Origin of the sequence: Nocardioides terrigena, from assembly GCF_003047265.1 — a bacterium.
Lineage (GTDB): Bacteria > Actinomycetota > Actinomycetes > Propionibacteriales > Nocardioidaceae > Nocardioides > Nocardioides terrigena.
In genome coordinates this window covers 1-112,981 of record NZ_PZYY01000003.1, presented here as the reverse complement: position 1 = coordinate 112,981, position 112,981 = coordinate 1, and the positions used below count along the sequence as shown (strand labels likewise).

At 71.7% G+C, this 112,981-nt stretch carries 110 protein-coding genes, 1 tRNA gene and 1 riboswitch (1 of these 112 cut by a window edge); of the genes, 47 read left to right on the top strand and 64 right to left on the bottom strand.

Annotation, left to right across the window (positions count from 1 at the left end; all coding sequences use genetic code 11):
- Together DAE25_RS07265 and DAE25_RS23075 are read right to left on the bottom strand one after the other, a co-directional pair.
- Window positions 1–231, bottom strand: the 5' portion of a protein-coding gene (locus DAE25_RS07265) for an OsmC family protein (RefSeq protein WP_107765559.1). It extends 225 nt beyond the left edge of the window; the window shows 231 of its 456 coding nt (coding positions 1–231); it begins with the start codon at window positions 229–231; its stop codon lies off the left edge, out of view.
- Between the two features lie 20 nt (window positions 232–251).
- Window positions 252–395: a hypothetical protein gene (locus DAE25_RS23075; protein ID WP_159083626.1), complete on the bottom strand. Its 144-nt coding sequence runs from the start codon at window positions 393–395 to the stop codon at window positions 252–254.
- 169 nt (window positions 396–564) lie between these two features.
- On the opposite strand from DAE25_RS23075, the gene pepN (DAE25_RS07260) reads away from it, so the two are divergent.
- Genes pepN (DAE25_RS07260) through DAE25_RS07245 form a run of 4 tightly spaced genes read left to right on the top strand, consistent with a single transcriptional unit; the run spans window position 565 to window position 8,092 of the window.
- On the top strand, window positions 565–3,054 hold the full coding sequence (gene pepN, locus DAE25_RS07260; protein WP_107765558.1) for an aminopeptidase N: 2,490 nt from the start codon (window positions 565–567) through the stop codon (window positions 3,052–3,054).
- Window positions 3,051–3,887, top strand: a complete 837-nt coding sequence (locus DAE25_RS07255) for a formate dehydrogenase accessory sulfurtransferase FdhD (RefSeq protein ID WP_234410907.1) — start codon at window positions 3,051–3,053, stop codon at window positions 3,885–3,887. Before pepN (DAE25_RS07260) ends, DAE25_RS07255 begins: the two co-directional genes overlap by 4 nt.
- 60 nt (window positions 3,888–3,947) lie before the next feature.
- Window positions 3,948–5,111 (top strand): exonuclease SbcCD subunit D, encoded by a 1,164-nt coding sequence (locus DAE25_RS07250; protein ID WP_107765557.1) that lies wholly within the window; start codon window positions 3,948–3,950, stop codon window positions 5,109–5,111.
- Window positions 5,111–8,092 carry an AAA family ATPase gene (locus DAE25_RS07245; RefSeq protein ID WP_107765556.1) on the top strand — a complete coding sequence of 994 codons (2,982 nt, stop codon included), beginning with the start codon at window positions 5,111–5,113 and terminating at the stop codon, window positions 8,090–8,092. The genes DAE25_RS07250 and DAE25_RS07245 overlap by 1 nt, the downstream gene beginning before the upstream one ends.
- A 220-nt stretch (window positions 8,093–8,312) precedes the next feature.
- On the opposite strand, the gene DAE25_RS23070 is transcribed toward DAE25_RS07245, so the two are convergent.
- Together DAE25_RS23070 and DAE25_RS07240 are read right to left on the bottom strand one after the other, a co-directional pair.
- Window positions 8,313–8,462 (bottom strand): hypothetical protein, encoded by a 150-nt coding sequence (locus DAE25_RS23070; protein WP_159083625.1) that lies wholly within the window; start codon window positions 8,460–8,462, stop codon window positions 8,313–8,315.
- Window positions 8,463–8,651: 189 nt separating this feature from the next.
- Window positions 8,652–9,167, bottom strand: a complete 516-nt coding sequence (locus DAE25_RS07240; RefSeq protein WP_107765555.1) for a chloramphenicol phosphotransferase CPT family protein — start codon at window positions 9,165–9,167, stop codon at window positions 8,652–8,654.
- 245 nt (window positions 9,168–9,412) lie between these two features.
- Between DAE25_RS07240 and DAE25_RS07235 the strand changes: the two genes are divergently transcribed.
- From DAE25_RS07235 to DAE25_RS23065, 6 genes are all read left to right on the top strand, one after another.
- Window positions 9,413–10,165, top strand: coding sequence for an ABC transporter ATP-binding protein (locus DAE25_RS07235; protein WP_107765554.1), 753 nt, complete (start codon window positions 9,413–9,415; stop codon window positions 10,163–10,165).
- Between the two features lie 12 nt (window positions 10,166–10,177).
- Entirely contained in the window at window positions 10,178–12,700 is a 2,523-nt protein-coding gene (locus tag DAE25_RS07230; RefSeq protein WP_107765553.1) for an ABC transporter permease, read from the top strand.
- A gap of 301 nt (window positions 12,701–13,001) precedes the next feature.
- Entirely contained in the window at window positions 13,002–13,472 is a 471-nt protein-coding gene (locus DAE25_RS07225; protein WP_234410943.1) for an NUDIX hydrolase, read from the top strand.
- 122 nt (window positions 13,473–13,594) lie between these two features.
- Window positions 13,595–14,488 (top strand): hypothetical protein, encoded by an 894-nt coding sequence (locus DAE25_RS07220; protein WP_107765551.1) that lies wholly within the window; start codon window positions 13,595–13,597, stop codon window positions 14,486–14,488.
- A gap of 142 nt (window positions 14,489–14,630) precedes the next feature.
- Window positions 14,631–15,167, top strand: coding sequence for a SigE family RNA polymerase sigma factor (locus tag DAE25_RS07215; RefSeq protein WP_107765550.1), 537 nt, complete (start codon window positions 14,631–14,633; stop codon window positions 15,165–15,167).
- Complete coding sequence (locus DAE25_RS23065; protein ID WP_159083623.1) at window positions 15,164–16,045, top strand: hypothetical protein; 882 nt, start codon at window positions 15,164–15,166, stop codon at window positions 16,043–16,045. Before DAE25_RS07215 ends, DAE25_RS23065 begins: the two co-directional genes overlap by 4 nt.
- A gap of 185 nt (window positions 16,046–16,230) precedes the next feature.
- Here DAE25_RS23065 and DAE25_RS07205 read toward each other — a convergent pair whose 3' ends face one another.
- Window positions 16,231–17,076, bottom strand: coding sequence for a phosphotransferase enzyme family protein (locus DAE25_RS07205; RefSeq protein ID WP_107765548.1), 846 nt, complete (start codon window positions 17,074–17,076; stop codon window positions 16,231–16,233).
- A gap of 87 nt (window positions 17,077–17,163) precedes the next feature.
- On the opposite strand from DAE25_RS07205, the gene DAE25_RS07200 reads away from it, so the two are divergent.
- Window positions 17,164–17,700 carry an AAA family ATPase gene (locus tag DAE25_RS07200; protein ID WP_107765547.1) on the top strand — a complete coding sequence of 179 codons (537 nt, stop codon included), beginning with the start codon at window positions 17,164–17,166 and terminating at the stop codon, window positions 17,698–17,700.
- A gap of 694 nt (window positions 17,701–18,394) precedes the next feature.
- Here DAE25_RS07200 and DAE25_RS07195 read toward each other — a convergent pair.
- Window positions 18,395–19,276 carry a phosphotransferase family protein gene (locus DAE25_RS07195; protein WP_107765546.1) on the bottom strand — a complete coding sequence of 294 codons (882 nt, stop codon included), beginning with the start codon at window positions 19,274–19,276 and terminating at the stop codon, window positions 18,395–18,397.
- Window positions 19,277–19,416: 140 nt separating this feature from the next.
- Between DAE25_RS07195 and DAE25_RS07190 the strand changes: the two genes are divergently transcribed.
- Window positions 19,417–20,043: a hypothetical protein gene (locus DAE25_RS07190; RefSeq protein WP_107765545.1), complete on the top strand. Its 627-nt coding sequence runs from the start codon at window positions 19,417–19,419 to the stop codon at window positions 20,041–20,043.
- A gap of 86 nt (window positions 20,044–20,129) precedes the next feature.
- Here DAE25_RS07190 and DAE25_RS07185 read toward each other — a convergent pair whose 3' ends face one another.
- Window positions 20,130–21,467: an LssY C-terminal domain-containing protein gene (locus DAE25_RS07185; RefSeq protein ID WP_107765544.1), complete on the bottom strand. Its 1,338-nt coding sequence runs from the start codon at window positions 21,465–21,467 to the stop codon at window positions 20,130–20,132.
- A gap of 127 nt (window positions 21,468–21,594) precedes the next feature.
- Here DAE25_RS07185 and DAE25_RS07180 point away from each other — a divergent pair, with 127 nt between their 5' ends.
- Entirely contained in the window at window positions 21,595–22,419 is an 825-nt protein-coding gene (locus DAE25_RS07180) for an alpha/beta fold hydrolase (RefSeq protein WP_107765543.1), read from the top strand.
- Window positions 22,420–22,453: 34 nt separating this feature from the next.
- Here DAE25_RS07180 and DAE25_RS07175 read toward each other — a convergent pair whose 3' ends face one another.
- Complete coding sequence (locus DAE25_RS07175; protein ID WP_159083622.1) at window positions 22,454–22,969, bottom strand: SGNH/GDSL hydrolase family protein; 516 nt, start codon at window positions 22,967–22,969, stop codon at window positions 22,454–22,456.
- 197 nt (window positions 22,970–23,166) lie between these two features.
- Here DAE25_RS07175 and DAE25_RS07170 point away from each other — a divergent pair, with 197 nt between their 5' ends.
- Window positions 23,167–23,835, top strand: a complete 669-nt coding sequence (locus DAE25_RS07170) for a Type 1 glutamine amidotransferase-like domain-containing protein (protein WP_107765541.1) — start codon at window positions 23,167–23,169, stop codon at window positions 23,833–23,835.
- A gap of 63 nt (window positions 23,836–23,898) precedes the next feature.
- Here DAE25_RS07170 and DAE25_RS07165 read toward each other — a convergent pair whose 3' ends face one another.
- A complete protein-coding gene (locus DAE25_RS07165; RefSeq protein ID WP_107765540.1) occupies window positions 23,899–24,300 on the bottom strand; it encodes a hypothetical protein in 402 nt (133 codons plus the stop codon).
- 70 nt (window positions 24,301–24,370) lie between these two features.
- On the opposite strand from DAE25_RS07165, the gene DAE25_RS07160 reads away from it, so the two are divergent.
- A complete protein-coding gene (locus DAE25_RS07160; protein ID WP_107765539.1) occupies window positions 24,371–25,105 on the top strand; it encodes a hypothetical protein in 735 nt (244 codons plus the stop codon).
- A 39-nt stretch (window positions 25,106–25,144) separates the two neighbouring features.
- Here the strand turns inward: DAE25_RS07160 and DAE25_RS07155 are convergent, their stop codons facing one another.
- The gene (locus DAE25_RS07155) at window positions 25,145–25,516 is read right to left on the bottom strand and encodes a hypothetical protein (RefSeq protein WP_107765538.1); all 372 of its coding nucleotides are present in this window, start codon (window positions 25,514–25,516) and stop codon (window positions 25,145–25,147) included.
- Between the two features lie 136 nt (window positions 25,517–25,652).
- Here DAE25_RS07155 and DAE25_RS07150 point away from each other — a divergent pair, with 136 nt between their 5' ends.
- The 3 genes from DAE25_RS07150 to DAE25_RS07140 are packed head-to-tail and all read left to right on the top strand — an operon-like array spanning window position 25,653 to window position 26,838.
- A complete protein-coding gene (locus DAE25_RS07150; RefSeq protein ID WP_107765537.1) occupies window positions 25,653–25,976 on the top strand; it encodes a hypothetical protein in 324 nt (107 codons plus the stop codon).
- Between the two features lie 39 nt (window positions 25,977–26,015).
- The gene (locus tag DAE25_RS07145; RefSeq protein WP_107765536.1) at window positions 26,016–26,228 is read left to right on the top strand and encodes a hypothetical protein; all 213 of its coding nucleotides are present in this window, start codon (window positions 26,016–26,018) and stop codon (window positions 26,226–26,228) included.
- Window positions 26,229–26,244: 16 nt separating this feature from the next.
- Window positions 26,245–26,838 (top strand): GNAT family N-acetyltransferase, encoded by a 594-nt coding sequence (locus tag DAE25_RS07140; RefSeq protein WP_107765535.1) that lies wholly within the window; start codon window positions 26,245–26,247, stop codon window positions 26,836–26,838.
- Window positions 26,839–26,868: 30 nt separating this feature from the next.
- On the opposite strand, the gene DAE25_RS07135 is transcribed toward DAE25_RS07140, so the two are convergent.
- From DAE25_RS07135 to DAE25_RS07125, 3 genes are read right to left on the bottom strand one after another with little or no spacing between them, the layout of a single operon-like run.
- The gene (locus DAE25_RS07135) at window positions 26,869–28,551 is read right to left on the bottom strand and encodes an ABC transporter permease (protein ID WP_107765534.1); all 1,683 of its coding nucleotides are present in this window, start codon (window positions 28,549–28,551) and stop codon (window positions 26,869–26,871) included.
- Window positions 28,548–29,438, bottom strand: coding sequence for an ABC transporter ATP-binding protein (locus tag DAE25_RS07130; protein WP_107765533.1), 891 nt, complete (start codon window positions 29,436–29,438; stop codon window positions 28,548–28,550). Before DAE25_RS07130 ends, DAE25_RS07135 begins: the two co-directional genes overlap by 4 nt.
- A gap of 39 nt (window positions 29,439–29,477) precedes the next feature.
- Complete coding sequence (locus DAE25_RS07125) at window positions 29,478–30,173, bottom strand: sulfotransferase domain-containing protein (RefSeq protein ID WP_107765532.1); 696 nt, start codon at window positions 30,171–30,173, stop codon at window positions 29,478–29,480.
- Between the two features lie 35 nt (window positions 30,174–30,208).
- Between DAE25_RS07125 and DAE25_RS07120 the strand changes: the two genes are divergently transcribed.
- Both DAE25_RS07120 and DAE25_RS07115 read left to right on the top strand, forming a co-directional pair.
- Complete coding sequence (locus DAE25_RS07120) at window positions 30,209–31,729, top strand: TldD/PmbA family protein (RefSeq protein WP_107765531.1); 1,521 nt, start codon at window positions 30,209–30,211, stop codon at window positions 31,727–31,729.
- Entirely contained in the window at window positions 31,729–33,111 is a 1,383-nt protein-coding gene (locus DAE25_RS07115) for a metallopeptidase TldD-related protein (RefSeq protein ID WP_107765530.1), read from the top strand. Before DAE25_RS07120 ends, DAE25_RS07115 begins: the two co-directional genes overlap by 1 nt.
- Before the next feature lie 6 nt (window positions 33,112–33,117).
- Here DAE25_RS07115 and DAE25_RS07110 read toward each other — a convergent pair whose 3' ends face one another.
- From DAE25_RS07110 to DAE25_RS07045, 14 genes are all read right to left on the bottom strand, one after another.
- A complete protein-coding gene (locus DAE25_RS07110) occupies window positions 33,118–33,483 on the bottom strand; it encodes a hypothetical protein (RefSeq protein WP_107765529.1) in 366 nt (121 codons plus the stop codon).
- 116 nt (window positions 33,484–33,599) lie between these two features.
- Window positions 33,600–34,955: a serine hydrolase gene (locus DAE25_RS07105; protein ID WP_107765528.1), complete on the bottom strand. Its 1,356-nt coding sequence runs from the start codon at window positions 34,953–34,955 to the stop codon at window positions 33,600–33,602.
- Window positions 34,952–37,801, bottom strand: a complete 2,850-nt coding sequence (gene gcvP, locus DAE25_RS07100) for an aminomethyl-transferring glycine dehydrogenase (protein ID WP_107765527.1) — start codon at window positions 37,799–37,801, stop codon at window positions 34,952–34,954. Before gcvP ends, DAE25_RS07105 begins: the two co-directional genes overlap by 4 nt.
- 69 nt (window positions 37,802–37,870) lie before the next feature.
- Window positions 37,871–37,971: riboswitch (glycine riboswitch) on the bottom strand.
- 313 nt (window positions 37,972–38,284) lie between these two features.
- Window positions 38,285–38,875 (bottom strand): MerR family transcriptional regulator, encoded by a 591-nt coding sequence (locus DAE25_RS07095; RefSeq protein ID WP_056889195.1) that lies wholly within the window; start codon window positions 38,873–38,875, stop codon window positions 38,285–38,287.
- 164 nt (window positions 38,876–39,039) lie between these two features.
- Window positions 39,040–39,525 (bottom strand): bifunctional nuclease family protein, encoded by a 486-nt coding sequence (locus DAE25_RS07090; protein WP_107765526.1) that lies wholly within the window; start codon window positions 39,523–39,525, stop codon window positions 39,040–39,042.
- A 43-nt stretch (window positions 39,526–39,568) separates the two neighbouring features.
- Window positions 39,569–40,267: a transcriptional regulator FtsR gene (gene ftsR, locus DAE25_RS07085; protein WP_107765525.1), complete on the bottom strand. Its 699-nt coding sequence runs from the start codon at window positions 40,265–40,267 to the stop codon at window positions 39,569–39,571.
- A 66-nt stretch (window positions 40,268–40,333) separates the two neighbouring features.
- Window positions 40,334–40,864 carry an FHA domain-containing protein gene (locus tag DAE25_RS07080; protein ID WP_107765524.1) on the bottom strand — a complete coding sequence of 177 codons (531 nt, stop codon included), beginning with the start codon at window positions 40,862–40,864 and terminating at the stop codon, window positions 40,334–40,336.
- 157 nt (window positions 40,865–41,021) lie between these two features.
- A complete protein-coding gene (gene gcvH, locus DAE25_RS07075) occupies window positions 41,022–41,408 on the bottom strand; it encodes a glycine cleavage system protein GcvH (protein ID WP_056889199.1) in 387 nt (128 codons plus the stop codon).
- 36 nt (window positions 41,409–41,444) lie between these two features.
- Window positions 41,445–42,221 (bottom strand): DUF881 domain-containing protein, encoded by a 777-nt coding sequence (locus DAE25_RS07070; protein WP_107765523.1) that lies wholly within the window; start codon window positions 42,219–42,221, stop codon window positions 41,445–41,447.
- A complete protein-coding gene (locus DAE25_RS07065) occupies window positions 42,214–42,546 on the bottom strand; it encodes a small basic family protein (RefSeq protein WP_056889201.1) in 333 nt (110 codons plus the stop codon). Before DAE25_RS07065 ends, DAE25_RS07070 begins: the two co-directional genes overlap by 8 nt.
- Window positions 42,543–43,436, bottom strand: a complete 894-nt coding sequence (locus DAE25_RS07060; RefSeq protein ID WP_107765522.1) for a DUF881 domain-containing protein — start codon at window positions 43,434–43,436, stop codon at window positions 42,543–42,545. The genes DAE25_RS07065 and DAE25_RS07060 overlap by 4 nt, the downstream gene beginning before the upstream one ends.
- The gene (locus DAE25_RS07055; protein ID WP_056889203.1) at window positions 43,417–44,037 is read right to left on the bottom strand and encodes a CDP-alcohol phosphatidyltransferase family protein; all 621 of its coding nucleotides are present in this window, start codon (window positions 44,035–44,037) and stop codon (window positions 43,417–43,419) included. Before DAE25_RS07055 ends, DAE25_RS07060 begins: the two co-directional genes overlap by 20 nt.
- A 54-nt stretch (window positions 44,038–44,091) precedes the next feature.
- Window positions 44,092–45,156, bottom strand: coding sequence for a hemolysin family protein (locus tag DAE25_RS07050; RefSeq protein WP_107765521.1), 1,065 nt, complete (start codon window positions 45,154–45,156; stop codon window positions 44,092–44,094).
- Window positions 45,149–46,540, bottom strand: coding sequence for a hemolysin family protein (locus tag DAE25_RS07045; protein ID WP_107765520.1), 1,392 nt, complete (start codon window positions 46,538–46,540; stop codon window positions 45,149–45,151). The genes DAE25_RS07050 and DAE25_RS07045 overlap by 8 nt, the downstream gene beginning before the upstream one ends.
- 230 nt (window positions 46,541–46,770) lie before the next feature.
- Between DAE25_RS07045 and DAE25_RS07040 the strand changes: the two genes are divergently transcribed.
- From DAE25_RS07040 to DAE25_RS07020, 5 genes are all read left to right on the top strand, one after another.
- Window positions 46,771–48,312, top strand: coding sequence for a sulfatase family protein (locus tag DAE25_RS07040; protein WP_107765519.1), 1,542 nt, complete (start codon window positions 46,771–46,773; stop codon window positions 48,310–48,312).
- A 65-nt stretch (window positions 48,313–48,377) separates the two neighbouring features.
- Window positions 48,378–49,856: a DUF1800 domain-containing protein gene (locus tag DAE25_RS07035; RefSeq protein ID WP_159083621.1), complete on the top strand. Its 1,479-nt coding sequence runs from the start codon at window positions 48,378–48,380 to the stop codon at window positions 49,854–49,856.
- A gap of 6 nt (window positions 49,857–49,862) precedes the next feature.
- A complete protein-coding gene (locus DAE25_RS07030) occupies window positions 49,863–51,113 on the top strand; it encodes a DUF1501 domain-containing protein (RefSeq protein WP_107765517.1) in 1,251 nt (416 codons plus the stop codon).
- Between the two features lie 87 nt (window positions 51,114–51,200).
- Window positions 51,201–51,274 (top strand) — tRNA-Pro (locus tag DAE25_RS07025).
- Window positions 51,275–51,405: 131 nt separating this feature from the next.
- Window positions 51,406–52,734, top strand: coding sequence for an ankyrin repeat domain-containing protein (locus tag DAE25_RS07020; RefSeq protein WP_234410906.1), 1,329 nt, complete (start codon window positions 51,406–51,408; stop codon window positions 52,732–52,734).
- A gap of 116 nt (window positions 52,735–52,850) precedes the next feature.
- Here the strand turns inward: DAE25_RS07020 and DAE25_RS07015 are convergent, their stop codons facing one another.
- Window positions 52,851–53,030, bottom strand: coding sequence for a hypothetical protein (locus DAE25_RS07015; RefSeq protein WP_107765516.1), 180 nt, complete (start codon window positions 53,028–53,030; stop codon window positions 52,851–52,853).
- Between the two features lie 280 nt (window positions 53,031–53,310).
- Here DAE25_RS07015 and DAE25_RS07010 point away from each other — a divergent pair, with 280 nt between their 5' ends.
- The 4 genes from DAE25_RS07010 (at window position 53,311) to DAE25_RS06995 (ending at window position 56,570) form a co-directional block, all read left to right on the top strand.
- A complete protein-coding gene (locus DAE25_RS07010) occupies window positions 53,311–54,093 on the top strand; it encodes a polysaccharide deacetylase family protein (protein ID WP_159083620.1) in 783 nt (260 codons plus the stop codon).
- A gap of 1 nt (window position 54,094) precedes the next feature.
- The gene (locus DAE25_RS07005) at window positions 54,095–54,697 is read left to right on the top strand and encodes a glycosyltransferase (RefSeq protein WP_107765514.1); all 603 of its coding nucleotides are present in this window, start codon (window positions 54,095–54,097) and stop codon (window positions 54,695–54,697) included.
- 73 nt (window positions 54,698–54,770) lie between these two features.
- Entirely contained in the window at window positions 54,771–55,625 is an 855-nt protein-coding gene (locus DAE25_RS07000) for a class II glutamine amidotransferase (RefSeq protein WP_199907473.1), read from the top strand.
- A 102-nt stretch (window positions 55,626–55,727) separates the two neighbouring features.
- Entirely contained in the window at window positions 55,728–56,570 is an 843-nt protein-coding gene (locus DAE25_RS06995; RefSeq protein ID WP_199907472.1) for an SDR family NAD(P)-dependent oxidoreductase, read from the top strand.
- 25 nt (window positions 56,571–56,595) lie between these two features.
- On the opposite strand, the gene DAE25_RS06990 is transcribed toward DAE25_RS06995, so the two are convergent.
- On the bottom strand, window positions 56,596–57,162 hold the full coding sequence (locus DAE25_RS06990) for a GNAT family N-acetyltransferase (protein WP_199907471.1): 567 nt from the start codon (window positions 57,160–57,162) through the stop codon (window positions 56,596–56,598).
- 73 nt (window positions 57,163–57,235) lie between these two features.
- Window positions 57,236–58,150, bottom strand: a complete 915-nt coding sequence (locus tag DAE25_RS06985; protein ID WP_107765511.1) for an NAD-dependent epimerase/dehydratase family protein — start codon at window positions 58,148–58,150, stop codon at window positions 57,236–57,238.
- A 34-nt stretch (window positions 58,151–58,184) separates the two neighbouring features.
- Between DAE25_RS06985 and DAE25_RS06980 the strand changes: the two genes are divergently transcribed.
- Complete coding sequence (locus DAE25_RS06980; protein ID WP_107765510.1) at window positions 58,185–58,841, top strand: SDR family oxidoreductase; 657 nt, start codon at window positions 58,185–58,187, stop codon at window positions 58,839–58,841.
- Here DAE25_RS06980 and DAE25_RS06975 read toward each other — a convergent pair.
- The gene (locus DAE25_RS06975) at window positions 58,829–59,179 is read right to left on the bottom strand and encodes a DUF2200 domain-containing protein (RefSeq protein ID WP_107765897.1); all 351 of its coding nucleotides are present in this window, start codon (window positions 59,177–59,179) and stop codon (window positions 58,829–58,831) included. The genes DAE25_RS06980 and DAE25_RS06975 overlap by 13 nt on opposite strands.
- 25 nt (window positions 59,180–59,204) lie before the next feature.
- Here DAE25_RS06975 and DAE25_RS06970 point away from each other — a divergent pair, with 25 nt between their 5' ends.
- The gene (locus DAE25_RS06970) at window positions 59,205–60,455 is read left to right on the top strand and encodes a sulfatase-like hydrolase/transferase (protein ID WP_107765509.1); all 1,251 of its coding nucleotides are present in this window, start codon (window positions 59,205–59,207) and stop codon (window positions 60,453–60,455) included.
- Window positions 60,456–60,457: 2 nt separating this feature from the next.
- On the opposite strand, the gene DAE25_RS06965 is transcribed toward DAE25_RS06970, so the two are convergent.
- A complete protein-coding gene (locus DAE25_RS06965; RefSeq protein WP_107765508.1) occupies window positions 60,458–62,128 on the bottom strand; it encodes a bifunctional 3'-5' exonuclease/DNA polymerase in 1,671 nt (556 codons plus the stop codon).
- Window positions 62,129–62,442: 314 nt separating this feature from the next.
- On the opposite strand from DAE25_RS06965, the gene DAE25_RS06960 reads away from it, so the two are divergent.
- Window positions 62,443–63,387: a DMT family transporter gene (locus DAE25_RS06960; protein WP_234410905.1), complete on the top strand. Its 945-nt coding sequence runs from the start codon at window positions 62,443–62,445 to the stop codon at window positions 63,385–63,387.
- Window position 63,388: 1 nt separating this feature from the next.
- Here the strand turns inward: DAE25_RS06960 and DAE25_RS06955 are convergent, their stop codons facing one another.
- Genes DAE25_RS06955 through DAE25_RS06940 form a run of 4 tightly spaced genes read right to left on the bottom strand, consistent with a single transcriptional unit; the run spans window position 63,389 to window position 66,820 of the window.
- Window positions 63,389–64,162: an MBL fold metallo-hydrolase gene (locus tag DAE25_RS06955; RefSeq protein WP_107765506.1), complete on the bottom strand. Its 774-nt coding sequence runs from the start codon at window positions 64,160–64,162 to the stop codon at window positions 63,389–63,391.
- 5 nt (window positions 64,163–64,167) lie between these two features.
- Entirely contained in the window at window positions 64,168–64,671 is a 504-nt protein-coding gene (locus tag DAE25_RS06950) for a hypothetical protein (RefSeq protein ID WP_159083619.1), read from the bottom strand.
- Between the two features lie 4 nt (window positions 64,672–64,675).
- Window positions 64,676–66,325, bottom strand: a complete 1,650-nt coding sequence (locus DAE25_RS06945) for an alpha/beta hydrolase (protein WP_107765504.1) — start codon at window positions 66,323–66,325, stop codon at window positions 64,676–64,678.
- 3 nt (window positions 66,326–66,328) lie between these two features.
- Window positions 66,329–66,820 carry a DUF1269 domain-containing protein gene (locus DAE25_RS06940; protein ID WP_107765503.1) on the bottom strand — a complete coding sequence of 164 codons (492 nt, stop codon included), beginning with the start codon at window positions 66,818–66,820 and terminating at the stop codon, window positions 66,329–66,331.
- A gap of 180 nt (window positions 66,821–67,000) precedes the next feature.
- On the opposite strand from DAE25_RS06940, the gene glsA reads away from it, so the two are divergent.
- The 4 genes from glsA (at window position 67,001) to DAE25_RS06920 (ending at window position 73,096) form a co-directional block, all read left to right on the top strand.
- Complete coding sequence (gene glsA / locus DAE25_RS06935; RefSeq protein ID WP_107765502.1) at window positions 67,001–67,999, top strand: glutaminase A; 999 nt, start codon at window positions 67,001–67,003, stop codon at window positions 67,997–67,999.
- A gap of 117 nt (window positions 68,000–68,116) precedes the next feature.
- Window positions 68,117–69,631 (top strand): leucyl aminopeptidase family protein, encoded by a 1,515-nt coding sequence (locus DAE25_RS06930; protein ID WP_107765501.1) that lies wholly within the window; start codon window positions 68,117–68,119, stop codon window positions 69,629–69,631.
- Window positions 69,628–71,283: an AbgT family transporter gene (locus DAE25_RS06925; protein ID WP_107765500.1), complete on the top strand. Its 1,656-nt coding sequence runs from the start codon at window positions 69,628–69,630 to the stop codon at window positions 71,281–71,283. The genes DAE25_RS06930 and DAE25_RS06925 overlap by 4 nt, the downstream gene beginning before the upstream one ends.
- A gap of 19 nt (window positions 71,284–71,302) precedes the next feature.
- Window positions 71,303–73,096: an SLC13 family permease gene (locus DAE25_RS06920; RefSeq protein ID WP_107765896.1), complete on the top strand. Its 1,794-nt coding sequence runs from the start codon at window positions 71,303–71,305 to the stop codon at window positions 73,094–73,096.
- A 3-nt stretch (window positions 73,097–73,099) separates the two neighbouring features.
- On the opposite strand, the gene DAE25_RS06915 is transcribed toward DAE25_RS06920, so the two are convergent.
- Window positions 73,100–73,600, bottom strand: coding sequence for a hypothetical protein (locus tag DAE25_RS06915; protein ID WP_107765499.1), 501 nt, complete (start codon window positions 73,598–73,600; stop codon window positions 73,100–73,102).
- A gap of 237 nt (window positions 73,601–73,837) precedes the next feature.
- Between DAE25_RS06915 and DAE25_RS06910 the strand changes: the two genes are divergently transcribed.
- A complete protein-coding gene (locus DAE25_RS06910; protein WP_159083618.1) occupies window positions 73,838–74,638 on the top strand; it encodes an META domain-containing protein in 801 nt (266 codons plus the stop codon).
- A 58-nt stretch (window positions 74,639–74,696) separates the two neighbouring features.
- Here the strand turns inward: DAE25_RS06910 and DAE25_RS06905 are convergent, their stop codons facing one another.
- On the bottom strand, window positions 74,697–75,530 hold the full coding sequence (locus DAE25_RS06905; RefSeq protein WP_159083617.1) for a universal stress protein: 834 nt from the start codon (window positions 75,528–75,530) through the stop codon (window positions 74,697–74,699).
- A gap of 121 nt (window positions 75,531–75,651) precedes the next feature.
- Here DAE25_RS06905 and DAE25_RS06900 point away from each other — a divergent pair, with 121 nt between their 5' ends.
- Window positions 75,652–75,867 (top strand): hypothetical protein, encoded by a 216-nt coding sequence (locus DAE25_RS06900; protein ID WP_107765496.1) that lies wholly within the window; start codon window positions 75,652–75,654, stop codon window positions 75,865–75,867.
- A gap of 112 nt (window positions 75,868–75,979) precedes the next feature.
- The gene (locus DAE25_RS06895) at window positions 75,980–76,669 is read left to right on the top strand and encodes a M23 family metallopeptidase (protein ID WP_107765495.1); all 690 of its coding nucleotides are present in this window, start codon (window positions 75,980–75,982) and stop codon (window positions 76,667–76,669) included.
- 106 nt (window positions 76,670–76,775) lie between these two features.
- Here the strand turns inward: DAE25_RS06895 and der are convergent, their stop codons facing one another.
- From der to DAE25_RS06860, 7 genes are all read right to left on the bottom strand, one after another.
- Entirely contained in the window at window positions 76,776–78,137 is a 1,362-nt protein-coding gene (der, locus tag DAE25_RS06890) for a ribosome biogenesis GTPase Der (RefSeq protein ID WP_107765494.1), read from the bottom strand.
- Entirely contained in the window at window positions 78,134–78,880 is a 747-nt protein-coding gene (locus DAE25_RS06885) for a lysophospholipid acyltransferase family protein (protein ID WP_234410904.1), read from the bottom strand. The genes der and DAE25_RS06885 overlap by 4 nt, the downstream gene beginning before the upstream one ends.
- On the bottom strand, window positions 78,877–79,566 hold the full coding sequence (gene cmk, locus DAE25_RS06880; RefSeq protein ID WP_234410903.1) for a (d)CMP kinase: 690 nt from the start codon (window positions 79,564–79,566) through the stop codon (window positions 78,877–78,879). Before cmk ends, DAE25_RS06885 begins: the two co-directional genes overlap by 4 nt.
- A gap of 11 nt (window positions 79,567–79,577) precedes the next feature.
- Window positions 79,578–80,651, bottom strand: a complete 1,074-nt coding sequence (locus DAE25_RS06875; protein ID WP_107765491.1) for a prephenate dehydrogenase — start codon at window positions 80,649–80,651, stop codon at window positions 79,578–79,580.
- Window positions 80,641–81,027, bottom strand: a complete 387-nt coding sequence (gene aroH / locus DAE25_RS06870) for a chorismate mutase (RefSeq protein ID WP_056889235.1) — start codon at window positions 81,025–81,027, stop codon at window positions 80,641–80,643. The genes DAE25_RS06875 and aroH overlap by 11 nt, the downstream gene beginning before the upstream one ends.
- Before the next feature lie 128 nt (window positions 81,028–81,155).
- Entirely contained in the window at window positions 81,156–83,426 is a 2,271-nt protein-coding gene (gene katG / locus DAE25_RS06865) for a catalase/peroxidase HPI (RefSeq protein WP_107765490.1), read from the bottom strand.
- 19 nt (window positions 83,427–83,445) lie between these two features.
- On the bottom strand, window positions 83,446–83,880 hold the full coding sequence (locus DAE25_RS06860; protein ID WP_107765489.1) for a Fur family transcriptional regulator: 435 nt from the start codon (window positions 83,878–83,880) through the stop codon (window positions 83,446–83,448).
- Window positions 83,881–84,023: 143 nt separating this feature from the next.
- Between DAE25_RS06860 and DAE25_RS06855 the strand changes: the two genes are divergently transcribed.
- From DAE25_RS06855 to DAE25_RS06845, 3 genes are all read left to right on the top strand, one after another.
- Window positions 84,024–84,665: a TetR/AcrR family transcriptional regulator gene (locus DAE25_RS06855; protein ID WP_159083616.1), complete on the top strand. Its 642-nt coding sequence runs from the start codon at window positions 84,024–84,026 to the stop codon at window positions 84,663–84,665.
- Between the two features lie 192 nt (window positions 84,666–84,857).
- Window positions 84,858–86,018 carry an ABC transporter substrate-binding protein gene (locus DAE25_RS06850; protein ID WP_107765487.1) on the top strand — a complete coding sequence of 387 codons (1,161 nt, stop codon included), beginning with the start codon at window positions 84,858–84,860 and terminating at the stop codon, window positions 86,016–86,018.
- A gap of 25 nt (window positions 86,019–86,043) precedes the next feature.
- On the top strand, window positions 86,044–86,439 hold the full coding sequence (locus tag DAE25_RS06845; protein WP_107765486.1) for a rhodanese-like domain-containing protein: 396 nt from the start codon (window positions 86,044–86,046) through the stop codon (window positions 86,437–86,439).
- A gap of 25 nt (window positions 86,440–86,464) precedes the next feature.
- On the opposite strand, the gene DAE25_RS06840 is transcribed toward DAE25_RS06845, so the two are convergent.
- Genes DAE25_RS06840 through DAE25_RS06820 form a run of 5 tightly spaced genes read right to left on the bottom strand, consistent with a single transcriptional unit; the run spans window position 86,465 to window position 90,234 of the window.
- Entirely contained in the window at window positions 86,465–87,265 is an 801-nt protein-coding gene (locus DAE25_RS06840; RefSeq protein WP_107765485.1) for a pseudouridine synthase, read from the bottom strand.
- Window positions 87,262–88,032 carry an SMC-Scp complex subunit ScpB gene (gene scpB / locus DAE25_RS06835; protein WP_407669333.1) on the bottom strand — a complete coding sequence of 257 codons (771 nt, stop codon included), beginning with the start codon at window positions 88,030–88,032 and terminating at the stop codon, window positions 87,262–87,264. Before scpB ends, DAE25_RS06840 begins: the two co-directional genes overlap by 4 nt.
- Window positions 88,029–88,958: a segregation and condensation protein A gene (locus tag DAE25_RS06830; RefSeq protein WP_107765484.1), complete on the bottom strand. Its 930-nt coding sequence runs from the start codon at window positions 88,956–88,958 to the stop codon at window positions 88,029–88,031. The genes scpB and DAE25_RS06830 overlap by 4 nt, the downstream gene beginning before the upstream one ends.
- Window positions 88,955–89,311: a hypothetical protein gene (locus DAE25_RS23485; protein ID WP_056889243.1), complete on the bottom strand. Its 357-nt coding sequence runs from the start codon at window positions 89,309–89,311 to the stop codon at window positions 88,955–88,957. Before DAE25_RS23485 ends, DAE25_RS06830 begins: the two co-directional genes overlap by 4 nt.
- Window positions 89,296–90,234, bottom strand: a complete 939-nt coding sequence (locus DAE25_RS06820) for a ParA family protein (protein ID WP_325050363.1) — start codon at window positions 90,232–90,234, stop codon at window positions 89,296–89,298. The genes DAE25_RS23485 and DAE25_RS06820 overlap by 16 nt, the downstream gene beginning before the upstream one ends.
- 436 nt (window positions 90,235–90,670) lie before the next feature.
- Between DAE25_RS06820 and DAE25_RS06815 the strand changes: the two genes are divergently transcribed.
- Window positions 90,671–92,059 (top strand): GntP family permease, encoded by a 1,389-nt coding sequence (locus DAE25_RS06815; protein ID WP_107765483.1) that lies wholly within the window; start codon window positions 90,671–90,673, stop codon window positions 92,057–92,059.
- A gap of 20 nt (window positions 92,060–92,079) precedes the next feature.
- Here DAE25_RS06815 and DAE25_RS06810 read toward each other — a convergent pair whose 3' ends face one another.
- Complete coding sequence (locus DAE25_RS06810) at window positions 92,080–92,766, bottom strand: FadR/GntR family transcriptional regulator (protein WP_199907470.1); 687 nt, start codon at window positions 92,764–92,766, stop codon at window positions 92,080–92,082.
- Between DAE25_RS06810 and DAE25_RS06805 the strand changes: the two genes are divergently transcribed.
- On the top strand, window positions 92,752–93,327 hold the full coding sequence (locus tag DAE25_RS06805; protein ID WP_234410902.1) for a gluconokinase: 576 nt from the start codon (window positions 92,752–92,754) through the stop codon (window positions 93,325–93,327). The genes DAE25_RS06810 and DAE25_RS06805 overlap by 15 nt on opposite strands.
- A gap of 95 nt (window positions 93,328–93,422) precedes the next feature.
- Window positions 93,423–94,535, top strand: a complete 1,113-nt coding sequence (locus tag DAE25_RS06800) for a lysylphosphatidylglycerol synthase transmembrane domain-containing protein (protein WP_107765482.1) — start codon at window positions 93,423–93,425, stop codon at window positions 94,533–94,535.
- Between the two features lie 46 nt (window positions 94,536–94,581).
- Here the strand turns inward: DAE25_RS06800 and DAE25_RS06795 are convergent, their stop codons facing one another.
- The 4 genes from DAE25_RS06795 to DAE25_RS06780 all read right to left on the bottom strand — a co-directional run bounded on the left by DAE25_RS06795 (window position 94,582) and on the right by DAE25_RS06780 (window position 99,941).
- Entirely contained in the window at window positions 94,582–97,182 is a 2,601-nt protein-coding gene (locus tag DAE25_RS06795; protein ID WP_107765481.1) for a DEAD/DEAH box helicase, read from the bottom strand.
- Window positions 97,179–98,081 carry a site-specific tyrosine recombinase XerD gene (xerD, locus tag DAE25_RS06790; protein WP_199907499.1) on the bottom strand — a complete coding sequence of 301 codons (903 nt, stop codon included), beginning with the start codon at window positions 98,079–98,081 and terminating at the stop codon, window positions 97,179–97,181. The genes DAE25_RS06795 and xerD overlap by 4 nt, the downstream gene beginning before the upstream one ends.
- Before the next feature lie 23 nt (window positions 98,082–98,104).
- Window positions 98,105–99,220, bottom strand: coding sequence for an alanine dehydrogenase (gene ald / locus DAE25_RS06785; protein WP_107765480.1), 1,116 nt, complete (start codon window positions 99,218–99,220; stop codon window positions 98,105–98,107).
- 82 nt (window positions 99,221–99,302) lie between these two features.
- Window positions 99,303–99,941: an NUDIX domain-containing protein gene (locus tag DAE25_RS06780; RefSeq protein WP_107765479.1), complete on the bottom strand. Its 639-nt coding sequence runs from the start codon at window positions 99,939–99,941 to the stop codon at window positions 99,303–99,305.
- 26 nt (window positions 99,942–99,967) lie between these two features.
- Between DAE25_RS06780 and pepN (DAE25_RS06775) the strand changes: the two genes are divergently transcribed.
- The gene (gene pepN / locus DAE25_RS06775) at window positions 99,968–102,415 is read left to right on the top strand and encodes an aminopeptidase N (RefSeq protein WP_107765478.1); all 2,448 of its coding nucleotides are present in this window, start codon (window positions 99,968–99,970) and stop codon (window positions 102,413–102,415) included.
- Between the two features lie 49 nt (window positions 102,416–102,464).
- Here pepN (DAE25_RS06775) and DAE25_RS06770 read toward each other — a convergent pair whose 3' ends face one another.
- From DAE25_RS06770 to DAE25_RS06735, 8 genes are all read right to left on the bottom strand, one after another.
- Entirely contained in the window at window positions 102,465–104,162 is a 1,698-nt protein-coding gene (locus DAE25_RS06770) for a CTP synthase (RefSeq protein ID WP_107765477.1), read from the bottom strand.
- 11 nt (window positions 104,163–104,173) lie between these two features.
- Entirely contained in the window at window positions 104,174–105,052 is an 879-nt protein-coding gene (locus tag DAE25_RS06765; protein ID WP_107765476.1) for a copper transporter, read from the bottom strand.
- Window positions 105,052–106,251, bottom strand: coding sequence for a putative cytokinetic ring protein SteA (steA, locus tag DAE25_RS06760; RefSeq protein ID WP_107765475.1), 1,200 nt, complete (start codon window positions 106,249–106,251; stop codon window positions 105,052–105,054). Before steA ends, DAE25_RS06765 begins: the two co-directional genes overlap by 1 nt.
- Before the next feature lie 166 nt (window positions 106,252–106,417).
- Window positions 106,418–108,169: a DNA repair protein RecN gene (gene recN / locus DAE25_RS06755; protein ID WP_107765474.1), complete on the bottom strand. Its 1,752-nt coding sequence runs from the start codon at window positions 108,167–108,169 to the stop codon at window positions 106,418–106,420.
- Window positions 108,162–109,154, bottom strand: coding sequence for an NAD kinase (locus DAE25_RS06750; RefSeq protein ID WP_234410900.1), 993 nt, complete (start codon window positions 109,152–109,154; stop codon window positions 108,162–108,164). The genes recN and DAE25_RS06750 overlap by 8 nt, the downstream gene beginning before the upstream one ends.
- Entirely contained in the window at window positions 109,151–109,990 is an 840-nt protein-coding gene (locus DAE25_RS06745; RefSeq protein ID WP_107765473.1) for a TlyA family RNA methyltransferase, read from the bottom strand. Before DAE25_RS06745 ends, DAE25_RS06750 begins: the two co-directional genes overlap by 4 nt.
- Before the next feature lie 5 nt (window positions 109,991–109,995).
- The gene (locus DAE25_RS06740) at window positions 109,996–110,199 is read right to left on the bottom strand and encodes a hypothetical protein (protein ID WP_159083615.1); all 204 of its coding nucleotides are present in this window, start codon (window positions 110,197–110,199) and stop codon (window positions 109,996–109,998) included.
- 10 nt (window positions 110,200–110,209) lie between these two features.
- The gene (locus tag DAE25_RS06735; RefSeq protein ID WP_234410899.1) at window positions 110,210–111,238 is read right to left on the bottom strand and encodes an HAD-IIA family hydrolase; all 1,029 of its coding nucleotides are present in this window, start codon (window positions 111,236–111,238) and stop codon (window positions 110,210–110,212) included.
- Window positions 111,239–111,279: 41 nt separating this feature from the next.
- Between DAE25_RS06735 and DAE25_RS06730 the strand changes: the two genes are divergently transcribed.
- Complete coding sequence (locus tag DAE25_RS06730; protein ID WP_107765471.1) at window positions 111,280–112,410, top strand: DUF1015 family protein; 1,131 nt, start codon at window positions 111,280–111,282, stop codon at window positions 112,408–112,410.
- Here DAE25_RS06730 and DAE25_RS06725 read toward each other — a convergent pair.
- Window positions 112,370–112,738 (bottom strand): single-stranded DNA-binding protein, encoded by a 369-nt coding sequence (locus tag DAE25_RS06725; protein WP_234410898.1) that lies wholly within the window; start codon window positions 112,736–112,738, stop codon window positions 112,370–112,372. The genes DAE25_RS06730 and DAE25_RS06725 overlap by 41 nt on opposite strands.
- Between the last annotated feature and the right edge of the window lie 243 nt (window positions 112,739–112,981).

Genomic DNA, 112,981 nt, shown 5'->3' with positions numbered 1-112,981 from the left:
CACAGCGCGCTTGCGCGTGATCAGGTCGACGTCGATGGCGCTGCACCCGGCGATCGCCGCCAGCAGGAGCTCGACCGGGGTGAAGTCGGGGTCCTCGCCCCCGGTCCCCATGAAGGTCTCGCCGCCACGGGCGTTGGTCGCCTTGAAGCGCCCCTCGCCGATCTTGGTCAGCCCGATGCTGCGCAGGCTGTCGGGCGGGGTGCTGGCGGGGATGTCGGATACGTCGTCCATCCCCCCAGCCTAGGGAACGGTCAGCGGGCGGTACGGCGCGCGGCGCGGCGGGCGCGGCGCTGGTCACGGCGGGCCAGCTGGATGTTGCGGAGCTGCGCCGGGTCCTCCACCGAGTGGATGCGCCCGTCGACGATTCCGTTGGCGAGGTGGAGCTGCGTGCTCATGGTGGTGCTGTCCTTCCGGCCCGTCCGGGCCCGGCTGAGTGGTTCTCGATGTAATGAACAGCGCCGCTGGGGCGCCTCTTACATCCTATGTCCGTGGAGGAGGCCTCCCCTACCGTCGAAGGGGTGATCTCCCCCACCCGGGAGAACGCGTCGTGGCTAGGGTGGACAAGTGAGTGGATCCCCCTACGTGAGCCTGCAGCGCACCGAAGCCATCGACCGACGGGAGCTGCTCGACCTCACGTCGTACGACGTCTCGCTGGACCTGGCGGCGGACGAGACGACCTTCGCGTCGCACACCACGATCCGCTTCCGCAGCCGCGGCGGACCGACGTTCGTGGACCTCAAGCCCGTGAGCGTCCGGTCGATCACCCTCAACGGCGAGCGCATCGACCCCGACCTGCTGCGCGGGGGGCGGGTCCCGCTCGAGACGGCGGCCGGCGACAACGAGCTGGTGGTCGACGCGGTGATGCGGTTCCGCAACGACGGGGAGGGGCTGCACCGCAGCGTCGACCCGGCCGACGGGCGTCACTACGTCTACGGCATGTCGTTCATGGACGCCGCACCCAGCGTGTTCGCCTGCTTCGACCAGCCGGACCTCAAGGCGCCCTACCGGCTGGCGGTCCGGGCTCCCCAGGACTGGGTCGTCGTCGCCAACGCACCGGGCGAGCAGGTGGAGCCGGGGTCCTGGGTGTTCGAGGAGACGCCGCCGCTGTCGACGTACTTCGTCACCGTCGTCGCCGGGCCCTACCACCTCATTGCCGACGAGCACGACGGGATCCCGCTGGGGTTGTCGGCGCGCGCCAGCCTGGCCCGCGAGCTCGAGGCCGACGCCGACGAGCTGTTCACGCTGACCCGTCAGGGCTTCGACGAGATGCACCGGCTGTTCGGGATCCGCTACCCCTTCGGCAGCTACCACCAGGCGTTCGTCCCGGAGTTCAACGCCGGGGCGATGGAGAACCCCGGGTGCGTGACCTTCCGCGACCCGCTGATCTTCACCAGCAAGGTGACGCGGGGTGCCCGCATCGTCCGCGCCACCACGGTCGCCCACGAGATGGCGCACCAGTGGTTCGGCAACCTCACGACGCCGACGTGGTGGGACGACCTCTGGCTCAACGAGTCGTTCGCGGAGTACATCGGCACCCGGGTCACCGCCGACGTCACGCAGTACGACGACGCGTGGGTCCACAGCTCCTACATGCGACGTCAGTGGGGACTGCTGGCCGACGCCGGCCCGGCGACCCACCCGGTCGCCGGCAACGGCGCGGTCGACGCCACCGCCGCCCTGCAGGACTTCGACGGCATCTCCTACGTCAAGGGCTCGACGCTGCTCAAGCAGCTCAACGGACGCCTCGGTGACGAGGTCTTCTTCGCCGGGGTCGTCGACCACTTCGAGACGCACCGCTTCGGAAACGCCACGATGCACGACCTCTTCGCGAGCTGGGAGAAGGCCGGCGCGGGCGACCTGTCCGACGTCACCGACGGGTGGCTCCGCACGCGCGGCGTCGACACCGTGACCCACGACCGTGAGGCCGGCGTCCTGCGGCGCACTCCCCCGGCGGTCGAGCCCGTCGAGCGCACGCACCGGTTCACGCTGTCCGTCACGCCGGCCGTCGGCACCGGCCGCCGCGTGCCGATCACCCTCGACGCCTCCACCACGCCGCTGGAGGTCGACGCGGACGACGCAGTCGTGATCGACGTCGACGAGGACTCCTGGCTGCTGGCGCGCCCGGACGCCACCACGGTCTCGTTGCTTCCGTCGGTCATGCGCTCGAGCCGCGACCCCATGGAGCGCGCCGCCGTGTGGAACAACCTGCGCAGCGCCTTCGAGATGGGTGGCGCCACCCCCGAGGACGTGCTCGCCGTCGCCGTCGTCGCCATCCCCGACGAGACCAGCGACGAGCCGCTGTCCTTCAACGGCTGGGCCAGCTCCCCCAGCAAGATGCTGCTGATGGAGTGGCTCGTCGCCAAGGTGGCCCCACTGGCCGGGGACCCCCGGGCCGCTCTCGGGGCGCTGCACCAGGCCTGCCTGGCACGGGCCACGACCGCCGACCCGGGCAGCACCGTCCAGCTCGCGGCCTTCCAGGGCGCGATCGCCTCGTGCGACACGGCCGAGGAGGTCTCGAGCTGGCTCGCCGGCGACGTGCCCGAGGGCATCCACGCCGACCTCAGCCTCCGCTGGCGGCTGCTGGTGCGACTGGCCGCCCTGGGCGGCACGGACCGCACGACCCTCGACCGTCTGCTCGCCGAGGAGCCCACCGCCACGTCGCGCGTCGACCACGCCCGCGCCGTCGCTTCGCTCCCGGACGACGAGGCCAAGGCGTGGGCCTGGGGCCGCTTCACCGGCGTGGAGGACGTGCCCAACTACGAGCTCCAGGCCACCGGCCAGGGGATGTGGGTGCCCGGCCAGGAGCACCTCACGACGCCGTACGTCGAACGCTTCTTCGCCGACGTGCCCTCGACGCCGTCGCACCGCTCCGGCTGGGTGCTCGCGGACGCCGCCTGCTGGTTCTTCCCGCTCACCTCCCAGGACCCGCACACCGTCCGGCTGGCCGGCCGCCTCGCCGGCGACGAGTCGCTCGACCTGTCGCTGCGCCGCCAGCTGCGCGTGATGGCCGACGAGCTCGAGCGCCGCCTCGCCGTGCGGGCGGTGCCCGCGTGACCACCAGCGCCCGCGCGCGCAGGCCCGGACCCTCGGTGCGCACCCGCGTGACCGAGCACCTGGCCGACGGCACCCGGCACCACGAGGACCGCCTGGCCACCGAGGAGCCGCTGGAGATCCGACTGGCCGTCGGGACGCTGCCGGCCCGGCGCATCTGGGTCACCATGCGGACCCCCGGGCACGACTTCGAGCTCGCGGCGGGCTTTGCGATGGGTGAGTCACTGTGTGCTCCCGAGTCGATCCGTCAGGTGGCCTACTGCACCGACGCCGATCTCGCTCCGGAGCAGGAGTTCAACGTCGTGACCATCACCGTGGCAGCCGGCACCGACATCGCCGCGGCGCACCGCCACCAGGCCCGCAGTGCCGGGTCGTCGGCGTGCGGGGTCTGCGGCAAGGACAGCGTCGCGGAGGTGCTCGACGTCGTGCACGGTGCGAGGTGGACCGATGAGGTCCCGTCACCCGCGGTCGCTCGGGAGCTCCCGGACCGGCTGCGCGAGGACCAACAGCTCTTCGGGCGCACCGGTGGCGTGCACGCGGCCGCACTGGCGTCCGCCGACGGGGTCATCGAGGTCGTGCGTGAGGACGTGGGCCGCCACAACGCCGTCGACAAAGTGATCGGCACGCGCGTCCTGGGCGGGCGCGACACCGGCGCCGCCTGCCTCGTGGTCAGCGGCCGGGCGGGCTTCGAGCTCGTCCAGAAGGCCGTCACCGCCGGCATCGGCAGCCTCGTCGCCGTGGGTGCGCCGACCAGCCTCTCGGTCGACCTCGCCCGCCAGGCGGGGCTCACGCTCTACGGCTTCACGTCCTCCGGCAGGTGCGTGCAGTACGCCTGACCCGGGTCCCGGCGGCGTGGGGTCCCGGCCACTGTCGGTGGTCGAAATTAGGTTCGTCCCATGCGCATCCTGCACACCTCCGACTGGCACCTCGGGAGGTCCTTCCACCGGGAGGACCTGCTGGGTCACCAGGGTGTGTTCGTGGACCACCTGCTCGACGTGGTGGAGCGCGAGCGGGTCGACGTGGTCGTCGTCTCCGGTGACGTCTACGACCGTGCCCTGCCCCACGTCGACGCCGTGCACCTCGCCGACGAGGCCTTCGCCCGGCTGGCAGCGTCACCGGCGCGGGTGGTGGTCACCAGCGGCAACCACGACTCCGCCCAGCGCCTCGGCTTCGGCTCCCGCCTCATCGACGCCTCCGGGGTCTTCATCCGCACCTCGGCCGCGACGGTGGGCAGCCCCGTCCTGCTCGAGGACGAGCACGGCCCGGTCGCGATCCACGGCCTGCCCTACCTCGACCCCCGCGCCCTCGCAGAGCCGTGGCAGCTGGCGGGCAGGTCCCACCAGGCCGCACTCGATGCGGCCATGATGCGGGTCCGGGCCGACCTCGCCACGCGGAGCCGCAGCACCCGGTCGGTCGTGATGGCCCACGCCTTCGTCGCCGGCGCCGAGCCCTCCGACTCCGAGCGCGACATCAGCGTCGGTGGCGTGTCACGCGTCGCCACGTCGTCGTTCGACGGGATCGACTACGTCGCCCTGGGCCACCTCCACGGGCGACACACCCTGACCGAGTCCGTCCGCTACAGCGGCTCCCCGCTGGCCTACTCCTTCTCCGAGGCCGACCACCGCAAGGGGTCCTGGCTCGTCGATCTCGACGCACACGGCATGGCCCACGCCGAGTTCGTCGAGGCTCCGGTCCCCCGCCGGCTGGCGCGCATCTCCGGCGAGCTCGAGGCCCTGCTCGCCGACCCCCGGCTCGAGGTCCACCAGGACGCGTGGGTGCAGGCGACCCTCACCGACCCGGCCCGCCCGCGGCACGCGATGGACCGGCTCCGCGCGCGCTTCCCCCACACGCTGGTGCTCGGCTTCGCCCCGCCCGGTGGCACCACCTCCACGACCCCGAGCGCCCGCGCCGCCGGCCGCAGTGACCACGACGTGGCGCTCGACTTCGTCGCCGAGCTTCGCGGCGCACCGGCGACGTCCGCCGAGTCGGCGCTGCTGCGCGAGGCCGTCGACGCCTGCTGCGAGGACACCGACGTCGACGTGCTGGTGGGCGAGGGCTGATGCGCCTTCACTCGCTCGAGGCCACCGCCTTCGGCCCGTTCGCCGACACCGTTGCGATCGACTTCGACGCGCTCTCGGCGTCCGGGCTGTTCCTGCTCAGCGGCCCCACCGGCGCGGGCAAGTCCAGCATCCTCGACGCCGTCTGCTTCGCGTTGTACGGCGACGTCCCCGGCGACCGCGCAGTGGCCAAGCGGCTCCGGTGCGACCAGGCCGCCCCGGGAGTGGCCCCCACCGTCGGCCTCGAGGTGACGCTGTCCGGCCGCCGCTGGCGCATCGAGCGATCACCCGCGTGGCAGCGCCCCAAGAAGCGCGGGACCGGCATCACCACCGAGCAGGCGTCGGTGCACCTCGCCGAGCGCGTGGACGGGCAGTGGGTCACCCGGTCCACCCGGCTCGACGAGGCGGGTCACCTCATGACGCGCCTCGTCGGGATGAACCTCCCGCAGTTCTGCCAGGTCGCCATGCTTCCCCAGGGGCGGTTCCAGGCGTTCCTGCGTGCCAGGTCAGAGGAGCGGCACGCCCTGCTCCAGCAGGTGTTCAGGACGGGTCGCTTCGACCAGGTCGAGCGCTGGCTGCGCGAGCACCGGGTCTCGGTCCGCCGCACGTCCGAGCAGCACGCGACGACGGTGGCCGCGCTGGTGAGCCGCATCAGCGAGACGGCCGACCGGCCGGCCCCCGACCACGAAGCCTCGCCCGCGGACCTGCGCATGTGGCTCGACGTCGTGCAGGCCGGGGCTCGCGCCACGTCCTACTCCGCGGCCGTCGCCGTGGCCGCGGCGGACGACACCTCCGACCGGGCCTCGCGCCGGCTCTCCGAGGCCGAGCAGCTCCGTGCCCTGCAGGCCGCGCATGCCGAGGCCGCAGACCTCATGGCTGGTCACGATGCCGAGGCGCACGAGGCTGCGCGGACCCGCGTCGAGCGGGCCCAGCGCGCGGCCGGGCTGCTCGGCCTGGACCACACCCTCGTCGAAGCCGACGGACTGCGTGAGGTGGCCCGGCGCGAGGCGGCGCGGACACTGGCGGCCTGGACCGCCGTGACCGGTTCCGCGACGGTGGGACCCGAGGCCGGCGACGACCTGACCCAGGCGCTCGCCGACTCGGCGGCCGCCCTGCAGCGGGCGGAGGCCATGCGGCCCGACGCCGAGCGGCTCCACGAGGTCCGGCGCCTGTGCGACGAGGTGGGCGCCCTCGTCGGTCAGGTCGAGGTCGACCTGGCCGCCGCCGTCTCGCGGGCGGACGCGCTCCCCCAGCGGCTGGCGCAGCTGCGAGCCGACCTGCGCACGGCTGAGGAGGCGGTGGTCCTGCTGCCCGGCGCTGCCGCCCAGGTCGAGCAGGTCCGGGCCCGGCGCGATGCAGCCCGGGACCGGACGTCCCTCGCGCCCGTGCTCCGTCGCGCCGTGGCCGACCGGGACGCGGCCCGTGCCGAGGTGGCCGACCTCAAGGAGCGGTGGCTGGAGATCCGCGAGGCCCGTCTCGACGGTATGGCGGCCGAGCTGGCATCGCAGATCGCTGTGGGGGCGAGCTGCCCGGTCTGTGGGTCTTGCGAGCACCCCGCCCTGGCTGTGTCGGCCCACGGCTCCCCCGACGCCGCAGGTGAGCGTGCGGCTCGCAAGGCGGTCGACGACGCCGAGACCGTCGTGGTCGCCCTCGACGACCGGGTGCGACACCTCGAGTCGCAGCACGCGGCCCTCGTGGCCCTCACCGGATCCGAGCAACCCGGCTCCCTCGACGACGAGCTGGCCGAGGCCATCGACCGGCACGACGAGGTGGCCGCCGCGGCTGCCCGGGCCGACGTCCTCAGGGCGAGCGTGACCGGCGCCGAGACCGAGACGCACGCCGTGCAGGCCGAGATCGACGCCCACGAGCAGCGGCTGGCCGGGCTCACCTCCCGGCTCGAGCTCCACCGGGCCGAGCGCGACCGCCTCACCACCCGCGTCCACGCGATCCTGGACGGCAGCGGCCAGCCGACGCTGTCGGCACTGCTCCAGCACCTGACCCGCCGCCACGACCGGCTGGCCGAGGCATGTGCGGCCCATGAGGAGCTCCGCTTCGCGGAGCGTGACCGCCTGGCCGCTGAGCGTGCCTTGGCCGACGCCGCTGGACGCGCGGGCTTCACGGACGTCGACGACTACCGCGATGCCCTGCTCGACGGTCCCGAGGTCGAGGGCCTCGTCCTCCGGCTCGACGCCGCGGAGAGCCGGCTGGCCCGGGCCCGGGAGATGCTGGCCGATCCCGCGCACGCCGCCGCGGCTCGCCAGCCGGTGCCCGACCTGGCAGGGGCCCGCCGCCGACGCGAGGTTGCCGTGTCCGACGCCCGTGCCGCCCACGCGCGGCTCGAGGTCGCGACCCGTCGGGTGACCCGCCTCGTCACCCTGGGCGCCGACCTACGGGCCGCACTGGAGGCATGGGCGCCCGTCCGCGAGGACCTCGACCTCGCGACCCACCTCTCCGCCTTCGTCGAGGGCAAGGCCGCCGACAACGCGCTTCAGATGCGCCTGTCTGCCTACGTCCTCGCCCACCGCCTCAGCCAGGTCGTCGCAGCCGCCAACGAGCGGCTGGCCAGGATGAGCGACCAGCGCTACTCACTCGAGCACACCGGTCGCCGGGGGGCCGGCGAGACGAGGGGTGGCCTCAGCCTGCTCGTCCGCGACGACTGGTCGGGCGAGAGCCGGGACCCGGCCACCCTGTCGGGCGGCGAGACCTTCGTGGTGTCGCTGGCGCTGGCACTCGGACTGGCTGATGTCATCACCCAGGAGGCCGGTGGCGCGGATCTCGACACCCTCTTCGTCGACGAGGGCTTCGGCTCGCTCGACGCCGAGACGCTTGACGACGTCATGGACACCCTCGATGGCCTCCGCGACGGCGGTCGCGTCGTCGGCGTCGTCAGCCACGTCGCCGAGATGCGTGACCGGATCCCCACCCAGCTACGGGTGCACAAGCACCGCCAGCGTGGCTCCACCGTGGAGTCCGTGCTCGCCTGACCGGGGCCCTCGCGCGTGGCGACCGCATGTACCGGAGCTGCCGATGAGCGGCTGGTCATGGACCGGCTGCGGGACGTCAGCCAACGCTCCTGGCGCGCGGTCCTGCACCTGACCCGGGACTCCCTCAACAGCCCGTCGATCCCCATGCCAGGTTCATCGGCGAGCAGATGGGGCAGGGCGGCGAGGGCTAGTGAGCGCCCGTGGTCGGTGTTGCTTCTCGTCAGTTCCCGAACAAGTAGAACGCGCCGACCATCACGAGGACGGGCACGAGGAGCATCAGCATCGTGAGGGCGTTGTCGAAGTCGAACTTGGGCCTCGCGTCCGGGTCCCACGGGCCTTGGGGCCGATCACTGCCTGGGCTGATCATCATGGCCGACTCCTTCGGTCGTCGCCCTCGACCCTAGTCGAGTCCGGCCACGTGAGACTGTCCGATTCGCGCAGATCAGGCGTCACCCCATCCGTGCACCAGACTCAGGCGCGGCAACCTCCGGGCATGCCGCTGACCGGTCGCGGAACTGCCGGTGCCCGTGCCGATCGCCAGATCCAGGCCCGCCGGGCGTCAGGTCACCCGAGCCGCGATGAGGCTGGCGCACTCCTTGGGTGAAGCGGTGCTGCTGTCCACGACAAGGTCGTAGACGACACCACGGTGAACCGCTGTCGCCTGCCCGACTGCCATCCCGGCCGGACGGTCCCCTCGTGCACGCTCGCGAGCCGCCGCCACCTCGGGGTCGCAGTGGACACCGACCCACAGCACCTCCAGCCCGTCGAGGTGCTCGCTGGTCCGCTGCTGCGACACCGCACCGTCGAGGAAGACGTCGTCGAGGATCACCCCGGCACCGGCTCGTGCCATCGCGGCGACTCCACGCGACCACGCAGCCTCCAGCGCACGCCACTGGTCACCGAGGACCACCTGCCCTTGTGGCCCGTAGGAGACCAAGGACGACGGGGCGACGTCGATGAGGTCGTCTACACCCAGCAGGAGCCACGGTCGAGGCAGCAGGTCCTGCAGACACCGCCCGATGCTCGTCTTGCCCGCGCTCGACCCTCCGTTCAGTACGACGACGTCGACACCCATGCCCGACATTGTCTGCCGTGTCGGCGGGCGGTCGGCATTCGGCACCACCTCGAGCGGCGAAGAGTGCACGCTCGACCGCGACCCGGTCCGCCCGCTCGTGCCGAGATCGGGCGAACTGCGGAGATCCCCTTTCACCACCTTTGAGTGGGTCGTGCGACCTCGACGCTCTGATCTAGCATGAGCGAGTTCTTCCGGCCTCTGGGCGTTCCGGGCGCTGGTACCGCTTGAGTCCCGGGAGCCACGTCGTGACCGCTGCTGCTGACAGATCCGTTCGGACGGCCGCCGCCCGTGCCGTCGAGGCGCGCAAGACCTACGGTGTCGGCGATGCCGCCGTCCATGCGTTGGCGGGAGTGACCGTCGACTTCCCGGAGCACGAGTTCACCGCGATCATGGGCCCCTCGGGCTCGGGCAAGAGCACCCTCATGCAGTGCGTGGCGGGACTCGACCGACTCACCTCGGGTGCGGCGTTGATCGGCGAGACCGACATCTCGAAGCTGAACAAGACCCAGCTGACACTGCTGCGCCGGGACCGCCTCGGCTTCATCTTCCAGCAGTACAACCTCATCCCATCGCTCACCGCGCGGGAGAACATCCTGCTTCCACTGACGCTGGCGGGCACGAAGGCTGACCAGTCGTGGTTCGACGAGATAGTGCGGACCGTGGGGCTCCAGGACAGGTTGGGCAACCTGCCCAGCCAGCTCTCCGGTGGGCAGCAGCAGCGCGTCGCCGTCGCGCGGGCGCTGGTGCCGAAGCCCGACATCGTCTTCGCCGACGAGCCCACCGGTGCACTGGACTCCCGCACTGGCATCGAGATCCTCACCTTCATGCGTCGCGCGGTCGACGAGAGCGGGCAGACCATCGTGATGGTGACCCACGACCCGCACGCCGCGTCGTACGCCGACCGTGTCCTGTTCCTGGCCGATGGTCAGATCGTCGACTCGATGGAGGCACCGACCGCGGACAAGGTGTTGGACCGGATGAAGCAGTTCGAGGGCTGAGGACCCGACCCGATGCTCAAGCTTGTTCTCAGCAGCGTCCGGCACAACCTCGGGCGCTACCTCGCGACCCTGATCGCCATCATGACCGGCGTCGGGTTCTACACCGCGGTCGGCGTTGTCTCCGACGGCGTCATCTCCTCCCTGGAGGGCAACGTCGACGCCGAGTACGGCAACGTCGACGTCGCCGTTGTCCCGGACGTGACCGCGACCGCTGACGAGACGGCTGCGGACCCCGAGGCGCTCAAGGTGCCGCAGCCGACCGTCGACCAGCTCCTCACCCTTCCCGGCGTCGAGGGAGGCGCCGGCATCCTGACGGGGTCGGTGGCGTTCCTCGGCAGCGACGGCAAACCGTTCGCGACGTCGGCCGTCGGCCGCCTGTGGATCACGGACCAGGACTTGAACCCGCTCTCGCTGGCCGATGGAGACGCCCCGGCGAGCACGGGCGAGATCGCGGTGGACCGCGGCACCGCCGGCGATCATGGCCTCGACGTCGGTGACGACCTGACGTTGCTCACACTCGCTGGCAAGGAGAAGGTGACGCTCGTCGGCATCACCGAGTTCGGTGACTCGGCCGCCCTCGACGGTGATGGCACCGTCTCGGTCACCGAGGCCGACGCGTTCGACTGGCTGAACTCCGGCCAGGCCGAGTACGAGTCCTACTACCTGCGCGGGTCCGAGGACCCTGATGACCTCGTCGCTTCCGCCGGCGAGGTCCTCCCCGACGGCTTCGAGGTGCAGACCGGGGACGAGTTCCGCGCCGACCAGCGCGAGACGACCGGGTCGTTCGCTCAAGGGCTGAAGACCGCGCTCCGCGCTTTCGCCGTCCTCGCCCTGCTGGTCGGTGGTTTCGTCATCTTCAACACCTTCAGCGTCATCGTGGCGCAACGGCTTCGCGAGCTCGCTGTCCTGGCCGCGATCGGCGCGACCCCGCGCCAGCTGAAGCGGTCCCTGCGGCTCGAGGGGCTCGTGCTGGGCCTGGTGGGGTCGCTGCTCGGCGTGGTCGCGGGTTACGTCCTGACACTGCTTCTCGACGGGGTCCTGAAGGTGACCGGCGGTTCCCTGCCCGGTGGGCTGGGCTTCGGGCTGTCGAACGTCCTCGGCGGCATCGCGCTCGGCACGATCATCACGGTCCTGTCGGTGATGATCCCCGCACGCCGGGCCGCTCGGACCGAGCCGATCGAGGCCATGCGTGATGCGGCGGTGGAGTCCGCCGAGCTCGGCCGGACCCGCGGCATCGTGTGCGTCGTCCTCGTCGCCCTCGGAGTGGCTGCGATGCTGCTGACCGACGAGCTCGCGGTCGTCGGCATCGGGGCGGTCGCCATCATCGCGGCCGTGCTCATCGGTGCTCCCTACCTGGCGAAGGGCGGCGCCCGGCTCTTCCGCCCCCTCCTGGAACGCTTCGGCATGGAGGGCCGGCTTGCGGTCGACAACTCGGTACGGAGCCCGAAGCGCACGGCGACGACCGCGAATGCGCTCCTGATCGGCGTCTTCCTCGTGACGCTCGTCGCGGTCGCCGGCGCGAGTGTGCGCGACTTCGCGGTGGGCGAGGTCAGCGACCTGCAGTCCGCGGACTACGTGGTCGTCAGCCAGGGCGGCTCGCTCGACGACGCGTTCGTGTCCGACCTCGCGACCATCGAGGACGTCAACGACGTGGTCGCGTTCAGACGCGAGCCCGTGACCATCGACGGCACGGCCACGGTCGCCTCGGCCGGCGACGTCTCCGAATTGGCCAAGGTCGCCAACATCGCAGTCGAGAGTGGCGCCCTCGCCGACCTGGCCAGCAGCGGTGATGGGAGCGGCACCATCGCCGTCATCGACACCGGCGAGGGCGCCACCCCGGACATCGGCGGCACCGTCACCGTCACCGACAGTCGCGGCAAAGACGTCGAGCTCCGGGTCGTCGCTGTCCTGGAACCCACCCAGGACACCGCCCAGACCGGCAGCATCATCGACACCACGACCTTCGAGTCGCTTGTCGGAGACGTCGCCCCCACCCTCGCGTTCGTCGACGTTGCCTCCGGAGCACAGGGCAAGACCAAGGACGACATCCAGAACCTCGCCGCCGTACGCCCCGACATCACTGCGCAGGAGGGGAACGCGGTTGGAAAGCTCATCGGAACGGTCTTCGACTTCCTGATCAAGGCCGTCACCGGGCTGCTGCTGATGAGCGTGGTGATCGCCATCATCGGCATCATCAACACGATGTCGCTGTCCATCCTCGAACGCCGACGCGAACTAGGGCTCCTGCGCATCATCGGCATGACCGACAACCGGGTGCGCCGCATGGTCACCCTCGAATCGGTCCTCATCTCCCTGCTCGGGACCCTCGGCGGCCTGGTCCTCGGGCTGGTGGTCTCGTTGCTGCTGCTGGTCTCCATCAATCGCGACAGCCAAGCCGCGGTCACCCCGTCCATCCCGTGGATCGAGCTGGTCGTCATCCTTGTCCTGGGAGTGCTCATCGGCGTCCTGGCGGCCCTCCTGCCCGCACGACGATCCACCAAGCTCGAGGTGCTCGACGCGATCTCGGCCACCTGACCAGGAGTGACAACCACGCCCACTCATGGCGCGATGAGCGTGCTGAGCTGCCGACTGCGGATGTCGCCACCCACACAGCCCTGCAACGAGCGCGATCCGCTCAGGTGAACACGTGGACGAGGACAACCCCGTCCGGCGTCACCTCACCCGGGCAGCATTCCATGTCCCGCACCTGACGCGTTACGTCCGCTCATGGCCGCGATGCGTTCGCGTCGATCCGCATCCGGGCTGACGCTGCGGAGCCATGAGTCTCTGCGGCGCAGCCGTCTGCCTCAGCACCTACACTCCGGGCGTGCCTCGAATGACCGTCAAACTGCTACTGCTGGACCACGAGAATCGTGTTCTCCTCATTCGCGCGGCAGACCCTCGAACGGGTCGTCAGTGGTGGTACCCAGTTGGTGGAGGCGTTGAGCCCGGTGAGTCGCTTCAACAGGCCGCCCAACGTGAGGCCTACGAGGAAGCCGGACTCGCGCAGCTGCCGATGGGAACGCTCGTCTGGACCCGCGATCACACGTATCGATATGACGGTCGAACCGTGGACGTTCATGAGGACTGGCTTCACCACACGGTGCAGCACTTCGACCCGGCCCCTGCGAACTTGAGCGACTACGAGACCAAGAGCGTCTTGGGGTTCCGCTGGTGGGATGCCGAGCAGCTGTCGCAGACGAACGACACGGTGTTCCCGCCGGGACTGGGAGACCTGCTGTCAGCGCTGCTGCGGGACGGACCGCCGCCCGTTCCGGTAGACATCACCGAGCCGGCCCGCTCCTGATTGTTCAATCGCTCACGGTCACAGGTCGAGTCGGCGTCCCCTCGAACGTCCGGATCTACCGCGGTGCTGCGCAGCGTCTTGGCTGACCGGCGCGCCGGCTTGCTCCTGCCAGACTGCCGCCCGTGACCGAAGAAGTCTTCGCTGCTGCCCGGGCGTTTCTCGATCGCGAGGGACGGCTCATCGAGCGCCGCCTCGCCACTGTGCTGTTCGACGGAGCCGATGGCTCCGGCGTGATCGACGCCGTCCGGGCCTACCGCAACCCCGACGGCGGGTTCGGTCACGGCCTTGAGCCCGACAAGCGCTGCCCGGCAAGCCTGCCCATCGACGTCGAGTGCGCTCTCCGGATCCTCCTGGTCGCCACCGGTGGCGACGCCGCGGCAGGATCAGGCGATCCAGTCACGGACGAGCTCGTCCGGGGCGCTTGTGAGTGGTTGGCCTCGGTGGCCGCGCCCGACGGAGCGGTGCCCTTGGCCTTCCCCATCATGGAGCGCTACCCCCGGGCCGAGCACTGGTCGGACTGGACCTACACGCCCGGACTGAACCCGACCGCCGGGCTGGCTGGACGGCTGCACCAGCTGGGCGTCACCCACCCGTGGCTCGACCGGGCCACCGACTGGACCTGGGCACGGCTCGAGTCCGGCTTCGAGGAAGACGCACACGCCCTGGTCGAGGTGATGGTCTTCCTCGCCCACGTGCCAGACCGAGATCGGGCGCAGGCCGTCGGCGCCCACGTGGGCGACTGGCTGTCCAACGCCGTCTGGTACCGGGCGGATCCGGCGGATCCCGGCTACGGACTCACCCCCCTCCACCTGGCGCCGTCGCCGGACAGCCCCTGGAGTCGACTGTTCGACGACGCAACCATTCAGGGCCACCTCGACCGCCTGGTCCGTGACCAACAGCCAGACGGCGGCTGGCCGATCACATGGGACCCACCGGGGAGCGCCTCCGCCCTGGAGTGGCGCGGGATCGAGACCCTCCGCGCTCTGCGCGCCCTCCGGGCCTACGGTCGACTTTGACGACCCCAGCTCCGGGCGTCGCACGCCTGAACGTCCTCATCTGTCGCGATCCACGCTCTTGCTGATGCGCGCGCACTCGGGGTGCGCGTAACAGAATCAGGACTCAGCGCGTCCTAGGGTTCAGGAGAGCCGGAAGGGACGCATGGCGACGACACACGACTTCGAGGGCTTCGCCCACGCGCACGCACAACGATTGGGACGTACCGCATGGCTGCTCACTGGCAACCATCACGCGGCGGAGGACCTGGTTCAGGACACCCTCACCAAGTTGTACGTGCACTGGACGCGAGTCACCCGGGCCGACGATCCCGTGCGCTACGCCCGCGCAACCATGCTGAACACTTTCATCAGCGGACGCCGTAGGCGCAGTTCGACTGAGCGCCCCACCGCAGACGTCCCTGAACGTTTGCATCAACCCGAGCACAACAGCCGTGTCGACCTGCTCCGCGCGCTCGACACCCTCACCGCGCTGGACCGCACCATCCTCGTGCTCCGGTTCTTCGAAGACATGTCCCCACCCGACGTGGGCGGACAACTCGGGCTGACCTCGGGAGCCGTCCGCACGCGCACCACCCGAGCGTTGGCCAAGATTCGGCCACTTCTCGCCGACGACTACGCCCCAGCCGGGCTGGGTCGACCAGCGCCCTGCCCGACCCAGCCCGGAAGGAGCGACGCGTGAACCCCACTCACTCGCCCGATGACGCCACCGACGTGCACGAACTGATGCGTCACGCCACGGAGGGCTACACCTACGACACGGCCCGGGTCGTTCGCGAGGCCGCCCGTCGTGGGCGACGACGCAAGAGGGCCCGCGCCGCTGCTGCTGCAGGCCTGGGTGTCGCCGCCGTAGCGCTCTTTGCGACGGTCACGGTCTACGGAGTCGGTTCCGCAGGTGAACTGGCCACCCCAGCCGCCGACCCCACCGGGACGGCTTCCGCCACCACAGGACCGGCCCCCACAACACCCACCACCACGAGTCCCTCACCGACTCAGACAATCGCGAGGGAGCGGACCTTCGCCTTCGCACCAGACCTGCTCGCCTACGAACTGTCCGCAGCCGTGACAGCCCAGACACCAGGTGCGCGCACCAGCGACCACACGACATGGTCCGAAGACATCGCCATGACCGACACGGGCGACATGCAGGCACGGCTGGACAAGAACGACCCCTTCGAGGGCGCCTCGATCGTCCTCGACGACGGACAAGGCGCATCCCAAGTCACGCTCCTCATCGCCGACAACGACGGCATCGGACTCGTCGGTCCCAACCCGACCTGCCGCACCCTCCCCGACGGGACGCCACCAGGAACGACCTGTCAGGACCTCGACGACGGATCGATACTGCTCGTGCGCGCGCAAGCGACCGAGGCCCGACCCGAAGGGACCGTCGTCTCCAACACAGTGACCGTCATGACCGCTGACGGGTGGATGATCGAGGCGACCTCGCGCAACAGTCCGGCCGAGAAGAACGCGACCATCACCCGCACACGACCAGCCCTCGTCATCGCCGACCTCGCGAGACTGGTCCTCGAACCAGACTGGCTCGATACGCAGTGAAACAGCACCAAGGCGCTGTCATGGTTCCCTCAGCCACTGCGAACACCCGCACCTGGCGCTGATGGTGTGCGGAACCAGCCGCAGTCCGCACGGACGGCGGTCCTCCGGTCCCCCGGTCGGGTTGACCGGGGTTCCCCCACGTTCGGGGTCATGCCCATCTGCATCGGAAGACAATTCGTCGTGTGTCAGGAGGCGTGCTGATCGAGGTGCGTGACAAGTCTGCTGTAGAGCGCAGGATCGTCGTAGTCCCCGACCAAGAGGCTGGCAAGTACCTGAAGACGGCGCAGATCTCGGCACCCGGCAAGTCGGGTCCGGTCGATGGGGCCGCTGTACGCGGCGAGGGCGTCCTCGGTGATCGTCATCGACGCCAGGTCCCACTCGACGGGTCCGACACAGACATCTTCGAAGTCGGTCCACAGCGGTCCACGTGGGGTCATGAGCACGTTTCCGGTGTGGGCGTCTCCGTGGAGCGGACGGCGCGGCCAGGACAGCGCCAGCGGAACCAGCGCGGCTGCTGCACGATGAAGGGTCGGGTCGGAGGAGACCGCCAGCGCCGTTGCGATGTCGGTGAGTGGACCGACCAGTGGCGGCAGGTCGCCTGTGTTCGACGCGAGCGCTTCGTGCAGTGGTCCCAACATGGTCCCGAACTCGGCGGCGGACACCTCTGTTGAATCGTGCTCGACCCAGTGCCACAACGACACCTCCAGCCCGTCCGCGATGTGCGGCCCGGGGTCGCTCCACGGGGCGACGAGAGGGACACCTGATGCGGCGAGGTGTAGAGCGACGGACACCTCGCGCTCCAGCCACGGCCACGGGTCCGGGCGCAGCTCTCGTCCGGTGGTCACGACACGGGTGACAACGGCTGCGGGCCTGAGTCGCACCCGGACGCTGTAGCCCTCGGCGATGACCTCAGGGTCGTCGGCAGGCAGTCCCAACGCCCGAGCGCACACGACCGAGGCCGACACCGCCTGGGCGGTGGTCGGAGTCGTGTGGACCTGCGTGCCGAGCTGGTCTCCGAGCCTGCGATCCATGAGCTCACCTTGTCAGAGCAGTCCGACCGGTCTGCGCCGGCAACAACCTGCACCCAACCTGTTCGGCAGACCGGCGAGGATGGCGGCATGCGACGCTGCAGACTTCACGTGATGGGTGCCAGTGGGTCCGGAACGACCACGCTCGCGCGGGCGCTGGCAGACCACTGGTCTGTCCCGCACGCTGACGCTGACGACTACTTCTGGGTGCCCACCGATCCGCCCTATGTGGAGAGGCGACCAGAGAGCGACCGACTGGCGCTGATGCGCGAGGTGTTCGTGCCCCGTGAGGCATGGGTGCTGTCCGGGTCCATGGTCGACTGGGGTGACGCGGTCGTCGACGAGTGCGACGCGATCGTCTTCCTGACCCTCGATCCCCAGGAGCGGCTTCGGCGTCTTGAAGCGCGTGAGGTTCATCGAAGGGCAGGTCGGGGGTTCGACTCCACGGCGTGGGAGGGATTCTTGGACTGGGCGCGCGGCTACGACGACCCGGCATTTGACGGGCGAAGCCGGCTGGCCCACGAGAAGTGGTTGGCCGAGCGCCACCATCCCGTGCTGCGACTGGACGGTGCGGCGAGTCGAGAGGAACTGCGGGACCGAGTGCTCGACTGGATTCCTGATCACTAGTACAGCGCAACCTGTACGCGCGGGGCGTCGGGCCCACCGGCACGCCGCCAACAACGTGCCTGCGAACTCGGCTCGATGGCGGGACAGCCGCGGTCCGCGCCGACTTGAGCGGACCACGCGTGCGATTGCGCGAACGCTCCTTGCCGCCTCATGCATGCTGTGGACATGCAACACCCGAAGCGCCTCCCCGGCCAACCCAGAGCCAGACCCGGACGCGCCCATGCATGTCGCCCGGCAGAGTTGGATGAACGCCAGTCACGGACATGGTGACGGTGCCCCGGGCATTGCGCGGGCTGTCGCGGCACTCCTCGATTGGCGCAAGAGTCGGAAGGCACGGAGGAGCCGGTAGGAAGTGAAGGTGTTGCGCGCAGCTGACGATGAATGGACAAGACCCGGCGAGGTTGTCGGCGATCTTGGCAAGGCACCGACGGCATACTGCGGTTCGTGAATGCAGACCGCGACTCAGTTGCAGCTCCAGACGTAGCCCAACGGCGCGGGGTGGCGTGGGGCATGGACATCCACAAGGAACGCCATCCCTGACATCCGGCTAGCACGATCCGCGCGCGTTCATGCTGGGATGCGCGCAGACAGGCGGCCTGGCCGCCGGCACCCCGGTTCTCTGGCGTCAGCCACTCCGTCGTCGGGCCCGTTCACCATGCGGTGCGGCTCGAACGTGGCGAGTCGGATGAAGCGATCATCGGTCCATGGCCACGCGCTGCATGACTGACGAGAGCCGATCTTCGAGCCTGTGACGCTCGTCCTGCGCCTTGATGAGTCCTTCTCGGCCGGGGGGAGGAAGGAATCCGACGATGTCCATGACATCGAAGTAGGGCTGGGGTTCTCGACCCGTGCGGGCGATGTACGCAGCGGCGAACCGGTCGGCGGCATCGCTGCCGTGGCCGATGGCGATGTTGGTGCAGCAGTGCGCAACGTCCAGCCACGCCGGGCCTATCGACGTCTCGACCCAGTCGACCACGCCACTGACCCGGTCGTCGGACCAGAGCACATTTCGGAGCTGGAAGTCGCGGTGGATGAAGCACGGCTCGTAGTCCGGTGCATCGGTGCGAAGCAGCTCGAATGCCTCTCTCCAGAGTCCTGCGTCCGTGGCCCAGTGCGGGACCGTGTACTTCGCCTCCCATGCCCACGACTGGTAGGTGCGGACCTCGATGGTCGGCGAGACGTCATGGATGGTGGCGAGCAGGTGCGCCAGCCGGTCGAGGGAGTCCTTGTCGACGCGGTCGAGATCTACTTGCCCGGGAAGCAGGCTCATCAGGTGGCCGGGAAAGCCGCATTGCCGACCTTCGGCGTCCAGAGCCCGAGAACGGGGCGCGGGCACGGGTGTCTGCACGAGCATCTGTTGGATCTCGGACTCTCTCGTGGTCAATCCGGCGCCGTGACTGCGCCATGGTTCGCGCGTCATCAACCTGAGCACGAGCTCGTCACCGGCTCCGGTCGCCAATGACAGCATGGTCGAGGTCCAGCCACCCGAGAGCTCGCTCACACGGGTGAGGGGGCCGGTGGTCTCCGACGCCCAGGTCAGCGCGTCGGTCACGTCGAGGTCGTCAACGGTCAGCACGGATGCAGTCTGCCGCAGGCCAGCGGGTTGAATGTCCCCGTGCCTCCCACCGTGCCTCCCACCGTGCCTCCCGCCCTGACCCACCGGCTAGCGGCACCACTGCGTCAGCCGCCCGCCATCCGACCCAGCACTGACCGCTGATGGCACTGCTCGACACCGCAGCGGGTCTCCTGGTGACGGCTGCTCCGGGCACGGCCAGCACGGCGCTGCGCGAGGCGCTCCTCGCCCGCCCCAGCGTCACCGAGGTTCCTGCCGGCGGCACGGTCCGTGCCGCCGGCATCGACGTCAAGCACGCCACCGCTGGTGACCTGGTCCGAGCGGGGTTCCTGGCACCGGACCACGAGCTGCGCATCGTGACGACCACCCGCAACCCGTTCGACTTCTACGTCGCCGAGTACGAACGCACCCGCCGCCGGTGGGTGCACGAGCTGCGCAACCCCGACTCGTGGGTGCACGCGACACCGGGTGCGGTCGGACGCATCGTGGACGCGGTGACGCTGGAGTTCAACGAGTGGCTGGCCGGAGCCATCGCCGAGCCCGGCCCGCGCCGGATCAATAGCGGCCACGTGGATGAGGCCGACGTCGTGCTGCGGATGGAGCACCTCGAGTCCGACCTGCGTGAGCTCCTCGGCCTGGAGATCGCCGTTCCCGCCACGAACGTGACCGATCGCGAGCGGGCCTACTGGCGTGCCTACGACGTCACCAGCCGCGAGCTCGTCGAGACCGCGCACGCCGACGACCTCGCGAAGTTCGCCTACAAGTTCTGACCTCCGAACCCGAGACACACCCCACCCTCGCGACGTACTGGCTCTCGGCTCCAGCGCCGTGCGGCGTTCGGCGTTCGGCGTTCGGCTCAGGCTCGCCGACCGGGCCTCACCCAGCGCCGGGCGCCGTCGGAGCTCACGGCAATGAGGATGAGGACGGTGATCGCGGTGCTCATCAAGACCAGGAAGTGGACGTCCTCGGCGGCGCTCAGGTCGACCAGCTGCGTGACTGACTCCACGGAGCAGACGCCCATGAGGGCGATCCGGGCCCAGGCGTGGTGAGCGAGCACGAACACCCACAGGCCGAGGAGGCACAGCGCGCTGCTGCCCATCACCGCGAGCTCGCGGGTCGTCGCGGTGACCGAGAGGCTGTCCGCTCCGACGAAAGCGACGAGCACGGTCGCCAGCGTGACGGCAGCCTTGGCCATGCTCATCACGGCCGCGGCGAGGAGGCTCGGCGGCGGCACACGATGAGACATCGCCCGCGACAGCACATCCGTCGCTGGCTGCACGCGCTCCGGCTCCGGCGCCTGGAGACCGGTCAGGTCGAGGATCGGGAGGCTCCCATCGGTGCGTACGACGTCACCTCCACCGTTGCGGGTGGTGAAGGCGCTGGAGTAGTCCTTGATGACGCGCAGGGAGGCTTCCGGAACGACGTACCGGACGGTGTCGATGACGTAGTCGCGCTCGATGTCGATGTCGGCGTCCACCCGGTGCGTCACCTGGAGGGTGAACAGCGAGATGCCGACTGCCTTGTCGTAGGTCGCAGCGGCCAGCCACTGCACCTGGAAACCACCGGGCAGCGTCCAGCCGTCGGGGACCGGCCAGAAACGGACGTGGTGGCGTTGTGACGGGTTGCCGTCGACCTCCTGCTGGTAGGCGAATGCCTGCCGCTGCCCGAAGAGGAACAGTGAGGAGACGGGAGCCTGCGGGTAGGGGCGGCGCAGCACCGACGAGACCACGATCCTCCAGGAGGAGCCGATCGTGAGCTCGTCGGCACGGGTCCAACCGGCTCGGCTCATGGCAGCGTGGATGTCCGACTCGTCGCCGTCCAGGGCCAGGTTGATCGGGTCACCGAGCACGCCGATGTCGGTGAGGGATCTTCCGATGAAGTAGTCGGGCACGTAGACCTTCGACAGCACCTCCTGCAGGCGGGGCAGTCCCACGTAGGCCAGAAGCACCCAGAAGAGGAAGATCGAGCCGATCGCGAACCAGCGGTCGAGGCCGATCGAGACGACGATCCATCCGAGCCACAGGACGAGCACCGTTCCGATCACGAAGAAGATGCCGTCGAGGATCTCCCGGACCGGCCAGAGCGGGGTGACGGATACGTCGTCCGGTGCCAGCTCGAACGTCGGAGGCGACGTCGGCGGCGGCGTGTTGACGACATCACCGCGGCGCCAGTCATCGGCGGGCTCGACCACCATGCGCAACCATCCTCGCTCCCAGTGCGTTCGCAGGCTACCGAAGCGAGGTGGGGGTATGTCCCGATATTGCAGGTGCTGCTTGCCCTGATTCCGGCACCGACCGAGCCCGGAGCACTAACCTCGGCCCATGCGAGACCACCCAGGACCAGGCGACGGCTGGGTGGACGAGCGCCTGCAGGTGGGAGGGACGTCGGTCTACTGCCGGCGCAGCACGGCCGAGGACGGTGTCCCGCTCGTCCACCTGCACGGCTTCGCGATCTCCGGGTCGTACCTGATGCCGACCGCCCGGATCCTCACCGCGCGTGGGGTCAACGTGGTCCCGGACCTGCCCGGGTACGGGCGCAGTGAGCGCCGCGATCGCGTCCTCGACATCCCGGAGCTGGCCGAGGCCACGATCGCGATCCTCGACCGCCTCGAGATCGACAAGGCTGTCCTGGTCGGTAACTCGATGGGTTGCGCCATCAGCCTGGAGATCGTCCACGAGGCGCCCGAGCGGGTGCACAGGCTCGTCCTGGTCTCGCCGGCCGGAGGCGTGCACAACCAGCCCCTGGGCCGCGCCCTCGGCCAGCTGGCGCGGGACGGCTTCCGGGAGAGCATGAGGATGTTTCCCGTCGCTCTCCCCGACTACGTGAAGTTCGGGCCGCTGAACGGACTGCGTCTGTTCCACGAGCTCACACGCTTCCCGTCCCTGGAGCGCCTGCTGCACACCCCGGTCCCGACCCTGGCCGTGCTGGGTGTCCGCGATCCGCTCCTGCCGCCACCCGACCGCATCCGCGAAGTCGCGCGGCTCGCTCCGGAGCACCTGACCGTTGCTCTGATCGACCACGCGGCACATGCGGTGAACTTCAGCCATCCCGTGGAGCTGGCCGGCCTGATCGGGGTCTGGCTGGACGACGCGGTCGATGACAGCTCGCTCCTCCCGGACGGAGTGCGGGTGGTCTCGGCCAGGTAGCCCTGCCAGTGCCGAGCGCCCGCTCGGAACGCTGTCAGTGGGACTTCGTGCTCTCGGCCAGCGCGCGCAGCAGCATCCTGTACGCCGCGCCGCTGAGGTGGAGGCCGTCCGTCGCGAAGGCCGCCGTCCCGAGCGGCGCCAGCAACGACCGGGTGTCGAGCAGTCGGGCGGTGTGTGACGCGGCGACATCGGCGGCTGCCTCCCGGTATGCGTCCACGACGACGTTGGTCCGATCGCGAGATCCGAGACGTCCCTCGTCGACGCCGGGTGGCGACATGATGACCCACGCTCCAGCCGGATGGGACCGCACGACTCGACCCAGGCCCCGTTGGAAGTCGGCGACCGACACGTCGTGCCAGGGGGCAGCATCGTTGGTGCCTACCGACACCACCACGACGTCCGAACCCGTGATGCCCGCACCGTCCGCTTGTCCCTCGAGGTGCAGCACCGTGGCTCCGCCCTGTGCCGCGTTGAGGACGTTCTCACCGATGCGGGGTGCGTCTCGCTGGATCCGGGCGAGGTGGCTGTCCCCCAGCAGAACTATTCTCACCAGCCGAACCCTAGAACGGCTGGACGCTCACGCGGCGGTCGGTGCGGTGACACACGGATCGACGTACATTCCGTGACGGAAGGCGTCACCCTCTCGAGCAGACTGGCCCGGCTACAGCTCGCCTGGGTGACGAGGGCGGAGGCCGTGTCGGGTCCGTACGCCGGCCCAGTCCGACGAGATCGAATCGAGGAGGAATCGTGAAGCTTCTTCTCACGTCCGGGGGCGTCACCAACACCAGCATCCGCGAGGCGCTGGTCGATCTGCTGGGCAAGCCGATCGCCGCCTCCAACGCCCTGTGCATCCCCACCGCGATGTACGGGCACCCCTGGCTCGGCCCCGGCGAAAGGGCGTGGCAGTTCATCAGCGGGGAGGCCGAGAATCCCATGGTCGACCTGGGGTGGAAGTCGATGGGCGTGCTCGAGCTGACCGCGCTGCCCAGCATCGACGAGGAGCGCTGGGTCCCGCTGGTCCGGGAGGCGGACGTCCTGCTGGTAGCGGGCGGCGACGTCCTCTACCTCTGCCACTGGATGCGGCAGTCCGGACTCGCGGACCTGCTTCCGACGTTGAGCGAGACGGTGTGGGTGGGACTGAGTGCCGGAAGCATGGTGATGACGCCCGAGGTCGGCGAGGACTTCATCCAGTGGAGACCCCCGGACGGTGACGACACCACGCTGGGCATGGTCGACTTCTCGATCTGTCCTCACCTGGCCCAGGACGGCGCACCGGGCAACTCCATGGCCGAGGCGGAGCAATGGGCCGCCGGCATCTCCGGCCCCGCCTACGTCATCGACGACCAGACCGCCATCACGGTGGTCGACGGCGCCGTCGAGGTCGTCTCGGAAGGGCACTGGAAGCAGCTGACCTGATGGCCGCGACCAACCGAGCCCGGTGTGGCGAGATGCCCTCGTGCCGCCGGTGATCGTGAAGGCCTACGTCTGGGCCGACCCACTGGTGGGGCCATCCCCCGTTGGAGCCGAGCGCTCTTGACTCAGGTACCGCACCGGCTTGCCGAGCGACTCGGCATAGGCGATCTCTCGCCGGGTCGACTCACCCAGGTAGCCACCCGGATCCACGATGAACACCTCGTCAGCCATGCGGATCTTCTGGAGGTGCAGCGCACCGAGCCGCGCCTTCACGTCCGAGGAATCGGCTGTCCAGCCGTGGCCCGGCAGCTCGGGGAGGCTGAACATCCCGAGGCTGATCACGACGCAGCCATCCATCGTGAGCCGCTGGTTGACCTCCGCGAACTCGACCTCGAACCTGGTCGAGCCGCAGAGCGTGACGACTTTCGCCTCGCCCTCGGCTGACTGCGGTGTCTGCTGGTCCTCCACGAGGTCAATTATCGGCAGGCAGCGGGGCGGCCGAGCGACGTGGGGGTCCTCGTCTCCCTAGAGTGACAGCGTGAGCGCGGTGACCGTCTCGACAGACCTGCTGGAGCGGTTGGCGCGCGAGGAGCACCGACCCGGGTCCGAGCACGGCTCCCTGGCCTTTCTCGTGCGGTCCTCGGACGTCGAGGCGGCCGCGACCGCTCTCCATGCCGCGTCGCTGCGATTCATCAGCATCGACGAGGAGGGCGAAGAGCTCGAGGAGTGGAGCAACACGGGCGAGACGTACACGCCCAACTGGGTGTCCGACGTCTACCTGTCCCCCGACGGACCGTGGATCAGCACCGACACCAAGGGGACGCTGTTCCCGAGGATGGTCCGCGCCATGATCGACGTCCTGGTCGAGGAGCTCCGACGCCGCGGCGTCGACGCTCACGTCGAGGTGCCGGATCCGGGACTGCCCATGACCGAGACCTGGCCGCCGCCGGCAGCGCCGCAGGGTGTCTCCGAGCCCGACGGGCCCCGGGCGTGGGTCATCAAACGGACCGTGCGTCGCGTCACGACCCGTGGCCGCATGTGGTGGGACGACGAGTACTTCCGTAACGACGGACAGTGGACACGTGACCTCTGGCAGGCACTGATGTTCCCCGACATGCCGCCGAGCGAATGGGTGGCTGCCATCATCGCGGACCGCCCGGCCGATGCGGACGAGAAGCACCGCGTCGGTCCCATCATGAGCGTCTACACGCGGGTGGACGGCTACGAACGCCCGGGCGCGAAGCCACCACCAGAGGTACGACGCGACGACTGAGGCACGCAGCGCGCCGCATGAAGCGCGCTGACGGGCGGTTCAGCCACGCGCACGTGAGCGCCACGCAGCGACGGCCGTGGCAGCAGTCACCGGTGTCCAGACGGCCCGCTCGACGAGCGAAGGGGACGCCCCGTTGGCGATGGACCCGATCGTCATCACCACGCTGAGCGTCGTGAACGCGCGGTCCCGGACCCGCGCCGAGCCCGCACCGCGCACGATGAGGACCACGCCCGTGCCGTAGCCCATCGCAGCCACCCCACTGACCACACGCAGGCGTCGCGGCAGGGTGCCGCGACGTGTTCCGGCGTACGCCGCCCTGCCCCAGGGTGCGCCGACCGCGAGCGCGAGCTGGAAGGCTCCCAGGGTGGAGAGCGTCGCGGCCGTGGCCTGCTCGGCGCGGCTGATCGTCATGCCCGAAAGACTACGACCCGTATCGGGTGGTGACCGTGCGGGAAGCTCGAAGCCTGGCGTCCGCGCACGCCGGGACGGAGCAACACCTCGCCCCGATTCGCGGGCGAGTGACCCGATCGGATGGGAGGGTGCTGCCATGCCGATGGACGAGGACGAGACGACCCCGCCGCCCGGGTCCCGGGACAGTGAGCACGAAGGATCCTCGATGTTGCTGCGTGTGGTGGGGATGGCTTCCCTCGTGCTGTGCGCGCTCACCGTCTATTTCGCTGCCGCGGCGGAGTACCTCGATGAGACGGCGTTCGCTGCGGCGGATCACGCGTTGGTGCGCGGGCTGCGGGTCGTGGCCGGGGCGTGCGCCGTCGCTGGCTTCATCGTCGGCACCTGGGTCCTCACGCGGCGGGACGAGGCGATCATGCGGGCGCAGCAGGCTGCGCGGGATGCACAGCGTCCCAGCGTCTGAGCCCTCGCACCTGTCGAGCTGCGTGGAAGGATGCGGACCGTGGACAGATCGGGCATCCTCTTCGGGCTTGCGTTCGGCATGCTCGGCATCTGGGCGCTGGGCGAATCAGCCTGGCTGGCAACGGGCTGCTTCGTGGTGGCCGCGCTGTACGTCGCCACGGCCTTCTCCCGTCGCCTGGACGAGTTCCTGCGCGGCCGGATACGCAGGCACCGCCCTTCGTCAACCCTCGATCGGTCTCGTAAGTCCGGCTGACGACTAGGGTCGCGGCATGCCCGAATTCACCTGGCTCCCGGCCAACCACGCAGCGACGGAGGACGTCGAGGCGGTCTTCGCCACGGGTGGCGCCCACAAGTGCCGGTGCCAGGCGATGAAGGTGCCGGGCTGGATCTGGCGCGACACCACGCAGGAGCAGCGGGACACCGCGCTGCTGGAGCAGACCGCCTGCGGCACCGCCGGACCCACGTCCGGGCTGATCGGGTACGTCGACGGCGAGGCGGCCGGTTGGGTCGCGGTCGAGCCGCGGGAGAACTACCCCCGGCTGTGGAGCCGGAAGCAGGCGTGGATGCGGATGGACCCCGAGCTCGAGGGCGTCTGGTCCGTCACGTGCTTCGTCGTACGCCCGGGCATGCGCCGGTCGGGGCTGAGCTACGAGCTCGCCTCGGCCACCGTCGAGTACGGCGAGCAGGTCGGCGCCCGCGTCCTCGAGGGCTACCCGATCGAGCCACCGCCGGGCAAGACCGTCATCTGGGACGAGGCCTCGGTCGGGCTGGTGCAGGTCTTCCTCGAGGCCGGGTACGAGGTGGTGGCCTCGCCCACCCTGCGGCGGCGTGTGGTGCGGCGACACATGGTCGCGGACGCCTGACCGTGGCGACGACTGTCGGCGGACGGCGCGTCAGCCGCTGACCGCGTCGCGCCGGCGGTATCCCCACAGGCCCGCAGCACCCAGTGCAGCCGCGACGACGAGGAGCAGGACGAACGGGACGACGTCGAAGTCGTCGACGGGCACCGCCGCCAGGTGCCAGTACGGCGAGAGGGCCTGTACGGCGTCCGGCAGGTCCAGGAGCTGACCGAGCATGACCTGCAGCGCGACGAGTGCGACGGCCGCCCACGCCAGGCCGGTCGCACGCGGCAGGAGTCCGTGCAGGGCGAGGGCGAACGCGCCGAGGACGAGTGCGCCGGGCAGGTAGGACATCTGACCGGCGACCTGCGGAAGCACCTGGTCCCACTCCCCCGCCCCGACGGCGTACCCGACGGCGAGGCCCAACCCCATGAGGACGGTCAACGTGGTGATGGCGAGGGTGGTCACGACGGCGGTGGCTGCCAGCCAGGTCGTCCTGCTGACGGGTGTCGCGAGGACCGTCTCGGCGCGCCCGGTCTCCTCCTCGGTGCGCAGCCGCAGGACGGAGGTGACGACGAAACCGCACGAGATGACGGCCATGAACACGAAGATGTAGGCCAGGAACGCGTCGACGAGCGCGTCCTCGGCGTCTGCCGACCCGCCGACGATGTCCGCCATGTCGGGGTTGGAGGCGATGAGGTCGGGGATGGTGGGGATGACGGCGCCGTAGAGCAGGCCGAGCAGGACGAGGCCGATGGCCCACCCGATCACCAGTCCCCGTTGGACGCGCGCCACGAGGCCGAACGGCGTGTGCAACAGCCGCCCCGCGCGCTCGTGACCGGGCCGGGTGTCCAGGAGCCCACCCCCGAAGTCACGACTGGCGGTCAACCAGCCGGCCAGTCCCAGCAGGAGGGCAGTGGCCGCCAGCAGCAGCACCGCCGGCCACCACCGCTCGTGGCCGAAGGCGTCCATGCGCTGGGACCAACCGAACGGTGAGGCCCACACCAGGGCGTTGTCCTCCATCGCCCCCACCCCTCGCACGAGGTACCCGACCGCGACGGCGGCGCCGGCCAGTCCGAGCGCCCCGCGCGCGGAGGTGGACACCTGCACGGCGACCAGCGTGACGGCGGTGTACACCACACCGAGGAGTGCGAGACCGGCACCGTAGGTCACGCTGCCGTTGACGGCCAGTCCGGCGGCGAGCATCGAGAGCGTGGTGATGGTGGCCAGGAGCAGGGCTGCCGCAACGCCGTAGACCAGGCCCGCGAGCGTGGCCGCGTGGCGTCCCACCACGGTCGACCGCACCAGCTCGGCGCGGCCCGACTCCTCCTCGGCTCGGGTGTGGCGCACGACGAGGAACATCACCATCAGGCAGATGCCCAGCTGTGCCACCTGCGAGATCTCGTTCGCGACGATGCCGCCGAGCGTGTCCAGCCCGGCCTGTCGACCCGACATCAGGTAGTTCACCGGGCTGGCGCCGACGGCCCGGGAGTAGCCGGCGACCTTCTCCGGCGTGTCGTAGAGCGGCGGTACGGCGAGGGCGCTGGCGACGATCGTGCCGCCGAGGCCGACCAGCCAGAGCGGCAGCCGTACCCGGTCCAGCCGGAGGATGAGTCGCAGCAGGTGCCCGACGCCGGTGAGCGCGGAGGTGCTCGGGTCCGCCGGTGAGGGTCGCTTCGCATGCCGCGACCGGGTCGATGTCGGATCGGCCGCCGCGGCTGACGCGCGCGGGCTCATGCGCGCACCTCGTCGCCGTACTGGCGCAGGAACAGCTCCTCCAGCGTCGGGGGGTGCGCGGCCAGCGAACGGACCCCCAGGGCCGCGAGCGCGCTCACGGTCCCCTCGAGGTGGTCGGAGTCCACGTCGAAGGTGACCCGTTCCCCGCGGAGCTCGACCTCGTGGACCCCCGGCAGGGCCGCGATGGCGGTCGCGGGTCGGTCGGTCTCCGCGATGACGGTCGTGCGAGTCAGGTGCCGGAGCTCCGAGAGGGTGCCGCTCTGCACCACCCGTCCGGCGCGGATGATGCTGATCCGGTCCGAGAGCGCCTCGGCCTCGGCGAGGATGTGGGAGCTCAGCAGCACGGTCGCCCCCTCGCCCTTGAGCTCGAGGACCGCCTTCTGGAACTCCGCCTCCATCAGGGGGTCCAGCCCCGAGGTCGGCTCGTCCAGCAGGTAGAGGTCGGCACGGCTGGCGAGTGCGGCGACCAGCGCCACCTTCTGCCGGTTGCCCTTGGAGTAGGTGCGCGACTTCTTCGACGGATCCAGCTCGAACCGCTCCACCATGTCGGCGCGCCGCGACTCGTCCAGGCCACCACGCATCCGCGCCAGCACGTCGATGACCTCGCCGCCGGTCAGGCCCGGCCACAGCGACACGTCACCCGGGACGTAGGCGAGCCGACGGTGCAGGCGGGCGGCGTCGTGCCACGGGTCACCGCCCAGCATCAGGGCGCTTCCCGAGTCGGTGCGCAACAGGCCGAGCAGGACGCGGATCGTGGTGGACTTACCCGCGCCGTTGGGGCCGAGGAAGCCGTGCACCTCGCCCTCCTCGACCACCAGGTCCAGGTGGTCGAGGGCATGCGTGGCGCCGAAGGTCTTGACGATGTCGCGGAGCTCGATGACGGCCATCGGTCAAGTGTGACAACGTTCGATCCCGCCGACCAGCGGTCAGCGCTGCAGCGACCACGACGACAGGTCGAGCTCCCAGTCGTCGGCCAGCCGACCGACCTGCGGGCGGTAGAGCACCTCCAGCGACTCGACGAGCCCGTCCGGCGGCTCCCAGGCGGCGTGGCTGCTCGAGCGCGACGGACGGTCCACGTCGGTGAGGGCCACCGGAGCGAGCCCGAGCCGGGCCCACACCGCGTCCACCGCGGCCTGGGGCGCGCGGCGTACGGACTCGTAGACCATCACCACCATCCGCTCGCGACCCACGTGGTGCGCCCACATCGCCAGCTGGTCGGCGTAGAAGCCGCTGAAGCCCTGCACGGTGATCGGCACCGGGTAGGGCCACGGGGAGGTCGCCCGCGTGGCCGCGAGGCGCATCGCGGAGAGGAACCGCTCCACCGGGTCGCGGAGCAGCACGAGCACCGGCGAGTCCGCGCTCAGCAGGCGCGCGGCGGTGGCCGGTGCGGACGCGTGCCGGAGGTACTGCGGGGTCCACTCCCCCCGTCGTACGCCGTCGTCGGGGAACAGGTCGAGGTAGTCCGACGCGGGGACGAGACCGTCGCCGACCTTGTGGAGCAGGTGCTGCTCCTTCTTGCCGTTGGTCCCGAGGCCGACCTCCGGGTGCTGGGTCAGCAGGTCGGTGAACCATGTCGTCCCCGACCGCTGGGCACCGATGCCGAGCCACGCCGGTGTCGTCATGCGGAGCACCCTAACGGCTCCGATAGGTTCGCCCCATGAGTGCTCCCGGCCTCGACCCGACCTTCGCCGCCCTCCCCTACCGCGACCTCGGGGACGTCGCGCTCGGCCGGGCCCGCGAGCTCGGGGCGACCCACGCCGACTTCCGCTTCGAGCGGGTCCGCTACCAGTACCTCGGCGCCCGCGACGGCGTCCTGCAGACCGCGATGGACACCGAGGACCTCGGGTTCGCGGTGCGCGTGATCCACCGTGGCGCCTGGGGGTTCGCCTCCGGCGTCGTGCTGACGCCGGAGGAGGCGCGACGGATCGCGGAGACGGCGATCGCGGTCGCCGAGGTCGCCTCCGGCATGACGACCACCCCGGTGGAGATCGCCCCGGAGCCCGTCCACGACGACGTCACCTGGATCTCGGCGTACGACGTCAACCCGCTCGACGTCCCGACGGCCGACAAGGCGGCGGTGCTCGTCGACTGGACCCGCCGGCTCCAGTCGCACGCGAGCGTCGGGCACGCGTCGTCCTCGCTGCAGCAGGTGCAGGAGAACAAGTACTACGCCGACCTGGCGGGCACCCGCACCACCCAGCAGCGGGTGCGGATGATGCCGGGCTTCGAGGCGATGGGCTCCGACGAGCGCACCGGCGTCTTCGACTCGATGGCCTCGCTGGCGCCCCCGGTCGGGCGGGGCTGGGAGTACGTCACCGACGGCACGTGGGACTGGGACGCCGAGATCGCCGAGGTCCCCGAGCTGCTGGCCGCCAAGCTGGCCGCCCCGAGCGTGCAGGCCGGCACCTACGACCTCGTCATCCACCCGTCCAACCTCTGGCTCACCATCCACGAGTCGATCGGCCACGCCACCGAGCTGGACCGCGCCCTGGGCTACGAGGCCAACTACGCCGGCACGTCCTTCGCGACGTACGACAAGCTCGGCACGCTGCAGTACGGATCTCCGGTCATGAACGTCACCGGCGACCGCACCCAGCCGCACGGCCTGTCCACCGTCGGCTTCGACGACGAGGGCGTCGAGACGCGGTCGTGGGACATCGTCCGCGACGGCGTGCTGGTCGGCTACCAGCTCGACCGGTCGATGGGCCACATGAAGCCCGAGCTCCACGACGGGCGCTCCAACGGCTGTGCGTACGCCGACTCGCCCGGCCACGTCCCCATCCAGCGGATGGCCAACGTCTCCCTCCAGCCGGCCCCGGACGGCCCGAGCACCGACGAGCTCATCGGTCGAGTGGAGCGCGGCATCTACGTCGTGGGTGACAAGTCCTGGTCGATCGACATGCAGCGGTTCAACTTCCAGTTCACCGGCCAGCGGTTCTACGAGATCCGCGACGGCCAGCTCGGCGGACAGCTGCGCGACGTCGCCTACCAGGCCACGACCACCGACTTCTGGGGCTCGATGGAGGCCGTCGGAGGACCGGACACCTGGGTGCTCGGCGGCGCCTTCAACTGCGGCAAGGCCCAGCCGGGCCAGGTCGCCGCGGTCAGCCACGGCTGCCCGACGGCGCTCTTCCGCGGCGTACGCATCCTCAACACGAACGACGAGGCAGGCAACTGATGTCGACCACCGTGACCCCCCAGCAGCTGGTCGAGCACGCGCTCGCCACGTCCACCGCCGACGACTGCGTCGTGATCGTCCGGGCGTCGAGCAGCGCCAACCTGCGCTGGGCCAACAACACGCTCACCACCAACGGCGTGATGGTCTCCACGGAGGTCGTCGTGGTCTCCTTCGTCGGTGCCGCCACCGGCTCCGTGTCGGGGTCGGCCAGCACCACCGGCCAGGTCACCGCGCTGGTCGAGGCGGCGGACGCCGCCGCCCGGGCAGCGGCACCCGCCGAGGACGTCGCCGAGCTGGTCGCCGACCGCACCAGTCCCGACTGGGACGACGTCCCCGAGCAGACCGACATCCACGTGTACGACGCGTTCGCGCCGGCCCTCGGCGAGGCGTTCGGGCAGGCGACGGCCGCCGACCGGGTGCTCTACGGCTTCGTGGACCACGAGCTGGTCACCACGTTCCTCGGCTCCTCGCGGGGACTCCGGCTGCGCCACACCCAGCCCACCGGTCACTACGCCTGCACCGCCAAGACGGCCGACCTGAGCCGCAGCGCCTGGGTCGGCGGCGCCACCCGCGACTTCGCCGACGTCGACGCCCTGGCCATGGCCGACCAGGTCGCCACCCGCCTCGGGTGGGCGAAGCGGCGTACGGACCTCCCGGCCGGTCGCTACGACACCATCCTCCCGCCCAGCTCGGTGGCCGACCTGATGGTCGACGCCTACTGGGGAGCCGGCGCCCGCGTGGCGCACGAGGGCGAGTCCGTCTACAGCCGGCGCGGCGGCGGCACCCGCATCGGCGAGCGGATCGCCCGCCCGGGCGTGCACCTCTACTCCGACCCTGCGTACGCCGCCCTGGCCTGCGCGCCCTTCAACGTCGCGAGCTCGTCCGACAACACCGAGTCGGTCTTCGACAACGGCCTGCCGCTGGAGCGCACCGACTGGATCCGCGACGGGGAGCTGACCGCCCTCCTCCAGACCCGGCACTCGGCGGCCATGACCGGTCAGCCCGTCACGCCGATGGTCGACAACCTGGTGCTCGAGGTGGACGGCGGCACCGGCTCGGTCGAGGACCTGGTCGCCGGCATGGAGCGCGGGCTGCTGGTGACCTGCCTGTGGTACATCCGCGAGGTCGACCCGCAGACCATGCTGCTCACCGGGCTCACCCGCGACGGCGTCTACCTCGTCGAGGGCGGCGAGATCACCGGTGCCGTCAACAACTTCCGCTGGAACGACAGCCCGGTCGACCTGCTCTCCCGCTTCACGGCGGCGAGCGCGACGGTGCCGAGCTTCAGCCGGGAGTGGGGCGACGACTACTTCTCCCGGACGGCGACTCCAGCCCTGCGGATCCCCGACTTCAACATGTCGAGCGTCTCGCAGGCGCAGTAGCTCTCCTCAGTCGAGCAGCACGACCAGGACGCCCTGCACGACGTTGAGCAGCACGAACGCAGACGCCAGGCCGACCCCGATCCACATCGGGACCCGGCCACCGCGGTTGCCCTCCTGCTCGGCCCTGCGGGCGAAGAACACCGACAGCAGCGCCGGTGCCACGAAGACGAGCAGGGCGGGACCGGCCGCGGCCACCATGAGCCACACCGGCGCCTCCTCGGCGCTTCCGGTCTCGTGCCCGAGCAGGGTGGCGAGTCCCTCGCCGACGGCGAAGGCGCCGAGGAATGCAAACGGGAACAGCGCCAGCGACCACCACGCCCGTCGGACGTCACGGACACCGGCCTCGGGCGCACGCACACGGACACCGGTCATGACGCACCTCCTGGGTGGGCGAGGGACGGATTGCCTCACTCCCAGCGTCCGCCCACGGCGGCGCCCGGACCAGAGCCGAACGCCGTCACCCCGCGTGACGGAAGCCCCGGACCGACTCAGTCGAGCGGAGGGTGACCACCCGGGATCGGCGCACCCGGCTCGTAGGGCTGCCGGGTCAGGATGAACGTGCCGACGTCGAGGTGCGAGACCGAGCCGTCGTCGCGGCGTACGACGTGCAGCTCCTCCCCCGCGTGGTAGCCCTTCGTCCCCACGATCCGCCCGTCGACGTCGGCGAAGCGCCACATCTCGACGTGCCGACGGCGAGCCACGAGGTCGCCGCCCTCGCAGGCGAGGACGTAGGGCGTCGCCCCCCAGTGCCACACCCCGAGGGCGTCGGTGAAGGACGCGGGGACCGCGTCGTTGGGCCGCCACACCGGAGGCAGGGTCGGCTCGCAGCGCTCGAGCTCGTCGAGGAGTGCGGCGCCGAATGTCGCCACCGGCACCCCACCGGTCGCGTTGACGAGGCCGACGACACCCGTACGACGGGCCCGGTCGACCAGGCAGATCGCGTGGAAGCCGGGCATCGATCCGCTGTGGCCCACCAGCGTCCCCGCACCCCCGGGGAAGATCTGGAACCCCAGCCCGTGCGCGTAGCGCAGGCCCGCGGGCTCCTCCCCCGACTGCGGCGTGAAGGCCTCGGCCAGGCGCTCCGTCGGGAGCACCTGGTCGTGTCCCTCGAGCAGGAACGTGCAGTACGTCGCCAGGTCGCCCACCGTGCTCCACACCTGGCCGGCCGGCGCCATCGCGGCGGTGTCGGGCAACGGCTCGGGGATGAGGGTCTGGGCGTAGGGGTGCACCGACCAGCCGGCCGCGTGGGCGCCGGAGGCCTGGTAGGACGTGCGGGTCATGCCGAGCGGTGTCAGGATCCGCTCCTCGACGGCCTCCCACCACGTCCGGCCGCGCAGCCGGGCGACGACCTCACCGAGCAGCCCGTAGCCGAGGTTGGAGTAGTGGAACTGCCGGTCGGGCTCGAAGGCCGGTGTGCTCCCGTCGTTGGCGCTCGCCAGCTCCTCGAAGGTCCCGCCCTCGGTACGCTCCCACCACGACCCGGCCGGCTCGGCCTGGAGCCCGCCGCTGTGGGCGAGAAGCTGGCGGATCGAGCGGTCGGCGTAGCCGACCTCACCCAGCACGTCCGACGCCGGGGCGTCCAGCGACAGCAGCCCCTCGTCGACCAGCTGGAGCACCAGCACGGCCGTCAGGGTCTTGGTGATCGAGCCGACCTTGTACTGCGTGTCGGTGACCTCGCCGGGCACGTCGCCCACGCCATCGGCCCAGGCCAGGGCGCCGTCGCGCACGATGCCTGCGACGATCGAGGGCACCTGACCCTCGGACTGCGTCGTGGCCAGCCGCCACCGCAGGCGCCGGGCGGTGTAGGGGGTGACGAGGGCGCCGGCCGGGTGGGTGCCGCTCATTCGGCGAAGGCCTCGGGCGGCGGGCACGCGCACACCAGGTTGCGGTCGCCGTACGCCTGGTCGATCCTGGCCACCGGCGGCCAGTACTTGTCGGGGTCGACACCGGTCGGGAAGACCCCGACCTCCCGGGAGTAGGCGCGGTCCCACTCGCCGACCATCGCCCGCGCGGTGTGCGGGGCGTGGCGCAGCGGTGAGTCCTCGGGGCTCCAGGTGCCGGCCTGGACCTGGGCGATCTCCTCGCGGATGGCGATCATCGCGTCGCAGAACCGGTCGATCTCGGCGAGGTCCTCGGACTCGGTCGGCTCGACCATCAGGGTCCCGGCGACCGGGAACGACATGGTCGGCGCGTGGAAGCCGTAGTCCACGAGCCGCTTGGCCACGTCGTCGACGCTGACACCGGACTCCTTGGTGAGGCCGCGCACGTCGAGGATGCACTCGTGCGCGACGAGGCCGCCGTGCCCGCGGTAGAGCACCGGGTAGTGCTCCTCGAGGCGGTGCGCGACGTAGTTGGCGCTCAGCACCGCGGCCGCCGTCGCCCGGGTGAGGCCGGGTCCGCCCATCAGCCGGATGTAGGCCCACGAGATCGGCAGGATGCCCGCCGAGCCGTACGGCGCCGCGCTGATCGCGCCGATGCCCTCGCGCTTGGCCTCCTCCGGGTGCATGGGGTGCGAGGGGAGGTGGGGCGCGAGGTGCTCGCGCACCGCGACCGGGCCGACGCCGGGCCCGCCGCCGCCGTGCGGGATGCAGAAGGTCTTGTGCAGGTTGAGGTGCGACACGTCGCCGCCGAACTCACCCGGCCTGGCGTGGCCGAGCAGCGCGTTGAGGTTGGCGCCGTCGACGTAGACCTGGCCACCGTGGCCGTGCACGATCTCGCACAGCTCGGTGATGGTGTCCTCGTAGGCACCGTGCGTCGACGGATAGGTCACCATGATCGCGGCCAGGTCGTCGGCGTGCTTGTCGCACTGGGCCCGCAGGTCGTCGAGGTCGACGGTCCCGTCGTCGGCACCCTTGACCACCACGACCTTCATCCCCGCCATCACCGCGGAGGCGGCGTTGGTGCCGTGCGCGGACGACGGGATGAGGCAGACGTTGCGGGCCTCGTCGCCGCGCGCGCGGTGGTAGCCGCGGATGGCCAGCAGGCCCGCGAGCTCGCCCTGGGAGCCGGCGTTGGGCTGGATGGAGACCCGGTCGTAGCCGGTGACCTCGGCGAGCCAGCCCTCCAGCTCGTCGACGAGCTGGCGGTAGCCGGCCGCGTCCTCGGCCGGGGCGAAGGGGTGCAGGTCGGCGAAGCCCGGCAGGCTGATCGGCTCCATCTCGGTGGTGGCATTGAGCTTCATCGTGCAGGAGCCGAGCGGGATCATGCCGCGGTCGAGCGCGTAGTCGCGGCCCGAGAGGCGGCGCAGGTAGCGCAGCATCTGGGTCTCGCTGTGGTGGGTGCCGAAGACCTCGTGCGTGAGGTACGCCGTCGAGCGGCGCAGGTCGGCGGGCAGGCCGTCCGGCACCTCGAGGTCCACCTCGGGAGCGGCCACGCCGAACGCCCGGAGCACGCCGGAGACCGTGGACGGCGTCGTGCACTCCGAGGTGCTGATGCCGACGCGGTCGGCGTCGACCAGCCGCAGCTGCAGCCCGAGGCTGCGGGCGCCCGCCACGACGTCGGCGGCCCGACCGGGCACCACGGCGGTGACGGTGTCGAAGAAGGTGTCGTTGTCGAGCGCCACTCCCCCGGCACGCAGGGCGGCCGCGATGCGGGCGGCGAAGTGGTGGGTGCGCTGCGCGATCTGCCGCAGACCCTCGGGTCCGTGGTAGACGGCGTACATCGACGCGACCACGGCGAGCAGCACCTGCGCGGTGCAGATGTTGGACGTCGCCTTGTCGCGGCGGATGTGCTGCTCGCGGGTCTGGAGGGCGAGGCGGTAGGCCGGACGGCCCTCGGCGTCGACGGAGACGCCAACGAGGCGCCCGGGCAGGTGCCGCTCGAGGCCCTCGGCGACGGCCATGTAGCCGGCGTGCGGGCCGCCGTAGAACAGGGGGACGCCGAAGCGCTGCGACGAGCCGACGACCACGTCGGCACCGAGCTCGCCGGGCGCCTCGAGGACGGTCAGGGCGAGCAGGTCGGCGGCGACGACGGCCAGCGCGTTGCGCTCGTGGGCGGCGTCGATGACCGGTCGCGGGTCGAGGACCCGGCCGGAGGCGCCGGGATACTGCACCAGCACGCCGGACAGCTCGCCGTCGGGCAGGCCGTCGGACAGGTCGGCGACGACGACGTCGATGCCCATCGCCTCGGCGCGGGTGCGGACGACGTCGATGGTCTGCGGGAGCGCGTCCGCGTCGACGACGAACGAGCCGGAGGCCTTGCGGTTGCCGCGGCGTACGAGCGTCATGGCCTCGGCGGCCGCGGTGCCCTCGTCGAGGAGCGACGCGTTGGCGGTCGGCAGCCCGGTGAGGTCGCCGATGACGGTCTGGAAGTTGATGAGGGCCTCGAGGCGACCCTGGGAGATCTCCGGCTGGTACGGCGTGTAGGCGGTGTACCAGCTCGGGTCCTCGAGCACGTTGCGGCGGATCACCGGCGGGGTGATGGTCGCGTGGTAGCCGAGGCCGATCATCGCCTCGGCGGGCCGGTTGAGCCCGGCGATCCGGCGCAGCTCACGGGCCGCGACGTCCTCGGTCAGGGCGGGCGGCAGGTCGAGGTCGGCGCCCGCGCGGATGCCGCCGGGGACCGCGGCCTCCATGAGTGCGTCGAGGCTGTCGAAGCCGAGCTCCTTGAGCATCACCTCGACGTCGGGCTCGCGCAGCCCGATGTGGCGCTCGACGAACGGCGCGGTCGTGAGGTCGGACGGGTCCGTCATGGAGGCTCCCTGGTCGAAGGTCAGCGGGCCTCCCCCTCTGTCGTCCCACGGTCGGGACTCCAGAGCTGCCTGGTCCGCACGGTCCGGGTGCCTGAGAGGTTCCGGGGAGGAATTGCCCCTTCGGCGCTTGCCCGGCCGGAGCCGGGCGAAGACTCTCCCGTGCGGGATCATCAGCAGGTCTGAATCTACCAGCGTGTTGTCGCACGTCTCAGTCGGCGGCGCGGTGTGGTGTCAGACCGGTCCTGCCGCGGCCGTCCGCCGGGCCGGATGGGCCGGGGAGGCGGCGAGCGCAGGTGGCGGGATCCGACAGTTCGACCGACCGGGCATCCGTCGTACGCCGCCAGTCATCGTCGGCCCCGATGGTCCGGGCCGTCGCCCCGCGCGCCACGCGCTGGCGTGGATCGCGCAGACGCCCCCGGACACGTACGACGGGCCCGGAGCGTCTGCTCCGGGCCCGTCGTCGTGCCTGTGGTGGTGGTGCGCTCAGCCGGTCTGCCGTGCGGCCCGGCGAGCGGCCAGCTCGTCGCTGGGCGACGGAGCCTCCTCGGCGGTGCGCTCGCTGGGCAGCTCGGCGAGGGTGCCCTCGATCTCGCGCCACACGCCGCCGATGGCGATGCCGAAGACGCCCTGACCGCCCTGGAGGAGATCGATGACCTCGTCGTTGCTGGTGCACTCGTAGACGCTGGCGCCGTCGCTCATCAGCGTGACGCGGGTGAGGTCGTCGGTGCCGCGCTCACGCAAGTGGGCGACCGCGGTGCGGATCTGCTGCAGCGAGATCCCGGCGTCGAGGAGACGCTTGACGACCTTGAGGATCAGGATGTCGCGGAAGGAGTAGAGCCGCTGCGTGCCGGAGCCGGAGGCGCCACGGACGGTGGGCTCCACGAGGCCGGTGCGGGCCCAGTAGTCGAGCTGGCGGTAGGTGATGCCGGCGGCGTTGCAGGCCGTGGGCCCGCGGTAGCCGGTGTCGCTCGGCAGCGGGGAGACGTCGTCGGTGAAGAGCAGGCCCTGCTCGTCGGCCTTCTCGACGGCGTGGGCTGCCTCGGCACCCACGCGGTCCTGCTCGTTCTCGTTCACAGCCACGGCGACCCTCCAACGGTCTTCACCCGCTGGGCGTAACTCCGGGGAAGGCAGCTGCGGGGAAGGGCAACCACACGGGTGGAGTTACAGCGGAGGACTTCACCGTATGCCTGTGGTGGAGGGTGGTCAATCGTGGTCGCGGCGTGTCGCAACCCTCAACCTCAGGCTGAGGGTGAGGATCCCGGCTGCTCGAAGTCCTCCGGGGAGACGTGGTCGAGGAACTCGCGGAAGGCCTCCACCTCGTCCTCCTGCTCGGCGGGGACGGCGAGGCCGGCCTCGTCGAGGACTCCCTCGGCACACACGATCTTGGTGCCGGTGCGCAGCGCCAGGGCGATCGAGTCGGACGGCCGGGCACTCACGACCTGGCCGGACTCGAAGACCAGCTCGGCGTAGAAGACGCCGTCCTTGACGTCGGTGACGCGCACCTCGGTCAGCGCCTGGCCGGTGGCCTCGAGGACGTTCTTCATGAGGTCGTGGGTGAGGGGCCGCGGGGGTACCACGCCCTGCTGGGCAAAGGCGATCGCGGTCGCCTCCACTGCCCCGATCCAGATGGGCAGGTAGCGCTCGCCGGATGCCTCACGCAACAGCACGATGGGCTGGTTGGAGGGCATCTCGACGCGGACTCCGATGACGTCTACTTCGCGCACACCATCACCCTACTCCCGGTCCAAGACCCACCGGCGCGGGCGGTCAGCGACGCCGCAGGCCGGTCTTGACGAGGGTCGCGTGCAGCCGCACCGAGAGGGCGGCGATCTCGCTCACCGCGTCGGCCGCACGGCCGCGGGCGCCGGCGTCCCGGCCCCGCTCGAGCGGCGCGACGACCTGCTCGACGAGTCCGACCTCACGGTCCGCCGCCGTCTTGAACGCCCGCAGGTGTCGCGGCTCGAAGCCGAAGTCGGCGAGCTCGCGGGCCGTCTGGGCGACCACGAGCGCATCCGTGTCGTAGTGGCGCGTCCCGGTGCGCGGTGCGATCAGGCCGAACTGCTCGAGCTGGGTGAGCAGCTCGTCGGAGACCTCCGCGATCTTGAGCAGCTCCATCCGCGAGAGGCGGACGTCGCTGGTGCGCGCGAAGGACGCAGGCGACGGCATGCCGTCGGCGGCCAGGGCCACCTGCGGCACGGTCGGGACGACGCCCTCGATCGGCGGCGGCTCGAGGCCGCGGTCGATGGCGTCGAGGTGCTCGCCGATGACCTTGAGCGGCAGGTAGTGGTCGCGCTGCATGCGCAGGACGTAGCGCAACCGGTCGACGTCGTCGGAGGAGAACTTGCGGTAGCCGGCGGGCGTGCGCTCCGGCTTGATCAGGCCTTTGTCCTCGAGGAAGCGGATCTTGGGGATGGTGATCCCGGGGAAGTCACCGCGCAGCTGCTCGAGGACCTGCCCGATGTTCATCCGGCCGCGTGGGACCGCCCCGGACGCTGGTCCCGAGGACGCCGGAGTGGAGGAGACCGACACCGGTCAGCTGCCCGCGGCGCCGGAGAAGAACACGAGTCGGTACTTGCCGATCTGGACCTCGTCGCCGTCGGTCAGCTGCACCGAGTCGATGCGGTCGCGGTTGACGTAGGTCCCGTTGAGGCTGCCGACGTCGCTGACCGTGAAGTCGTTGCCGTTGCGGCGGAACTCCGCGTGACGGCGGGAGACGGTGACGTCGTCGAGGAAGATCTCGCTCTCGGGGTGCCGGCCGGCACCCACGAGGTCGGCGTCGAGGAGGAAGCGGCTGCCCGCGCTGGGACCGCGCTGGACCACGAGGAGCGCGTGCCCGGCAGGGAGCGCGTCGACCGCGGCGGCGTCGACGGGGCTCAGCTGTCGGTCCGACGACTCGGTGCTCGGCACCCCGAACGTGATGGTCGCGGTCGCGTCGCCGGCGGCTCGGCCGGCATCGGCGGGCGCGGCGCCCGCCTCGTCGGCGGCCACCAGTCGGGTCCCGCACTGGGCGCAGAATCGCGCGTCGTCCGGGTTCTGCTTGCCACAGGCGGTGCAGAACGGCATGGAACCCTCCTCGGGGGCTGAGACCTGGTGGAGCTGACGGGATGATCGGGACCGCAACCCTCAGGCAGGGCCTGAGGTTGACGGTTGCGACGAACCTACCAGCCGATCGTGTGCCCGCAACGGCGGATCACACGAGTCGGTGGACGGTCGGGGACCCTCAGCCCTCGAGCCCGGCCTGGTAGGCCGCGGCGTCGAGCAGACCCTCGACCTGGGAGGCGTCGGACGGCACGAGCTCGAACAGCCAGCCGGCGGCGTACGGGTCGTTGTTGACCAGCTCGGGGGTCGCGTCGAGGGACTCGTTGCGGGCCACGACCTCACCGGTCAGGGGCGCGTAGACGTCGCTCACGGACTTGGTCGACTCGAGCTCGCCGCAGGTGTCGCCACCGGTCACCTGGTCCCCCACCTCGGGGAGCGACACGTAGACGATGTCGCCGAGGGCGTCCTGTGCGAAGTGCGTGATCCCGATGCGGACCGAGCCCTCCGCCTCGCCGGGGATGCGCACCCACTCGTGCTCGCTGGTGTACTTCAGGTCCTCGGGATACACGCTGTCTCCTCGGTTGCTGGTCGGTGCACAGGCAGGTTACTGGCCCGTGTCGGCTTCGGCGTTGACGGGTCGCACGAACTCGCGGACGCTCTCGATGTCGATCGACTCGAGCTCCTCGACCTCCACCGTGGCGCCGTCGTACTGCTCGAGCGTCTCGATCGGGCCGCCTGCGAAGGAGAGCCCGCCGTTGAGCGAGTGGGGGTCGCCGATGACCTCGATGACGTACGGCGGCTCGAGCAGGTTGCCGTCGAGCTCGATGCCGCCCACGGCCTCGTTGAACGAGCTCTGAGCCACCACCCGGTACTGGTCGTTGAACTCGATGGCCTCCGCATCGGCGGTGCGCATCTCCTGCACGATGTCCAGCAGGGACCCCACGCTCACCGGGCCGGCACCCTCCTCGATGGTGATCCGGATGCCCGGGCCCGTGACCGGCACCAGGCCGGCGAGGATGTTGAGGGTGCGGGCCCGCTCCTGGGTCTGGGACAGCGCGGCCTCGCGGCTGGTGTTCTCGGACTGGAGCTCGTCGCGCGTCTGCTCGAGACGGTCCCGTTCCCGGCGCGCGCGCTCGGCGGTGCCGGTGAGGGCGTTGAGGATCTCGATGAGGTCCTGCTCGCGCAGCCCCGCGTAGGTGTTGTCCTGCTCGGTGTTGCGCACCTGCACGATGGCCGTGAAGCCGAGCACCGCGAGCAGGATGGCGACCACGACCTGGGCGCGGGACCCGTGGCGCAGGGTGGACGCCAGCCGCTTGCGACCCGCGTCCTCGTCCTCCGGGCTCGGGCGCGCCTCGTGGCGGGGCTTCGGCTGCTCAGGCATGGAAGAGGTGGCGCCGGATGGCGGCGACGTTGGAGAAGATGCGGATGCCGAGGACGACGACCACCCCGGTCGACAGCTGGCTGCCGACACCGAGCTTGTCGCCCATGTAGACGATGGCGGCGGCGATGACGACGTTGCTGATGAACGACACGACGAAGACCTTGTCGTCGAAGATCCCGTCGAGGAAGGCCCGCAGGCCCCCGAAGACGGCATCCAGCGCGGCCACCACGGCGATGGGCAGGTAGGGCTCGAGGCCCAGCGGCACGTCGGGGGCGAAGACGAGCCCGGCGAGCACGCCGAGGAGCAGTCCGAGCGCTGCGATCACGGCGTGACCTCCTCCTCCGTCTTGCTCGGGTTGCCCGAGGTCCCCTCGGTGACGTCGCGCAGGGTGCGCAGCGTGCTGGCCGGGAGTCGCACCATGTTGACATTCTCGGCCTCGTAGCCGAAGCCGAGGCCGTTGACGAGGCCGAACCACGCCTGGCCCTGGCTGGTCTCGAGCAGCCGCGCCTGGAGGGTCGCGTTGTCGCCGATCGCCTCCACGACGTACGGCGGGGTCAGCGGCTGGCTGTTGACGTGGATGGCGCGCCCGGTGTTGCGGATGCCGGCCAGGGACGTCAGCCGGACGCCGTTGATCGCGATCGCCTCGGCCCCGGCCTGCCAGAGGCCGTCCACCAGTGTCGCGAGGTCCTCGTCGCGGACCTCGTCGTTGGGGTCCTCGCTCTGCGGGTTGGTCACGGTGATCCGGACGCCCTCGCCGCGCACCGGGACGAAACCGGTGCGCACCTCGAGGCGGCGTACGCGGGTCTCGAGGTCGTCGGACTGGGCGGCCAGCGTCTCGTTGCGCTCCTCCGCGGCGAGTCGGGCGTCCGAGAGGGTGCGGATCTCGCGCTGCAGGTCGGCCACCTCGTCACGGCCGGCGTCGATCTGGGAGATGAGCGTGGCCCGGCCGAGCTCCTGGACGTCGGCGTCTCGCGAGGTCTGGACACCGGCGACGGCGACGAGCAGGCCGAAGGCACCCACGACGGCCAGCGTCGTCCAACCCCGGCGCGACGAGCCCGTGGACCCGCCGCCGCGCTCCGCCTTGCGGTCGGCGACGTGGGCGTAGTCCTCGTCCATCGAGCGCGTCGTGATGAGCGCGAGCAACGGCGTCGTGACGTGCTCGGGCAGGTCACGCGGTCGCTCCGGGGCGGACTGGTCAGGCATCGCGTCGCTCACGGGGTGGTCGTCGCTCCGTGTCACGCAGCAGCATGCGGACCTGCCAGGCGTAGAGCACGCCAGCCCACCAGTAGAGGCCGATCCCCCAGAACGCGAAGGCCCACCCGAAGACACGGGCGAGCATCGGGATCGCCCCTTCGCCGTCTCCCAGGAGCAGCAGGGGGAAGGCGTAGAGCAGGTTGAACGTCGCGGCCTTGCCCAGGAGGTGCACGGGCAGCGCGCTGTAGCCGCGGGTGCGCAGGATGGGCACCAGGCCCCACAGCAGGAGGTCGCGCAGCGGCAGGATGATCGCCACCCACCACGGGATGATGTCGCGCAGCGCCAGCCCCACGACGACCGCCAGGATGTAGAGGCGGTCGGCCACGGGGTCGAGGATCTCCCCCAGCGCTGAGTGCTGGTCGAGCCTGCGGGCGAGGTAGCCGTCGAGCCAGTCGGTGACCCCCGAGACCATGAGCAGCACCAGCGCCAGGGCGTCGGCCTCGGGGACCAGGACGAGCCAGAGGAAGACGGGCACTCCGGCCAGCCGGACCATGCTGAGCAGGTTGGGGATCGTCCACACGCGTGAGCGGTGGGTCTGCTCCTGCACGGAATCGCCTGCCATCGGGTGAGTCGGGATCAACTGGATCACCCTATCCAGCGGTGGTGGTGCAGGAGGTCACGACTCGACCGCCGTGGCCCCGGCCTCGTGGTGCGAGCCGTCCCGGATCACGCCGACCAGCTCCTCGAGGACGTCCTCCAGGGTGACCAGGCCGAGCACCTCGCCGTCGCGTCGTACGACGCGGGCCATGTGGGCGCCCCGCAGCTGCAGGCTCTCGAGGGCCTCGTGGAGCAGGTCGTCGGGACCGACCGTCGCGAAGGGTCGGACCCACTTGTCGTCGATCGGCCGCTGGCGACGCTCCTCGTCGCTCTCCAGGACGTCCTTGATGTGGAGGTAGCCGAGCAGCTCACCCTCGGCGTCCGCGACGGGGAACCGGCTGAAGCCGGTGGCCGCGCAGATCGTCTCGACGTCCGCCGCGGTGGACCCGCGGACGACCGTGGACAGCCCCTCGACCGGCATCAGCACGGTCGTGACCGTCTTCTCGGTGAAGCCGAGGGCGCCGGCGAGGCGGTCGTACTCGTCGGCGGCGATCATGCCCTCGCCGCGCGACTCCTCGACCAGGGCCGCGACCTCCTCGCGGGTGTAGCTCGAGCTGACCTCGTCCTTCGGCTCGATCCGGATCAGGCGCAGGATGCCGTTGGCGGCGACGTTGAGCAGCAGGATGACCGGCCGGAGCACCGTGACGACCACCATCATCGGCGGACCGAGCACCAGCGCGGCGCGGGTGGGACCGGCCAGGGCGATGTTCTTGGGGACCATCTCCCCCAGCACGACGTGCAGGTAGACGACGATCGACATGGCGACCACGAAGGACACCGGGTGCAGGGCCGCATCGGGCACCCGCATCGTGTGGAAGAGCGGCTCGAGCAGGTGCGCGACGGCGGGCTCCCCGACGGCACCGAGGCCCAGGGAGCAGATGGTGATGCCGAGCTGGGCGCCGGCCATCACGAGGGAGACCTGCTCCATCGCGCGCAACGCGGTGCGACCGGCCCGCGAGCCGGCCTGGGCGAGCGGCTCGATCTGGCTGCGCCGGGCCGAGAGCAGGGCGAACTCGGCCCCCACGAAGAACGCGTTCAGGGCGAGCAGGACGACGGCGACCGCCACGCCGGTGAGGTCACCCACGGTCGGTCACCTCCCCCGTGGTCGTGCCGGACAGGTCGTCGGACAGCTCGTCGAGCGTCACCAGCCGCAGCTCGAGGCGATCGATGCGCAGGCCGTCCATCCGCTCGACGGTGAGCGTGGCGAGGTCCTCGCGCGGCTCGTCGGGGTCGGACCGGTCCGGCACCGGCACCTCGACGCGGTCGCCGGCCTGCGGGATCTTGCCGAGGCGCTGCATGACGAGCCCGCCGATGGTGTCGTAGTCCTCGTGGTCGGGCAGCTCGATGCCCGTGGCGTCCTCGACCTCGTCGGGCCGCAGCAGGCCCGACAGGCTCCAGGCGCCGTCGCGGCGCTGGCGCGCCCGGGCGCCGAGGCGGTCGTGCTCGTCGGAGATGTCCCCGACGATCTCCTCCACGACGTCCTCGAGCGTCACGATGCCCGCGTGGCCGCCGTACTCGTCGAGGACGATGGCCATCTGGAAGCCGTCGCCGCGCAGCAGCGCGAGCAGCGGGTCGAGCCGGAGGCTGTCGGGAACCACGGTCGGCTTGACCATGATGTGCTTGATGCGGGTGGTCGCACGCTCGTGGACGGGCAGTGCGACGGCGTGCTTGACGTGGACGGTGCCGACCACGGTGTCCTCGGCGTCGAGCACGGGGAAGCGGGAGAGGCCGGTCTGCCGGGCCAGCTCGATGACGGCGCTCGCCCGGTCGCCCTCCTCCACGGTGGTGGTGCGGACGCGGGGGGTCATGATCTCGCCGGCGGTGCGGGTGCCGAACTCGACGCTGCGCTCCATGAGCTCGGCGGTCTCGTGGTCGAGCGTGCCCTGGTCGGCGGACCGCTGCACGAGCGAGGCGAGCTCCTCGGAGCTGCGGGCGGAGCGGAGCTCCTCCTGGGGCTCGATGCCCATCCGGCGCACGAGGGCGTTGGCGGAGTTGTTGAGCACCCGGATTGGCCAGCGCGTCACCGCGGTGAAGCCACGCATGAAGCCTTGGGTGGCGCGCGCGGTCTCGAGCGGCTTGGCCAGGGCGAGGTTCTTGGGGACCATCTCGCCGAAGAGCATCGTGAGGATGGTGCCGAGGGTGAGGCCGATCGCCACCGAGATGGGCGACACCCACCCCCCGGGCACGCCGGCGGCCGTCAGCGGGTCGCGCACCAGGGTCGCGATGGCCGGCTCGGCCAGGAACCCGACGGCCAGGTTGGTCACCGTGATGCCCACCTGCGCCCCGGAGAGCTGGGTCGACAGCGTCTTGAGGGCGTTCTGGACACCCGCCGCGGCGGCGTCGCCACCACTGGCGGCACGCTCGACGGTGGCCCGGTCGACGGTGACGAAGGAGAACTCCGCCGCCACGAAGAGCCCGCAGATCGCGATCAGGGCGAGCGACACGAGCAGGAGCAGCCAGGGGGTCACGACGCGCCCCCGGGAGCACGGCGCGGACGCTCGGGCGAGATCAGGAAAACGGTCGTGCGGCGACTTTGATAGCCGTCCATGGGGGTCTGTGGACGCCCTTCCATCCGGGTGCTGGCAGTACTACGAGATCAAGCCTAAGCGACACCTGCCCACATCGCCGCGTCGCTTTGGGCGAGGGCCACCGGGCCCCCTACTCTGGGGCACTCGGATGGGGGCGACCAAGGGACACCATGCAGGCGTGGATGCGGAGCGGGACGGCTGTCCTGGCGGCGACGCTGGTGGTCTGCTCGGCCGCGGCAGGCCTGGCCCGCTCCTCCGAGCCGGTGTCCGGCGTCGTACCCGTCGCATCGGGGACCGACCGCCTCCCCGTCACCGCTGACGACGGTCCGGTCTCGCGCGGCGGCACCCGCGACACCCGTCCCAACGTCGTCTTCGTGATGACCGACGACATGCGCGACGACGACCTGCGGTGGATGCCCGAGACCCGGCGCCTCATCGCCGACCGCGGGCTGGACTTCACCGACGCCGTCTCCCCCCACCCCCTCTGCTGCCCCGCACGGGCCGAGCTCGTCACCGGGCAGTACGCCCAGAACAACGGCGTCCAGCACAACGCCGGTCCCTTCGGGGGCTTCCAGGCCCTGGACCCCACCCACGAGGTCAGCTCGTGGTTCGGCCGGGCGGGCTACCAGACCGGCTTCGTCGGCAAGTTCCTCAACGGCTACACCGCCGCGGACACCCGCCCGTCCGGGTGGACCCACTGGGACGCCCTGGTCTCCGGGGTCTACGACTACCTCGACTTCTCGTTCGCCGACGACGACGCGAGCCCCGCGGTCTTCGAGGACAGCTACGTCACCGACGTGATCGCCGAGCGGACCAACGACACGGTCCGCCGGTTCGCCCGCCGGGACGAGCCGTTCCTGCTCTACTCCTGGCACCTCGCGCCGCACTACCGCCTCGACGGGGGCAAGCCCGTCCCACCGCCGAGCGCGCCCCGCGACGCCGACCGCTTCGCCGACGCCATGCCCCCCTCGCTGGAGGACCCGTCCTTCAACGAACGGATGGTCCTCGACCAGCCCCGCCCCTTCCGCAGCCGGCGTGAGGCCGACCCGCAGGTGGTGATCGAGGAGCACCGTGCGCGCCTGCGGGCCCTGCAGTCCGTCGACCGCGCGGTCGCCTCCCTCGTCGACACGCTGCGCGAGACCGGCGAGCTCGAGAGCACGGTCATCGTCTTCACCTCCGACAACGGCTACTCGCTCGGGGAGCACCGCTTCATCGGCAAGAACGTCCTCACCGACCCGGCCCTCCAGGTGCCGCTGCTGGTCCGGGGACCCGGCATCGCGCCGGGCACCACCTCCGAGCTGCCGGTCACCCTGGTCGACCTGCCGGCGACCTTCGCGGCCATCGCCGGGGCGTCGCCGTCGTGGGCGGTCGACGGCACCTCCGTGGTGCCGACCCTGCGCGGGCTCGACCAGCCGTTCCGCGACACCACCCTCGTGCAGACCGGTGACGACGGGGGCGACGGGTGGGCCTACCGGGGCGTCCGCACCGATCGCTACCTGTACGGCGTCAACGGGGCCGACGCGTTCCTCTACGACGACGACCTCGACCCGGACCAGCTGGTCAACCGCATCGACGACCCGGCGTACGCCGCCGTGGCTGCCGCCCTCGAGGAGCGTCGCAGCAGGTTGATCACTTGCGCCGGCTGGCTGTGCAACCAGACGTTCGGCGCCCTGCCCGATCCCGGCACACCGCCGACCGGTCAGGATCAGTAGTCCGTTCGGGCCATCTCGGACCAAGGGATCTTTACCTTGGTAACAACCGCCCTAGCCTCGTCCACGTGCCAAGGAAGAAGGGGCGGAAGCCCCGGGACAAGAAGCGGAAGAAGCCGTCGACCGACGTCCTCTCCGGTGCCGAGCGACACCTCGTCACCCGCTTCTCCTACGGCCTGACCAAGGACCTGGTCCGCGACGTACGCCGCCGGGGCGCCGACGCCTGGTTCGCCGAGCAGCTCTCGCCCGGGAAGGTCGGCGACGCCCCCGGCCAGGAGGTCGACGGCTGGTGGCCGTCGCTGGGCCGCTCCCCGCTGGACCTGTGGCAGCGCACGCAGAGCGAGGTCGAGCCGGGCTGGATGGTCATGGAGGACTACATGCGACGGGCGCTGGTGCGGCGGGTGAGGTCCCGCCGCCAGGTGCTCGAGGTGATGACGGAGCTCTGGGAGAACCACTTCCACGTGCCCGTTGCGGCGGACGGCGTCTTCACCCACCGCGTGGCGTACGGCGACGCGATCCGCTCGCGGGCGCTCGGGAGGTTCAGCGACCTGCTGTTCACGGTGGTGACCCACCCGGCGATGGGGATCTACCTGGACAACGCCACCTCGACCGCGTCGCGGCCCAACGAGAACCTCGGTCGCGAGCTCCTCGAGCTGCACACGGTCGGTCGCGGCCTCTTCAGCGAGGCGGACGTCAAGGACTCGGCCCGAATCCTCACCGGCTGGCGCGTCGACGTGTGGAAGACCTTCGCGGCGTCGTACTCCCCCGAGGACCACGCGACCGGTCCCGTGACCGTGATGGGCTTCAGCGACCCCAACCGCTCCGCCGACGGGCGTGAGCTGACCCGCCGCTACACCGACCACCTCGCACACCACCCGGCGACGGCGAAGCGTGTCGCCCGGCGGCTGGCGGTCAAGTTCGTGCGCGACGAGCCTCCGCAGGCCCTGGTCGACCAGCTGGCCAGGGTCTACCTCCAGCACGACACCGCGATCGTCCCGGTGCTGAAGGCGCTCGTCGCCTCGCCCGTGTTCAAGGCCTCGCGCGGCACCAAGGTCCGCGACCCCGCCGAGGACGTCGTGGCGACCTACCGGGCCCTCGGCGTGAAGCTGCGCCGTCCCGCCACCCAGGACTCCGCCGCCGAGGCGATCCTGTGGCAGACCGACGGCCTGGGCGGACGGCCCTTCTCGTGGAGCCGTCCCGACGGAGCCCCGATCACCAACGCCGCGTGGGCCTCGGCCGGCCGGATGGCGGCGTCGTTCGGCATGCACTGGGCGATGGCCGGCGGGTGGTGGCCCAGCAAGGACGTCTCCTACCGCTCCGCGCGCTCGTGGCTGCCGGGCAAGTCCGTGCGCTTCGACGACCTCGTCGACCACCTCGCGGAGCGGATCCTCTTCCGTCCGGCCAGCAAGCAGCTGCTCAAGGCGTGCTGCCAGGCCACCGGTCTGCGCCCGGGCACGAAGATCACGAAGTCCCACGAACTCGTGGAGTGGGGCATGCCCCGCCTGCTCGCCACCCTGCTCGACTCCCCCGCCCACATGACCCGGTGATGTGACATGACGACCCTCCAGGACTGCTGCACCGAGTTCGCCCAGAGCCGCCTGTCCCGCCGCACCCTGCTCGGCACGGCGGCCGGCGTGGCCGGCCTGTCGGTCGTGTACGGCGGCGCCGAGGTGCGCGCCTCGGCCGCGGCCTCCAGCCCCGCACCGTCGGTGCTCGTGGTGGTGTCGATGCGGGGTGCCGCCGACGGCCTCTCCCTCGTCGTCCCACACGCAGACCCCGTCTACTACGCGGCGCGGCCCGGCATCTCGATCGCCGCCGACCAGCTGCTGGCCCGCGACGGGATGTTCGGCCTGCACCCCTCCCTGGCGCCCCTGCTCCCCCTGTGGCAGTCCGGTCGCCTGGCGGCCGTGCACGCCACGGGACTACCCGCCGCCAACCGCTCGCACTTCTCGGCCATGGAGGAGATCGAGGACGCCAGTGCCGGCTCGTCGACCCGCGTCGGCTGGCTCAACCGGCTCATCGGCCTCGACGCCCTCACCAGCCCGGTGCAGGGCATCGGCCTCGGCAGCGGCGTCGTACCCACCTCGCTGGCCGGCCCGTCACCCGCGATGTCCGCCTCCTCCCTCGACAAGCTGACGATCCCCGGTGAGGAGGACGGCCACGCCGCGCGGCGCCGGGCCAGCCTCAAGACCCTGTGGGGCTCCGACCGGTCCGTGCTGGGGACGGCGGCCCGCGACACCTTCACGGCCGTCGACACCCTGGCCCCGGTGGTGGCCGGCTCGTCGACCCCGACCGGCGGCGCGACCTATCCACGGGGCGACCTCGGCGACGCGCTCGCCCACGCCGCGCGCATCATCCGCGGCGACGTCGGCGTCCAGGTCATCACGGTCGACCAGGGTGACTGGGACATGCACACCGGCATCGGGACGCTCGAGTGGGGCAAGCTCAAGGACCACGCGGCCACCTTCGCGTCGGCGCTGGCGGCGTTCTTCGCCGACATCGGGTCCTTCGGCGAGAAGGTGACCGTCGTGTGCCTGAGCGAGTTCGGCCGCCGGGTCGCGGAGAACGCCAACTACGGCCTCGACCACGGCCACGGCAACGTGATGTTCCTGGCCGGTGCGGGTGTCCGCGGTGGCCGCTACTACGGCACGTGGCCGGGCCTCGCGCACGGCGCGGACGCCGACCTGACGGTCACCACCGACTACCGCAGCGTGCTGACCGAGGTGGTCCGGACGCGTTTCGGAGCCGACTCCAGCCGGGTGTTCCCGGGCTTCGTCGGGCCCTCCCTCGGCACCATGGCCTGACGCCTCGCCGCACGCCCGACCTGATTGTCGATCGAGGCAACTGCTGGGGTAAGGTTTCGCTCGCCCATCACGCAGGTGATGGGTGTTCGGGCTGTAGCGCAGCTTGGTAGCGCACCTGACTGGGGGTCAGGGGGTCGCAGGTTCAAATCCTGTCAGCCCGACCGAAAAAATCGCCTGTGACCTGCGGATCCGCGCAGGTCACAGGCTTTCCACGTGGCTCGCGCTCACGACTCTGTGACGCCCGGACGAAGAAGACGCCCCAGTCGTGCTGAGTGGATGGCAGCATCGGTGCATGCTCCGATCAGTGATCGTCGTGACCACGACGCTCGTTGTGCTCGCGGCGTCAGGCTGCGCGACGGACACGGACGACGCGACAGGGGACCCGGCGGCGTCGACCCCGTCAGCCGCGTCGACGAACGAGGAGCGGACGACGCCCCCCGCGACGCCCGAGCCGACCCTCAGCGCGACTCCCGAGAAGGATGAGACCGTGCGCGACCTCTCCCCCGACCCCGAGCAGCAGGCCGCACTGGACGAGCGGCTGCGGGACGCCGCTTGGGCCAACGACGTCCCCCTGGCACGACGCCTCGTCTCCCAGGGGGCCGACGTCAACGCCAAGGACCAGACCGAGCAGTCGGCCTACCTCATCGCCACCAGCGAGGGACACCTCGACCTGCTCCGCCTGACACTCCAGAACGGCGCAGAGGTCGACGACAAGGACAGCTGGAACGGCACCGGGCTGATCCGCGCCGCCGAACGCGGGCACGGACTGGTCGTCGGCGAGCTGCTCCGGGCCGGCATCGACCGCGACCACGTCAACCGGATCGGCTACCAGGCGATCCACGAGGCGATCTGGCTAGGCGAGGACACGCCGTCCTACGCCACGACCGTGCGGGTGCTTGCGGCGGGCGGCGTACAGCTCGACCACACCTCGCCATCCGCGGGTCTGACCCCGCTGGAGATGGCTGCCGAGCGGAGCTACCCAGGCCTCGAGCTGATCCTGCGGACGATGACGACCACTGATCGGCCCCACGACCCGGACGCCACGCTGCTGCGGGCGGCCGAGGCCGGCGACCCCGACACCGTCGCCGTCGCACTGCGAGCCGGCGCCGACATCGAGGCACGCGACGAGCGCGACCGCACCGCCCTGCTCCTGGCCTCCGCGCTCGACCACGTCGCCACCGCCGAGCTCCTCGTCGCCATGGGCGCCGACCCGGACGCGCTGGACGACCGCCACGACACCCCCTGGCTCGTCACCGGCGTCACCGGGAGCGTGGCGATGCTCGAGGCACTCCTGCCGGCGCACCCCGACCTGACGATCCGCAACCGCTTCGGCGGGTTGTCCCCGATCCCGGCCAGCGAACGCGGCCACGTCGACTACGTACGACGCGTCGTCCAGACCCCGGTCGACCTCGACCACGTCAACGACCTCGGCTGGACCGCCATGCTCGAAGCAGTCATCCTCGGCGACGGGGGACGCAGGCACCAGCAGATCGTGCAGATCCTTCTCGATGCCGGCGCCGACCCCACGATCCCCGACAGCGACGGCGTCACCCCACTGCAGCACGCCCAGCGCCGCGACCACGACCGACTCGCGTCCATCCTGCGCCGCCACACACCCTGATCCCCACCGGTCCGCGGCCCTGGCTGCGCAGGTCGTAGATCGTCCGGGCGCTCCGCGGAGCCGGGCCGCCTGCTTCCGGTCCAGGCCGTCGTAGCGGCTCGCGTCCACAGAACCTGTCACTCGACCAGACCGGCGTCCGTGGTCAGCTCGACATTGGCCCAGACGTCGTAGCCGAGAGGCTCCAACCGGTCGATGATGGCGTGCCGCACCGCGTCCTCCTCCGAGACTGCCCAACCCTCACCCACCACGAAGACCACCTCGAGGCAGAGCCGATCTCCGAGCTTGGTCGCAGCCACGCGCGGGTCCGGTAGCCCGAACGCCTCCTGGACGTCGCGTGGTCGTCGCGTGGTCGTCGCGTGGTCGTCGCGGCCTCGTGGGCGGCGACGTCGTGGTGTGCACCCTGGTGTCCCCCATTCTGGTGGTCCTGAAGCGCTTCGCTCGTGCAGGTGTGACGTCAAGCCCAGACTGACGGGACACCGGCGGATCTGAGGGGGGCGCGTGGACGAGCACGTCACCCCTACCCCCGTCCGGACGCGGCGAGCCAGCACGCCGGCCTCCGCGCGAACGCCCGTGCTGATGTACCACAGCGTGGCGGCCACGGCGTCGCTGTCGTTCCGGACCTTCGTGACCGACCCTGCTGTCTTCCGGGAGCACATGGCGGCCGTGGTGGACGGCGGCTACGAGGCGACGACCGTGAGCGACCACGTCTCCGGGTCGCGCACCGAGCCGGGCGGCCGGGGCGTGGTGCTGACGTTCGACGACGCGTTCCAGGACTTCCACACGACCGTCCTGCCCGTCCTGGCCGACCTGGGCCTGCGCGCGACGCTCTACGTCCCCACGTCGTACGTCGGGGGGACAAGCCGGTGGCTGCAGCCCGACGGCGAGGCGGACCGACCGATGATGTCGTGGTCCGCCCTCGCCGAGGCCGCTGCGTCGGGAGTGGAGATCGGCAGCCACAGCCGGACGCATCCCCAGCTGGACCGGATCCCGCGCGACCGGGTGCGCGCGGAGGTGCGCGACTCGAGGAGCCTGCTCGAGGACCGCCTCCAGCAGCAGGTCCGGAGCTTCGCCTACCCGTTCGGCTACCACGACGGGTCCGTCAAGCGCGCGGTCGCGGAGGCCGGATACCTGTCCGCCTGCGCCGTGCGGGACCTGCCCAGCTCGACCGACGACCCGTTCGCGATCAGTCGCCTGACCGTCACCCACGACACGGGCGCGGCCGCGCTGCTCGAGCTCGTGCACCGCCGGAGCGGTCTGCTGGACGAGGTCCGGTCGGCAGCCCGGGCGCGGGTCTCCCGCGCCCTGCGCCGGGTGGGAGCCAGACGCCGCCACGCTGCGGCATCGTGGGACGAGGACTGACATGGCGACACCTCCCGCGACCACAGCTCGAGAACCAGCAGCGTCGTTGCTGCTCGTGACCGTCGGCTCCGACCACCACCCGTTCGACCGGCTCATCGACTGGGTCGACGGCTACCTCGACTCCCGGCACCACACCGACCTGCGCTACGTCTCCCAGCACGGGGCCGCGCGTCGACCGCGGCTCGGCGAGCACCACACGTTCCTCGACCACGACCGGCTCCTCCAGCTGCTCGGGGAGGCGTCCGCCGTGGTCTGCCACGGCGGACCGGGCACCTTGCTGGAGAGCCTGCGCTGCGGTCGCATCCCGATAGCCGTGCCCAGGCAGAAGCACCTCGGCGAGGTCGTCGACGACCACCAACGGGCCTTCTGCGAGTTCCTCGCGCAGCGGCAGCAGGTCCTGCTCGCGGACACCGAGGCGACGCTTCACCAGCTGCTGGACCGGGTGCTGGGCGCCCCCGGTGCCTTCACGGCCCGCAACCCGACGTACGACACCGAGCACGCCGCGACCATCGAGAGGTTCGCGGAGCTGGTCGACCACTGCCGCCCGGTCGGGAGAGGCCAGCTGCTCACCTCGTGGCGACCGCGCCGGCCCGGGAGGGTGTGACGTCCCAGGACGCACCGGTCGGGAGTTCATCCACTCCGGATGAGGCGCAGCGCCGCTTCCCGCCGGAGCATGGGTGACGACCAGGGAGGTCGACATGTGTCGTTGGCTGGCGTACTCGGGGTCTCCGGTGTCCCTGGAGGACCTGCTGTTCAAGCCCAAGAACTCGTTGGTGGTCCAGAGCCAGCACTCCAAGCTGGGGGCGACCACGACCAACGGGGACGGCTTCGGGGTGGGGTGGTACGGCGCCTCGGCCCGTCCGGGCGTCTTCCGGAGCATCGAGCCGGCGTGGAACGACCGCAACCTGCGGGAGCTGTCCGCCCTGGCCAGCTCACGACGGGTGTTCGCGCACATCAGGGCGTCGACGGGCTCGGCCGTGCAGCAGACCAACTGCCACCCGTTCCGGTACGGCAACTGGTTGTGGATGCACAACGGAGTGCTCACCGGGTTCCACGCGATGAAGCGGGACCTCGCGATGGCGGTGGAGCCGACCCTGTTCCCCGAGATCGAGGGGTCCACCGACTCGGAGATGCTGTTCTTCCTGGCGCTCACCTTCGGCCTGGCCGACGACCCGCCCGCGGCGGTGGCCCGGGCGGTCGGGCTGGTCGAGGCGACCGCCCGGACGCACGGCATCGAGTTCCCGGTGCAGATGACCGTCGCGACCACCGACGGCGACACGACCTGGGCGTTCCGGTACTCCAGCGAGGGCCGGTCCCGTTCGTTGTTCCACAGCACCGACGTGTCGACCCTGCGTGAGCAGCATCCCGACAACCCGGTGCTGCACGCGCTGTCCGAGGACTCCCGCCTCGTGGTCTCGGAGCCCCTGGGAGACCTGCGGGGCGCCTGGCGCGAGGTGCCCGAGTCGTCGGTGCTCACCGTCCACGGGGACGGGGAGCAGCTGAGCGACTTCGCCCCCATCGACCCCGGGTAGCCGGCCCGACAGCGCCCCGACCGGGGCACCGACCCCAGCAGCGCGATCCGGTCCGCAAGAGGCACGTCCGGAGCGTGCCGGTGCCCCGCCTAGGCTCACGGCATGACGGATCAGACGATGGCGGGCCGCACGGTCCTGGTGACCGGGGCGAGCGACGGGATCGGGGCCGAGGCCGCGCGGGTGCTCGCCGGGAAGGGCGCGACGGTGCTCGTGACCGGACGCTCCGCCGACAAGCTGCGCCCCGTGGCCGAGGCGGTCGGCACCGAGCCGCTGGTCGCCGACTTCGCCCGTCTGGACGACGTACGACGCCTCGCGTCCGAGGTGGGCGAGCGGGTCGAGAAGCTCGACGTGCTGATGAACAACGCGGGCGGAACCATCTCCCCGAAGAAGCGGACCGCGGACGGCCACGAACCCAACTTCCAGGTCAACCACCTCGCGCCCTTCCTGTTGACCAACCTGCTCCGGCCGCAGCTCGCGGCCGCCGGCTCGTCGCTGGTCGTCAACACCTCGAGCGTGGGCAACCTGATCGGCAAGATCGTGCTCGACGACCTCGACTACGAGCACCGGCGGGCGATCGAGTTCCCCGCCTACGGCACTGGCAAGCTGATGAACATCGTCTTCACCCGCGGCATCGCCCAGCGCTGGACCGACGACGGCATCGTGTCGGTGGCGGTGCACCCCGGTCCGGTGGGCAGCTCGTTCGGCCGCGACTCGTGGCTCGTCGGCCTGCTCTACCGCTCACCCCTCAAGCGGTTCGCCACTATCAGCGTGCCCGAGGGCGCGGCCCCGCTGGTCGCCCTCGCCGAGCGCGGGCCCGACCCGGCCGTCAACGGGCGCTACTGGAGCCAGCACAAGGCCGACGGCCGGGAGCACAGGCAGGCCAGCGACCAGGCGATCATCGACGGCCTCTGGGAGCGTTCCGCCGCGCTGGTCGGCCTGGCCTGAGCCGGCTCGCCGCGGACGAGGCGGGTCAGACCTCGGCCCGCATCACCCAGCGCCACTTCGCAATCTGCCGGTCCCGGACGAACCCGAAGCCGGCGTAGAGCTCCTCAGGGCCGGTGTGGAGGTAGGCGCCACGTTGCGGCGGGCGGTCGACGGTCTGCTCGGGGTACGCCTCGACGACCCCACCCCCGGCCGCCCGGATCGCGTCGAGCGCCCCGGCGACGGCCGCACTCGCAACCCCGCGTCCGCGGTGCTTGCTGCCGGTGAAGATGCAGCCGATCCGCCACCGGGGCGGCTCGGCGGCTCCCTGGGCGTACTTCGCCGCGTTCTTGATGTGGGGCAGCTCGGCCGGCGACCCGTACTGGCACCAGCCCACGCACTCGTCGCCGTCGTAGACCAGGACCTGGTGCACCGAGCCGCGCTCGGTGTGCGTCCGCTTGGCCGCCCTGTTGGCGTCGGGGCTGTCGCCGAAGCCTTCGGGGTGGAAGCCCATGCACCAGCAACCGCCCCACACGCCGTTGTGGGCCTCGACGAGCCCGGCGAAGTCGTCCCACGTCTCGCTCGTCAGCGGCCTGGTCGTGTAACCGTCGGACACCCGTCGCTCCTCGAGGCTCGGCACTCGGTGGTCCGACAGTAGCCACGACTCCGGACGGGGAGCGTCCGCTCCGTCAGTGCAGACCGGCCTCGAGCTCGGCCAGCGCCTCGGCCAGGCCGGTCCTCGGCGACCATCCCCAGCGACGGGCCCGGTCGGCGACGATCCGCCCGGTCCACGCGGGACCGTCCTCCCACACAGGCTCGACGCCGAGGGCCCGGGTCACGGTCCCCAGGTAGTCGCGTTGCGTGGCCACCTCGGCGGCCACGTTGACCGCCGTGCACCCGCCCGACACCGGTCCGGCCTCCGGGTCGTCGGACGTGGCCACCGCCCCGACCGCGACGTCCGCGGCGAGGGCGGCCAGGTCGTCGACGTGGACCCAGTTGAAGGGCTGCTCGGGGATCGCGCGGCGCGCGCGTTCGTCGTCGCGGATGTGCGCCGGGCGCACCGAGTTCCAGACCGACGTCTCCCCCGGCCCGAGGATCGCCGGCGGCCGCAGCAGCACCCGGGTGGGGCCCTCGACCTCGGCCAGGGCGAGGTCGACGTCGCGCTTGACCACGGCGTAGTCGCCGGCGTCGTCACCCGCGAGGGCGCCGTGCTCGCCCACGTCGCCGAGCCCGGGGGTGCGGTCGTAGACGGCGGCGGTCGAGACGTGGACGAGCCGCTCGACACCGGCGTCCGCGGCGGCCCGGGCGATGGCGAGCGTCCCGTCGAGCCCGACCGTCCGCTGGCTCTCCCCGTCCCCGCCGAGGGGATGCACGGTGGTGACGAGGGCGTCGGCACCGGCGACCACCTCGGCGGCGTACGACGGGTCGGCGAAGTCGCCGACCCGCTCCTCGACGCCGGGGAGGTCCGGCGCGGTGCCGGCGCGGCGTACGACGGCACGCACGGTCGCGCCGCGCTCGCTGAGGGCGGCGACGATGCGGCTCCCGACGAGGCCGTTGGCGCCGGTGACGACGACGGACGAGGGGGACGAGGTCGGGTCGGTCATGGCCCCACGATGTCAGGCGGAGTAGAACGTCTCCATGAGCAGGCCAGTGATCGTCGTCGTGGGTGCCGGTCCGGGGGTGAGCGGGTCGGTGGCCCGCCACTTCGCCGACGAGGGGTACGACGTGGGGTTGCTGGGGGTGGACCGGCGAGTGCTCGACGACCTCACCGCCGACCTCGAGGGCCGCGGCGCCACCGTGCTGCCGGCGCAGGTCGACATCACCGACACCGACGCTGCCACGGCGGCCGTCCGGGCAGCGGGTGAGGCGTGGGGTCGGATCGACGTCCTGCACTTCAACCCCAGCGCTTACCGGGAGAAGGATCCGCTGGAGCTCACCGTGCCCGAGCTGCTCGAGGACGTCGCGCTCGGCGTCGGTGCCCTGCTGACCGCCGTACAAGCCGCGCGACCGTTCCTCGCTGCCGGCAGCCGGATCAGCGTCACCGGGTCGATGGCGGCCGACCGGCCGTGGCACGGCGCGGCGTCGCTCGGCGTGCAGAAGGCCGGGGTGCGCAACCTCGTGCACAGCCTCGACGACGCCCTCGCACCGGAGGGGATCCGGGCGGTGTCCGTCACGGTGCGGGGCACGCTGGCGCGGGAGGGTGCGTTCACGCCCGACCGGGTGGCCGACGCGATCTGGCGCGCGGTCACCACGGGCGAGGAGGAGTGGGCCAGCGAGGTGCCCTACGCGGGCTGATTCCGGAGCACCTTCTCCATGGGGCGGCCCTTCGCCACCTCGTCCACGAGCTTGTCGAGGTAGCGGATCTTCTGCATGAGCGGGTCCTCCACGTCCTGCACCTTCACCCCGCAGACGCTGCCCGTGATCGTGGAGGCGAGCGGGTTGAGCCGGGCGTCGGCGAAGAAGTCCTCGAACGTCGTGCCCGCCTCGAGGTGGTGGGCGAGTGCCGCCTCGTCGAAGCCGGTGAGCCACTCGATCACCTCGTCGAGCTCTGCCTTGGTGCGGCCCTTGCGCTCCACCTTGTTGACGTAGTGGGGGTAGACCGACGCGAAGCTCGTGGTGAAGATCCGGCTCATCCACGAGAGCGTAGTCTCGCGCCACATGGCCGACAACGTGCTCTGGATCATCAGTGACGACCAGCCCCGCTCGACCCTGCGCAGCATGGACCGGACGTGGGCGCGCCTGGTCGAGAAGGGGGTCCGCTTCCGCCGCGGCTACACGGCGATGCCGTGGTGCGGGCCGGCCCGTGCCTCGATCCTGACCAGCCGCTACCCGCACGACCACGGCTGCCCGGACAACCAGACGCACCAGCCCTTCGTCGCCCAGGGGCACGACCGCGACACCGTCGCGACCCGGATCCGTGGGGCCGGCTACGACACCGGCTACTTCGGGAAGTACATGAACGGCCTCGGCGAGGACCCGGAGTACGTCGCTCCCGGCTGGGGCCGCTGGGTGGCCACGGTGGGCAAGCGCGGGCAGGTCAACGTCGACGGTGAGCTGCGCGACCTCGACGGGCAGCGCCCGGCCGACGCCTTCGCCGCGGAGCGGCTGCGCACCTTCGTCGAGCGGCACCGCGACACCGGTCCGTGGTTCGCCGTATGGGGGCCGTCGATCCCGCACGACCCCTACCGACCCAGTGCCGAGCACCGGCACGACTTCGACGGCGTCACCTGGGACCCGCCGGCCCTCAACGAGGCCGACATGTCCGACAAGCCCAGCTGGCTGCGGGGCCTGCCCGCGCAGGACCCGGACCGGATGAGGGACGTCCGCGAGGGCAAGCTCGAGGAGCTCCAGGACCTCGACGACGAGATCGGCCGGCTGCTCGACGTGCTGTGGCGGACCGACCAGCTGAGCCGGACGTGGGTCTTCTTCGTCTCCGACAACGGCTACCTGCTCGGGGAGCACCGGCTCCTCCGCAAGGAGCAGCCCTACGAGGAGTCCGCCGGGATCCCGTACGCCGTGCGGGGGCCCGGAGTTGAGCCCGGCACCTCGGGCGCGTTCGTGTCCCAGGTCGACCTGATGCCGACCACGCTGGACATCGCCGGGCTCGACCCGGACGCCGGACGCGAGCTCTCCGGCCGCTCGATGCTGCAGCCCCTGAGGACCGGCGACTGGTCCTCGTGGCGGCGCCGGCTGCTGGTGGAGAACACCAACCTCGACTGGGCGATGCTGCGCGAGGGTTCCGAGGCGTACGTCGAGCACCACGAGACCGACGAGTGGGAGCTCTACGACCTGGCCGCCGACCCGCACCAGCTCGCCAGCATCGCGGACGCCGACGTCACGGAGCAGTCGGCGCTGGTCACGCGGATGCGGCAGGCCCGGGGCCGCGCCCTGCGAGACCTGGAGGAGTAGCGCTACTCCTCCGCCGGGCCGGCGTGCGGCGTCGCCTGCGCGCCGGGCTTGCCCGCGTCGGCGTACGACTGCACGACCGAGACGTTGAGCGGGAAGTCGATGCTGAGGTCACGGAAGAGCAGGCCCGCGGCGGTCGAGGCCGCCTCGGCGGCATGGGCGGCGACCCGGTCGGCCAGCACGACCGGGGTGTGCACGACGACCTCGTCGTGGAGGAAGAAGACCAGGTGCGGCCGGTCGACCAGGCTCCCGGCGCCGCCCAGGCCCCACAACCGGTTGCGCAGGTCGGCGATCCAGCACAGCGCCCACTCGGCACCCGTGCCCTGCACCACGAAGTTGCGGGTGAAGCGCCCGTAGGCCCGGCGGAGACGAGCCTGACCGTCGGGATCGGGCGGGCCGTCATCGACGACCCGGTCCCACACCTCGCCGAGGCCGGGCGACCCCCGGCCCAGCAGCGTGCGCACGACCTGGCCGTGCTCGCCGGCCCGGGCCGCGGTCTCCACGAGGCCGAAGGCATCCGGGTAGCGCCGGGTGAGGCCCGCGACCATCCGGCCGCTCTCGCCGCTGGTCGCGCCGTACATCGCGCCGAGCAGGCCGAGCTTGGCGTCGTTGCGGCTCGCCACCGCGCCGTCGTCGACCATCCCCTGGTAGAGGTCCGCGCCGCGGGCGGACCGGGCCAGCGCGCGGTCGCCGCTCATCCCGGCGAGCACCCGGGGCTCGAGCTGGGCGACGTCGGCCACCACGAAGGTCCAGCCGTCGTCGGCCACCGCCGCGGGTCTCACCTGCACCGGGAAGGACAGTGCTCCCCCGCCGTTGGAGGACCAGCGTCCGGTGCTGGAGCCGGCCGGCTGGTACGACGGACGGAACCGGCCGCCGCTGACCCACTGGTCGATCCACGACCACCCGTTGGTCTGGAAGAGGTGGGCCAGCTGCTTGTAGCGCAGCAACGGCTCGATGCCGGGGTGGTCCAGCGCGCGCAGCGAGGAGGCCCGGGTGTCCGCGACCTCCAGGCCGGCTCTGCGCAGCGCGGTCAGCAGCTCGGGGCGCGAGTCCGGGTTGAGGCCGGGCGCGTCGAGGGCCCGGCGTACCTCGGCGACCAGCGCCTCGAGCCCCTGCGGTCGGGCACCGCGGGGCGGCCGCGGCCCGAGGAGGTCGCTGAGCAGGCGCTCGTGCACGTCGACGCGCCAGGGCACGCCGGCCCACGTCATCTCGGCCGCCACGAGCGCCCCCGCCGACTCGGCGGCGAGCAGCAGCCCGAGGCGGGCAGGCTCCCCGGACGCGGCGACGGTCGCCCGCTGCCGGGCGTCCTCGACGTCGGCGCGCAGGTGCTCGGCCGTGTCGTCCACCGAGAAGAGCGTGGGGTGCGAGGGTGTGCTCGGGCCCAGCCGGTCCCAGTGCTCCGCGTGCTCACCCTCCATCAGCCGCTGGTCGGCCGCCGGTGCGCGCCGCAGGATCCGTCGCCCGAGCCGCAGGTCGTGGCAGCGCGCGACCCTGACCCCGGCGGTCAGCAGCGGCGGGTACCACCGGGCCGTGTCGTCCCACACCCAGCGGGGCGCGTCGGCCTCCCGCTCCGCGACGTACGCCGGGAGGTCGGTCAGGGCGAGCTCGCGCTCGACGTCACCGTCCACGACGAGCACCCGCTCCTCCGGCAGGCGCGAGAGCGAGACCCGGGTCATCGGGCCCGCCTCACCACGGGCGGGACGAGGCGCTGCCCCGCACCCGCTCCGTCATGGCCGCGAGCGTGCCACACAGGACCGACGCCGCGTCCGCGGGCACAGCACACCTCTCCGGGTGTGCGGTCGCGACGAGTGTGCGCGCAAGCACCCGTTGCCCGGCGCAGGTGGTGCTTCCACGCACACTCGTCACGGATAGGGGCGCACCGTGTGCCGGTCTGGTGGAGCTCAGCGCGGGTCGCGGCCTCGGGCGCCCGGCCGTGCCGAGGCGCGGTCACACGAGATCCGGCGGTCCGGCCCTCGATAGGTTGAGCCGCGTGAGCGTGGAGACCGGGACCGGGCAGCGCAGCGCCCGGATCGGCCTCCTCCAGGTCTGCGCGGCCGGCGTCCTGTGGGGCACCGGAGGGCTCGTCGTGACCCTCCTGCACGACCGCGACGGCCTGGGGGCGATGACGGTCAGCGCCTGGCGGATGGCCCTGGCGGCCGTGGCGCTGGTCGCCTTCGCCGCGGTGACGCGCCGCACCCGCACCGTCGTGGAGACGATGCGCACGCACCCGGTGCCGGCTGTCGTGGTCGGCTGCGGCACGGCGCTCTACCAGGGCCTGTACTTCGTGTCGGTCCTGCTCGTCGGCGTCAGCGTCGCGACCGTCGTCTCGCTCGGGCTGGCCCCGGTCCTCGCGGCGGCCTGGGAGCACCTCGCCGCCCGGACCCGCCCGTCGCGGCGCGAGGTCGGCGTCCTGGCCGCCGCCCTGCTGGGCCTCGTGCTCATCAGCGCGTACGCCGGTCACGGTGCCGGACCGGCCGCGGACCGACCCACCCTCGGGCTGCTCCTCGCGGTCGCCTCCGGGACGACGTACGCCGCGACGACGGTGCTCGCCCACCGGCTCGCCCAGCACGATGACCCGGTCGCCCTCACCACCTGCGCCACGGGCGCCGGCGCGGTCGTGCTCGCACCGTTCCTGGTGGTCGCGGCGGCCACGCAGCGCCCCGTGATCCCGACGGACGCCGGGTCGTGGGCTCTGCTGGTCTACCTCGGTGTGGCCACGATGGCGCTGTCCTACGGGCTGTTGTACGCCGGGCTGCGCACCACGTCCGGCTCGGCGGCCACCGTGGCCACGCTGGTCGAGCCCCTGTCCGCGGCCGCCCTGGCCGCGGTGGTCCTGGGCGAGCGCCTCGCCTGGCCCGCCCTCCTCGGCGGCGCGCTGATCCTCGCCGCCGTCGTCGCGCTCCGGCCGACCGAGGAGCAGCCGGTCCCGGCGTGACTCAGGGGCCGCCGAGCGTCACCGACCCGCCCACGTCGAGGACGACCGCCCGGCAGTCCGGCGCCTCGCGGGCCAGGGCCTCCTCGAAGCGGGGACCGGCCGCATCGATCCAGCCGCGCGGGCGGTTGGCCCCGGCGGGGACGTGGAGCGTCTTCCAGTGCACGGGGACCGCCGCCCGCGCACCGCTCACGCCACAGGCGACGGCTGCCTCGTGGGGGCCCATGTGGCCGGGCGACAACCGGGGCCCCCACCCGCCGATGGGTACGACGGCCAGGTCGAGCGCCGCGCCGGCCATCTCGGGCAGCCGCTCCATCGCGGCATGCAGGTCGGTGTCGCCGGCGATCCACACGACACCGGAGGGTCCCCGCACCAGGTGCCCGTGCGCGGCGTTGGGTCGGTGCGGCATCGGTCGCGAGTGGTGCACCGCCGGCACGAGCCGGACCGTGACGTCGCCCGCGTCACCGACCGGCACCCACTCGTCCTCCGAGAGACCCCACCCGTTCAGGCCCTTGCCGTCCACCCAGGGGACGTTCTGCGCGCCGGTCAGCACCGGCACGTCGCCGAGCATCTTGAGCGACGCCACCTCGGCGTGGTCGTGGTGCAGGTGCGAGAGGAGGACCGCGTCGGCTCCTTCCCACGTCGCCCGGGCCGGGGCATCACCGCGTCGCCGCAGGATGCCGTTGTGACGCCTGAGGAGGGGGTCCGCGACCAGCCGCACCCCGTCCATGTCGAGGACGACGGTCGCGTGGCCGAGCCAGGTCAGGGTGATCGTCATGGCGCTCAGTCGAACCTCAGGCCCAGGGCCCGGCCGAGCCGGGCCGCGGCGTCGTCGGGGACGTCGGCGTACAGCAGGGTCACCCCGCCACCGGCGAGTCCCCGTTCGACCACCGGCCTCACGGTCTCGGGGTCGGCCGTCCCCGAGAGCACCATGAGCGTCGAGTGCCCGGGGGCGAGGTGGTCCACCACCTCGAGGAGGAAGGTCGGCGTGATGCCCGTCCCGTCCAGCACGGCGGCCAGCCCCGCCAGCGTGCCGGCGGAGTCGTCCGGGGTCCCGTCGGGCGCCAGCCGGCGGAAGAGCCCGGCCAGCACGGAGTGGTCGCCGACCGGGGACGACATCCGGGGGCGGACCGGGGTCATCCGGGGCTGGTGCGCACCCTGCACCCAGGTCACCGTGATCGCGTCCAGCACCTCGAGGGCCTCCAGGTCCACGAGCGTGCGCAGGCGCACCGCTCCCGCCCGGGCCCCCAGGGGAGTCTGGTACTGCCACGCCGTCAGGGTCGCCATCACATCACTGCTCGCGCCTGAAGACCTGTCGGAGCGCCTCGGCGTCGTCCTCGTCCAGGTCGTCGATCCCCAGGACGGCCGCCCAGCCGTCCACGTGCTCGCCGCTGAAGTTGTGCCCGTGACCGGGCGTGGTCGAGAAGCCGAGGGCGAGGTCGACCGAGACCTGCCAGAAGGTGACGAGCGGGATCCAACGGGTGTCCTCGAGGACGTCGCGACCGCGCGGTTCGTCGAGCCAGTCGGGCTTGCTCAGGATCAGGTCGGGGCTCCACCAGGTGACGGGGTCCGACGCGTGCTGCATGTAGAGGACCCGGGTGCCCGGCCACTCCGTCGCCGGCTCGATGGAGCGCGCCGGCAGGGTCGTGAAGCGGATCGTGCGGCCTGCGAGGTAGACCGGCTCCACCTCCGTGCTGCCGGAGTCCCGCCCCTCGACGAACTCACGGTAGAGCGGGTTGAAGTTGGGCGGCCCGACGAACAGGGCGCCGTCGAGCCGGTTGCGCAGGTCGAACTCCCCGCTGAACGCCGTCTCTCCTCCGAAGGACCCGAGGCTCTCACCGAAGACGAACAGTCGCGGTCGTTCCTCGGGCGGCATGCGCGACCAGCGCTCGTAGACGGCGTCGAAGAGTCCGCGACCAGCCTCGCGCGCCTTCTCCTGGTCGACCAGGAACGAGAGCCAGGACGGGAGGTGGGAGTACTGCATGGAGACCACGGCCGAGTCGCCGCGGGTGAGGTACTCGAAGCTGCCGGCCGCGCTCGGCTCCACCCACCCGGTGCCGGTGGCCGTGACGACGAGGAGGCTCTCACGCTCGAAGCCGCCCGCCCGCCACAGGTCCCGGACAGCCAGGTCGGCGCGCTGCTCGGTGTCGTCGGCCGACGACAACCCGGCGTAGATCCGGATCGGGTCCAGCGCCGGCTCCCCGTCGTGGAAGGCAGAGATCTCCGCGCTGGTGGGCCCGCGGCCCGTGAACGACCTGCCCTCCCGGCCGAGGGTGTCCCACTCCACCAGTGAGCCCGGCCCGCCCGACCGCAACCCGGTGCTCGGCTGGGTGGCGCCGTCCGGTGTCGAGCCGTCGAGGGTCGCGTAGACGCGGTCGGCGAACCGCATGGACGCGTCCCACAGCACGCCGCTGGCGAGGAGCACCGTCACGGACACCAGCGCCAGCAGGCCCGTCGCCCGCGCGGCCCGCTCGCCCATGCGTCGGGCGAGCCAGGTGGACACCCGTCGGTACAGGTCGCCGATGGCCCGGCCGAGGGCGACCAGCAGCACGAAGACGGCGCCCCCGACCAGGGGCACGAGCAGCGTCGCCCAGGCGCTCTCCGGCTCCGCGTCCACGATCCGGCTCGCCTGCACGTGCCATCGCCGACCCACCAGGGTCGCGCCCACGAGGGCCAGGACGGCGACCACCCGCCACGCCCGACGGGACCGCTCCGACGGCTGGCGCGGCCCGCGGTCGGCGAACTCGCGCCACACGAAGGCGCCCAGCACCCCCAGCCCGTAGCCCAGGGCCGCGTCGATGCCGACGACGGCCCCCTGGAAGGCCGCGGGCCGGGGCAGGAGGGACGGGGTGAAGGACAGGCACGCGAGGACCAGCGCCACCCAGAGTCCGGGCAGCGTGTAGTCCCCCGCCCCGAGCCTGCGGACGCCGGTCCCCGGCACGGGTCAGTCCTGCTCGGCGAAGACCTCGCGGATGGCGCTCTCCTGCTCGTCGCTCAGGTTGGTGAAGATGAGCTCGGGCTGCGACCCCGCGAAGGCATCGCGCACCTTGTCCATGACCGCGTCGGAGGACATGACGAACAGGGCCGACGTCCCCGGCGTCACCTCGTCACGGACGCGATTGATGAAGCCGTCGTCGATGCCGACGTCGCCCAGTGAGCCGGCGAGGGCCCCGGTGGCGGCACCGATCGCCGCGCCGAGCAGGGGCACGAAGAAGATCAGGCCGAACAGCATCCCCCAGAACGCTCCCCCGAGGGCGCCCGCACCCGTCAGGTTGTTGAGCTGGCGCGTCTTGGGCTTCTTCTTCCCGGTCTCCCACCGCACGGTGGCGGCGTCGTGGATGGTGATCAGGTTCTTGCTGGCCAGGTCGCGCAGGACCCCGGTCGCCTCGTCGGCCCCGTCGGGCGTGTCGAACTTCCAGACCGTCAGTGTTCCCATGATGTTCCCTCCGTTGCGGTGCAGTCCTCGCATCGTGCCGCCGCCGCGCGGCAGGGGGGCTCCCCCTAACCGGGTGAGAGGCGCGCCGGGGTCGCTCACCCGAATCAGGGGTGCGCGTGCCGACGCGCCTCCGGGATCGTGGGAACCACCCGTTCCCGCGGCCGACGGAGGTACGCCGACATGTCCACCTTCGCGCCCGGGGAGCGCTTCGTCTCGGCCGGCCGCCTGCCTGCGGCCGGGACCACCCGCGCCCGTGTCGAGGAGGCCCACGGCCTCTACGGCTCGGTCGACGACGGGTCGCTCTCCGCGGTCTACCCCGCCCTGGCCACGGCGGACCCCGACCTGTTCGGCCTCAGCGTGGTGTCGACCTCCGGGGACCTCGTCGAGGCCGGGGACGCCCGGGTCCCGTTCCCGGTGATGAGCGTCACCAAGCCCTTCGTCTTCGCCCTCGCGTGTGAGCTGCGCGGTGTCGAGCACGTACGCCGCGTGGTCGGCGTCAACGCCACCGGCATGGCCTTCAACTCGACCGTCCCGGTCGAGCGGGACCCGTCCGGTCGGACCAACCCGATGGTCAACGCCGGAGCCATCGCCACCACCAGCCTGGTGGCCGGGCGCGACGTGGAGGAGCGCTGGGCGACGGTCCACGAGGGACTGTGCCGCTTCGCGGGGAGGCGCCTCGACATGGACGAGGCGACCCTCGCCTCCGCGCTCACCAGCAACCACCGCAACCGCGCGCTCGCCAACATGCTGGTCGCCGCCGGCGCGGTGGAGGGCGACCCCGCCGACGCCGTGGAGGTCTACACCCGGCAGAGCTGCCTCGCCGTCACGGCCGTCGACCTCGCCGTCATGGGCGCGACGCTCGCCGACGGCGGCACCAACCCGGTCACCGGCGTCCAGGTCGTCGACCCCGAGATCGCGCACGCCGCGCTCGCCGTGATGACGATCGCGGGGATGTACGAGACGTCCGGCGACTGGCTCTTCGACGTCGGCATGCCCGGCAAGAGCGGGATCGGAGGGGGACTGGTGACGGTGTCCCCCGGCAAGGGGGCGCTGGCCACGTTCTCACCGCTGCTCGACGCGGCGGGCAACAGCGTCCGCGGCCAGCTCGCGGCCCGCTACCTCGCCCGCCGGCTCGGGCTCGACCTGCTCGCCTCCGAGGCCGCCCCGCCCACCCGGTGACCGGCCCCTGACAAGGCCGGTGACCGGCCGCCGCAGATCCCCCGATTCGGGGGACCACCCCCCGGGGTGGAGCCGGGAGTCTCGGCGGTGAGTCCACCGGCCCGAACGGAGTTAACGGTGAGCAGTCCCACACCCCGCGACATCGACCCGGTCCCCACCCTCCGCGCGCGCGTGGACATCCACGTCGTGGAGGAGCTCCCCCCGGCCTCGGACGCTGCCGCCCTCGCCGTACCCGTCATCGAGGGCGACCGCCCACCGGCCGACCTCGGGACCGACTGGAGCCAGCTCAACGCCGTGGGCTTCACCGCGGCACCGGGCCAGGCCGCGGTCCTGCCGGGCCCGGACGGGCGCGCCCTCGTCGCCCTCGGCGTCGGCGACGCGAGCACCGTCGACGCCACACGGGTGCGTGACCTGGCAGCGACGTTCGCGCGCGCCGTGCCGCAGCACCACACGCTGGCCGTGGAGATGGTCGACGGGGACCTCGCGCTCTCCACCGCGGAGTTCGCCCAGGCCGTCGTCGAGGGGGTGCTGCTGGCCCGCTGGCGCTTCTTCGTGGGCGCCGGGGGCGACGAGCCGACGCTCGCCTCGCTCACCATCGTCGCCGGGCCGGCGCAGGTGGACGAGGTCCGCGCCGGCGTCGCGCGCGGCCGGGTGACGGCCCGGGCCGCGGCGATCAGCCGGGACCTGTCCAACTGCCCCGCCAGCACGCTGTCGGCCGAGCGGATGGGCGAGGTCGCCCAGCAGGTCGCGCCGCTGGCCGACCTCGATGTGGAGCTGTTCGACCGGCAGCAGCTGCACGAGATGGGCTGCGGCGGCATCCTCGGGGTCAACCGGGGCAGCGTCGAGGAGCCCCGGCTGATCAAGATCAGCTACCGCCCCGACTCCCCCAGCGGCCACCTCGGGCTGGTCGGCAAGGGGATCATGTACGACTCCGGCGGCATCAGCCTCAAGCCGAGCGACGAGTCCCACGCGCAGATGAAGAACGACATGACCGGGGCGGCCGCGATCCTCGGCGCGATGACGGCCCTGCGGGACGTGGGGTGCACGACCGCCGTGACGGCGTACCTGTGCTGCACCGACAACATGCCGTCGGGCTCGGCGATGAAGCTCGGCGACGTGCTGCGGATGCGCAACGGCAAGACGGTGGAGGTCCTCAACACCGACGCCGAGGGGCGCCTCGTCATGGCCGACGGGTTGTGCCTCGCCGTCGAGGACGGAGTGGACGCCGTGGTGGACATCGCCACGCTGACCGGAGCCTGCCTGCGGACCTTCGGCGTGGACGTGGCCGGGGTGATGGGCAACGACCCCGGGCTCGTCGACCAGCTGAAGCAGGCGGGGACGGCCACCGACGAGCCCCTGTGGGAGCTCCCGCTGCACCGCCCCTACCGCGCGCAGCTCGAGTCCCCCATCGCGGACATGACCAACATGGGCGGCGTCAACGCCGGGTCCATCACCGCCGGGCTCTTCCTGGAGGAGTTCGTCGACGGGATCCCGTGGGCGCACGTCGACATCGCCGGCACCGCGCAGCAGCCGGCGGTCCGGACGTGGCGCAACAAGGGCGCCAGCGGGTTCGGCGCCCTCCTGCTCGTCGAGCTCGCCACCCGCTTCGAGTCACCCCGGTCCGAGCCGTGAGCACCGCGGCGGCCGCGGAGAAGTCCTCCGGAGGGTTCCTCGGCTGGATCGAGCGGGTCGGCAACAAGGTGCCGCACCCCGCCATCATCTTCCTGGCGCTGATCGTCGGCGTGATCGTGCTGTCGGCGGTCCTCGCCTGGGCCGACGTGAGCGTGACCACCGAGGTGGCCGAGCCGGAGGACACCACCGTCAGCCAGGAGTACAACGGCGGCACGACCTACCCGTCGCTGGACCACGAGCCCGAGGAGACGATCCCGGAGTACACCGTCCGGACCGAGACCATCGAGGTCGAGAGCCTCCTGTCCGGTGACGGGATCCGCTACATCTTCACCACGGCCGTGCAGAACTTCAACGACTTCGGCGTCGTCGCGGTCATCCTCGTCGCGATGATCGGCGTCGGCGTGGCCGAGGAGGCCGGGCTCATCGCGGCCCTGATCCGCAAGATGGTCCAGGTCGCACCTGCGGGGGCGATCACCTTCATCATCGTGCTGCTGGGCGGCATCTCCAGCGTCGCCTCCGACGCGGGCTACCTCGTGCTCATCCCCCTCGGGGCCGCTGCGTTCGCCAGCCTGGGACGCAACCCGCTCGTCGGCATCGCCGCGGCGTACGCCGGGGTCAGCGCGTCGTTCTTCGTCAACATCCTGATCACGCCGGCGGACGGGATCATCACCGAGGTCACCAACGAGATCATGGCCGGGGTGGCGCCCAACGCCGAGCCGCTCAACGTGACCAACAACTTCTACTTCGCGATCGTGTCGACCCTCTTCACCGCCGTCGTGATGACCCTCCTCACCGAGCGCTACATCGAGCCCCGCGCCGGGAAGTGGGACCCCGCCGAGCGTCCGGCGGACGCGCCCGTGGACCACGTCCCCTCCGGGGACGAGCTCTCGCACGAGTCACGCGGGCTGCGGATGGCCGGGATCTACAGCCTCGTCGCCATCGCGATCATCTCGGCGCTGACGTTCCTGCCGAACGCGCCGCTGCGCAACCCCGAGACCGGCGAGATCTTCGGCAGCTCGCCGTTCATGAGCAGCCTGCTCTTCATCATCTCCATGCTGTTCCTCGCGGCCGGGCTCGGCTACGGCTCCGGCTCGGGCAGCCTGACCGGCGCCACCAACGTGATCAACGCGATCATCAAGACGTTCAACGGCCTGGGCGGGCTCATCTTCCTGATGCTGCTGATCGCCCAGTTCATCGCGTTCTTCAACTACTCCAACATCTCCAACGTGGTCGCCACGCAGCTCGCCGACCTGCTCGGCAGGGCCGACATCGGGGCCCTGCCGCTGCTGATCGGCTTCATCCTGCTGGTCGTCGTGATCGACATGATCATGCCCGGGGTCATCCCCAAGTGGGCGATCATCGCGCCCATCTTCATCCCGCTCTTCTACAACCTCGGGATCGCTCCACAGACCGTGCTCGCGGCCTACCGGGTGGGGGACGGACCGGTCAACGTGATCACCCCGCTGATGGTCTACCTGCCGTTCATCATCCTGGTCTGCCAGCGCTACCGCGCCTCGGCCGGCATGGGCACCGTCATCTCGATGATGATCCCCTACACCGTCGTCGTGCTGGTCACCTGGACCCTCCTCTTCACCGGCTGGTACCTGCTGGACATCCCCTGGGGCCCGGGATCCCCGGTCCAGCTCGACTAGGGCCCCGGGCGGGATGGTGATGGACGACGCCACCACGGCGCTCGTGGTCCTGGCCTTGGTCGTCGGTCTCTTCGTGTGGAACCGGCTCCCGGTGGGAGCGGTCGCGATCCTGGCGGCGCTGGCCCTGTGGGCCACCGGGCTGGTGACCACCGACGAGGCGGTCGCCGGCTTCGGGGACCCGGTGGTCATCTTCATCGCCACGCTCTTCGTGGTCAGCGAGGCCATCGACTCGACCGGGGTCACGACCTGGGCGGGCCGCTGGCTCCTCGACCACGCCGGCACGGGCGCCACCCGGGTGCTGGTCGCGGTGTGCCTGCTCTCCGCGCTCCTCACGTCCCTCATCACCCTCAACGGCGCGGTCGCCGCCCTGCTCCCCCTGGTCGTGCTGATCGCCCACCGCCTCGGTCTCTCCCCCAGCCAGCTGCTCATGCCCGTCGCCTTCGCCGGCAGCGCCGGCGGGATGCTGATGCTGATGAGCAGTCCCGTCAACGTGATCGTGTCCGAGGCCGCCCGGGACGCGGGCGAGGGGCCGTTCCCCTTCTTCTCCTTCGCGTTGGTCGGGATCCCGCTGCTGGTCGGCACCGTGCTGCTCTGCGTCCTGCTCGGACCACGCCTGTTGCCCCGCCGGGTGCCCGAGCACTCACCCCCGGACCTGACCGGCCATGCCGACACCCTGGAGGCGCAGTACCAGCTCACCGACGGCTTCTACCGCCTGCGCGTGCGCTCACGGTCCGACCTCATCGGCCAGGGCCCCGCCGGCGCCCTGGGGGACGGCGCCTCCGTCCGGGTCGTCGCCGCCGAGTCCCCCGACGGACGGGGGGTCGTCGGGCTCGTGGGGGACGACGACACCCTGGTGGTGACCGGTCCCGCCCATGACGTCACCCGCTTCGCCGTCGAGCACGGGCTGGCCGTGGGCATGGTCGGGATCGGCGACGCCCGGGACCTGATGACCCGCGAGGCGGGCGTGGCGGAGGTCGTCGTACCGCCCCGGTCGCGGCTGGTGGGCGAGCAGGTCCACCGCGGCATGCAGCGCGAGCACGCGCTGGTCATCCTGGCCGTCCAGCGGCTCGGCAAGGACCTGGGCGACGGACCCGTCGAGCTCGCCGAGGGCGACGCGATCCTGCTGCACGGCCGGTGGTCGGCCCTGGACCAGCTCAACCGGGACCGCGACGTCCTCCTGGTCGACTCCCCCGACCTCGTGCGCCGACAGACCGTCCCGTGGGGAGCCCGGGCGACGCGCGCCGTGCTGGTGCTCGCCGCGCTCGTCGTCATGCTCGGCTCGGGACAGGTGCCGCCGGCCATCGCCGGGCTCGTCGCCGCCGTGTCCCTCGTGCTGCTGCGGGTGGTCGGCGTCGCCCAGGCCTACCGATCGGTCTCCTGGCAGACGGTGGTGCTGGTGGGCGCGCTCATCCCGCTCTCGACCGCGATCCAGACGAGCGGCGCCGCGGACCGGGTGGCCTCCGTGCTGATCGACGCGGTGGGCAGCGGGCGTCCCTACCTCCTTCTCGCAGCCCTCTTCCTCCTGACCGCGACGCTGGGCCAGGTGGTGAGCAACACCGCGACGGTCCTGGTCGTGGTGCCGATCGCGATCGCGGCCGCCGAGGCGACGGGCACGTCGGCCAAGCCGGTCCTGATGGTCGTGGCCATCGCCGGCTGCGCCGCGCTGCTCACCCCCATCTCCACCCCCGGGAACATGATGATCATGAGTCCCGGGGGCTACCGCTTCGGCGACTACTGGAAGCTCGGGCTGCCGCTCATGGTCTGGTGGTTCGTGGTGAGCCTGACCGTGGTGCCGCTGGTGTGGAGGTTCTAGTCGTCAGCGCGAGTCGCGCGCCTTCTGGCGGCGTGCGCCCTTGGCCTGGGAGGAGGCGTCCTTCTTGACGCCGCCCGTCGTCTTGACGGCCGCGCGGCGGGTGCTCGGCACGGGTGCGGCCTGCTTCGCGACCGCCTGCTGCTCCGGTCCGCCACCCTTCGCGGCCCGTGCCTCGGCGATGCGCTCGGCGCGCAGGTCGTCGGAGGCACGCTTGGACACCACGGCGAGCTGCCTGCTCACCCGCGACAACAGGCCCTCGAAGATCTCGGCCTTGTCGCGGGCGCGCTGCTGGCGCTTGTACGACGACCCGCGGGCACCGACGTCGCCCACCGCGGCGCTGGCGCCCCGCCGGTAGACCTTCACGTGCTTGGTGCGTGCCCGCTGCACACGGGTGTGGAGCGCGAGGAGCTGGTCCTCGTCGAGCTCCTGCAGCTCGGCGGGCTCGGTCTCCCGCACCAGCGCGCTCTCCGGCTCGGTCAATGAGTTCAGCACGGCCTTGTTCACGAGGAGTCCTGGGGGTCGGTGGGCACCTGCCGCGGAGGGTCCGCGGCCCTTCTCGACGCTAGGCATCCGCCGCGGAGCACGCCTCACCCGATTCCCGTGAGGTCCTCGGCGCCGACACGCAGGAGGTTGGTGACCCGGGCGCACCGTGGCGCCCACCCCCGAGGGAGGGCGATCCCCGTGTCGATGCCGAGCCCGCGACCCACCAGCCTCCGGACACACCCCCCACGACGTGCGCGCGTGGCCACCACAGGAGCCCTGCTCGCCGTCGTGACCGGTCTCGTCGGCGCCTGCGGCGGGGACGACCCCGCGGAACCCGAGCCCTCCTCGGACGCCACCCCGCTCAGCGCCGATGCCCCCTTCCTGGAGCTGGGCTCCTTCGTCTCCACCGAGGTGGAGGGCCACGAGCTGGTGGAGGACTCGACCATCCAGCTCGGGTTCGCCGACGACACGATGTCCGTCTGGGCCGGGTGCAACACGATGTTCGGCGCCTTCACGGTGGAGGGCGGCGTCCTGCGGTGGAGCCACGAGCCGGCCTCCACGATGATCGGGTGCGAGGAGGACCTCGCGGTCCAGGACGAGTGGCTGCGCGACCTGTTCCTCGCCGGGCTCGCGGCCACCACCGACGGCACCGCCCTCGACCTCGCCGTCGACGACGTCACCATCGCGATGGAGCCGGAGCCCCAGGCCGATCTCGAGACCCTCCTGGGCCGGACCTGGTCGGTGGTGGGGACCATCTCCGACGGGACGACGTCGCGGGTGCCGCCGCGGGTCCGCACCCCCCGCCTCGTCGTGGGCGACGACGGCCTCGCCCGCCTCGACACCGGCTGCAACACCGGTCGCACGAGGGTCACCGTCGACTCGACCTCGGTGACGTTCGCACCCCCGACGACGACGCGCGCCGCCTGCCCGGAGCCCACCAACAGCGTCGAGCAGGTCGTGCTGTCCGTCGTGGACGGCCGGTCCGACTACCTGCGCTACGACGGTTCCGTCCTGGTCCTCGTCAAGGACGGCGCCGGACTCGTCTTCCAGATCACCTGAGCAGTCGCACCCCACGCCCACGCCGCGCCGGGCGGCGTACAGCGGGCCCTCATTCGGGTCAGCGCACGATCGCGACCGGGCAGTGGGCGCGGTGCAGCACGTCCTGGCTGACCGATCCGAGCAGCAGCCCACTGAAGAAGCCACGCCCACGCGAGCCCACCACCACGAGCGAGGCGTTGGAGGACGCGTCGACCAACGCGTCGGCGGGGGCGACCGGGATCGCCTCGCTGACCACCACCACGTCCGGGTAGGCGGCCCGCATGCCCGCGATGCTCTCCCCCAGGAGCACCTGCTTCTCCTCGAGCGTGTCGGTCACCGAGCGAGCCGTGCTGCTGAAGACGTCGGTCGAGGGCGTGTGCACCTTCCAGCCGTGGATCGCCACCACGACCTCCCCCGTCCCCTCGGCCCGACGGCAGGCGTAGTCAAGGGCCGCCTCGCTCATCGCGGAGCCGTCGAGCCCGACCACGATCCGCCCCGCGTCGCGTCTCCTCGGCGGGCGCACGACGACCACGGGACACACCGCGTGGCGCGCCACGTGCTGGCTCACCGACCCGAGGAACGTCTCGGGGACCCGACCGCGCCCGTTGCTGCCCAGGACGACCAGCGACGCCGACTCGGACAGGTCCAGCAGCGTGCTCGCGACGTTGCCGACCCGGCGCTCGACGACACCGTCCTCGACTCCCAGGTCACCCAGCACCGCCTCGGCGTGTGCGACCATCTCGGGGTCGCGCACCCAGATCTCGCCGCCCCACGGCGACGTGGACACGTCGTCGATCGTCACCACCCGCAGCGGCGAGCCGGTCCGGACGGACTCGTGGGCGGCCCAGACCAGGGCGCGCTCGGCGTCCTCGGAGCCGTCGTACGCCACCAGGACCGGTTGGTTCGTCGTCATGCCCCCACTGTCCGCCCGCCGGCGCACGCCGGGCAGGGTCGATGGTCCCGGGCCGCTCGGGCGTCGGTCCCCCACCCCGCGGGGTCTGGACACGCCCATCCCGGGGACCTAGGTTCCGGTCATGTCCAAGATCTTGTCGCTGCTCATCGTCGTGTGGCTCGTCATCGGAGCCTTCGCGGCCTACCAGCGCGACTACTTCTCCGACACCGACACCAACTGCGCCGAGGCGAGCAACATCGCCCTCACCGTCGTCGCCGGTCCCCTCAACTACTTCGGCGTCAACCCCGAGGTCGACTGCGCCGACGTGGACGTGGACGTCCCCGAGCCGTCCGAGTGACCTCCTGACCCCTCCGAGGTCCAGACCACACCGGGGGATCTGTCCGTTCGGCTGAGGACGCCGCGGGTCCGCGCGCACCATGGACCCTCGTCCACGGTCCGGGGGGTCCACCATGTCGAACCTCGTTGCCGTGCGCCCAGCCGCCGGCGCCGGGCTCCTGCTCGGCACACTCCTGTTGCTGCTGAGCCCTGCCCTCGCCGCGCCGTCGTACGCCTCTCCGGAGGCGGCGACCGAGGTGGCCGTCGTGGAGGTCTCGCGTCTCGACGTGGCGCTTGAGAAGCAGGTGGACCGGCGCGAGCAGGCCCTGGCGGCTATGTTCGCGGTCGCCGAGCGGCATGCCCGGGTCGAGCAGGTGCGCTCCGACAGGCTCCGGGCGCTGGGCTACACCGGGGACCTCACCGAGCTCGAGACGATCCTGCCCGTCCACGACTACCACCTGTCGGCGGGCTTCGGTGCGAGCGGTCCGCTCTGGGAGGCCGACCACACCGGGCTGGACTTCGGGGCGTCGTCCGGCACCGACCTGGTGGCGGTCGCCGACGCCACCGTGACCGAGGTCGCCGACGCCGGCCCCTACGGCTTGCGGACGATCATCACGCTCGAGGACGGCACCGACGTCTGGTACTGCCACCAGCTCGCGTCGCTCGTCTCCCCCGGCCAGGTCGTGGAGATCGGCGAGCTCATCGGCCTCGTCGGCTCGACCGGCAACAGCACCGGGCCGCACCTGCACCTCGAGGTCCACCCCGACGGTGCCGGCGCGACCGACCCGGCCGCCTGGTTGTCGTCCGCCGGGATGGCTCCCTGACGAGTCGCCCCTCTGGGGTAGTCCGTGACGAACGGACCCCGGAACGTCGTCCGGAGGGGTCCGTTCGTCACGGACTACCCCGGACAGGGCTGCGCGCGGCGCGCGGTCAGCGCTTGCGCTTCTCGCGGGGCCGCTGCTGGATCACGATGGGCGTGCCCACGAAGCCGAACTGCTCGCGCAGGCGACGCTCGACGAACCGCTCGTACGACGCGTCCAGCTTGCCGCTGGTGAAGAGGATGAAGGTGGGCGGCGAGGTCGAGGGCTGCGTCGCGAACAGGATCTTGGGCTGCTTGCCGCTGCGCACCGGGTGCGGGTGCTCCCCGACCAGACGACCGAGGAAGGTGTTGAGCGCCCCGGTCGGCACCCGGGTCTCCCAGCCCTCGAGGGCCTTGTCGAGCGCCGGCACCAGCCGGTCGACGTGCCAGCCGGTGCGGGCCGTGATGTTGATGCGCGGTGCCCACTGCACCTGCACGAGGTCCCGCTCGATCTCGCGCTCGAGGTAGTAGCGGCGCTCGTCGTCGACGAGGTCCCACTTGTTGAAGGCCACGATCATCGCCCGGCCGGCGTCGCGGATCGTCTGGATGATCCGCATGTCCTGCTCGGACACCGACTGGCCGGCGTCGAGGACGAGGACGGCGACCTCGGCGCGGTCGATCGCGGTCGAGGTGCGCAGGGAGGCGTAGTACTCGTGGCCGGACGCCTCCTTGACCCGCTTGCGGATGCCCGCGGTGTCGATGAAGCGCCAGGTGGTGCCGCCGAGGTCGATCAGCTCGTCCACCGGGTCCACCGTGGTGCCGGCGACGTTGTCGACGACCACGCGGTCCTCGCCGGCGAGCTGGTTGAGCAGCGACGACTTGCCGACGTTGGGCTTGCCGACGATGGCGATGCGGCGCGGGCCGCCGACCTCGCCGAAGGACTGCTCCGGGGTCTCCGGGAGCGCCTGGAGGATCGCGTCCAGCATGTCGCCGGACCCGCGGCCGTGGAGCGCCGAGACCGGGAACGGCTCGCCCAGTCCGAGGTTCCACAGGCCGTGGGCCTCGGCCTCGGTGCGCTGGTCGTCGGTCTTGTTGGCGGCCAGCACGACGGGCTTGCCGCTCTTGCGCAGGATCCGGACGACGGCCTCGTCGGCGTCGGTGATGCCCACCGTCGCGTCGACCACGAAGAGCACCGCGTCGGCGAGGGACACCGCCACCTCGGCCTGGGCCTTGATCCGCTCGGCGAGCCCGCGGGCGTCGGGGTCCCACCCGCCGGTGTCGACCACGGTGAAGGCGCGGCCGTTCCAGTGGGCGTCGTAGGAGACACGGTCCCGGGTCACGCCCGGACGGTCCTCCACGACGGCCTCGCGGCGGCCGATGATGCGGTTGACCAGCGTCGACTTGCCGACGTTGGGGCGGCCGACCACGGCGAGGACCGGCGTCGGGCCGGTCACCTGCTCCTCGGGGGCGCTGGCGTCGTCGTACTCGGTCATGATGCTCCTTGGTGGTGCTCGACGAACCCGGTGTCGGGGTCGTCCTCGATGTCTCCCGCGGGCAAGGGGCCGGGGAGGGCTCGCCCGGTGAGGGAGAGCGCGCGCGACTGCTCGTCGCGCAGGTGCTGCCACAGCAACGCTGAGGTGGCGAGGGTGTGTTCCCGGGTGCGGGGCCACGGGGTCTGTGTGGTGCGCCACGGCTCGCCGACGACGACGTCGATCCGGCTCCCGCGCGGCGGGAGCGAGGAGGTGCCGCCGCCCGGGAGCCGGGTGCCGATCATCGTCACGGGCACGACGGGCGCGCCGGAGACGAGCGCGAGGTACGTCGCGCCGTGGTGGAAGGTGTCGTACGTGCCGGGGCCGCGGGTGCCCTCCGGGAAGATGCCCACCGCTCCCCCGTCACCGAGCACCCGCAGGCACGCCTTCACGGCCCCCGGGTCCGCGCCGAAGCGATCGAGCGGGATCTGTCCGGACCCGCGCAGGAAGGCGCCCATCCGGCCGTCGAACATCTCGCGCTTGGTGAGCGCGTGGACCGGTCGTGGCGCACAGATCGCGAGCAGCGGCCCGTCGAGCCAGCCGACGTGGTTGCAGGCGAGGACCACCGGTCCGTCGGTCGGGACGAGGTCCTGCCGGTGGACGTGCAGGTCCCACCAGCGGCCGACGCCCACCCGGAGGACGGGACGCAGGCCGCGCAGCATGGCCCGGCGAGGATGCTCCTCGCTCGGTCGGGGCAGGACGGTCACGCGTCTGCCTCGACCGCCTCCACCAGCGCCACGACCTGGGAGACGACCTCGTCCAGGGTGTACGGCGTGGTGTCGATGTGCACGGCGCCGTCGGCCTGCACGAGGGGCGCGGTGGCCCGGCCCGAGTCGATGCGGTCGCGGGCGAGCAGGGACTGCTCGGTCGCCGTGACGTCGCCGCCGGCCTCGGCGGCCCGACGGGCGGCACGGGCCGCGGGGTCGGCGGACAGGTAGACCTTGACGGCCGCGTCGGGGGCCACGACGGAGCCGATGTCGCGTCCCTCCACGACGATGCCGCCGGACGCCAGGCCCTGCTCGATGATCCGGCGCTGGAGGTCGAGCAGCAGGGCCCGCACCTCGGGGACGGCGCTGACCGGGCTGACCGCGGCGTTGACCTCGTCGGAGCGGATGCCCACGGCGACGTCCGCGTCGTCGACGGCGATGGTCGGCCCCAGCGGGTCGGTGCCCGAGCGGATCACCGGCTCGTGCACGCGCGCGGCCACGGCGGCGGGGTCGTGCACGTCGACGCCGTGGCGCAGCATCCACCAGGTCATCGCACGGAACATCGCCCCGGTGTCGAGGTAGGCCAGCCCCAAGCGGGCGGCGACGCCGCGTGACGTGCTCGACTTGCCGGAGCCGGAGGGTCCGTCGATCGCCACGACCAACGGACTCACAGGCAGGGAACTCACGAGCGCTGAGACTACCGGTGAGTGGTCCACCCACGAGATTCCAGAGCACCCAGCAGGTGCTCGGCCTCGTCCTCGAGGACGAGGAGCTCGGTGAGGCCGACCGGGCGGCCGGGGTCGTGGTCGATGTGTACGTCCTCGATGTTGACCCCGATCTCCCCGGCGTCGCCGAAGAGGCGGGCCAGCTCGCCGGGATGGTCGGGCACCGAGACGAAGACCGAGCGCATCGGGCGGACCGGACCGCCGTGCTTGCCGGGGATGGCCAGGGTGCCGGCCACGCCGGCGCCGAGGATCGTCTCCAGCGCAGCCCGGTCGCTGTCGCGGACTGCGGCGATGAGCACGTCGAGCTGCTCGCGCACCTCGCCCAGCAGGTCGGTGACGGCACCGGCGTTGGCGCCCAGGATCTGCTGCCACAGCGCCGGGTCGCTGGCCGCGACCCGGGTCACGTCGCGGACGCCCTGTCCCGAGAGGGCCAGGTGCTCGGGAGGTGCGCCCTGCAGCCGACCGGCGACGAGCACGGCGGCGAGGTGGGGCAGGTGGGAGGTGCGCGCGACGGCGCGGTCGTGCTCCTCCGGGGCCAGCCGGGCCTCCACTCCCCCGCACAGCCGCACGAGCGCGGCGACGAGGTCCACCGCAGCAGGGTCGGCGCCCTGGTGGGGGGTCACGGCCCACGGCCGGCCGTCGAAGAGCGCCGCGCTGGCCGCGAGGGGGCCGGACCGCTCGCTGCCGGCCATCGGGTGCGACCCGACGTACCGGGTCAGCGTCGCGGGATCGACCCGGCCCGCCACGTCGGCCAGGGGCGCCGCCTTGACCGAGCCGACGTCGGTGACGACGGCGTCGCCCGCCACCAGGGCCGCGGTGATCGCGTCGGCGAGGTGGTCGGGCGGCACCGCGACGACGACGAGCTGCGGTCGGTCGTCGGGGCGTCGTACGCGGCCGGCGCCGAGGCCGGTCGCCGTGCGCACGTGCTCGGGCGCGACGTCGGTGAGCAGGACCTCGAGGCCCGCGCGACGGCAGGCGAGCGCGATCGAGGTGCCGAGGAGGCCCGTGCCGACGACCTCGACCGGGCCGATCAGCTCACTGGTCATCGGGGACGTCGCGGGTCTTGGTGAGGTCGCGGCGCAGGTTGGCGGCACCGTGCAGGTAGACGTGCGTGACCTCGCCCTTGGTCAGGTCGGTCTCCACGTGGGCCATCATGCGGACCACCCGCGGCATCGACCCCGCGATCTCGAGCTCACGGGCGCAGATGAGGGGGACGTCGCCGAAGCCGAGCCGACGGGCGGCGTACGCCGGGAACTCGCTGACCAGGTCGCTGGTCGCGGTGAAGATCACCGAGATGAAGTCGTCGACCTCCAGGTCGTTGGACGCCATCACGTCGAGCACCATCTCGGCCACCCGGTCCAGCATGTGCTCGCGGGTGTCCTCGTCGAGCTGGGTCGCCCCTCGCACGGCTCGCACGGCCATGTCCCTGCCCTTCCTCGTCGGTCAACCCGGCAAGGCTAACGACGACGAGGACGGCCCCCGCACCGTGTCTCACCGGTCCGGGGGCCGTCACTGCCCGGGCTCGTCACCCAGGCCGTCGATCGATCGCGTCAGCGCAGGTCGAAGCGGTCCAGCTCCATGACCTTGACCCAGGCCGACACGAAGTCGTGCACGAGCTTGTCGACCGCGTCACCGCTGGCGTAGACCTCGGCCAGCGCCCGCAGCTGCGAGTTGGACCCGAAGATCAGGTCGACCGGGGACGCGGTCCACCGCACCTCGTCGGTCGCGAGGTCGCGGATCTCGTAGACGTTCTCCGCGTCCGACGCCTTCCACCGGGTGCCCGGGGAGAGCAGGTTGACGAAGAAGTCGTTGCTCAGCACGCCCGGCCGGTCGGTGAGGACGCCGTGCTCGGTGCCGCCGACGTTGGCGCCCAGCGAGCGGAGGCCGCCGACGAGGACGGTCATCTCGGGTGCCGTGAGGTCGAGCATGTAGGCGCGGTCCAGGAGCAGGACCTCGGGCTGCGTCTTCTCGCCCGCACGCAGGTAGCTGCGGAAGCCGTCCGCGCGCGGCTCGAGCACCCGGAACGAGTCGACGTCGGTCTGCTCCTGGGTGGCGTCGGTGCGACCGGCGTGGAACGGCACGGTCACCTCGACACCCGCGTCGCGGGCCGCCTTCTCGACTGCGGCGGATCCTGCCAGGACGATGAGGTCGGCGAGCGAGATGCGGGCCCCGCCGGCCTCGTTGAAGTCGCGCTGGATGCCCTCGAGGGTCTCGAGCACGGTCGCGAGCTCCTCGGGCTGGTTGACCTCCCAGCTGCGCTGGGGCTCGAGGCGGATCCGGGCACCGTTGGCACCGCCGCGCTTGTCGGTGGAGCGGAAGGTCGCGGCCGAGGCCCACGCGGTCGAGACCACCTGGGCGGTGGTGAGGCCGGAGTCCAGCACGGTCGCCTTGAGCGCGGCCACGTCGTCGTCCGAGACGAGCTCGTGGTCGACGGCCGGCACCGGGTCCTGCCACAGCTGCGGCTCCGCCACCCACGGGCCGAGGAAGCGGCTGACCGGACCCATGTCGCGGTGCAGCAGCTTGTACCAGGCCTTGGCGAAGGCGAGGCGGAACTCCTCGGGGTTCTCCAGGAAGCGGCGCGAGATCTTCTCGTACGCCGGGTCCTCGCGCAGGGCGAGGTCACTGGTCAACATGGTCGGCTTGCGCTTCGGCGAGTCGGCCGTCGGACCGGGGATGATGTCCTCGGCGTCCTTGGCGACCCACTGCTTGGCGCCGGCCGGGCTCTCGGAGAGCTCCCACTCGTAGCCGAAGAGGATCTCGAAGTAGCGGTTGCTCCACTGGGTGGGCTTGTCGGTCCAGGTGACCTCGAGACCACTGGTGATGGTGTCGGCGCCCTTGCCCGACGCGTGGGAGCTCATCCAGCCGAGGCCCTGCTCCTCGAGCGGGGCGCCCTCGGGCTCGGGGCCGACGAGGTCGGGGTTGCCCGCACCGTGGGTCTTGCCGAAGGTGTGGCCGCCGGCGATGAGGGCGACGGTCTCCTCGTCGTCCATGGCCATCCGCGCGAAGGTGTCGCGGATGTCGCGGGCGGAGGCCAGCGGGTCGGGGTTCCCGTTGGGACCCTCGGGGTTGACGTAGATGAGGCCCATCTGGACCGCGCCGAGCATCTCGCTGAGCTCGCGCTCACCGGAGTAGCGCTCGTCGCCCAGCCAGGTGTCCTCGGGACCCCAGAAGATCTCCTCGGGCTCCCACACGTCCTCGCGGCCGAAGCCGAAGCCGAAGGTCTCGAAGCCCATCGACTCGAGTGCGACGTTGCCGGCCAGGACCAGCAGGTCGGCCCACGAGATCGACTGGCCGTACTTCTGCTTGACCGGCCACAGCAGGCGGCGTGCCTTGTCGAGGTTGGCGTTGTCGGGCCAGCTGTTGAGCGGGGCGAAGCGCTGGCTGCCGTCGCCGGCGCCGCCGCGACCGTCGTAGATGCGGTAGGTGCCCGCGGAGTGCCAGCTCATCCGGATCATCAGGCCGCCGTAGTGACCGAAGTCGGCCGGCCACCAGTCCTGGGAGGTGGTCAGCACCTCGGTGATGTCCCGCTTGAGGGCCTCGACGTCCAGGCCCGAGAACGCCTCGTCGTAGCGGAAGTCCGCGCCCAGGGGGTTGCCCTTCGAGGAGTGGGCGTGCAGCACCGACAGGTCCAGCGAGTTGGGCCACCAGTCCTTGAGCGTGTGCGGGCGCCCGCCGGTCTTGGGGGTGGGGGCGTCGATCGCGGGGTTCTCGCTCTCGCTGCCCTGCGCGGTCGCGGAGTCGTGCGCGACCGGGCAGCCGGCCGCGGCCTTCTCGTCCACGCCCTGCGGGCTGGTGGGGGCGTTGTCCTGGTTGTCGCTCATCGGGTTCCTTCCGAGGGGATCACTGTGGGGTGCGGAGGGTGGCGCAACCGGGGCAGGTGCCCCAGTAGACGACCTCCGCCTCCTCGACCGCGAAGCCGTGGTCGTGGGAGGCGGTAAGACACGGAGCTTCGCCGACGGCGCAGTCGACGTCGGCGATGGCGCCGCACGAGCGGCACACGACGTGGTGGTGGTTGTCCCCCACCCGCGCCTCGTACCTCGCGACCGACCCGGCCGGCTGGATGCGACGCACCAGGCCGGTGTCGGTGAGGGCGCGCAGGACGTCGTAGACCGCCTGGTGCGAGACCTCCGGCAGCGCGCGACGCGCACCACGGATGATGGCGTCGGTGTCGGCGTGCGGGTGCGCGTGCACGGCCTCGAGGACCGCCAGCCGCGGACGGGTCACCCGCAGGGACGCGCTCCGCAACAGGTCCTGGAGCTCCTGTGCGTGGGTCATGGCCCGAGTCTCGTGCCTTTTCTGGAGCCAGTCAAGATTGACGCGCCGAGCGACTCGGCAGGGCGTCCTCGCCGATGAGCCGCGGGACAGCCCTGGAATGCGTACGCTTGTTCACGAGCCGCTCACCCGAGGGGGCACCTGACATGACGAGCACCCGACCGGGTCGTACCCCCGGCCCCCGGCGACCGGCCGGCACCCCCGTCGGGCCCGACGAGGTCCGGCATGCGGTGCTGGAGGCCGCCGCGCTGCTCTTCGCCCGGCGCGGAGTCGACGCGGTGTCCTTGCGTGACATCGCGGCACAGGCAGGCGTCCACCTCGCGCTGATCCCTCGCTACCTCGGCAGCCGGGACGAGCTCGTGATCGCCGTCTTCGACCACCTCTCCGACCAGGTCGCCCAGGCGGTCATCGACAACCCCCTCTCCGGACAGGGGTTCACCCCGGACACAGTCATGGGGCAGTGGGTCCGCGTAGCGGGAGCCCTCGCCATCTCGGGACGGATCCGGGAGAAGCGCTCCGACTTCAACCCCGTGACGGCCATGGCCGCGACCCTGGCGGAGGGGTACGGACTCGATGAGCTGTCCGCCCGCGTCCGCGCGACCCAGATCGTGGCCGCCGCACTCGGGTGGCGGATCTTCGAGGACTACCTGCTCGAGGCCGGCGACCTCCAGGACGTGCCGTTGCAGGACCTGCGCGACGACCTCGCGCACAGCGCGCGGCGTCTCGGCGCGACGCCCTGGCCCTCGCCGCCCGACCCCTCGCCCCGGCACGACCAGCGGGGCCGCTGAACCGTCGGCATCCGCGGCCGCGGCAGCCCGTACGGCGCTGCGGGCCCGGTCCCGCCCGGTCCCGGCGACCTCAGGACCTTCGGCACTGTCGTGCCGACCCAGCGGGTGGTGCGATGTGAACAGTCGTACAAGTTGGACTCCACTCCTTGATCCCGGGCGATGTCGTGGGGCCCCCGAGCGAAGGACGAGCCAATGACCGAGAACGTGTCCTCGACAGTTCCCCTGGACTGGAACGAGGTCTACTACACCAACTGCCCCCTGGTGTCGGCGAGCAACGTCGACCAGGAGCTGGGCTGGACGCGCGAGGAGTTCAAGAAGATCGGCGTGCAGTACGCGTTCCTGCGCTCGCGCCGCGAGAACAACTGGTACCCGCACTACATCCACAACCTGGACAACCTGATCCGCTTCGGTGGATTGTTCCCGCCCGTCCACGTGCACGCGGATCTGCGCCGGACGGTGCTGCTCGGCGCCACCCACGCCCCCCACGAGGGCGGCTGCATGCTGGTGCGCGCCCGCGACGACATCTACCGGATGAGCGACCTGCGGGGGAAGAAGATCGGGCTCACCAAGAGCCTCAACACGATCAAGAACGACTGGTGGCGCATCCAGGAGGAGCAGGGCATCGAGCTGATGCTCCGGATGAACGGGATGACCCGTGACGATGTCGAGATCGTCGAGTTCCCCTACCCCGACGACTGGTACGACAAGCCGGAGATGCTGGACCCGATGGACAACCCGTCGGAGCTGTGGCTCAAGCGCGACCACAAGCACGACCTCGCGTTCCGCCCCCTGGAGACCTCGCTGGAGAACGGCACGGTCGACGCGATCTACACCCAGAGCAAGCCCTTCCAGCACCTGCAGGAGGAGACGGGCAAGTTCAAGGCGATCGAGGACCTCTCCCGCTACCCGGACTGGACCCTGCAGGTGGCCAACATCCCCGCGGTGATCACCTGCACCGCCGAGATGGCCGAGCAGCACCCCGAGCTCGTCGTCGCGTTCATGAAGGGGATGATCAAGGTCGGACGCTGGGCCAACGACAACAAGCGGGCCGCCGCGGTGATCTTGAACCGGCAGACGTTCTACGCCGACGTCGACGACACCTACGAAGGCATCAAGCACATCGACATGGTGCCCAACTTCTCGCCGAAGAACATGGCCTCGATCGAGATCGGCAAGGACTTCATGCTCAGCCACGGCTACATCGAGAACGACTTCGACGTGTCCGAGTGGGCCGCGCCGGAGTTCCTCGAGCAGGCCGCGAAGCAGCTGCTCGAGGAGGAGTGGGCACGGCTCACCCTGGAGAAGGTCGGCACCGCCGAGACCCTCGGCATCGAGCACGTCCGGGTCGGCTGACTCAGATGGGAAGAAGGAGGTCGCGATGACCAAGTCAGCGATGCAGATGCTCGAGGAAGCAAGGGCCGAGGTCGGCGCCGTGGCACCTGCCGAGGCCGCAGCCCAGGTCACCGCCGGGGAAGCGGTGCTCCTCGATGTCCGCGAGGGCGAGGAGTGGCAGCACGGCCACATCGACGGCTCGGTGCCGGCGCCGCGAGGCCTGCTGGAGTTCCTGGCGGACCCGGCCAGCCCCCGCCACAAGGCGGCCCTCGACCCCGCGCGCCGCGTGATCGTCGTGTGCGCGTCCGGCACTCGCGCCACCTTCGCGGCCGCCACGCTGAAGACCCTGGGCTACGACGACCCCGTCGTCCTCGAGGGCGGGATCAAGGCTTGGGCGGCCGCCGGGCTGCCCGTCAACGAGCACGAGTACACCGGCATCTGAGTCGCGGGGGCCGCGGTCGTCTCCGTCAGAGCTGCGCGCTGTCCATCAGCTCACCGAGCTCGGTGAGGCTCAGCTCGCGCATCTCCCCCACCGGCAGCTTGCCGAGCTCCACCGGCCCGATGGAGGTGCGGGTCAGCTGGGTCACCGGGTGCCCCACGTGCTCCAGCAGGCGGCGCACGATGCGGTTGCGACCCTCGTGGATCACCAGCTCGACGATCGTGCGGTCCCGCGAGGTGCGGCCGTGGCTGCCCTCGACGATGCGGGCCCGGGACACCGCCACGGGACCGTCGTCGAGCGTGACACCGGCCAGGAGCTTCTTGATGACCCCCTTGTGGAGCTGGCCCTCGACCTCCGCGACGTACGTCTTCTCGATCTCGTACGACGGGTGCGCGAGGCGCTGGGCGAAGTCGCCGTCGTTGGTGAGGATCAGCAGGCCCGACGTGTCCGTGTCGAGCCGGCCGACGTGGAAGAGCCGCTCGGGGCGGTCGGCCACCAGGTCGCCCAGGCAGCGGCGCCCCTCGGGGTCGGACATCGTCGACACCACGCCACGCGGCTTGTTGAGCACGAGGTGGACGTGCGCCGAGATCGGCGGCAGCCGTCGGCCCTCGACCCGGATGACGGCGGTGCGTGGGTCGACCTTGGTGCCGAGGCGCGTGACGACCTCGCCGTCGACCTCCACGGCGCCCTCGAGCATCAGCTCCTCGCACTTGCGCCGGCTCGCGACGCCGGACTGGGCGAGCAGCTTCTGCAGCCTGATCAGCCCGTCCTCGTCGGTCTCGGGCCGCTGGGAGGCGGGGTGGGTGTCCTTCTCGTCGTGCGGCTTCATGCGGGCTCGGTGCCCCCGTCGGGCTCGGTGCCGTCGCCACTGTGCGGCGAGTGCGGGTGGTGGGGTGCGGGCGGTGGGGGCTCGGGCGTCGGCTCGGGCGTCGGCTCGGGCGTCGGCTCGGGCGTCGGCTCCGGCGGCATGCCGGCCACGCTGGCCAGCTCGTCCTCGAGGTCGTCCATGTCCGGGAGGTAGGGCGCCAGCTCGGGCAGCTCCTCGATCGAGGTGATGCCGATCCGCTCGAGGAAGTAGGTGGTCGTGCGGTAGAGGTTGGCGCCGGTCTCGCCGTCCTGGCCGGCCTCCTCGACCAGGCCGCGGGTCAGCAGGGTGCGCATCACGCCGTCGACGCTGACGCCGCGGATCGCCGACACCCGGGCCCGGGACACGGGCTGCTTGTAGGCGACGACGGCCAGGGTCTCCAGCGCGGCCTGGGTGAGCCGCGCCTGCTGCCCCTCCAGCACGAAGCCCTCCACCACCGCGGCGTACTCCTCGCGCGTGTAGTAGCGCCAGCCGCCCGCCACGTTGCGCAGCTCGAAGCCGCGACCCTGCTCGGTGTAGGTGGCCGCGAGCTCGTCGAGGGCGGCCTCCACGTCGGCGACCGGATGGCCCACGACCGACGCGAGCTGCACCTTGTCGAGTGGCTGGTCGGCCACCATCAGGATCGCCTCGAGCGACGGGTGGAGCGCGGCCACGGCGACGTCGAGCGTCTCCGGCGAGGCGTCGGTGTCGGTCGAGGCGTCGGTCACGTTCTCGGTCTCGGTCTCGCTCACGGGCTCTCCTCCTGCGGTAGTACCGGACCTTCGGGCGGCGACACGCCGAGATCCTCCACCCGATCGTCCTGTACTAGCCCACGGTCGTCGGGCTCGGCACCGTCGAACTCGTCGTTGATGTCCACCTCGCCCTCCTCGGCACCGGTCCAGCGGATCGTCAGCTCGCCGAGCGGGGTCACCTGGTCGAAGCCCACGGCACCCTCCCGGAACAGCTCGAGCAGCGAGAGGAACCTCGCCACGGTGGTGAGCTTGTCGGGCGAGTCCCCGCACAACGCTCGGAAGGTCATCGTCCCACTACGACGGAGCCGGTCGACCACGAGAGCCGCCTGCTCCCGGACGCTGACCCGGGCGGCGTGGATGTGCTGGAGCGAGACCTCCAGGACGGGCTTGGGCTCCATCGCCCTGGCCGCGAGGCGGGCGAACTGGTCGAGCCCGATGCCGATGAGCACCTCGGGCAGCAGGGAGGCGAAGCGGTCCTCCATGCCGACCTGGCGCGGGTGCCGCGTCGACTCGGCGGCGAGCCGCTGCTCGAGCACTCCCGCCACCAGCTTGAACGCGCGGTACTGCATGAGCCGGGCGAAGAGCAGGTCGCGGGCCTCGAGCAGCGCGAGGTCCTCCTCGTCCTCGACGTCGCCCTGCGGCAGAAGCCGCGCGGCCTTGAGGTCGAGCAGGGTCGAGGCGACGAGCAGGAAGGAGGTCGTCTGCTCCAGGTCCCAGACCTTGCCGCCGGCCTTGACGAAGCCGATGAACTCGTCGGTCACCCGGGACAGGGCCACCTCGGTGATGTCGAGCTTGTGCTTGGCGATCAGCGACAGCAGGAGGTCGAAGGGGCCCTCGAAGTTGTCGAGCCGGACCGCGAAGGCCGGCGCCGCCTCGCCGCCGGTCACCTCGAGGTTCGCAGCGGAGGTCGCGGCGGTCGTCGTCACTCCTCGGTCAGCCGTCGCACGAGCGCGCTGTCGGCACCGTGGGCCTCGAAGTCGGCCAGCACCAGCGCCAGCGCCTCGCGCACCACGCGGCCACGATCGACCGCGAGGCCGTGGGTCCGGCGCAGCACCAGGCGGGTGTGCTCGATGTCGAGGAGCTCGTCGGAGGTGACGTAGACCGTCATCTTCTCGTCGTGGCGCACCCGGCCGCTGGGCTTGCGGGGCGCGGCGTCCGGCTCGGGCTGGGGGGTGTCGCTGACGGCGCGGACGGCGCGCTGCGGCTCGGCCTGGCCGCCCTCCGGTGAGGTGGGGCGGAAGAGGTCGTCGGCCGCCGGCAGGCTCACTCGGCGGGCCACCGGCCGAGCACCTCCTTGGCGAGCTGGCGGTAGGAGCCGGCCCCGGCGGACGAGGAGGCGTACGACGTGATCGGCTCACCCGCCACGGTGGAGTCGGAGAACTTGACCGTACGACGGATCACCGTGTGGAAGACCGTGTCGCCCCACGCCTGCACCAGGCGCTGCATGACCTCACGGCTGTGCAGGGTGCGACCGTCGAACATCGTGCCCAGCACGCCGTCGACCTCGAGACGCGGGTTGAGCCGCTCGCGCACCTTGTCGATGGTCTGCTTGAGCAGGGCCACCCCGCGCAGCGCGAAGTACTCGCACTCCAGCGGCACGATGACGCCGTCGGAGGCGGTGAGGGCGTTGACCGTCAACAGGCCGAGCGAGGGCTGGCAGTCGATGAGGATCACGTCGTACTGGTCGAGCGCCGGCGCGAGCACCCGCTGGAGGGTCTGCTCGCGGGCCACCTCGTGGACGAGCTGCACCTCGGCGGCCGACAGGTCGATGTTGGACGGCAGCAGGTCCATGCCGGGCACGCCGGACGGGACCACGACGTCGTCGAGGGTCACGTCGCGCTGCATCAGCAGGTTGTAGATCGTCAGGTCCATCTCGTGCGGGTTGAGGCCGAGGCCGACCGACAGCGAGCCCTGCGGGTCGAAGTCGACGAGCAGCACCTTGCGTCCGTACTCCGCGAGCGAGGCACCGAGGTTGATGGTGGTCGTGGTCTTGCCGACCCCGCCCTTCTGGTTGCACATCGAGACCACCCGGGCCCGCGTCGGTCCGTCACCGACCGGGGGCGGCTCCGGGAACGACGGCATCGGACGACCGGTGGGGCCGAGCTGCTCCGTGGCCTCGACCTCGGTCAGCACGTCGCCCTGCGCCTGGGTCGCGCTCGGGCGCACGGTCTCGGGACGCTGGAAGGGAAGGGGGTCACTCACGGGATGGCTGTCCTCGGGGGAAGGTGCTGGATCGGGACGTCGGACGAGGGGAGGCATCTCCGACGCGCTGCTGCCGGACTGGCCCGGGAAGCCTGCGAAACCGCCACCGCTCATGGACATCTCCTCTTGTCGACTCGTACCGATTGGACCACGCGGGACGCTGCTGGACTTTGTCGACACGGCGACATCTCCCCGAGAGTTCCGGGCGACTCTAGGACCGGTGGGCGGCAGCCACAACACGTGGGCCGCAACCCCCAGCCCGCCGGGCAAATCTGTGCACTCGCCCCCGGTCCCCTGCACAGGTCGGGCCTCCCTGTGCACAAACCTGTGCACTCGGAACGGCCGCGCGAGTTGCAAAGGTACTACCTTTCAGGCAGCATGCTCCACCGACCCTGTGACCGCGCTCACAACCCGCCCAGACACCGGAGCTGCACCCATGGAAAACCTCGAACCGGCGTACGGCACCGCCGTCCTCCTGCTCATCGCGGCGGCCGCCGTCGCGCTCCTCCTCTTCCTCATCATCAAGGTGCGGCTCCACGCGTTCATCGCGCTGGTCCTGGTCAGCCTGCTGACCGCCATCGCCGCCGGCATCCCCCTGGCCCTGGTCCCGGCGGCGCTGCTCAGCGGCTTCGGCAGCACGCTCGGATCGGTGGCCCTGCTGGTCGGCTTCGGTGTGATGCTCGGCCGGTTGCTGGAGGTGACCGGGGGCGCGCAGGTGCTCGCCGACAGCCTCATCAACCGGTTCGGCGAGCAGCGGGCGCCCTTCGCCCTCGGCGTCGCCGCCCTCTTCTTCGGCTTCCCGATCTTCTTCGACGCCGGTCTCGTCGTCTTCCTGCCGATCATCCTCACGGTGGCCCGCCGGTTCGGCGGCTCGGTGCTCTTCTACGCCCTCCCCGCGGCCGGCGCCTTCGCGGCCATGCACGCCCTCGTGCCCCCGCACCCGGGTCCGGTCGCGGCCGGCACCGCCCTCGGCGGCGACATCGGCGTGATCCTGCTCGTCGGCCTCCCCGTCGCCGTCATCTCGTGGTACGTCGGCGTCTACCTCGTCTCCAAGGTGCTGGGCAAGCGGTACGACGTCGCCGTCCCCGACCTGCTGTTCGGCGAGGTCAACGGCGGCGACGACCGTCCCGCCGTCACTCCCCCGGCCTTCGGCACCGTGCTCTCCCTGCTGCTCATCCCGCTGGTGCTCATCTCGTTCAACACCGTCCTCACCACGCTGGTCGCCAACGGCACCCTCGAGGAGGGCCAGGCATGGGTCGAGTTCCTCCAGCTGCTCGGCAACACCCCGGTGGCCCTGCTGATCAGCCTGCTCGCCGCGATCCTGGTGCTGGGACGGCGCAACGGCTCGTTCGACGAGACCATGAAGGTCCTGGACCAGGCCCTCGGCCCGATCTGCTCGATCATCCTCATCACCGGCGCCGGCGGCATGTTCGGTGGCGTGCTCCGCATCAGCGGCATCGGCGAGGCACTGACGTCCTCGCTCTCCGACCTCGGCCTGCCGCTCCTCCTGCAGGCGTTCCTCATCGCCACCGCGCTGCGCGTGGCCCAGGGCTCGGCCACCGTCGCGCTGACCACCACGGCGGGCCTGATCGCGTCCCAGGCCGCCGGGCTCGACAACTTCCACATCGCGCTGCTCGTGGTGGCCATCGCCGCCGGCGCGACCGTGCTCTCGCACGTCAACGACTCGGGCTTCTGGCTGGTCAGCCGCTTCTTCGGGATGGACGAGAAGACCACCCTCAAGACGTGGACCGTCATGGAGACGACGCTGGGTGTCAGCGCGTTCCTGCTGGCCGTGGTCCTGTGGCCGGTCGCGGGCCTGCTGTGACCCACCGCTCCGCGGTGGGGTCAGTGGGCGTGGCCGAGGTCGGAGACGACCTCGGCACAGATCGCCGTCATGGCGAAGCGGGCCACCTCGGCCTCTCCCCCGGCGACCGCCTCGGCGACGACCTGGTGCAGCCGGCGGGCCTCCTGCTTGGGCTCGGGCGGCATCAGGTCGTGGTCGGTGCGTCCGCGCAGGACCTCCTCGACCACGTCGGAGAGCCCGGAGAACATCACGTTGCCCGACGCCCGCAGCAGCAGCCGGTGGAAGGCGACGTCCTGCTCCAGGAACGTCCGCAGGTCCCCCGCGGCCCCCGAGGCCTCCATCTGCTCGGCGATGCGCACGATCTCGGTGCGCTGGGCGTCGTCGGCGTGGGTGGCGGCCAGCGCGGCCGAGGAGGGCTCGATGGCGGCGCGGAGCTCGGCCAGCTGGTGGAGGAGCAGGACCCGGTCCTCGCCCTCGAGCCGCCAGCGGATCACGGCCGGGTCGTAGTCGTCCCAGGCGTCGCGGGGCAGGATCCGGATCCCGGTCCGGCGTCGGCTCTCGACCAGGCCCATCGAGACCAGCACCTGCACCACCTCGCGGGCGACGGTCCGGGAGACGCCGTACGCCTCCCCCAGCCACTCCAGGGTGATGACGGACCCCTCGGCCAGGTCTCCCCGCACGATACGGGGGCCGACCTCGGCGAGGACGGTGCTGTGGGCGGTCGACACGAGCAGCACCCTAGCCGCGAGCAGGCAGCCACGACCCGCCCCGACACGGGCGACCGGCCGCGGCACGTGGTGGTGATGGGCGTGTCCGGCACCGGCAAGACGACGGTGGCAGCACGACTGGCCGACCGCTTCGGGTGGACGTTCATCGAGGGCGACAGCCTGCACCCGCCGGCCAACATCGAGAAGATGTCCGCGGGCATCCCCCTCGACGACGACGACCGGCGCCCGTGGTTGGAGGCACTGGCCTCGATCCAGGCCTTCCACCACGGCGACGGGGTCTCGACGGTGCTCACCTGCTCGGCGCTCAAGCGGGGCTACCGCGACGTGCTGCGCGGCGGCGTACCTGACGGCACGGTGTTCTTCGTCCACCTCGCCGCACCTTTCGAGGTGCTGCGCACGCGGATGGAGTCGCGCGAGCACTTCATGCCCCCGTCCCTGCTGCAGTCCCAGTTCGACACCCTGGAGCCGCTCGGCGCCGACGAGCCGGGCGCCGTCCTCGACGTCTCCCGGTCCCTCGACACCGTGGTGCGTGCCGCCGAGAGCGCTGTCCGGGGCGGGTGATCGCCCAGAGCCGGTGCATCTCCATGGTGGCGATGCACCAGCTCGACCGCATCGGAGGCAGGGCTCCCGAGCGCCCACGCAACTAGTCTCGTCACGTGAGCGAAACGGATCCGCCCACGTCGCCCGGGGGCGAGGACGCCGAGGGCGACGGCGACCTGCCCCCGCTGCTCGAGCCGGAAGCATCCTCACCCGCGCAGAAGATCGTGCGAGCCACGCTCACCCTCCTGCTGCTCTACCTCGTCTTCGGGGTCCTGATCCCGAGCTTCGCCTCCTACGAGGACGTCTGGGACGCGCTCACCTCGCTCGACCCGGTCGTCGTGCTCCTGCTGACCGCGCTCACCTTCGTGGTGGAGGGCTGCAAGGCCGGCGCGTTCGCCCTGCTCATCGGGCCGCTCCGCTTCCCCGACGCCTTCCTCGCGCAGGAGTCGGCCGCCGTGGTCTCCAACACCGTGCCGGGACCCTCCGGCACGGCAGCGCGCTACGGGATCTACCGCAAGCTCGGGATCAGCACCGAGGACTTCGCCACGTCGTACGTCGTCAACAGCTCGGTCAGCAACGTGCTCCCCCTCGTCATGCCCGCCATCGGTCTCGCCCTCCTCTCGACGCAGGAGGAGGTGCCGGGGTCCGTCTGGACGCTCGCCCTGGTCGGCCTCGGCGTCTCGGTCGCGCTGCTCGTCCTGGCGGTCCTCATCGTGCGCAGCGAGCAGTTCGCCCGCAGGTTCGGGGCCCGGCTGGGTCGGTTCCTCAACTGGCTCCGTGGGGTGGCCCGCAGACCCCCGGGCGCGGAGCTCGGGGACACCGTCGTGGAGTGGCGCCGCACCGTGGTCGGCATCTTCCGTGCACGCGTCCTCGGCCTGGTCGGCCTCTTCGTGCTGCGTGAGCTCGCCACCTACCTGATGCTCCTCGCCTCCCTCCGCGGGCTGGGCGTCGGCGCCGGTGTCCTCACCGCCATCGAGGTCTTCGCCGTCTACACGGTGGTCCGCCTCGCGACGCTCGTGGAGATCACCCCCGGCAACGTCGGCATCACCGAGGCGCTCTACATCAGCGCCCTGAACTGGGCGGCGGGCGGCCGCGAGGCCGACGCCATCGTGGCCGCCGTGTTCGTCTTCCGGATGTTCACCTACCTGGGACCCATCCTCATCGGGGGCGTGTGCACGGCCCTGCTGTCACGACGGTTCCGCAGGGCCGGGGCGGGATCCGCCTCCTGACGGACCGTCCACCCGGTCGGCTCGTCATCGGCCGGGCCTCACCCGGTCAGAGCCGGTGCATCGCCACGGTGGCGAGCACCAGCTCGCCCGCCTCGTCCGAGGCGTCGCAGTCGACGACGGCGTCGATCACCCAGTCGTGGTCGCCGGCCGGGTCGTGGATCGTCTGGCGTACGTCGCGCAGCCGGGCCGTGGTGCCCTCCTCCGCGCCGACGGGCTCACCCGTCCGCTCGTCACCGATGGCGAGCAGCTCGGGCCCCCGCGCGTCGCCGTCGACGACGACGGAGTCGTGGTCGGCGTAGTACGCCTCGATCGCGGCGTCCCAGACCGACCGGCCGACGATCACCTGGCGTGACGGTTCGAGGCGGTCGGCCGCCGCCCGCTCGAGCCGCAGCAGCCCGTCGAGGTCGTCCCGGGAGACCAGGTCGACGCGCGCCCACATGGCGTTGCGGATCATCACGGTGAAGGGGCGGAGCTGCTTGCTGACCGGTCGCGGCGGGGGCGGTGGCTCGTGGGCCACGATCCGCCCGGGGACGTGCTCGGGGTCGGTCAGGGCCTCCCACTCGTCGAGGAGCGAGGAGTCGGTCTGGCGGATCGTCTCGCCGAGCCACTCGACGAGGTCCTCGAGCTCGGGGGTGCGGTGCGCCTCCGGGACGGTCTGGCGCAGGGTGCGGTAGGCGTCGGTGAGGTAGCGCAGCACCAGGCCCTCGGAGCGCGCGATCTGGTAGCGGCCGACGAAGTCGGTGAACCCCATTCCCTGCTCCCACATCTCCCGGACGACCGACTTCGGGCCGAGCGCGTCCTCACGCAGCCACGGGTGCCGCTGGCGGTAGGTCTCGTAGAGCCCTCCGAGCAGCTCGGCGAGCGGCTGCGGCCAGGTGATCTGGTCGAGCAGCGCCATCCGCTCCTCGTACTCGATCCCGTCGGCCTTCATCTCCCCCACTGCCTCGCCCCGGGCGGTGAACTGCTGCGCCATCAGGATCTGGCGGGGCGCCTCGAGCACCGACTCGATGACCGACACGATGTCGAGGGTGTAGCTGTCCGACTCCGGGTCGAGGACGTCGAGGGCCGCCAGTGCGAAGTGCGCCAGCGGCTGGTTGAGGGCGAAGTCCGCGGGCAGGTCGACGGTGAGCACGTAGCGGCGGCCGTGCTCGTCCCTCTCGTCGAGGCGCGTCATCACGCCCGACCGCAACAGCGACCGTCCGAGCCGCAGCGCCCGCCGTGACAGGCGGAGCTGCTGGCGTCGCTCCTCGTGGTTGTCGGTGAGCAGCCGGCGCATCACCGCGAACGCGTCCTCCTCGCGGGTGGCCACGTTGATCAGCATCGCGTTGTCCACGCGCATCCGGGAGACCAGCTGCTCCGGGACACCCGCGACGAGCTTGTCGTAGGTCTGCTCGGTCCACACGACGGTGCCCTCGGGCGGCTTCTTGAGCTGCGCCTTGGACTTGCGCTTGGCGTTGGCCCCCGGGGCGGCGTTCTTGGCCTCCGCCTTCTTCTTGGCACGCTCGTTGTCGATGACGTGCTCGGGCGCCTGGACGACGACGTACCCGGCCGTGTCGTAGCCCGCCCGGCCCGCGCGGCCCGCGATCTGCTGGAACTCCCGGGTCCGCAGCACCCGCTGGCGGCTGCCGTCGAACTTCGCGAGACCGGTGAAGAGCACGGTGCGGATCGGCACGTTGATGCCGACGCCGAGGGTGTCGGTGCCGCAGATGACGGTGAGGAGGCCGGACTGGGCGAGCTGCTCGACGAGGCGGCGGTACTTCGGCAGCATCCCGGCGTGGTGGACGCCGATCCCGTTGCGCACCAGCTTGGACAGCGTCTTGCCGAAGCCGGCCCCGAAGCGGAAGGCGCCGATCCGGTCGGCGATCGCCTCCTTGTCGACCTTCACCTTGGTGCCCTTGAGCAAGGAGGTGGCGTGCTCGACGGCCGCGGCCTGGGTGAAGTGCACGACGTAGACCGGGGCCTGGCCCGTCTCCACGAGCTCCTTGAGGGTGTCGTCGAGGTGCTCCATCGACCACGAGAAGTGCAGCGGGACGGGTCGCTCGGCGTCGGCGACGACCGCGACCTCCCGGCCCGTACGACGCGTCAGGTCGTCGACGAAGAACGAGACGTCGCCGAGGGTCGCCGACATCAGCAGGAACTGCGCGTCCACGAGCTCGAGCAGCGGGACCTGCCAGGCCCACCCGCGGTCGGGCTCGGCGTAGAAGTGGAACTCGTCCATCACGACGAGTCCGACGTCGGCGGAGCGTCCCTCGCGCAGCGCGATGTTGGCCAGGATCTCGGCGGTGCAGCAGATGATCGGGGCGTCGGCGTTGACCGCCGCGTCGCCGGTGAGCATCCCGACGTTCTCGGCCCCGAAGACCTCGCAGAGTGCGAAGAACTTCTCGCTCACCAGCGCCTTGATGGGTGCGGTGTAGAAGCTGACCTTGTCCTGGGCGAGGGCGGCGACGTGGGCGCCGAGGGCGACCATCGACTTCCCGGAGCCGGTCGGCGTGGCCAGGATGACGTGGTTGCCGCCGAGGAGCTCGATGACCGCCTCGTCCTGGTGGGGGTAGAGCTCGAGCCCCTGCTCCTCGACCCACCCGGTGAACGCGTCGTACACGCCGTCGGGGTCGGTGGTGGACCCGAGCCGCTCGTCGAGCCGGGTCACTCTCGGGCCCGGGGGTGTGCGGTCGCAAAGACCTCGCGCAGGTTGTCCACGGTCACCAGTGTGTACACCTGGGTGGTGGTCACCGACGCGTGCCCCAGCAGCTCCTGCACCACCCGCACGTCCGCACCCCCGTCGAGCAGGTGCGTGGCGAAGGAGTGGCGCAGCGTGTGGGGCGACACGTCGCGGGTCACCCCGGCCCGGTCGGCGGCCTTGACCAGCACCGCCCAGGCGCTCTGGCGGGACAGCCGACCGCCCCGCGAGTTGAGGAAGAGCGCCCCGCCGGGCGTCTTGGCCGCCACCAGGTCGGGACGGGCCCGGGTGAGGTAGGCGTCGACGGCCTCGAGGGCGTAGCCGCCCACCGGGACCAGCCGCTCCTTGGAGCCCTTGCCCCGGAGCAGCACGGTGCCGTCGACGGTGTCGAGGTCGTCGACGTCGAGGCCGACGGCCTCCGAGATCCGCGCCCCGGTGCCGTAGAGCACCTCCAGCAGCGCGCGGTCGCGCAGCGCGAGCGGCGTACCGGCGGCACCGGACGCCTCGAGGATGGCCTCGACGTCCGACAGCGGCAGCGCCTTGGGCAGCCGCTTGGCCGGCGTCGGCGGCTTGACTGCACCGGCAGGGTCGACGGTGGCGAGCCCGTCACTGACGGCGAACTTGTGGAAGCCCCGCACCGCCACCACCGTGCGCGCCGCCGACGTGGAGCTGAGCGGCGGGTGGTCGGCGTCGCCCTCCCGCAGCCTGACCAGGAACCCCGACACCGTCGCCTCGGTGATCTCGTCGAGGTCGCCGATCCCCTGCTCCTCGAGGTGTGCGGCGTACCTCCGCAGGTCGCGCCGGTACGACGACAGGGTGTTGGCGGCGAGCCCGCGCTCCACCGAGAGGTGGTCGAGGTAGGTGCGGATGGCCCTGGTCAGGCCGGGTGCGTTCAGGGCAGCACCGACTCCGGGGCGACGGCGTCGACGCCCACGGCCTGGCCAACGGGGATGTTGGTGAGCGCGCCGGCGTGGGTGTTGAGGCCCTTGAGCAGGCTCGCGTCGTCGCGGCACGCCTGCGCCCAGCCCTTGTCGGCCAGCGCGACGGCGTACGGCATGGTCGCGTTGGTCAGGGCGTACGTCGAGGTGTTGGGCACCGCGCCGGGCATGTTGGCCACGCAGTAGAAGACCGAGTTGTGCACCATGTAGGTCGGGTCGGCGTGCGTGGTGGCCCGGGTGTCCTCGAAGCAGCCGCCCTGGTCGACGGCGATGTCGACGAGCACCGAGCCCGGCTTCATCTGCGAGACCAGCTCGTTGCTGACCAGCTTGGGTGCCGCGGCACCGGGGATGAGCACGGCGCCGATGACCATGTCGGCCTCCATGACCTGCTGGCGGATCGCCAGCGCGGACGACGCGAGCCCGTGGACCCGGTTGTTGTAGCGCCAGAACGACATCCGCAGCTTGTCGAGGTCGGTGTCGAGCAGGGTCACGTCGGCCCCCATGCCGAGCGCGATGTTGGCGGCGTTCTGGCCCGAGACACCGGCACCGATGATGACGACCTTGGCGTTGGCGACCCCGCCGACCCCACCCATCAGCACACCGCGACCGCCCTGGGCCTTCATCATCGAGTAGGCGCCGACCTGGGGGGCGAGGCAGCCCGCGACCTCGGACATCGGGTAGAGCAGGGGCAGCCCGCCGGAGGGCAGCTGCACGGTCTCGTAGGCGATGGCCGTCGTCTTTCGCGCCAGCAGCTCGTCGGTGAGCGGCTTGTCGGCGGCGAGGTGGAGGTAGGTGAACAGGGTGAGGTCCTCGCGGAGGCGGTGGTACTCCTCGGCGATGGGCTCCTTGACCTTGAGGACCATCTCGGCGGTGCCCCAGACGTCGTCCGCGGCGTCGAGCATCGTCGCCCCGGCGGCGACGTACTCCTCGTCGGGGATGTTGGACCCGAGTCCGGCACCCGCCTCGACGTAGACCTCGTGGCCGTGCTCGACCAGCTCGTGGGCTCCCACGGGGGTGAGCGCCACCCGGTACTCGTGGTTCTTGACTTCCTTCGGTACGCCGACCTTCACGACTCACTCCTCGACAGGGCAGTTCACACGGTGATGCGGGTCACAGCTCGTGACAGCAGACCGACGATATCGCCCGCGCCGCTCAGGTCGCGTCGAGCCCCCCGCGTCGCTTGAGCACGTCGTATGCCAGCACCGCCTGGGCGAGCGGCCCCTGCCGGACACGACCGTCGAGGACGGCGTCGAGCAGCTCGGCCATCGGCACCCAGAAGACCTCCATCTCGGCCTCCTCGGCGTGCATCTCGAAGTCGCCGCGGGAGGCCTCGGACAGTCCGCGGGCCAGGAAGATCTCGTGCACCTCCTCGGTGATGCCGGCGCTCGCGTACGTCGCGAGGAGGAGCTGCCAGGACGTCGCGGCCAGCTCGGCCTCCTCGCGCAGCTCGCGCATGGCCGTCTCCACCGACGGCTCGTCGCCGGCGTCGCGCAGCCCCGCCGGGAGCTCGACGAAGTCCTGCCGGTTGGTGTGCCGGTACTGCCGCAGGCACAGCACGCGCTCGTCGTCGTCCACGGCCAGCACGACCACTGCACCCGGGTGCTCCAGCGAGAGCCGCCGGAACCGGTCGTCGGGGTGCCCGGGCCGCGCGACGACGTCCTCGCGCAGCGCGACGATCCAGTCGTCGCGGTGCAGGTCGCGGGACCCGTGGACCGGCCACGCGGCGGGTCGGTCTGCGAGCGGGGCCTCCCGCTCCGGGGTCGCGGGGTCCAGACGGTCCTCGGAGCTCATGTGGCCGACGCTATACGGTCGGGCCCATGACCCTCCTGAGCCTGACCCGCGACGAGGCAGCGCACCGATCCGCGCTGATCACCGTCGAGCGGTACGACATCCTCGCCGACATGTCCGCCCTGCTGGAGGGCGAGCGCTTCGCCTCGACCAGCACGGTGACGTTCGCCTGCTCGACACCCGGCTCGTCGACGTTCGTGGACATCGCCGCCGACGTGCTGTCCGCGACGCTCAACGGCGTCGACCTCGACGTCTCCACCGCCGCCGACGGCCGCCTCCCCCTGCCGGACCTCGCCGAGCGCAACGTCCTGGTCGTCGAGGCCGAGACGACCAACACGGCGGCCGGCGAGGGCATCCTCCGCACGGTCGACCCGACCGACAAGCTGGTCTACGTCTGGACGAGCCTCGAGACCGACGAGGCCAGGCGCCTGTGGGCCTGCTTCGACCAGCCCGACCTCAAGGCGCCGCACCGCTTCACCGTGCTCGCTCCGGCGAGCTGGAAGGTCACCTCCAACTCCGCGCCCGACTCGGTCGGTGAGGAGCTGGGCGCGGGCGTGCGGGTCTGGCGCTTCCCCGACACGCCCCCGCTCTCGACGTACGTCGTGGTGGTCAACGCCGGTCCGTTCCACGAGGTCCGGCAGCAGCACGACGGCTACGACCTCGGCTTCTACTGCCGCCAGTCGCTGGTGCCGCACCTCGAGCGCGACCTCGACGAGCTGGTCACCCTCACCCGGCAGGGGCTGGCGTTCTTCGGGGAGAAGTTCGGCGTGCCGTTCCCGCAGGAGCGCTACGACCAGGTGTTCGTCCCCAACCTCGGCGGGGCGATGGAGAACTGGGGGTGCGTGACGTACGGCGACGGGCAGCTCTTCCGCACCCCGCCGACCCACCAGCAGCGCCAGGTCCGCGCCGAGTTCGTCTTCCACGAGATGGCCCACATGTGGTTCGGCGACCTCGTCACGATGCGCTGGTGGGACGACCTGTGGCTCAACGAGGCCTTCGCGTCCTGGGCGGCCAACTGGGGGCTGGCCAACGCCAGCGAGTTCACCGAGATCTGGTCGAGCTTCCTCGCGCTCTTCAAGCGCACCGCCTACGAGATGGACATGGGTCCCGCCGCGCACCCGATCCGCGGCGAGGTCCACGACGTGTCACAGGCGATGGCCAACTTCGACGCGATCACCTACGTCAAGGGCCAGAGCGTGCTCCACCAGCTCGCGGCCTTCATCGGCGAGGACGCCTTCGTCTCCGGGCTGCAGACCTACTTCGCGCGCCACTCGTGGGGCAACACGGTCCTCTCCGACCTGATGACGGCCTTCGGCGAGGCCGCCGGACGTGACCTCGGCGACTGGACGCGGGCCTGGCTGGACCGGGCCGGCACCGACGTCCTCACCCTGGAGGACGGCGTCCTCCTCGCCACGTCGCCGGACGCCGAGCCGCCGCGGCCGCACCGCGTCGACATCGCGTCGTACGCCGTGGTCGACGGCGGGCTGGAGGCCACCGGCACCACGCCGGTCGTGCTCTCGACGCCCGAGGCGCCGGTGGACCTGCCGCGGGGCGACCTGCGGCTCGTCAACGCCGGCGACCTGACCTTTGCCGCTGTGCGCCCCGACGCGCAGTCGCGTCGACTGATGTTCGAGCACATCGCCGACCTCCCCGACCCGCTGTCGCGGGCGCTGGTGGTGGGCACCGCCTCCCAGCTGCTGCTCCTCGGCGAGCTGGCACCGCGGGTGGCGGCCGGTGCCGTGACCCGTGGGCTGGCGAGCGAGACCAGCCCTGCCCTGGTGGAGGCGTTCCTGGCGATGGGCATGCAGTTCGCCGACCGCTGGGCTCCCCAGGACGAGGCCCCGGCCCTGCAGCGCGCGTTCGCCGACGCGGCGCTGGCGCTGGCGGACACGGACCTGCACCGCCAGCCCGCCCTGCGCGCGCTGGCCGGCTCGGCGTCCACCGACGCCCACTGGAGGGTCCTCGACGAGGCCGCCGCGTCCGCCGACGACAACGACCTCGCCTGGCGCATCGCCACCCGTCGCGCGCAGCTCGGCGACTACGACGCGGACGCGGTGCAGCGGCTGCTGGACTCCGACCCCGACCCGGACGCCCACACGCGACGGCTCGCCGTGCTGGCGGCCCGTCCGGACCTGGAGTCCAAGCAGGAGGTCTGGGACGCGTTCTTCGTCGACTACAGCATCCCGGCCAGCCGCGAGACGCTCGTGCTGGGGGCGACCTTCTGGCGTCCGGGACAGAGCGAGCTGCTGGCGCCGTTCGCGATGCGCTACCTCGAGGAGCTGCGCTCACTCAAGGGCGGGCTCCTCAACCAGGGCCTCGTCATCCGGGCGATGTACCCCCTCGGCGTCGGTGACGAGCACTTCCTCGTCGCCGCCGAGAAGGCATCGCACGACGAGTCGCTGAGCGCCTACGCGCGCAACCAGCTCGCGTCCAACTCGTACGTCCAGGCGCGGATCCTGGAGGCGCGCCGACTCTGACGCAGGGGCTCGCCGACTCTGACGGAGCGGCGGGCCGGCCCGCCCCGGGCTACGGGGCGGGCACCTCGTCGTCGGCGTCGATGCGGCGCACCTCGTCGATGGGGAACCGGAGCTCCTTCTGCCGCTCGATCGCCGCGCCCACCAGGCCCGCGAAGAGCGGGTGCGGGCGGGTCGGGCGGGAGCGGAGCTCGGGGTGCGCCTGGGTGGCCACGTAGTAGGGGTGCACGTCGGCGGGGAGCTCGACGAACTCGACGAGCCCGAGGTCCGGGTTGATGCCGGAGAAGACCAGGCCGGCCTCCTCGAGGCGCCCGCGGTAGGCGTCGTTGAACTCGTAGCGGTGGCGGTGCCGCTCCTCGACGCGGGAGGCGCCGTACGCCGCGTGCACGACGCTGCCGACCGTCAGCTCGGCGGGCTGGAGGCCCAGGCGCATGGTGCCGCCCAGGTCGCCGGCGCCGTCGACGTACTGCTTCTGCTCCTCGATCGTGGAGATGACCGGGTCCTGCGCGTCGGGCTCGAACTCGGTGGACCCGGCGCCGGCGATGCCGGCGACGTTGCGGGCGTACTCGATGACCATGCACTGCAGTCCCAGGCACAGGCCGAGCGTCGGGATGCCGTTGGTGCGGGCGTAGGTGAGCGCGCCGAGCTTGCCCTCGAGGCCGCGGATGCCGAAGCCACCGGGGACACAGACGGCGTCGACGTCGTGCAGGTGCTTGTGGGCACCCTCGTGGGTCTCGCACTCGTCGGAGGCGATCCAGCGGATCTGGACCTTGGCCTCGTGGGCGAACCCGCCGGCGCGCAGCGCCTCGCCGACCGAGAGGTAGGCGTCGGGCAGGTCGATGTACTTGCCGACCAGCGCGACGGTGACCTCCTCCTGCGGGTGGTGCACGCGTCGGAGCAGGTCGTCCCAGGCCGTCCAGTCGACGTCACGGAACGGCAGGTCGAGGCGGCGTACGACGTAGGCGTCGAGGCCCTCGCGGTGCAGCACCTTGGGGATGTCGTAGATCGAGGGGGCGTCGGCGGCGGTGACCACGGCCTCGTCGTCGACGTCGCACATCAGCGCGATCTTGCGCTTGATGCTGTCCGGGAGCTCCCGGTCCGCGCGGCAGACGATGGCGTCGGGCTGGATGCCGATGGAGCGCAGCGCGGCGACCGAGTGCTGGGTGGGCTTCGTCTTCAGCTCGCCCGACGGGCCGATGTAGGGCACCAGGGAGACGTGGATGAAGAAGCAGTTGTCCCGGCCGATCTCGTGGCGGGTCTGGCGGGCGGCCTCGAGGAAGGGCAGCGACTCGATGTCGCCGACGGTGCCTCCGACCTCGGTGATGACGACGTCGATCTCGTCGCCGCCCATGGCCAGGATGCGGTCCTTGATCTCGTTGGTGATGTGCGGGATCACCTGGACGGTGTCGCCGAGGTAGTCGCCGCGGCGCTCCTTGGCGATGACCGACGAGTAGACCTGGCCGGTCGTCACGTTGGCGATCTGGTTGAGGTTGGTGTCGAGGAATCGCTCGTAGTGCCCGATGTCGAGGTCCGTCTCCGCACCGTCGTCGGTCACGAAGACCTCCCCGTGCTGGAACGGGTTCATCGTCCCCGGGTCGACGTTGAGATAGGGGTCGAGCTTCTGCATGGTCACGCGGAGACCGCGAGCCTTCAGGAGGGCTCCGAGGCTGGAGGCGGTGAGCCCCTTGCCGAGCGAGGAGGCGACGCCTCCGGTCACGAATACGTGCTTGGTCGGCGTCCGGTTCTTCACGGGGTTCGAGCCTACCCCAGCGGGAGCGGACCGTCGGCACCCGACGCACCGAAGGACCCGCCCGGGGTCTCGATCGCCCGCGCCAGCGCGATCACGGTGGTCACCTGGCCGGCCGTCGTCTCGACGCCGTCGACGGTCGCGACCTCGGCGGAGACGGGCTCGGCGCGCAGGCGTCCGAGCTGACCCTCGCCACCGTCCGCGGTGTCGCCCACGACGACGACACCCGTCGCGGCGCGGTCCAGGCCGGTGACGAGTCCGGCCAGGATCGCGTCGCCGCCCTCGGGGGACGGGTCGTCACCGAGGACCAGCAGCACGAGCGGTGCCCGGCGCTCGACGTCGGCGGGCGCGGTGACGAGGTCGGCGCCGGTGAGGCTCTCGAGGATCGCGCGGCCCTTGCCGTTGGTGGCCTCGCCCTCCGGCACGGAGGTGGCCGCGGCCAGCCCCAGGAGCTGACCGATCCGGTCGTAGGTGGTCGACTCGGGGGCGACCGCATCGCCCTGCTGGGTCATCAGCTGGCTGCCGAGGGTGTCGACGAGCGTCTTCTGGTCGGGTCCGACCATGGTCTCGGTGAGGTCGTAGCGCGCCGACACCGCTCCCCCTGCTGCGGCGATCCGCTCGGTGAGCCCGGTGACCACCTGCTCGTCGGCACCGGGGACCGTCACCAGGGCGACCTGGCGGTCTGTCAGCCGTCCGGCCACGAGGGCGGGTGCCACGGCACCGGTGAAGCTCTCGGTGTACGCCGCCTGCGGGGCGGCCTCGGCGACCGGGGCGCTGGTCTCCGTCGAGGCGGCCTCGGTCACGTCGGAGAGCAGCCCACCGCCGAGGACGATGCCCACGGCGAGGGCCGCGAACACGGCGACGAGGGTGGTGATGTGCTGGCGGAGGGTCATCAACGCAGGAGTCCTTGCAGGCTGTCGATCAGGTCGGTGGTGGTGGGTCCGGCGGCCGTCGCGATCGCGTCGGCCCACTCCTGCCCCACGGGGGTCACCCCGATGGCCGCACCGAGGGCCAGGAGGCCGGCCACGGCGAGGGCCAGCAGGTGACGGGGGCGCACGGCGCCGTCGTACAACGTCGGGACGGCGGCGGCGTCGACGAGCCGCGGGCCCACCTTCAGGCGGGTCAGGTAGGTGCTGGCGAGGCCGGTGCGGCGTCGGTCGAGGAACTCGTCCAGGGTCGCGTGCATGCCGACGCCCACGATGAGGCTGGCGCGGCCGGTGTCGGCCAGGAGCAGGGCTGCGTCCTCGGCCGTGGCGCCGCTCTCGAAGCGGAGCGGACGGACCCCGGAGCGGTCCAGCCGCTCGGTGGCCGACCGGGCGGCGCCGCGCTCGACGAGGGCGACCACGTCGGTGGCCTTGCGCAGCACGTCCAGCGAGGGCAGTTCGTCGGCGCCGGCGCTGGCGACCACGACGTCCGGCTGGTGCCCGGCGGCGCGGAGGGCGTCGGCGCCCCGGTCGACGCCGATCAGGACGGGCCGCTGCTCCTTGATGAAGGGCTTGATGCCCGCGAGCTCCCGCTCCCAGTCGTGTCCCCGCACGACCACGACCACGGGCCGGTCGGCCATGTCGGTGGCGGTGCGCGGCACGCCCCGCCCGTGCAGCAGGAGGTCCTGCTCACGGCGGAGGAACTCGGTGCTGTTGTGGGTGAAGCTCTCGAGCTGGGCCCGCAGTCCCAACCGTGCGGACTCCAGCTCGTCGGCGACGAGGGCGAGGTCGACCTCGCGCCCGGCGGCGACCTGCCGGTTGTCGGCGTACAGGGTGCCCTCGTGCAGGCGGACCCGCGCACCGTCCTCGACGGAGGTCAGGACGGCGTCGCCGCAGGTGTCGACCACGACGACGCCGGCCGCGGCCAGCACCTCGGGGCCGAGGTTGGGGTAGCGCCCGGAGATCATCGGCGAGGCGTTGAGGACGGCGCCGACACCGGCGTCCACGAGCGCCTGGGCGGTGGACCGGTCCATGTCCTGGTGGTCGACGACGACCACGTCGCCGGGCCGCACCCGCGAGAGCAGGTGGACGGTACGACGGTCGACGCGGACGGTCCCGGACAGGCCCGGCAGTGCGGGGGCGGAGCGTTGCCGCGTGGTGATCTTCATGACCGCCTCATGGTGTCAGCCAGGTACGGCGCCTCGCGGGACGCCGGGCGCGGCGTGTCAGGTCGATCCCGTGAGGCCGCTCACCTGTCCACCGACCCGGGCTCGACAGTCCTCGGCAGGGCCCGCGCGGGAGGGCTCTGTCGGACCCCGGCGCCGGAGGGCCCGGTCAGGCCCCGGCGCGGGAGGGTGCGGCCGTGTCGAGCAGCTCGCGGGCGTGTGCCCGGGCGGAGTCCGACTCCTCGACGCCGGCGAGCATCCGGGAGAGCTCCTTCTCCCTGGCCTCGTCGTCGAGCACCACGAGGCCGGACGTGGTGACGGTGCCGTCGCTCTGCTTGTGGACGACCACGTGCCGATCGGCGAAGGCGGCCACCTGCGGCAGGTGGGTGACGACCAGCACCTGGGCGCGACGGGCCAGCTGGGCCAGCCGGCGGCCGATCTCGATGGCGGCCTTGCCACCGACGCCGGCGTCGACCTCGTCGAAGACGAAGGTCGGCACCGGGTTGGACTCGGCGAGGCTGACCTCGAGGGCCAGCATCACGCGGGACAGCTCGCCCCCCGATGCGCCCTTGTGCAGCGGTCGGGCCTCGCTGCCGGTGTTCGCCGCGAGCAGGAACTCCACCTCGTCGAGGCCGCTCGTGGTGGCCCGCAACCATCGCTTCCCCACGCGCAGCACCCCGGGGGTCGGGCGCTCCGGCTCGGCCACCTCGTGCTGGCCGACCGCGATCCTGACGACCGCGTGCGGCATCGCCAGCTGGGTCAGCTCGCCGCTGACCTGGTCCCCCAGCTCCGCGGCGGCGGACTGCCGGGCGGCGGACAGGCGCAACCCGGCGTCGGCCAGCTCGGCGCGCAGGCGCGACTGGTCAGCCCGCAGGGCGTCGGTGCGGCCGTCGGTGTCGTCGAGGTCGAGCAGGCGGCGTGAGCTCTCCTGGGCCCAGGCGAGCACGTCCTCGACCGTCTCGCCGTACTTGCGGGTCAGGGCGGTGATCGACGCCCGGCGCTCGCTCACCGCGGCCAGGCGGGCGGGGTCGATGTCGAGGCGGGATGCGTACGACGCCACGTCGGCCGCCAGGTCGGAGAGGAGGTAGGTCAGCTCGGCCAGCCGGTCGGCCAGCTCGCCGGCCTCCGGGTCGTGGTCGCGCACTCCCTCGAGCAGGGTGCGCGCAGCGGCGGTGGTGGCCAGCGCGTCGGGGGCGTCGTCGTCGCTGGACAGCGCCTCGCGGGCCTGCTCGGCGGCGGTGCGCAGCGTGTCGGCGTAGCCCAACCGCGACTCCTCGGCTGCCAGGGCGCTGTCCTCGCCCGGCTCCGGGGAGACGGCCTCGACCTCGCCGAGGCCGAAGCGCAGCCGGTCGGCCTCCTGGGCCCGCTCGCGGGCGTGGGTGACGACGTCGTCGAGCTCTCGCTCGACGTCGGTGAGCTCGGTGTGAAGACGCCGCCACTCGGCCAGCAGCGGGTCGACGGCCGCTGCGGCATGGCGGTCGAGGGCGTCGCGCTGGGCGCCGGCCCGCAGCAGTCGGTGCTGGTCCGACTGACCATGGACGGCCACCAGCGACTCGGTCACCTCGGCCATCCTCGAGACCGGGACGGAGGCGCCGCCCACCCACGCGCGGGAGCGGCCCTCGGCGGCGATGTTGCGGGCGATGACGACCTGGCCGTCCTCGGTGTCCCCGCCGACCTCGTCGACCGCGGCGCAGAAGGCGGTGAGCGTCCTGGCGTCGACGACGCCCTCCACCCGGGCGTGCGCGGACCCCGAGCGGACGGCACCGGTGTCGGCCCGGCCCCCGAGAAGCAGGCTGAGAGCCGTCACCACCATCGTCTTGCCGGCACCGGTCTCACCGGTGATGACCGTCAGGCCGGGGCCGAGCTCGAGGGTCGACGACTCGATCACGCCCAGCGAGCTGATGCGGATCTCCTCAAACATCGACGCTGACCTCCTCGACCTGGGGCACCTCGCGGCGGCGACGCTCGGCCGCACCGCGCCACCCCTCGACGGGCAGGTCGAACTTGGCGACCAGCCGGTCGGTGAAGGGGGCCTGGTGCAGCCGCACCAGGCGCACCGGTCGGGCACCGCGACGGACCTCGATGCGGGCACCCGGGGGCAGGTCGACCGTGCGACGACCGTCGCACCACAGCACGCCCGCTCCCTCGGTGTTGCCGAGCACCTCGACGGCCAGGACGCTGGTGGGCGCCACGACCATGGGACGGGCGAAGAGCGCGTGGGCACTGATCGGCACCATCAGCAGCGCCTCGACCCCCGGCCACACGACCGGGCCCCCGGCGCTGAAGTTGTAGGCGGTCGAACCGGTGGGGGTCGCGCAGACCACCCCGTCGCAGCCCCAGCGGGACAGCGGACGACCGTCGATCTCGACGACGACCTCGAGCATCCGCTCGCGGGCGGCCTTCTCCACGCTCGCCTCGTTCAGGGCGAAGGTCTCGGCGACCAGCTCCTTGTCGCGGTAGACGCTCACGTCGAGGGTGAGCCGCTCCTCCGTGACGTAGCGCCGGGCCACGATCGCGTCGATGGTCGACTCCACGTCGTCCTGCTCGGCCTCGGCCAGGAACCCCACGTGCCCGAGGTTGACGCCGAGCAGCGGTGTCCCGCTGGCGTGCGTCATCTCGGCGGCCCGCAGGATGGATCCGTCGCCGCCGATCACCAGGGCCAGCTCGCAGCCCACGCCGGCGTGCTGGGCCGCGTCGACCGTCTCGAGCGCGGGCTCCAGGGTGCCGGCGACGAGGTCGAGGTCCTCCGCCTCCTCGGCCAGCAGGCGTACGACGATGCCGTGGGCGGTCAGCGACCGGACGCAGTCGCGCGCGACCTCGCGCGCCTCCTCACGCCCCGTGTGGGCCAGCACCAGCACGCGGCGCACGTCGTCGTGCGCGGGCGCGGCGGCGGGATGGTCGGTCACGGGTCCACCCTCTCACCCGGCACCCCCAGAGCTCCGGAGCGTTGCACCTCGGCGGCGATGTCCTCCGCGCCGATGCTCGCGGGGCCGTTCCTCAGCAGCAGGAAGAACTCCACGTTTCCCGACGGGCCGGGCAGCGGGCTGGTCGTGACGGCCACGGCACCCCAGCCGCGGCGGGCGGCCGCGTCCGCGACGGCGGTCACCGCCTCGGCCCTCAGCGCGAGGTCGCGGACCACTCCCCCCTTGCCGACCCGGTCCTTGCCCACCTCGAACTGGGGCTTCACCATCAACGCCAGCTCGCCGCCCGGCGACGTGACGGAGATCAGCGGGTCGAGCACGAGCTCGAGGGAGATGAAGGACAGGTCGCCGACCACCAGGTCGACCGGCTCGCCGACGAGGTCGAGGGTGAGCTCACGGATGTTGGTGCGGTCGTGCACCACCACACGGTCGTCGCTCTGCAGCGACCAGGCCAGCTGGCCGTAGCCCACGTCGACGGCCACCACCTCGCGCGCCCCGTGACGGAGCAGCACGTCGGTGAACCCGCCGGTCGACGCACCCGCGTCGAGGCACCGCTTGCCCTCGACGGCCACGCCGTGGTCGGCGAAGGCGGCAAGGGCGCCCGCGAGCTTGTGACCGCCGCGGGAGACGTACTCGGGACGGTCGGGGTCCTCGCGTACGACGATCGCGACATCGGTGGTGATGCCGGTGGCGGGCTTCGTGGCCACCGCACCGCTGACCTTGACGCGGCCCTCGGCGATCAGCTCGCTCGCGTGCTCCCGGGAGCGCGCCAGGCCGCGACGGACGAGCTCGGCGTCGAGCCGGAGCCGACGGGGAGGCATCGTCCTCAGTCCGCGGGTGCGTCGAGCGCACGCCGCAGGCGGTCGTGGGCCTGCTCGAACACCGCCACGTGCTCGGCGACCGGCCGGTCGGCCAGGCCGTCCAGGGAGGCCAGGACGGCGTCGACCTCGGCCACACCGGTCGATCCCGCGGTGTCGGTGCCGGCGGACCCGTGGTCCGGGGTCTCGTCGTCGGGGTGCTGCTGGTCCATGTCGCGCACGCTACCCGTGCTCCCCTGCCCGAGAGCCCTCCGGCACCGACACGCCGTCGACGGACGCGGCCTCGCCGGTCTCGTCGAGGTGGGCCCAGCCCGCGACGGCCACGACCCGCCAGAAGTCCGACATACCGCCGTCCCCCTCGACCTCGAGCCGCCCGCCGACCACCCGGGCGGTCCAGCCACCGAGCCCGACCGCCCCGTCGTCGCCGGTGTCCGGGACCGGGTGGGGCTCGAAGAGGCCCTCCATGTCGGCGGCCACGTACGTCGGTCGCAGCTCGGGGGTGGCGGCCACGAGCTCGGGCAGGTGGGTGACGCCGGTCATCACCAGCAGCGAGTCGACCTCGACCACCCGCGCTCCCTCGATGTCGGTGTCCAGCCGGTCCCCGATCATGAGGGGGCGCTGCCCACCCACCCGGCGGACGGTCTCGTCGAGGAGCGGGCGCGCCGGCTTGCCGGCCACCACGGGCTGCACCCCCGCGAAGTCGGAGATCGCCTTGACCAGCAACCCGTGTCCGGGCGCCAGTCCGTAGTCGGTCGGGATCGTCATGTCGGTGTTGCTCGCGACGTAGGGCAGACCGCCCTTGACGAGGGTCGCGGCGCGCATGATGTCCTTCCACAGGACCTCGGGTCCGTAGCCGCTGACGACCGCCACGACGTCGACCGGCTCGGCCACCGCGACCAGGTCCTCCGCCGCCAGGGCAGCCTCGAGTCCCGCCCCACCGAGCAGCAGGACGCGTGCCCCGGCACCGAACCGGCCCCGCAGGACCCGCGCGGCCGCCTGTGCCGAGGTCACCACGTCGTCCGGGCTCGCCTCGATCCCCAGCTTCACCAGGTTGGCCGCGACCTTCTCGGGAGTCCGGGAGGCGTTGTTGGTGACGAACGCCAGGTGCACGCCCGCCTCGCGGACCCGCCGCAACCGGTCGGGAACCCCGTCGATGGCCGCACCGCTCACGTAGACCACGCCGTCGAGGTCGAACATCGCCAGGTCATACGACTCCAGCAACGAGTCGTCGCACGCCTTGAGCACTCTCACCCTCCCACCGACCGAATATCCTCGGCCCCTACGATGCTTCGATGGACTTCGCCGCCACCGTGGTCACGCCGCCGTACGTCGCGAAGCCACTGGCACTCGCCCCGTTCCAGGGCATGATGTTGTCCCCCGCCCGGGTCGGGGACCCTGCCTCGGCCCGCGCCTTCGCGCGACCCTATCGGTCCGTCGCCGGCCGGCTGGCGGAGTGGGAGCGCCGTGGGCACGTGAGCCAGGACGTGACGCCGGCGCTGTACCTCCACGAGTACACCGCGGGTGGTCTCACCGTCCGGGGCATCGTCGGCACGCTGGATCTCTCCCGCCGGGCGACCGTGCTCGACGACCGGGCCGTGTGGCCGCACGAGGGCATCCACCCCGTGCAGGTCGACGAGCTCGCCGATCGGATGCTGGAGATGGAGATGAACCCGGCACCGATCCTCCTCGTGCACGACGGTCCCACCGAGGTGCGCGATCTCGTACGACGCCTGGTCACCACGACCCCGTACCGAGCGTTCAGCGACCGGGCGGGGCAGCAGCAACGGTTGTGGCGCATCGACACCCCGGCCGACGTCGCCCTGGTCAACGACCAGCTCGCGGACGCGTCCGTGCTCATCGCCGACGGCCATCACCGGTACGCCGCCTACCTGAGGCTCCAGCACCAGCATCCCGGCACCGGCTGGGACAGTGGACTGGCCATGCTGGTCGACCAGGGAGACACCGGGCTCTTCCTCGGCGCCATCCACCGCACGCTGCGAGGAGTCGGACTCGACGACCTGCTCGCAGCGGCGCGGGCCGCGGGTGCGACGACGAGGAGCCTGCAGGCCGGTACGGCGCTCATCGCCCTGGCCCCCGCGACCCTGACCGCGACCGACGGCGACGCCTGGTCGGCGATCGACGTCCCGGATCGCGGGCTGCTGCCGGTCGAGTGGCTCCACCGCGACCTGGTCCCGACCCTGCCGTCCCCGCAGGTTGCGTACCACCACAGCGTCGAGGAGGCCCTGGCCCTGGCGGGCCCGACCGCCGTCGGGGTGCTGCTCCCCGCACCGGACTTCGGGGACGTCGTACGCGTCATCAACCGGGGTCGCCTCCTCCCCGAGAAGGCCACGTCCTTCCAGCCCAAGCCGAGCCTGGGCGTGCTCATGCGCTCCCTGCACGCCGCACCAGTCGACCCGAGCTGACCTCCACCTCCACCCGCGAGGCAGCAGATCCGCCGGCGCGGAAGAAGCGTCTCCGGATGGCGCCCTCGACCTCCACGACGTCCCCGGGTTGCCATCCCATGGCCGAGCGCCGGACGCGTGGCAGCCACGCGGTGCACTCGAGGGCATCGACGCGCTGTCGGGACTGGTGACCCTCCGGTCGCCCCACCACCACCCGGAAGGAGCACAACACGTCCCCGCTGGGAAGCACCACTTCCTCGGGGGTCGCGGACACCCGACCCACTAGGCGGACGACGTTGACGTCCCCCGCGCGGCCGGCCGTCGGGCCGGTCATTGCCTGTGCAGACATGCACATCACCTCCAGCACCGAGGCTGGGGCAGGCCACCGACATCGGGGACCGGACACCCGAGGACTGTGTACACGCATCGTCGGGACCACGGCTGTGGACGGCCACTGGCGCGCAACACCTCTCGAGGGTGTCGACGCTAAAGCTGTGGAAATGGGAAAGAGGGGCCGCCTGGTGGCGGCCCCTCTCCCAATGTATGTCCGGCGGCGTCCTACTCTCCCACAGCCTCTCGGTTGCAGTACCAT

What these genes read in the sequence shown, in the direction of transcription:
- DAE25_RS07155 (WP_107765538.1), bottom strand. Translation starts at nt 25,516, where the DNA reads ATGACGATCAGCCGCGCCGAGCAGGCCACGGCCGCGACGCTCTCCACC.
- DAE25_RS06995 (WP_199907472.1), top strand. Translation starts at nt 55,728, where the DNA reads ATGACGGATCAGACGATGGCGGGCCGCACGGTCCTGGTGACCGGGGCG.
- DAE25_RS06975 (WP_107765897.1), bottom strand. Translation starts at nt 59,179, where the DNA reads ATGAGCCGGATCTTCACCACGAGCTTCGCGTCGGTCTACCCCCACTAC.
- DAE25_RS07230 (WP_107765553.1), top strand. Translation starts at nt 10,178, where the DNA reads ATGCTCAAGCTTGTTCTCAGCAGCGTCCGGCACAACCTCGGGCGCTAC.
- der (WP_107765494.1), bottom strand. Translation starts at nt 78,137, where the DNA reads ATGACCGAGTACGACGACGCCAGCGCCCCCGAGGAGCAGGTGACCGGC.
- DAE25_RS07135 (WP_107765534.1), bottom strand. Translation starts at nt 28,551, where the DNA reads ATGAGCCCGCGCGCGTCAGCCGCGGCGGCCGATCCGACATCGACCCGG.
- DAE25_RS07190 (WP_107765545.1), top strand. Translation starts at nt 19,417, where the DNA reads ATGGCACTGCTCGACACCGCAGCGGGTCTCCTGGTGACGGCTGCTCCG.
- DAE25_RS06840 (WP_107765485.1), bottom strand. Translation starts at nt 87,265, where the DNA reads ATGAAGCCGCACGACGAGAAGGACACCCACCCCGCCTCCCAGCGGCCC.
- pepN (WP_107765478.1), top strand. Translation starts at nt 99,968, where the DNA reads ATGACCCTCCTGAGCCTGACCCGCGACGAGGCAGCGCACCGATCCGCG.
- DAE25_RS06730 (WP_107765471.1), top strand. Translation starts at nt 111,280, where the DNA reads ATGGACTTCGCCGCCACCGTGGTCACGCCGCCGTACGTCGCGAAGCCA.
- DAE25_RS07185 (WP_107765544.1), bottom strand. Translation starts at nt 21,467, where the DNA reads ATGGTGGTCGAGCCCGCCGATGACTGGCGCCGCGGTGATGTCGTCAAC.
- DAE25_RS06895 (WP_107765495.1), top strand. Translation starts at nt 75,980, where the DNA reads ATGTCGAACCTCGTTGCCGTGCGCCCAGCCGCCGGCGCCGGGCTCCTG.
- DAE25_RS07030 (WP_107765517.1), top strand. Translation starts at nt 49,863, where the DNA reads ATGACGACCCTCCAGGACTGCTGCACCGAGTTCGCCCAGAGCCGCCTG.
- DAE25_RS07040 (WP_107765519.1), top strand. Translation starts at nt 46,771, where the DNA reads ATGCAGGCGTGGATGCGGAGCGGGACGGCTGTCCTGGCGGCGACGCTG.
- DAE25_RS06815 (WP_107765483.1), top strand. Translation starts at nt 90,671, where the DNA reads ATGGAAAACCTCGAACCGGCGTACGGCACCGCCGTCCTCCTGCTCATC.
- DAE25_RS23075 (WP_159083626.1), bottom strand. Translation starts at nt 395, where the DNA reads ATGAGCACGCAGCTCCACCTCGCCAACGGAATCGTCGACGGGCGCATC.
- DAE25_RS06725 (WP_234410898.1), bottom strand. Translation starts at nt 112,738, where the DNA reads ATGTCTGCACAGGCAATGACCGGCCCGACGGCCGGCCGCGCGGGGGAC.
- DAE25_RS07130 (WP_107765533.1), bottom strand. Translation starts at nt 29,438, where the DNA reads ATGGCCGTCATCGAGCTCCGCGACATCGTCAAGACCTTCGGCGCCACG.
- DAE25_RS06860 (WP_107765489.1), bottom strand. Translation starts at nt 83,880, where the DNA reads ATGACCCACGCACAGGAGCTCCAGGACCTGTTGCGGAGCGCGTCCCTG.
- DAE25_RS07225 (WP_234410943.1), top strand. Translation starts at nt 13,002, where the DNA reads ATGACCGTCAAACTGCTACTGCTGGACCACGAGAATCGTGTTCTCCTC.
- DAE25_RS06905 (WP_159083617.1), bottom strand. Translation starts at nt 75,530, where the DNA reads ATGACGACGAACCAACCGGTCCTGGTGGCGTACGACGGCTCCGAGGAC.
- DAE25_RS07240 (WP_107765555.1), bottom strand. Translation starts at nt 9,167, where the DNA reads ATGGGTGTCGACGTCGTCGTACTGAACGGAGGGTCGAGCGCGGGCAAG.
- DAE25_RS06765 (WP_107765476.1), bottom strand. Translation starts at nt 105,052, where the DNA reads ATGACCCTCCGCCAGCACATCACCACCCTCGTCGCCGTGTTCGCGGCC.
- DAE25_RS07010 (WP_159083620.1), top strand. Translation starts at nt 53,311, where the DNA reads ATGTACCACAGCGTGGCGGCCACGGCGTCGCTGTCGTTCCGGACCTTC.
- DAE25_RS06740 (WP_159083615.1), bottom strand. Translation starts at nt 110,199, where the DNA reads ATGGACCAGCAGCACCCCGACGACGAGACCCCGGACCACGGGTCCGCC.
- DAE25_RS07125 (WP_107765532.1), bottom strand. Translation starts at nt 30,173, where the DNA reads ATGACGACACCGGCGTGGCTCGGCATCGGTGCCCAGCGGTCGGGGACG.
- DAE25_RS06980 (WP_107765510.1), top strand. Translation starts at nt 58,185, where the DNA reads ATGAGCAGGCCAGTGATCGTCGTCGTGGGTGCCGGTCCGGGGGTGAGC.
- DAE25_RS07180 (WP_107765543.1), top strand. Translation starts at nt 21,595, where the DNA reads ATGCGAGACCACCCAGGACCAGGCGACGGCTGGGTGGACGAGCGCCTG.
- aroH (WP_056889235.1), bottom strand. Translation starts at nt 81,027, where the DNA reads ATGGCCGTGCGAGCCGTGCGAGGGGCGACCCAGCTCGACGAGGACACC.
- DAE25_RS06920 (WP_107765896.1), top strand. Translation starts at nt 71,303, where the DNA reads ATGGACGACGCCACCACGGCGCTCGTGGTCCTGGCCTTGGTCGTCGGT.
- steA (WP_107765475.1), bottom strand. Translation starts at nt 106,251, where the DNA reads ATGAAGATCACCACGCGGCAACGCTCCGCCCCCGCACTGCCGGGCCTG.
- DAE25_RS06940 (WP_107765503.1), bottom strand. Translation starts at nt 66,820, where the DNA reads ATGGGAACACTGACGGTCTGGAAGTTCGACACGCCCGACGGGGCCGAC.
- DAE25_RS07215 (WP_107765550.1), top strand. Translation starts at nt 14,631, where the DNA reads ATGGCGACGACACACGACTTCGAGGGCTTCGCCCACGCGCACGCACAA.
- DAE25_RS06985 (WP_107765511.1), bottom strand. Translation starts at nt 58,150, where the DNA reads ATGACCGACCCGACCTCGTCCCCCTCGTCCGTCGTCGTCACCGGCGCC.
- DAE25_RS07245 (WP_107765556.1), top strand. Translation starts at nt 5,111, where the DNA reads ATGCGCCTTCACTCGCTCGAGGCCACCGCCTTCGGCCCGTTCGCCGAC.
- DAE25_RS07055 (WP_056889203.1), bottom strand. Translation starts at nt 44,037, where the DNA reads ATGGCAGGCGATTCCGTGCAGGAGCAGACCCACCGCTCACGCGTGTGG.
- DAE25_RS06965 (WP_107765508.1), bottom strand. Translation starts at nt 62,128, where the DNA reads ATGACCCGGGTCTCGCTCTCGCGCCTGCCGGAGGAGCGGGTGCTCGTC.
- recN (WP_107765474.1), bottom strand. Translation starts at nt 108,169, where the DNA reads ATGTTTGAGGAGATCCGCATCAGCTCGCTGGGCGTGATCGAGTCGTCG.
- DAE25_RS06875 (WP_107765491.1), bottom strand. Translation starts at nt 80,651, where the DNA reads ATGACCAGTGAGCTGATCGGCCCGGTCGAGGTCGTCGGCACGGGCCTC.
- DAE25_RS23070 (WP_159083625.1), bottom strand. Translation starts at nt 8,462, where the DNA reads ATGATGATCAGCCCAGGCAGTGATCGGCCCCAAGGCCCGTGGGACCCG.
- DAE25_RS07105 (WP_107765528.1), bottom strand. Translation starts at nt 34,955, where the DNA reads ATGAGCGGCACCCACCCGGCCGGCGCCCTCGTCACCCCCTACACCGCC.
- DAE25_RS07115 (WP_107765530.1), top strand. Translation starts at nt 31,729, where the DNA reads ATGTCGACCACCGTGACCCCCCAGCAGCTGGTCGAGCACGCGCTCGCC.
- gcvP (WP_107765527.1), bottom strand. Translation starts at nt 37,801, where the DNA reads ATGACGGACCCGTCCGACCTCACGACCGCGCCGTTCGTCGAGCGCCAC.
- DAE25_RS06855 (WP_159083616.1), top strand. Translation starts at nt 84,024, where the DNA reads ATGACGAGCACCCGACCGGGTCGTACCCCCGGCCCCCGGCGACCGGCC.
- DAE25_RS07140 (WP_107765535.1), top strand. Translation starts at nt 26,245, where the DNA reads ATGCCCGAATTCACCTGGCTCCCGGCCAACCACGCAGCGACGGAGGAC.
- DAE25_RS07020 (WP_234410906.1), top strand. Translation starts at nt 51,406, where the DNA reads ATGCTCCGATCAGTGATCGTCGTGACCACGACGCTCGTTGTGCTCGCG.
- DAE25_RS07110 (WP_107765529.1), bottom strand. Translation starts at nt 33,483, where the DNA reads ATGACCGGTGTCCGTGTGCGTGCGCCCGAGGCCGGTGTCCGTGACGTC.
- DAE25_RS07120 (WP_107765531.1), top strand. Translation starts at nt 30,209, where the DNA reads ATGAGTGCTCCCGGCCTCGACCCGACCTTCGCCGCCCTCCCCTACCGC.
- DAE25_RS06970 (WP_107765509.1), top strand. Translation starts at nt 59,205, where the DNA reads ATGGCCGACAACGTGCTCTGGATCATCAGTGACGACCAGCCCCGCTCG.
- DAE25_RS07205 (WP_107765548.1), bottom strand. Translation starts at nt 17,076, where the DNA reads ATGGATCGCAGGCTCGGAGACCAGCTCGGCACGCAGGTCCACACGACT.
- DAE25_RS07005 (WP_107765514.1), top strand. Translation starts at nt 54,095, where the DNA reads ATGGCGACACCTCCCGCGACCACAGCTCGAGAACCAGCAGCGTCGTTG.
- DAE25_RS06955 (WP_107765506.1), bottom strand. Translation starts at nt 64,162, where the DNA reads ATGACGATCACCCTGACCTGGCTCGGCCACGCGACCGTCGTCCTCGAC.
- ftsR (WP_107765525.1), bottom strand. Translation starts at nt 40,267, where the DNA reads ATGAACATCGGGCAGGTCCTCGAGCAGCTGCGCGGTGACTTCCCCGGG.
- DAE25_RS06745 (WP_107765473.1), bottom strand. Translation starts at nt 109,990, where the DNA reads ATGCCTCCCCGTCGGCTCCGGCTCGACGCCGAGCTCGTCCGTCGCGGC.
- DAE25_RS06850 (WP_107765487.1), top strand. Translation starts at nt 84,858, where the DNA reads ATGACCGAGAACGTGTCCTCGACAGTTCCCCTGGACTGGAACGAGGTC.
- DAE25_RS07200 (WP_107765547.1), top strand. Translation starts at nt 17,164, where the DNA reads ATGCGACGCTGCAGACTTCACGTGATGGGTGCCAGTGGGTCCGGAACG.
- DAE25_RS06900 (WP_107765496.1), top strand. Translation starts at nt 75,652, where the DNA reads ATGTCCAAGATCTTGTCGCTGCTCATCGTCGTGTGGCTCGTCATCGGA.
- DAE25_RS07080 (WP_107765524.1), bottom strand. Translation starts at nt 40,864, where the DNA reads ATGCCGTTCTGCACCGCCTGTGGCAAGCAGAACCCGGACGACGCGCGA.
- DAE25_RS06845 (WP_107765486.1), top strand. Translation starts at nt 86,044, where the DNA reads ATGACCAAGTCAGCGATGCAGATGCTCGAGGAAGCAAGGGCCGAGGTC.
- DAE25_RS07150 (WP_107765537.1), top strand. Translation starts at nt 25,653, where the DNA reads ATGCCGATGGACGAGGACGAGACGACCCCGCCGCCCGGGTCCCGGGAC.
- DAE25_RS07250 (WP_107765557.1), top strand. Translation starts at nt 3,948, where the DNA reads ATGCGCATCCTGCACACCTCCGACTGGCACCTCGGGAGGTCCTTCCAC.
- DAE25_RS06950 (WP_159083619.1), bottom strand. Translation starts at nt 64,671, where the DNA reads ATGGCGACCCTGACGGCGTGGCAGTACCAGACTCCCCTGGGGGCCCGG.
- DAE25_RS06780 (WP_107765479.1), bottom strand. Translation starts at nt 99,941, where the DNA reads ATGAGCTCCGAGGACCGTCTGGACCCCGCGACCCCGGAGCGGGAGGCC.
- DAE25_RS07070 (WP_107765523.1), bottom strand. Translation starts at nt 42,221, where the DNA reads ATGCCTGAGCAGCCGAAGCCCCGCCACGAGGCGCGCCCGAGCCCGGAG.
- katG (WP_107765490.1), bottom strand. Translation starts at nt 83,426, where the DNA reads ATGAGCGACAACCAGGACAACGCCCCCACCAGCCCGCAGGGCGTGGAC.
- glsA (WP_107765502.1), top strand. Translation starts at nt 67,001, where the DNA reads ATGTCCACCTTCGCGCCCGGGGAGCGCTTCGTCTCGGCCGGCCGCCTG.